This window comes from Cupriavidus sp. F041 (assembly GCF_057814235.1).
On record NZ_JBVASY010000001.1, the window covers coordinates 1,703,667 to 1,815,454 of the forward strand.

106 protein-coding genes and 5 pseudogenes (2 of these 111 cut by a window edge) are annotated in these 111,788 nt (G+C 64.8%); 61 read left to right on the top strand and 50 right to left on the bottom strand.

What is annotated here, in order from left to right:
- Positions 1-175, bottom strand: partial view of a PadR family transcriptional regulator gene (locus ACZY0R_RS07690; protein WP_488857847.1) — the 5' portion only. It extends 143 nt beyond the left edge of the window; only the first 175 of its 318 coding nucleotides appear in the window; it begins with the start codon at positions 173-175; the stop codon falls past the left edge of the window.
- Positions 176-548: 373 nt separating this feature from the next.
- Here ACZY0R_RS07690 and ACZY0R_RS07695 point away from each other — a divergent pair, with 373 nt between their 5' ends.
- Positions 549-1,475, top strand: coding sequence for a DMT family transporter (locus ACZY0R_RS07695; RefSeq protein ID WP_488857848.1), 927 nt, complete (start codon positions 549-551; stop codon positions 1,473-1,475).
- Between the two features lie 30 nt (positions 1,476-1,505).
- On the opposite strand, the gene ACZY0R_RS07700 is transcribed toward ACZY0R_RS07695, so the two are convergent.
- From ACZY0R_RS07700 to fur, 3 genes are all read right to left on the bottom strand, one after another.
- Entirely contained in the window at positions 1,506-2,324 is an 819-nt protein-coding gene (locus tag ACZY0R_RS07700; RefSeq protein WP_488857849.1) for a MipA/OmpV family protein, read from the bottom strand.
- Positions 2,325-2,480: 156 nt separating this feature from the next.
- A complete protein-coding gene (locus ACZY0R_RS07705) occupies positions 2,481-2,747 on the bottom strand; it encodes a hypothetical protein (protein WP_488859564.1) in 267 nt (88 codons plus the stop codon).
- Between the two features lie 97 nt (positions 2,748-2,844).
- Complete coding sequence (gene fur, locus ACZY0R_RS07710; RefSeq protein WP_276286337.1) at positions 2,845-3,291, bottom strand: ferric iron uptake transcriptional regulator; 447 nt, start codon at positions 3,289-3,291, stop codon at positions 2,845-2,847.
- 686 nt (positions 3,292-3,977) lie between these two features.
- On the opposite strand from fur, the gene ACZY0R_RS07715 reads away from it, so the two are divergent.
- Positions 3,978-5,063, top strand: a complete 1,086-nt coding sequence (locus tag ACZY0R_RS07715) for an IS630 family transposase (RefSeq protein WP_488857140.1) — start codon at positions 3,978-3,980, stop codon at positions 5,061-5,063.
- Between the two features lie 61 nt (positions 5,064-5,124).
- Here the strand turns inward: ACZY0R_RS07715 and ACZY0R_RS07720 are convergent, their stop codons facing one another.
- The 5 genes from ACZY0R_RS07720 to ACZY0R_RS07740 form a co-directional block, all read right to left on the bottom strand.
- Positions 5,125-6,681: a methyl-accepting chemotaxis protein gene (locus ACZY0R_RS07720; protein ID WP_488857850.1), complete on the bottom strand. Its 1,557-nt coding sequence runs from the start codon at positions 6,679-6,681 to the stop codon at positions 5,125-5,127.
- Between the two features lie 221 nt (positions 6,682-6,902).
- Entirely contained in the window at positions 6,903-7,721 is an 819-nt protein-coding gene (locus ACZY0R_RS07725; protein WP_488857852.1) for a c-type cytochrome, read from the bottom strand.
- Positions 7,722-7,869: 148 nt separating this feature from the next.
- Positions 7,870-8,301: a DUF6691 family protein gene (locus ACZY0R_RS07730; RefSeq protein ID WP_488857853.1), complete on the bottom strand. Its 432-nt coding sequence runs from the start codon at positions 8,299-8,301 to the stop codon at positions 7,870-7,872.
- 1 nt (position 8,302) lies between these two features.
- A complete protein-coding gene (locus ACZY0R_RS07735) occupies positions 8,303-8,737 on the bottom strand; it encodes a YeeE/YedE family protein (protein ID WP_488857854.1) in 435 nt (144 codons plus the stop codon).
- Positions 8,738-8,745: 8 nt separating this feature from the next.
- Complete coding sequence (locus ACZY0R_RS07740) at positions 8,746-9,069, bottom strand: metalloregulator ArsR/SmtB family transcription factor (RefSeq protein ID WP_488857855.1); 324 nt, start codon at positions 9,067-9,069, stop codon at positions 8,746-8,748.
- An 84-nt stretch (positions 9,070-9,153) separates the two neighbouring features.
- Between ACZY0R_RS07740 and ACZY0R_RS07745 the strand changes: the two genes are divergently transcribed.
- The 8 genes from ACZY0R_RS07745 to ACZY0R_RS07780 all read left to right on the top strand — a co-directional run bounded on the left by ACZY0R_RS07745 (position 9,154) and on the right by ACZY0R_RS07780 (position 16,800).
- On the top strand, positions 9,154-10,014 hold the full coding sequence (locus tag ACZY0R_RS07745; protein WP_488857856.1) for an MBL fold metallo-hydrolase: 861 nt from the start codon (positions 9,154-9,156) through the stop codon (positions 10,012-10,014).
- 380 nt (positions 10,015-10,394) lie between these two features.
- Complete coding sequence (locus tag ACZY0R_RS07750) at positions 10,395-10,925, top strand: hypothetical protein (RefSeq protein WP_488857857.1); 531 nt, start codon at positions 10,395-10,397, stop codon at positions 10,923-10,925.
- A 162-nt stretch (positions 10,926-11,087) separates the two neighbouring features.
- Positions 11,088-11,315 carry a hypothetical protein gene (locus ACZY0R_RS07755; protein WP_488857858.1) on the top strand — a complete coding sequence of 76 codons (228 nt, stop codon included), beginning with the start codon at positions 11,088-11,090 and terminating at the stop codon, positions 11,313-11,315.
- A 581-nt stretch (positions 11,316-11,896) separates the two neighbouring features.
- Positions 11,897-12,532, top strand: coding sequence for a PepSY-associated TM helix domain-containing protein (locus ACZY0R_RS07760; RefSeq protein ID WP_488857859.1), 636 nt, complete (start codon positions 11,897-11,899; stop codon positions 12,530-12,532).
- 74 nt (positions 12,533-12,606) lie between these two features.
- A complete protein-coding gene (locus ACZY0R_RS07765) occupies positions 12,607-13,131 on the top strand; it encodes a DUF2271 domain-containing protein (protein WP_488857860.1) in 525 nt (174 codons plus the stop codon).
- 26 nt (positions 13,132-13,157) lie between these two features.
- Positions 13,158-13,982: a DUF4198 domain-containing protein gene (locus ACZY0R_RS07770; protein ID WP_488857861.1), complete on the top strand. Its 825-nt coding sequence runs from the start codon at positions 13,158-13,160 to the stop codon at positions 13,980-13,982.
- Positions 13,983-14,104: 122 nt separating this feature from the next.
- The gene (locus ACZY0R_RS07775; RefSeq protein ID WP_488857862.1) at positions 14,105-15,112 is read left to right on the top strand and encodes an FAD:protein FMN transferase; all 1,008 of its coding nucleotides are present in this window, start codon (positions 14,105-14,107) and stop codon (positions 15,110-15,112) included.
- 125 nt (positions 15,113-15,237) lie between these two features.
- Positions 15,238-16,800, top strand: coding sequence for a sulfite reductase subunit alpha (locus ACZY0R_RS07780; protein WP_488859566.1), 1,563 nt, complete (start codon positions 15,238-15,240; stop codon positions 16,798-16,800).
- Positions 16,801-16,840: 40 nt separating this feature from the next.
- Here ACZY0R_RS07780 and ACZY0R_RS07785 read toward each other — a convergent pair whose 3' ends face one another.
- The 6 genes from ACZY0R_RS07785 to ACZY0R_RS07810 form a co-directional block, all read right to left on the bottom strand.
- A complete protein-coding gene (locus ACZY0R_RS07785; protein ID WP_488857863.1) occupies positions 16,841-18,946 on the bottom strand; it encodes an acetate--CoA ligase family protein in 2,106 nt (701 codons plus the stop codon).
- A 184-nt stretch (positions 18,947-19,130) separates the two neighbouring features.
- Entirely contained in the window at positions 19,131-19,490 is a 360-nt protein-coding gene (locus ACZY0R_RS07790; RefSeq protein ID WP_488857864.1) for a Zn-ribbon domain-containing OB-fold protein, read from the bottom strand.
- Positions 19,491-19,638: 148 nt separating this feature from the next.
- On the bottom strand, positions 19,639-20,781 hold the full coding sequence (locus ACZY0R_RS07795) for a thiolase family protein (RefSeq protein ID WP_488857865.1): 1,143 nt from the start codon (positions 20,779-20,781) through the stop codon (positions 19,639-19,641).
- A gap of 42 nt (positions 20,782-20,823) precedes the next feature.
- Entirely contained in the window at positions 20,824-22,074 is a 1,251-nt protein-coding gene (locus ACZY0R_RS07800) for an ABC transporter substrate-binding protein (protein WP_488857866.1), read from the bottom strand.
- 99 nt (positions 22,075-22,173) lie between these two features.
- The gene (locus tag ACZY0R_RS07805) at positions 22,174-23,229 is read right to left on the bottom strand and encodes a cyclase family protein (RefSeq protein WP_488857868.1); all 1,056 of its coding nucleotides are present in this window, start codon (positions 23,227-23,229) and stop codon (positions 22,174-22,176) included.
- Between the two features lie 3 nt (positions 23,230-23,232).
- Positions 23,233-24,096, bottom strand: a complete 864-nt coding sequence (locus ACZY0R_RS07810; protein WP_488857870.1) for an IclR family transcriptional regulator — start codon at positions 24,094-24,096, stop codon at positions 23,233-23,235.
- 298 nt (positions 24,097-24,394) lie between these two features.
- Here ACZY0R_RS07810 and ACZY0R_RS07815 point away from each other — a divergent pair, with 298 nt between their 5' ends.
- From ACZY0R_RS07815 to ACZY0R_RS07825, 3 genes are all read left to right on the top strand, one after another.
- A complete protein-coding gene (locus ACZY0R_RS07815) occupies positions 24,395-26,836 on the top strand; it encodes a penicillin acylase family protein (RefSeq protein WP_488857871.1) in 2,442 nt (813 codons plus the stop codon).
- A 243-nt stretch (positions 26,837-27,079) separates the two neighbouring features.
- Complete coding sequence (locus tag ACZY0R_RS07820) at positions 27,080-29,269, top strand: c-type cytochrome (protein WP_488859568.1); 2,190 nt, start codon at positions 27,080-27,082, stop codon at positions 29,267-29,269.
- Positions 29,270-29,308: 39 nt separating this feature from the next.
- Positions 29,309-29,953 (top strand): GNAT family N-acetyltransferase, encoded by a 645-nt coding sequence (locus tag ACZY0R_RS07825; protein ID WP_488857872.1) that lies wholly within the window; start codon positions 29,309-29,311, stop codon positions 29,951-29,953.
- On the opposite strand, the gene trhA is transcribed toward ACZY0R_RS07825, so the two are convergent.
- The gene (trhA, locus tag ACZY0R_RS07830; protein ID WP_488857873.1) at positions 29,950-30,567 is read right to left on the bottom strand and encodes a PAQR family membrane homeostasis protein TrhA; all 618 of its coding nucleotides are present in this window, start codon (positions 30,565-30,567) and stop codon (positions 29,950-29,952) included. The genes ACZY0R_RS07825 and trhA overlap by 4 nt on opposite strands.
- 248 nt (positions 30,568-30,815) lie before the next feature.
- Here trhA and ACZY0R_RS07835 point away from each other — a divergent pair, with 248 nt between their 5' ends.
- From ACZY0R_RS07835 to ACZY0R_RS07845, 3 genes are read left to right on the top strand one after another with little or no spacing between them, the layout of a single operon-like run.
- Positions 30,816-31,124, top strand: coding sequence for a transporter substrate-binding domain-containing protein (locus ACZY0R_RS07835; protein WP_488857874.1), 309 nt, complete (start codon positions 30,816-30,818; stop codon positions 31,122-31,124).
- 8 nt (positions 31,125-31,132) lie between these two features.
- Positions 31,133-31,873: an amino acid ABC transporter permease gene (locus tag ACZY0R_RS07840; protein ID WP_488857875.1), complete on the top strand. Its 741-nt coding sequence runs from the start codon at positions 31,133-31,135 to the stop codon at positions 31,871-31,873.
- Positions 31,866-32,684, top strand: a complete 819-nt coding sequence (locus tag ACZY0R_RS07845) for an amino acid ABC transporter permease (protein WP_488857876.1) — start codon at positions 31,866-31,868, stop codon at positions 32,682-32,684. The genes ACZY0R_RS07840 and ACZY0R_RS07845 overlap by 8 nt, the downstream gene beginning before the upstream one ends.
- Here ACZY0R_RS07845 and ACZY0R_RS07850 read toward each other — a convergent pair.
- A pseudogene (locus ACZY0R_RS07850) lies at positions 32,593-33,202 on the bottom strand (amidohydrolase); the annotation flags it as partial. The gene ACZY0R_RS07845 and the pseudogene ACZY0R_RS07850 overlap by 92 nt on opposite strands.
- Before the next feature lie 4 nt (positions 33,203-33,206).
- On the opposite strand from ACZY0R_RS07850, the pseudogene ACZY0R_RS07855 reads away from it, so the two are divergent.
- Both ACZY0R_RS07855 and ACZY0R_RS07860 read left to right on the top strand, forming a co-directional pair.
- Positions 33,207-33,536: pseudogene (locus ACZY0R_RS07855) on the top strand (IS607 family transposase); the annotation flags it as partial.
- Complete coding sequence (locus ACZY0R_RS07860) at positions 33,530-34,726, top strand: RNA-guided endonuclease InsQ/TnpB family protein (protein ID WP_488857877.1); 1,197 nt, start codon at positions 33,530-33,532, stop codon at positions 34,724-34,726. The pseudogene ACZY0R_RS07855 and the gene ACZY0R_RS07860, both read left to right, overlap by 7 nt.
- A gap of 22 nt (positions 34,727-34,748) precedes the next feature.
- On the opposite strand, the pseudogene ACZY0R_RS07865 reads toward ACZY0R_RS07860, so the two are convergent.
- A pseudogene (locus ACZY0R_RS07865) lies at positions 34,749-36,054 on the bottom strand (amino acid permease); the annotation flags it as partial.
- Positions 36,055-36,266: 212 nt separating this feature from the next.
- Here ACZY0R_RS07865 and ACZY0R_RS07870 point away from each other — a divergent pair.
- Positions 36,267-37,151, top strand: a complete 885-nt coding sequence (locus ACZY0R_RS07870) for a mechanosensitive ion channel family protein (protein ID WP_488857878.1) — start codon at positions 36,267-36,269, stop codon at positions 37,149-37,151.
- A gap of 144 nt (positions 37,152-37,295) precedes the next feature.
- Positions 37,296-38,381 (top strand): Zn-dependent alcohol dehydrogenase, encoded by a 1,086-nt coding sequence (locus ACZY0R_RS07875; RefSeq protein ID WP_488857879.1) that lies wholly within the window; start codon positions 37,296-37,298, stop codon positions 38,379-38,381.
- 31 nt (positions 38,382-38,412) lie between these two features.
- Here the strand turns inward: ACZY0R_RS07875 and ACZY0R_RS07880 are convergent, their stop codons facing one another.
- Genes ACZY0R_RS07880 through ACZY0R_RS07890 form a run of 3 tightly spaced genes read right to left on the bottom strand, consistent with a single transcriptional unit; the run spans position 38,413 to position 39,621 of the window.
- Positions 38,413-39,159 (bottom strand): low temperature requirement protein A, encoded by a 747-nt coding sequence (locus tag ACZY0R_RS07880; protein WP_488857880.1) that lies wholly within the window; start codon positions 39,157-39,159, stop codon positions 38,413-38,415.
- Positions 39,069-39,284 (bottom strand): hypothetical protein, encoded by a 216-nt coding sequence (locus ACZY0R_RS07885; protein ID WP_488857881.1) that lies wholly within the window; start codon positions 39,282-39,284, stop codon positions 39,069-39,071. Before ACZY0R_RS07885 ends, ACZY0R_RS07880 begins: the two co-directional genes overlap by 91 nt.
- 10 nt (positions 39,285-39,294) lie before the next feature.
- Positions 39,295-39,621 (bottom strand): hypothetical protein, encoded by a 327-nt coding sequence (locus ACZY0R_RS07890; protein ID WP_488857882.1) that lies wholly within the window; start codon positions 39,619-39,621, stop codon positions 39,295-39,297.
- On the opposite strand from ACZY0R_RS07890, the gene ACZY0R_RS07895 reads away from it, so the two are divergent.
- The gene (locus ACZY0R_RS07895) at positions 39,607-41,217 is read left to right on the top strand and encodes a sensor histidine kinase (RefSeq protein ID WP_488857883.1); all 1,611 of its coding nucleotides are present in this window, start codon (positions 39,607-39,609) and stop codon (positions 41,215-41,217) included. The genes ACZY0R_RS07890 and ACZY0R_RS07895 overlap by 15 nt on opposite strands.
- Positions 41,218-41,371: 154 nt before the next feature.
- On the opposite strand, the gene ACZY0R_RS07900 is transcribed toward ACZY0R_RS07895, so the two are convergent.
- The 3 genes from ACZY0R_RS07900 to ACZY0R_RS07910 all read right to left on the bottom strand — a co-directional run bounded on the left by ACZY0R_RS07900 (position 41,372) and on the right by ACZY0R_RS07910 (position 44,197).
- A complete protein-coding gene (locus ACZY0R_RS07900) occupies positions 41,372-41,965 on the bottom strand; it encodes a hypothetical protein (protein WP_488857884.1) in 594 nt (197 codons plus the stop codon).
- A gap of 126 nt (positions 41,966-42,091) precedes the next feature.
- Positions 42,092-43,486 carry a carotenoid oxygenase family protein gene (locus tag ACZY0R_RS07905; RefSeq protein WP_488857885.1) on the bottom strand — a complete coding sequence of 465 codons (1,395 nt, stop codon included), beginning with the start codon at positions 43,484-43,486 and terminating at the stop codon, positions 42,092-42,094.
- A gap of 84 nt (positions 43,487-43,570) precedes the next feature.
- Positions 43,571-44,197 (bottom strand): TetR/AcrR family transcriptional regulator, encoded by a 627-nt coding sequence (locus tag ACZY0R_RS07910; RefSeq protein ID WP_488857886.1) that lies wholly within the window; start codon positions 44,195-44,197, stop codon positions 43,571-43,573.
- Between the two features lie 215 nt (positions 44,198-44,412).
- Here ACZY0R_RS07910 and ACZY0R_RS07915 point away from each other — a divergent pair, with 215 nt between their 5' ends.
- Entirely contained in the window at positions 44,413-45,342 is a 930-nt protein-coding gene (locus tag ACZY0R_RS07915; RefSeq protein ID WP_488857887.1) for a LysR family transcriptional regulator, read from the top strand.
- A 70-nt stretch (positions 45,343-45,412) separates the two neighbouring features.
- Here ACZY0R_RS07915 and ACZY0R_RS07920 read toward each other — a convergent pair whose 3' ends face one another.
- The 4 genes from ACZY0R_RS07920 to ACZY0R_RS07935 form a co-directional block, all read right to left on the bottom strand.
- A complete protein-coding gene (locus ACZY0R_RS07920) occupies positions 45,413-45,922 on the bottom strand; it encodes a DUF6630 family protein (RefSeq protein ID WP_488857888.1) in 510 nt (169 codons plus the stop codon).
- Between the two features lie 85 nt (positions 45,923-46,007).
- Positions 46,008-46,697, bottom strand: coding sequence for an ArsR/SmtB family transcription factor (locus ACZY0R_RS07925; RefSeq protein ID WP_488857889.1), 690 nt, complete (start codon positions 46,695-46,697; stop codon positions 46,008-46,010).
- A 220-nt stretch (positions 46,698-46,917) separates the two neighbouring features.
- Positions 46,918-47,184 carry a helix-turn-helix domain-containing protein gene (locus ACZY0R_RS07930; RefSeq protein WP_488859570.1) on the bottom strand — a complete coding sequence of 89 codons (267 nt, stop codon included), beginning with the start codon at positions 47,182-47,184 and terminating at the stop codon, positions 46,918-46,920.
- 313 nt (positions 47,185-47,497) lie between these two features.
- A complete protein-coding gene (locus tag ACZY0R_RS07935; RefSeq protein ID WP_488857890.1) occupies positions 47,498-47,818 on the bottom strand; it encodes a hypothetical protein in 321 nt (106 codons plus the stop codon).
- 413 nt (positions 47,819-48,231) lie between these two features.
- Between ACZY0R_RS07935 and ACZY0R_RS07940 the strand changes: the two genes are divergently transcribed.
- From ACZY0R_RS07940 to ACZY0R_RS07985, 10 genes are all read left to right on the top strand, one after another.
- Entirely contained in the window at positions 48,232-48,729 is a 498-nt protein-coding gene (locus ACZY0R_RS07940) for a hypothetical protein (protein WP_488857891.1), read from the top strand.
- Positions 48,730-48,952: 223 nt separating this feature from the next.
- Positions 48,953-49,372, top strand: coding sequence for a hypothetical protein (locus tag ACZY0R_RS07945; RefSeq protein WP_488857892.1), 420 nt, complete (start codon positions 48,953-48,955; stop codon positions 49,370-49,372).
- 98 nt (positions 49,373-49,470) lie between these two features.
- Positions 49,471-49,776 carry a hypothetical protein gene (locus tag ACZY0R_RS07950; RefSeq protein WP_488857893.1) on the top strand — a complete coding sequence of 102 codons (306 nt, stop codon included), beginning with the start codon at positions 49,471-49,473 and terminating at the stop codon, positions 49,774-49,776.
- A gap of 14 nt (positions 49,777-49,790) precedes the next feature.
- Entirely contained in the window at positions 49,791-51,221 is a 1,431-nt protein-coding gene (locus tag ACZY0R_RS07955) for a TolC family protein (protein ID WP_488857894.1), read from the top strand.
- Between the two features lie 2 nt (positions 51,222-51,223).
- Positions 51,224-52,516 carry a multicopper oxidase domain-containing protein gene (locus tag ACZY0R_RS07960; protein ID WP_488857895.1) on the top strand — a complete coding sequence of 431 codons (1,293 nt, stop codon included), beginning with the start codon at positions 51,224-51,226 and terminating at the stop codon, positions 52,514-52,516.
- A 67-nt stretch (positions 52,517-52,583) separates the two neighbouring features.
- Positions 52,584-52,937: a copper-binding protein gene (locus ACZY0R_RS07965; protein ID WP_488857896.1), complete on the top strand. Its 354-nt coding sequence runs from the start codon at positions 52,584-52,586 to the stop codon at positions 52,935-52,937.
- Between the two features lie 70 nt (positions 52,938-53,007).
- On the top strand, positions 53,008-53,382 hold the full coding sequence (locus ACZY0R_RS07970; protein ID WP_488857897.1) for a copper resistance CopC family protein: 375 nt from the start codon (positions 53,008-53,010) through the stop codon (positions 53,380-53,382).
- Entirely contained in the window at positions 53,382-54,326 is a 945-nt protein-coding gene (locus tag ACZY0R_RS07975) for a copper resistance D family protein (RefSeq protein ID WP_488857898.1), read from the top strand. The genes ACZY0R_RS07970 and ACZY0R_RS07975 overlap by 1 nt, the downstream gene beginning before the upstream one ends.
- A 74-nt stretch (positions 54,327-54,400) precedes the next feature.
- Positions 54,401-54,862, top strand: coding sequence for a cupredoxin domain-containing protein (locus ACZY0R_RS07980; protein WP_488857899.1), 462 nt, complete (start codon positions 54,401-54,403; stop codon positions 54,860-54,862).
- 91 nt (positions 54,863-54,953) lie between these two features.
- A complete protein-coding gene (locus ACZY0R_RS07985; RefSeq protein WP_488857900.1) occupies positions 54,954-57,410 on the top strand; it encodes a heavy metal translocating P-type ATPase in 2,457 nt (818 codons plus the stop codon).
- A gap of 142 nt (positions 57,411-57,552) precedes the next feature.
- Here the strand turns inward: ACZY0R_RS07985 and ppk2 are convergent, their stop codons facing one another.
- The 7 genes and pseudogenes from ppk2 to ACZY0R_RS08020 all read right to left on the bottom strand — a co-directional run bounded on the left by ppk2 (position 57,553) and on the right by ACZY0R_RS08020 (position 63,549).
- Positions 57,553-58,356, bottom strand: coding sequence for a polyphosphate kinase 2 (gene ppk2 / locus ACZY0R_RS07990; protein WP_488857901.1), 804 nt, complete (start codon positions 58,354-58,356; stop codon positions 57,553-57,555).
- A pseudogene (gene ftsH, locus ACZY0R_RS07995) lies at positions 58,337-60,281 on the bottom strand (ATP-dependent zinc metalloprotease FtsH). The gene ppk2 and the pseudogene ftsH overlap by 20 nt, the downstream one beginning before the upstream one ends.
- Before the next feature lie 82 nt (positions 60,282-60,363).
- Positions 60,364-60,696: a DUF5676 family membrane protein gene (locus ACZY0R_RS08000; protein WP_488857902.1), complete on the bottom strand. Its 333-nt coding sequence runs from the start codon at positions 60,694-60,696 to the stop codon at positions 60,364-60,366.
- A 44-nt stretch (positions 60,697-60,740) separates the two neighbouring features.
- On the bottom strand, positions 60,741-61,406 hold the full coding sequence (locus ACZY0R_RS08005) for a methyltransferase family protein (RefSeq protein ID WP_488859572.1): 666 nt from the start codon (positions 61,404-61,406) through the stop codon (positions 60,741-60,743).
- Entirely contained in the window at positions 61,406-61,672 is a 267-nt protein-coding gene (locus tag ACZY0R_RS08010; protein ID WP_488857903.1) for a DUF2933 domain-containing protein, read from the bottom strand. Before ACZY0R_RS08010 ends, ACZY0R_RS08005 begins: the two co-directional genes overlap by 1 nt.
- Before the next feature lie 37 nt (positions 61,673-61,709).
- A complete protein-coding gene (locus ACZY0R_RS08015) occupies positions 61,710-62,012 on the bottom strand; it encodes a hypothetical protein (RefSeq protein WP_488857904.1) in 303 nt (100 codons plus the stop codon).
- Between the two features lie 355 nt (positions 62,013-62,367).
- A complete protein-coding gene (locus ACZY0R_RS08020) occupies positions 62,368-63,549 on the bottom strand; it encodes a methionine adenosyltransferase (RefSeq protein ID WP_488857905.1) in 1,182 nt (393 codons plus the stop codon).
- Positions 63,550-63,836: 287 nt separating this feature from the next.
- Here ACZY0R_RS08020 and ACZY0R_RS08025 point away from each other — a divergent pair, with 287 nt between their 5' ends.
- The 5 genes from ACZY0R_RS08025 to ACZY0R_RS08045 all read left to right on the top strand — a co-directional run bounded on the left by ACZY0R_RS08025 (position 63,837) and on the right by ACZY0R_RS08045 (position 68,739).
- The gene (locus ACZY0R_RS08025) at positions 63,837-64,457 is read left to right on the top strand and encodes a LemA family protein (protein WP_488859574.1); all 621 of its coding nucleotides are present in this window, start codon (positions 63,837-63,839) and stop codon (positions 64,455-64,457) included.
- Positions 64,454-65,305 (top strand): TPM domain-containing protein, encoded by an 852-nt coding sequence (locus ACZY0R_RS08030; protein ID WP_488857906.1) that lies wholly within the window; start codon positions 64,454-64,456, stop codon positions 65,303-65,305. Before ACZY0R_RS08025 ends, ACZY0R_RS08030 begins: the two co-directional genes overlap by 4 nt.
- Positions 65,305-65,805: a TPM domain-containing protein gene (locus tag ACZY0R_RS08035; protein WP_488857907.1), complete on the top strand. Its 501-nt coding sequence runs from the start codon at positions 65,305-65,307 to the stop codon at positions 65,803-65,805. The genes ACZY0R_RS08030 and ACZY0R_RS08035 overlap by 1 nt, the downstream gene beginning before the upstream one ends.
- A gap of 53 nt (positions 65,806-65,858) precedes the next feature.
- A complete protein-coding gene (locus ACZY0R_RS08040) occupies positions 65,859-67,139 on the top strand; it encodes an MgtC/SapB family protein (RefSeq protein ID WP_488857908.1) in 1,281 nt (426 codons plus the stop codon).
- A gap of 262 nt (positions 67,140-67,401) precedes the next feature.
- Positions 67,402-68,739: an IS110 family RNA-guided transposase gene (locus ACZY0R_RS08045; RefSeq protein ID WP_488857909.1), complete on the top strand. Its 1,338-nt coding sequence runs from the start codon at positions 67,402-67,404 to the stop codon at positions 68,737-68,739.
- Positions 68,740-69,379: 640 nt separating this feature from the next.
- On the opposite strand, the gene ACZY0R_RS08050 is transcribed toward ACZY0R_RS08045, so the two are convergent.
- Positions 69,380-71,119 carry an IS1634 family transposase gene (locus ACZY0R_RS08050; protein WP_488857910.1) on the bottom strand — a complete coding sequence of 580 codons (1,740 nt, stop codon included), beginning with the start codon at positions 71,117-71,119 and terminating at the stop codon, positions 69,380-69,382.
- Between the two features lie 370 nt (positions 71,120-71,489).
- Here ACZY0R_RS08050 and ACZY0R_RS08055 point away from each other — a divergent pair, with 370 nt between their 5' ends.
- From ACZY0R_RS08055 to ACZY0R_RS08070, 4 genes are all read left to right on the top strand, one after another.
- Positions 71,490-72,698, top strand: a complete 1,209-nt coding sequence (locus ACZY0R_RS08055) for a cytochrome P450 (RefSeq protein WP_488857911.1) — start codon at positions 71,490-71,492, stop codon at positions 72,696-72,698.
- 53 nt (positions 72,699-72,751) lie between these two features.
- A complete protein-coding gene (locus ACZY0R_RS08060) occupies positions 72,752-73,126 on the top strand; it encodes an antibiotic biosynthesis monooxygenase family protein (RefSeq protein ID WP_488857912.1) in 375 nt (124 codons plus the stop codon).
- 7 nt (positions 73,127-73,133) lie between these two features.
- The gene (locus tag ACZY0R_RS08065; protein WP_488857913.1) at positions 73,134-73,889 is read left to right on the top strand and encodes a sulfite exporter TauE/SafE family protein; all 756 of its coding nucleotides are present in this window, start codon (positions 73,134-73,136) and stop codon (positions 73,887-73,889) included.
- A 203-nt stretch (positions 73,890-74,092) separates the two neighbouring features.
- Complete coding sequence (locus ACZY0R_RS08070; RefSeq protein ID WP_488857914.1) at positions 74,093-75,214, top strand: extracellular catalytic domain type 1 short-chain-length polyhydroxyalkanoate depolymerase; 1,122 nt, start codon at positions 74,093-74,095, stop codon at positions 75,212-75,214.
- Here ACZY0R_RS08070 and ACZY0R_RS08075 read toward each other — a convergent pair.
- Positions 75,211-75,588 carry a 2Fe-2S iron-sulfur cluster-binding protein gene (locus tag ACZY0R_RS08075; RefSeq protein ID WP_488857915.1) on the bottom strand — a complete coding sequence of 126 codons (378 nt, stop codon included), beginning with the start codon at positions 75,586-75,588 and terminating at the stop codon, positions 75,211-75,213. The genes ACZY0R_RS08070 and ACZY0R_RS08075 overlap by 4 nt on opposite strands.
- Positions 75,585-76,196 (bottom strand): IMPACT family protein, encoded by a 612-nt coding sequence (locus ACZY0R_RS08080; protein ID WP_488859576.1) that lies wholly within the window; start codon positions 76,194-76,196, stop codon positions 75,585-75,587. Before ACZY0R_RS08080 ends, ACZY0R_RS08075 begins: the two co-directional genes overlap by 4 nt.
- Positions 76,197-76,530: 334 nt before the next feature.
- Here ACZY0R_RS08080 and ACZY0R_RS08085 point away from each other — a divergent pair, with 334 nt between their 5' ends.
- Entirely contained in the window at positions 76,531-78,552 is a 2,022-nt protein-coding gene (locus ACZY0R_RS08085; RefSeq protein WP_488857916.1) for a PhoX family protein, read from the top strand.
- 276 nt (positions 78,553-78,828) lie between these two features.
- Positions 78,829-79,446, top strand: coding sequence for a DUF938 domain-containing protein (locus ACZY0R_RS08090; protein WP_488857917.1), 618 nt, complete (start codon positions 78,829-78,831; stop codon positions 79,444-79,446).
- A 399-nt stretch (positions 79,447-79,845) separates the two neighbouring features.
- On the opposite strand, the gene ACZY0R_RS08095 is transcribed toward ACZY0R_RS08090, so the two are convergent.
- The 3 genes from ACZY0R_RS08095 to ACZY0R_RS08105 all read right to left on the bottom strand — a co-directional run bounded on the left by ACZY0R_RS08095 (position 79,846) and on the right by ACZY0R_RS08105 (position 81,444).
- Entirely contained in the window at positions 79,846-80,361 is a 516-nt protein-coding gene (locus ACZY0R_RS08095) for a fumarate hydratase (protein WP_488857918.1), read from the bottom strand.
- 171 nt (positions 80,362-80,532) lie between these two features.
- A complete protein-coding gene (locus ACZY0R_RS08100) occupies positions 80,533-81,129 on the bottom strand; it encodes a DUF1439 domain-containing protein (RefSeq protein ID WP_488857919.1) in 597 nt (198 codons plus the stop codon).
- Between the two features lie 111 nt (positions 81,130-81,240).
- Entirely contained in the window at positions 81,241-81,444 is a 204-nt protein-coding gene (locus ACZY0R_RS08105; protein ID WP_488857920.1) for a SlyX family protein, read from the bottom strand.
- Positions 81,445-81,851: 407 nt separating this feature from the next.
- Between ACZY0R_RS08105 and ACZY0R_RS08110 the strand changes: the two genes are divergently transcribed.
- The 3 genes from ACZY0R_RS08110 to ACZY0R_RS08120 all read left to right on the top strand — a co-directional run bounded on the left by ACZY0R_RS08110 (position 81,852) and on the right by ACZY0R_RS08120 (position 84,039).
- Entirely contained in the window at positions 81,852-82,847 is a 996-nt protein-coding gene (locus ACZY0R_RS08110; protein WP_488857921.1) for a fimbrial protein, read from the top strand.
- 218 nt (positions 82,848-83,065) lie between these two features.
- Positions 83,066-83,422, top strand: a complete 357-nt coding sequence (locus ACZY0R_RS08115; RefSeq protein ID WP_488857922.1) for a hypothetical protein — start codon at positions 83,066-83,068, stop codon at positions 83,420-83,422.
- Positions 83,419-84,039, top strand: a complete 621-nt coding sequence (locus tag ACZY0R_RS08120) for a fimbrial protein (protein ID WP_488857923.1) — start codon at positions 83,419-83,421, stop codon at positions 84,037-84,039. The genes ACZY0R_RS08115 and ACZY0R_RS08120 overlap by 4 nt, the downstream gene beginning before the upstream one ends.
- Before the next feature lie 134 nt (positions 84,040-84,173).
- On the opposite strand, the gene ACZY0R_RS08125 is transcribed toward ACZY0R_RS08120, so the two are convergent.
- Positions 84,174-85,607, bottom strand: a complete 1,434-nt coding sequence (locus ACZY0R_RS08125; protein WP_488857924.1) for an aminotransferase-like domain-containing protein — start codon at positions 85,605-85,607, stop codon at positions 84,174-84,176.
- A 334-nt stretch (positions 85,608-85,941) separates the two neighbouring features.
- Here ACZY0R_RS08125 and ACZY0R_RS08130 point away from each other — a divergent pair, with 334 nt between their 5' ends.
- The 6 genes from ACZY0R_RS08130 (at position 85,942) to ACZY0R_RS08155 (ending at position 91,413) form a co-directional block, all read left to right on the top strand.
- On the top strand, positions 85,942-87,588 hold the full coding sequence (locus tag ACZY0R_RS08130) for a cbb3-type cytochrome c oxidase subunit I (protein WP_488857925.1): 1,647 nt from the start codon (positions 85,942-85,944) through the stop codon (positions 87,586-87,588).
- Positions 87,589-87,590: 2 nt separating this feature from the next.
- Complete coding sequence (locus ACZY0R_RS08135; protein ID WP_488857926.1) at positions 87,591-88,331, top strand: cbb3-type cytochrome c oxidase subunit II; 741 nt, start codon at positions 87,591-87,593, stop codon at positions 88,329-88,331.
- Positions 88,328-88,930: a c-type cytochrome gene (locus ACZY0R_RS08140; RefSeq protein ID WP_488857927.1), complete on the top strand. Its 603-nt coding sequence runs from the start codon at positions 88,328-88,330 to the stop codon at positions 88,928-88,930. Before ACZY0R_RS08135 ends, ACZY0R_RS08140 begins: the two co-directional genes overlap by 4 nt.
- A complete protein-coding gene (locus tag ACZY0R_RS08145) occupies positions 88,927-89,562 on the top strand; it encodes an SCO family protein (protein WP_488857928.1) in 636 nt (211 codons plus the stop codon). Before ACZY0R_RS08140 ends, ACZY0R_RS08145 begins: the two co-directional genes overlap by 4 nt.
- Positions 89,559-90,137 (top strand): hypothetical protein, encoded by a 579-nt coding sequence (locus ACZY0R_RS08150; protein WP_488857929.1) that lies wholly within the window; start codon positions 89,559-89,561, stop codon positions 90,135-90,137. Before ACZY0R_RS08145 ends, ACZY0R_RS08150 begins: the two co-directional genes overlap by 4 nt.
- A gap of 409 nt (positions 90,138-90,546) precedes the next feature.
- Complete coding sequence (locus ACZY0R_RS08155; RefSeq protein WP_488857930.1) at positions 90,547-91,413, top strand: DMT family transporter; 867 nt, start codon at positions 90,547-90,549, stop codon at positions 91,411-91,413.
- A gap of 76 nt (positions 91,414-91,489) precedes the next feature.
- Here the strand turns inward: ACZY0R_RS08155 and ACZY0R_RS08160 are convergent, their stop codons facing one another.
- The 3 genes from ACZY0R_RS08160 to ACZY0R_RS08170 all read right to left on the bottom strand — a co-directional run bounded on the left by ACZY0R_RS08160 (position 91,490) and on the right by ACZY0R_RS08170 (position 94,100).
- Positions 91,490-92,140, bottom strand: a complete 651-nt coding sequence (locus tag ACZY0R_RS08160; protein ID WP_488857931.1) for an HAD domain-containing protein — start codon at positions 92,138-92,140, stop codon at positions 91,490-91,492.
- Positions 92,141-92,362: 222 nt separating this feature from the next.
- Positions 92,363-92,983 (bottom strand): N-acetyltransferase, encoded by a 621-nt coding sequence (locus tag ACZY0R_RS08165; protein ID WP_488857932.1) that lies wholly within the window; start codon positions 92,981-92,983, stop codon positions 92,363-92,365.
- A gap of 244 nt (positions 92,984-93,227) precedes the next feature.
- Positions 93,228-94,100, bottom strand: a complete 873-nt coding sequence (locus ACZY0R_RS08170) for a hypothetical protein (protein WP_488857933.1) — start codon at positions 94,098-94,100, stop codon at positions 93,228-93,230.
- Between the two features lie 618 nt (positions 94,101-94,718).
- Between ACZY0R_RS08170 and ACZY0R_RS08175 the strand changes: the two genes are divergently transcribed.
- On the top strand, positions 94,719-95,204 hold the full coding sequence (locus ACZY0R_RS08175) for a GFA family protein (RefSeq protein WP_488857934.1): 486 nt from the start codon (positions 94,719-94,721) through the stop codon (positions 95,202-95,204).
- An 11-nt stretch (positions 95,205-95,215) separates the two neighbouring features.
- Here the strand turns inward: ACZY0R_RS08175 and ACZY0R_RS08180 are convergent, their stop codons facing one another.
- Positions 95,216-95,980 (bottom strand): sulfite exporter TauE/SafE family protein, encoded by a 765-nt coding sequence (locus ACZY0R_RS08180; RefSeq protein ID WP_488857935.1) that lies wholly within the window; start codon positions 95,978-95,980, stop codon positions 95,216-95,218.
- A gap of 501 nt (positions 95,981-96,481) precedes the next feature.
- On the opposite strand from ACZY0R_RS08180, the gene ACZY0R_RS08185 reads away from it, so the two are divergent.
- The 3 genes from ACZY0R_RS08185 to ACZY0R_RS08195 are packed head-to-tail and all read left to right on the top strand — an operon-like array spanning position 96,482 to position 102,180.
- Complete coding sequence (locus ACZY0R_RS08185; RefSeq protein ID WP_488857936.1) at positions 96,482-97,783, top strand: TolC family protein; 1,302 nt, start codon at positions 96,482-96,484, stop codon at positions 97,781-97,783.
- 49 nt (positions 97,784-97,832) lie between these two features.
- Complete coding sequence (locus ACZY0R_RS08190; RefSeq protein WP_488857937.1) at positions 97,833-99,044, top strand: efflux RND transporter periplasmic adaptor subunit; 1,212 nt, start codon at positions 97,833-97,835, stop codon at positions 99,042-99,044.
- A gap of 13 nt (positions 99,045-99,057) precedes the next feature.
- Complete coding sequence (locus ACZY0R_RS08195) at positions 99,058-102,180, top strand: efflux RND transporter permease subunit (protein WP_488857938.1); 3,123 nt, start codon at positions 99,058-99,060, stop codon at positions 102,178-102,180.
- Positions 102,181-102,379: 199 nt separating this feature from the next.
- On the opposite strand, the gene ACZY0R_RS08200 is transcribed toward ACZY0R_RS08195, so the two are convergent.
- Complete coding sequence (locus ACZY0R_RS08200) at positions 102,380-103,153, bottom strand: DNA alkylation repair protein (protein ID WP_488857939.1); 774 nt, start codon at positions 103,151-103,153, stop codon at positions 102,380-102,382.
- Positions 103,150-103,665: a MarR family winged helix-turn-helix transcriptional regulator gene (locus ACZY0R_RS08205; protein WP_488857940.1), complete on the bottom strand. Its 516-nt coding sequence runs from the start codon at positions 103,663-103,665 to the stop codon at positions 103,150-103,152. Before ACZY0R_RS08205 ends, ACZY0R_RS08200 begins: the two co-directional genes overlap by 4 nt.
- Before the next feature lie 303 nt (positions 103,666-103,968).
- Between ACZY0R_RS08205 and ACZY0R_RS08210 the strand changes: the two are divergent.
- Positions 103,969-104,570, top strand: a pseudogene (locus ACZY0R_RS08210) (DUF1016 N-terminal domain-containing protein).
- Here ACZY0R_RS08210 and ACZY0R_RS08215 read toward each other — a convergent pair.
- Positions 104,545-105,330, bottom strand: a complete 786-nt coding sequence (locus ACZY0R_RS08215; RefSeq protein ID WP_488857941.1) for an AraC family transcriptional regulator — start codon at positions 105,328-105,330, stop codon at positions 104,545-104,547. The pseudogene ACZY0R_RS08210 and the gene ACZY0R_RS08215 sit on opposite strands and share 26 nt — an antisense overlap.
- A 155-nt stretch (positions 105,331-105,485) precedes the next feature.
- Between ACZY0R_RS08215 and ACZY0R_RS08220 the strand changes: the two genes are divergently transcribed.
- From ACZY0R_RS08220 to ACZY0R_RS08235, 4 genes are all read left to right on the top strand, one after another.
- Complete coding sequence (locus ACZY0R_RS08220) at positions 105,486-106,976, top strand: SLC13 family permease (protein ID WP_488857942.1); 1,491 nt, start codon at positions 105,486-105,488, stop codon at positions 106,974-106,976.
- A 493-nt stretch (positions 106,977-107,469) separates the two neighbouring features.
- Positions 107,470-108,522, top strand: coding sequence for a DUF535 family protein (locus ACZY0R_RS08225; protein ID WP_488857943.1), 1,053 nt, complete (start codon positions 107,470-107,472; stop codon positions 108,520-108,522).
- Between the two features lie 187 nt (positions 108,523-108,709).
- A complete protein-coding gene (locus tag ACZY0R_RS08230; RefSeq protein ID WP_488857944.1) occupies positions 108,710-109,540 on the top strand; it encodes a GntR family transcriptional regulator in 831 nt (276 codons plus the stop codon).
- Positions 109,541-109,640: 100 nt separating this feature from the next.
- On the top strand, positions 109,641-111,179 hold the full coding sequence (locus ACZY0R_RS08235; RefSeq protein WP_488859578.1) for an acetolactate synthase large subunit: 1,539 nt from the start codon (positions 109,641-109,643) through the stop codon (positions 111,177-111,179).
- A gap of 553 nt (positions 111,180-111,732) precedes the next feature.
- On the opposite strand, the gene ACZY0R_RS08240 is transcribed toward ACZY0R_RS08235, so the two are convergent.
- Positions 111,733-111,788: the end of an acyl-CoA dehydrogenase family protein gene (locus ACZY0R_RS08240; RefSeq protein ID WP_488857945.1), read on the bottom strand. Its footprint extends 1,072 nt past the window's final position; the window shows 56 of its 1,128 coding nt (coding positions 1,073-1,128); its start codon lies beyond the right edge, outside the window; its stop codon occupies positions 111,733-111,735.

Consider the following 111,788-nt stretch of genomic DNA (forward strand, 5'->3'; position numbering starts at 1 on the left):
TCTCGAGATAGCCTTCCATCTGCAAGGCGCGCAGCAAGGGGCGGACGGTGCCGATATCAACCTGGAAGCCGTACTCCATCAGCATCTCGGCCAGCATGGCCACGGTGGCCGGCACCTCGACGGCAAATTGGAGGACGTAGATGCGGGCTAGCAAGCCAAGGAACTGTCGTTTCATGACGCTGCAAACGCGGCATCTCCCGTTGCGGTTGACGTTGATTTATAGTTGTGAGCCGTGCGCCGCAAAAAAAGAAGCCGCCACGTGAGTGGCGGCTTGTCGGGAATGCGTCGGAGGGGTCAATTAACTCTGGCGCAGGTCAGATTTTAAAATAACTAAATACGACTTGTCACGTACCACATGTGGACGTCCCCTCATCAGTAGGGTATAAGCGTTGCAAATTTACATGTAAGAGCCTATTGCGGCACTTTTTTGGCACCGTTTCTGGTGCCTGCCTGTGGCGCCTGTTTCAGGCAGGGAGATGTCCGAAACCAGCTTGCAGCCACTTCGGCTGCGGGGTTTAATCCGTGCACACCATCCGCGATGCCCTCACATGAAACCCGCCGACCTGATTCGCCTGCTCAGCCTTGCCGCCATCTGGGGCGCCAGTTTCCTGTTCCTGCGGATCGGGGCGCCGGTGCTCGGCCCGCTGACTGCGGCCTTCCTGCGCGTACTGATCGGCGCAGTCACCCTTGCGGTCTGCCTGGCCCTTATGCGCGTGCGCTGGGATATGCGGGGCAAGTTGCGGCAGGTCATGGCGCTGGGTGTGATCAACTCCGGCATCCCCTTCGTCATGTACTCGTTCGCGGCCCTCTGGCTGCCGGCGGGCTACTCGGCAGTGTTCAATGCGATGACGCCGCTGATGGGTGTCCTGATCGGCGCACTGTGCTTTGGCGAACGCCTGGCGCTGCCCAAGGCCGGCGGGGTCGTCCTCGGTGTGGCCGGCGTCGCGGTGCTGACCCGCACCGGTCCGGTGGCGTTTTCGCCGCAGGTGATGCTCGGCGCCGCCGCCTGCCTGGTGGCGACCGCCTGCTATGGCCTGGCCGGCTTCCTTGCGCGGCGCTGGATCACCGCGCAAGGCGGGCTGGACAGCCGCCTGGTGGCGACTGGCAGCATGTTTGGCGCCAGCCTGTTCCTGCTGCCGTTCTGCGCGATCGCGCTGGCGCGCGAAAACACATTGCCGGCTGCCGGGCCGGGCGTGTGGCTGGCGATGCTCGCGGTGGGGATGCTCTGCACGGCCATTGCCTACATCCTGTACTACCGCCTGATCGCCGACCTCGGACCGGTACGCTCGCTGACGGTCACCTTCCTGATTCCGCCGTTCGGCATCGTCTGGGGCGCCATTTTCCTTGGCGAGCAGTTGTCGTGGGCGCATGTGGCGGGCGGGGCGCTGATCGGCCTGGCCGTCTGGCTGGTTCTGCGGCCCACCGCCCCGGTTACGGCCGGGGGCACGGCAGTGCCTGGGCCGGGCCGGTCCTGAGGACTGTGGGCCGTGCTATAGGGCCGCCGGCTAGCGGAAGCGGTAGGTCACCGCGGCCATGCCGGTCCACTGCTGACGCCGCTCGGTGATAGGGCTGCTGGCCGCATCGCCCTGCAACCGTGCAAATGTCACCGAGCCCAGCGCGGACCAGTTGCGCGAGATTTCATAGCTGACGATGCCATTGGCATGCCATTCGCGCAGGCCAGCCCCCACGGCATGCGTGGGCAAGCCGGAGCGTGCGCTCTGGTCCGCCGTGACGCCGAAGAAGGTCTGCATGTACTTGCTGTTGGTCCACGTCAGTCCCGGCCCCAAAGTGAATAGCCACTTACCCGCGGGCAGGCTGAACAGTATGTCGCCGTTTGCGATCAGGCCTTGTCCCTGGCCAGCGATATCCTGCGCGACATCCGCCGACAAGGTCACGAACGACACCTGTGCCTGCGCAAATGCCCGCGCCCGCACGGTCATGTTGACGTCGCCCAGGCCGTTCAGCCGGCTGTCGTCCTTGCTCTTGCGCCAGGTCGGGTCGAACTGGAAATCCGCGCCAACCTGCCAGATGTCGTTGTTGACAGCGTAGACCCCGAGGAAATCGAAACCGCGCGAGAAGAAGCGGCCTCTGTAGTCGATGTCCTGGTAGATGATCGGGTAGATGAGCGAGTCACGGGCACCGGGGAATTTCGGTGAGACGTAGATGCCGGGGCCGGCGGAGATTTTCCAGTTGCCGGTGGTGGTAGCGGTGGAAACCGGTACATCGGGTACGTCGGGCATTTCGGGCGCTGCCCATGTGGCTGTGGTGCCCAGGGATAGGGCGAGAGCCAGGAGGGCGCGGCGGGGCGCCGGGTAGGTGGGCATTGGGGGGCGCGGGGTAGCGGTTTGTGGGCCGCGCTGCGCGCGGGGGGCAGGGGGATTTTAGCTGGATGTGGTGGGGGTGGCGGGGCGGGGGGTGTTCGTGTTGGTTTTTTGCCGGATATTGGGATTTTGATCAGCCGAAGCCGAAGCAAAAAAACATCAAACCAGCCCCAACGCCCCCATCCCCTCAACATTAAACCTCTCCCTGACCATCACCACCACCCGCCGCGCCAGCGGCAAATTCCTGACGGCTTCCTCCTCGCTCCGCCCGGGAAAATCCACTTCCGCGCTCCAGTTGCACCCGGTATGGTCAGGCCGGTGCACGCACACCGCGTGCAACTGGCAACCCTGGCATCCAGGCTGCTCCCGCAGGCAGTCATTAAGCAAGCGTTTGAGTTCGGGCAGTGGTTTGGTCTGGCGATCCATCATGGACTCCGGTTGCACGCCGGCACTCGCAGCAGACTGGGCGGGGCCGGGCGAGGCCGAGGTTCCGGGGGCGGCCGCAGGGGAACCAATGGCCGTATCAGTTGATCGCCTTGTCGGCCCGGCATCCCGGGCAAAGGCCGTATAGCACCAGCATGTGCTCACGCAGCACAAAGGAATTGGCGGTGGCCACTTCGCGCTGGCGGGCTTCGATGGCTTCGTCGCGGAACTCTTCCACGCGCCCGCAGGCTACGCAGATGAGGTGATCGTGATGGCCGCCTTCATTGAGCTCGAATACCGCGTGATCGGCTTCGAAGCTGTGGCGCAGCAGGATGTTGGCTTGCACGAGCTGGTTAAGCACGCGGTAGATCGTCGACAAGCCGGCATCGACTTCCTGCGCCAGCAGGATGCGGTAGACGTCTTCGGCACTGAGATGCCGGCGCGGGCTGGCGCGGAAGACTTCAAGCACGCGGACGCGCGGTGACGTTGCCTTCAGTCCGGCACGCTTGAGATCAATGGGTTCGATACTGTCGGGAGGCATCAGCATACTGCGGCTTCGCGCCCGGAACGGGCGCATCTATCGGAAAGGAAGGTGCTCCGGCGCGGCCGCGCCGCCTCGCGCTTTGCGCTGACGTACGCCATTGCGTGCCGTAGAAGTGCGGCGGGCGGCTTCCCGGCAGGAAGGCCACCCGCGGCTGCGAGCCGTGCTGGCACGGCTCGCGGAATAAAAAAATGGCTTGGCTTGTCGGCCGAAGAGGCGATCGGGAAAGCGGGGTCTGGTTGCTTTCCCGATCCTCCGGTGACTGGCTACTGCCAAACGCTCCGCGGTACGGAGCGGTCCCCACAAAAGACGGTGATGGATGCCGCGTTGCGACACCACAAAATTCTGGTTGCCGCGGACTTGCCGCCGGCCTTGCTCGTGTCCCTTCCTGTCTCGCGCCGGGGGGGCGTTTTGCTTGCCCCGCGTCAGACAGTGAAGATATAGTAAATGGGAATTAATCTCATTACAAGGAAAATTTTTATCTTGTTTCGAAAGCGGGCGGGGAGCGGCAGGGTGGGCTGTGCGCTGGGAGCGAGAGCCGATAAAACCGTGCGCCAGGCAGCGGGAAAGTCCCCGGCGCACGAGAAGCGCGCGATAACGCATGCGCGGCTAGTGTCCTGCGTCAGAAATTCATTGCATTATTGACACTACGTAGTAGTCTGCGTTGAAGGCACGCAAACGGCGAGGCGGTGATGAGAGGAAGACCAAAGGCGGAACTTGTGTTGAGTGCGGTCGAACGTGAGCAACTCAAGGCGCTGACGATGCGGCGCAAGACGGCACAGGCGTTGGCCTTACGCGCGCGCATTGTGCTGGCTAGCGCTGAAGGCTTGGACAACAAGACCGTCGCGGCAAGGCAGCGTGTCACTCAGCAAACCGTATCGAAATGGCGTGCGCGCTACGTGGCACATCGGCTCGATGGACTGCTCGATGCACCGCGACCAGGGGCACCGAGGACCATCGGTGATGCACAGGTGGATGCGATTATTGCCCAGACGCTCGAATCCGTGCCAGCCGGCGCCACCCACTGGAGCACGCGGAGTATGGCTCGCGCGGCGAATCTATCGCCGTCGACCGTGACGCGTATCTGGCGTGCCTTTGGACTGCAGCCTCATCGACAGGAGACCTTCAAGCTCTCCACCGACCCATTGTTCGTGGAGAAGGTGCGCGATATCGTGGGGTTGTACCTCGACCCACCGCTCAAGGCCATGGTGTTGTGCGTTGACGAGAAGAGCCAGATCCAAGCACTGGACCGTACGCAGCCCATCTTGCCGCTGGCGCCAGGCCTCCCCGAGCGACGCACGCACGACTACATGCGCCATGGCACGACAACGTTGTTCGCTGCGCTGGACATTGCCACAGGAGAAGTTATCGGTGAATTGCATCGCAGGCATCGCAGCAGTGAATTCCTGCAGTTTCTACGCACGATCGAAGCCAACGTGCCACCCACGCTCGATGTGCATCTCGTCATGGACAACTACGGCACGCACAAGACGCCGTCGATCAAGGCTTGGTTCGCTCGCCATCCGCGCTTCCATGTTCATTTCACACCGACCTCTGCCTCATGGATCAATCAGGTGGAGCGCTGGTTTGCGACCATCACTGAACAATACATTCGCCGCGGCACGCATCGCTCAACCCGACAACTTGAGCAAGCCATCCGCCAATACCTTGACCTGAACAACGCCAACCCCAAGCCTTTCGTGTGGACGAAGTCTGCCGATGACATCTTCGCCAGCATCAAGCGATTTTGTCTACGAATTTCTGGCGCAGGACACTAGCGGCGCCGGGCTTGCCGGCTTCTGGCGCCGCTATCTACTGCCTTGTAACGGCCCGCGGGCCTCAGGCGCCCGCGAGCCGGAACGCGCCAACTGCGCGGTGCAGCGCATCGGCCTGGTCTTCAAGCGAGGCCGCCGCGGCCGCAGCCTGCTCCACCAGCGCGGCGTTCTGCTGCGCCATCTGGTCCATCTGCGTGACGGCCTGGTTGACCTGCTCGATGCCACCGGTCTGCTCTTCGGTGGCCGCCCGCATTTCGCCCATCAGGTCGGTAACGCGTTTGACGGCTTCCACGATCTCGTCCATGGCCTGGCCCGCGGTTTCCACCAGTGCCGAGCCGTCGTCCACCCGCTGCGCGGAGTTGCCGATCAAGGCCTTGATCTCCTTGGCGGCGGTGGCGCTGCGCTGGGCCAGGCTGCGCACCTCGCCGGCCACCACCGCGAAGCCGCGGCCCTGGTCGCCGGCCCGGGCGGCTTCTACCGCGGCGTTGAGCGCGAGGATATTGGTCTGGAACGCGATGCCTTCGATCACGCCGATGATGTCGACGACCTTGCCCGAGGCCGCCTTGATATCGCCCATGGTGTTGACCACCTTGCTCACGATGGCGCCGCCGCGCACCGCGATCTCCGAGGCGCCCTCTGCCAGCCGGCTGGCCTGGCGCGCGTTATCCGCGCTCTGGCGCACGGTGCCGGTGAGTTGCTCCATGCTGGCCGCGGTCTGCTCCAGCGACGCCGCCTGTTCCTCGCTGCGCCGCGAGAGGTCGGCGTTGCCGGTGGCGATCTCCCTTGCCGCCCCGGCGATGGAATCGGCCGAGCCGCGGATGCTGCCGATCGCGCCGGTCAGCCGGGTTTGCATTTGCTGCATGGCGAACAACACGCTTTGCTGGTCGCCGGGGGCAGTGTGCACTTCGCTGGCCAGGTCGCCTTCCGCGATACGCGCCGCGATGCGCGAAGTCAGGGCAGGCTCTCCGCCAAGCTGTTTCTGCAGGCCGTTGGCAATGCGCAGCACCACCACGGTCATGAGCGTGCCGATCCCCAGCAGCAGGGCGAGGGATTTGAACAGCGCCTGGCGGAATGCCGCATTGATATCGTCCAGGTAGACCCCGGCGATGAAATTCCAGTCCCACGGCTTGAAATTCGCCACGTAGCTCAGCTTGGGCTGCGGCGCCTCGGCGCCGGGCTTGGCCCACAGGTAGTGCACATAGCCGCGTCCCACGCTCTTGCCGATTGCGGCGATTTCCCGGAACAGGTAGGTCCCGTTCGGATCCTTGGTATCTTCCATGTTCTTGCCGTTCATTTCGGGCTTGAACGGATGCATCACCACGACCGCGTCGGAACGCATTAGCGTGAAGTAGCCGTCTTCGCCAAAGCGCATGGCGCGCACGCGCTCCAGGGCCTGTTGCCGGGCTTCTTCCATCGGCATCTTGCCGCTGCGCGCCAGCGCCTCGTACGACTGCACGACGGACAGCGCGGTATCCGTGACGTGGGCCAGGTCGAGTTTCCTCTCTTCGAGCCGCAACTCGCGCATCTGCCAGGCATCCCACAGCGTCAGCCCGAGCAGGCAGACCCAACTCAGGAGCAATGGCAACAGTAACTTCTTCCTCAGGCTAAGGCGTTCCAGCATTTTTTCTCCCCCCGGTTTTTAGGTATGGATTGACTCCACTCCTCCGCGATAACGGCGCCCGGGAAGGCAAACTTGACGCTATGGCGCTAGGGGATTTCCTCAGGTGTGGAAAGGGATTCAGGGCGATCGGATGTCTCACGTGCACGTCGCCGCACAATAACTTTCACGTCGTGGATATGTGCGCACTCGACCCGGTTGGACAGGCCAATTGCCTGGCGCGTTTAGCGGGCGTCCTTCGGCCGGTCGCCTTTGGGCCAGTCCTTTGCCCTGCCCGCATAATCTGGTCGCGGCTGCTGGGTGAAGTAGGCCGCGACATCCACGGCATCCTGCGCCGATAGCGTTCCGCCCTGGCCGAGCGGCATATTGTGTTTGACGAAGCCGGCTGCCGTGTACATGCGTGCCATGCCGGCACCGACGTTGAACGAGTCCTTGCCCCAGACAGGCGGGAAGATGTAGCCGCCTTGCGGGTTCCTGGTACCTTGGCCTTCCGCTCCATGGCATGAGGCACATTGCGCGGTGTACACCGCCTTGCCATGCACACGGTCCGGCATCAGCGAGGTATCTATTTTTTCGAATCCTCTGCCAGTCACGTTCGTGCCAATCGGGACGCCGGTGGAGAGCCACTTCATGTAGGACAGGATGGCATTCATCTCGGCCGAGTCGAATGGAAGCGGCTTGCCATTCATCGAGCGCTGGAAGCAGTCGTTAATGCGCTCCTGAAGGGAGTTGACCTTGGCGCTGCGGGACCGGTATTCCGGAAAGACGCCGGTGAGGCCTACCCAGGGCGACGCATAGGCCGTTGTCCCGGCATTGAGGTGACAGCTTGTGCAATTCAGGCCATTACCGACATTGCGGGGAAGTTGTTTATGGGTGTCCGTCAGCAACACCTTGCCGCGCTTGATGGCATCGCCCATCGGTCCCTTGGGAATCGATGCTTCGTCAGGCACGGGCATGGCCACGGTCGCCGGTTGTGAAAGTGCTGGCGCGCTGACTGCCGCCAGCAAGGCCATGGCCGCAGTGCCAAGTTTGATGGTGTTCACGAGTGTCTCCTCCGGGAAGGGTGTGCCGATGGGTTTGTCTTTGTATCTTTGTGGATCTGCACTTGGCGTGCTCTCCATCTGTTAATCACTTGCCTAGTGTTGTCATCAACAAGCCCAGGTGGCTCCAGGCTGCAGCGAGCCCCGGGGTTTAAGCCCGTTGCATGCCCGATTTCATTCGCTCAACCACCTCGAAGACGACCATGCCGGCCACCATGGCGGCGACGAAGCCCACGGCCTTCGGATAGCCCGCACCCATTGCAACCAGCGCGGGACCCGGGCAGAAGCCCGCCAGGCCCCAGCCGATGCCGAACGCGGTGCTGCCCAGGACAAGCCTCGGCGTTATCCCGGTGCTGGCCGGGAGTTGGACAGGCAGTCCCAGCAACGAGCGCTTGCGGCGCTTGGCAATGAAAAAAGCGAGCGAGCCGATGACTATCGCCCCGGCCATCACAAAGGCCAGGGAGGGGTCCCAGCGTCCCGCCAGGTCGAGGAAGCCCAGCACCTTGGCCGGATTGGCCATGCCGGAAACCATCAGGCCGATGCCGAAGAGCAGGCCGGCCAGCAATGCAGTGACGGCGGTCATGTCAGCCTCCAATCATGTGTCGTCCTACCAGGACGGTCAGGAAGCCCGCCGCCATGAAGGTCATGGTCGCGACCAGTGAACGCATGGACCCGCGCGAGATCCCGCACACGCCATGGCCGCTCGTGCAGCCGCTTGCGTAGCGGGTACCGATGCCAACCAGGAAGCCGGCGACCAGGATTTCGCCCCAGCTGGCCTGAATGTCGGGAGTTGCCGGCTTGCCAAGCAGGCTGGCGAGGACAGGAGCCGCGACCAACCCGACGAGGAAGGCCACGCGCCACGCCATGTCATTGCGCGGCGAGCTGAGCAGGCCCCCAAGGATGCCGCTGATGCCTGCAATCCGGCCGTTGAACAGGACGAGCACGGCAGCCGCCGCGCCGATGATGAGCCCTCCGGCCAGCGATAAGCCAGGTGTGAAATTACCCAGGTCAATCAACATACCGCCTCCTACTTGGTGTTGGCACAAAACTGCTCATACAGCACAGCCATGACGGCAAGCGCCTCCTGGCTGGCAATGGAATAGAAGATGCTCTTCCCCTCGCGGCGCGTTGTCACCAGACCGTTTTCGCGGAGCACGGCGAGTTGCTGCGAAAGCGTCGGTTGCCGGATGCCGAGCTGTTCTTCCAGTTCGCCGACGGATAGCTCGTTTTGGGACAGCTGGCACATCAACAGCAGGCGGTCTTGATTTGCGAGCACCTTGAGCAGCGCGCAGGCTTGCGCTGCGGCGGCTTGCATGGTGCCAAGGTCGATGGCCGGATGGTTCTCGCTCATAGGTTGTCTTCAATTTCAATATTGATAGTATATTGAACGATATATTGTTTGTGAATAGAATGTGCTGCGTCCAAGGAGGCAAGCATGCAACCGACCATTCAACCGTTCTTCGACCCCGCGACCTGGACTGTGACCTATGTGGTCTACCAGGAAGGGTATCCAGAGTGCGCCATTATCGACTCGGTGCTGGACTATGACCCCAAGGCGGGGCGGACTTCGACCGCGAGCGCCGACAAAATCATCGCCTTCGTGCGCGAGTGCGAGTTGCAGGTGGCGTGGATTCTGGAGACGCATGCCCATGCCGACCACCTTTCCGCAGCGGCTTATCTCAAGCGTCATCTGGGGGGCCGTATCGCCATCGGTCAGTACATCTGCAGCGTACAGGGTGTCTTCAAGAAGCTCTTCGGCCTGGAACCGGAATTCCGGCTCGACGGATCACAGTTCGACCACCTGTTTGAGGAGAACGAGCAATTTGCCATTGGCGGCTTGACTGGTCAGGCAGTGCATGTGCCTGGCCACACCCCTGCAGACATGGCATATCAGATTGGGGATGCAGTCTTTGTCGGCGACACGCTCTTCATGCCAGACGTCGGTACAGCCCGCTGCGACTTTCCCGGGGGCGATGCGCATGAACTGTACCGCTCCGTTCGCAGGTTGCTGGACCTGCCTGCCATTACCCGTCTCTTCATGTGTCACGACTATCCGCCCGAAGGCCGTGGGCCAATGTGTGAGACGACCGTCAGAGCCCAACGTGAAGGCAACATCCACGTGCACGATGGCGTGAGCGAGGAACAGTTCGTCGCCATGCGCCAGGCGCGCGATGCGACGCTGGCCATGCCGACACTGATTCTGCCTGCGGTGCAAGTCAATATCCGTGCCGGGGAGTTGCCGCCCGCCGAGGCGAACGGTGTGCGCTATCTCAAGATTCCGCTCAACGCTATTTGACGCACCCGAGAGTGGAGTCCGTGTACGCGTGCAAGACACGGTAAGGCGCCTCCATACCGTGATGGTGACACGCTCTCATCAGCGGCATGGCCCTGCCGGCCTTTGCGCATTACTCCGCCACAGGAGCGCTGCATATCCGGTCGCCCCCTGGGCTTGTCGAGCCGCCAGCAGCGTCGACTCGCCTCGATGACTGAACTGTTGTTCTGCATCAAGGCTCTCCAAGCGGGGAGAACTATCCTTTCCATAGCGAAGTGATGTCGCGATTGCGCGTCGTGACTTGCGGCGCCGATTTCAGATTGGGAGCCGATCGTCTGCCGGCAGCGTCCTCGAGTGAGGGCGCCAGGCGAAAAGGCGGCCGCTTGCCAAACAAGGAGAGGAAGATGAAGAAAGCACTCATGGTGGCGGTGTTATATGCTGCCGCCGTCCTCTCAGCCACGCCCGCGCTTGCCCAGCAAGCCAAACCAGCCGCGAAGGGCGCTCCGGCGGCACAAGCGCAACCCAATGTCACCGAGTTCGACAAGCAGATGGCGCAGGTTCAGGAAAACATGGGAAAGATGCAGGAGCAGATGGATAAGATCCGCCAGACGCAGGATCCGAAGGAGCGCCAAAAGTTGCTTGACGAGCACTGGGCGACCATGCAGAGCACGATGGGCCTGATGCACGGCATGTGGGGCCGGGGGATGATGGGTATGAGGGGAGGCCACCTGATGGGCGGCCCTGGCGGCCACCTGATGGGCGGTCCGATGATGGGCTGGGGGCAGTTGGGGAACTACTACTCGCAGCTCACTCCTGAGCAATTGAAGCAGCGGCAGTACATGATGGACCAGTACATGGGCATGCAACAGTTGATGATGAACAATATGATGCAACACCACCAGTACATGTGGATGCAGCCTCTCCGCCAACAGTGAGGGCATGCCGTGCGGCGGCTACAGACTACGTACTCCGGCATAGCGTGTTTTCTGACGCGCTGTCGCGGTCTTTCAAAGCTCACTCGTCGCTTGCGAAGCTCCTGAACTTCTCAGCCATGGAGTTGAATGTTCAGTCCGCGCTGCTGCTGGGATATGTTGTCCATGGAGGCCTACCAATCGCATCTTGTTTCGGAGGGAGTGCGTAGCCCGCAGTGGCTCGTTGTCGAACACAGGACACGCGCAGGCTGGCGCCGATGTCCGGCAGATTATCTCTGCATACGCTCGCGGCGGTTCGGTGGAGAGCATTCACCAGTACGGAAACCCGAGCAATTCGCCAAGGTTCCCTGCAAAGTTTGCCTGACGGCTGCAACGCGGTGGCGCTGCGATTAGCCGGCGTTATTCAATCCAGACGGCATCGGTGTCCCTCAGTAGCCGGCAGGCCGGAATAGAGTCTCCAGGACTAGTTGCCCTTGCCTCCAGCCGCTCGCGTTCCCCTGCTGGCAATTCGTCCGATTCACACTGGCAATATAGGTTTCGCTGCCTGAAGACCGTCTCTGGGAATCCGGCGGCCAGTGCCGCGTGCGACGTGACGGCAACGCTCTCGTGCCCACTGTACTTGACAAATGGATGCCGGCTTTCCGTCCCCAGCCGCCCTGGTTCTGCCGCATCTTGCCCAGCCGGATCAGCAGCTTGAGCCGGGACCCCCGGCGCCTGTCGGGTACCACCCGGTATTGCGGCAGCACCCTGGGAGGCCGGGACGGGCACCAACTCCAGCCAGCAACAACAACCGTGCGCCTGTAATGGAACGTAACCACCAGCCATGCGTCGCGTCATTGCGGTTTCAAATGAGAACCATTATCCTTTCGCCTATTTGCTGAAGCCGCCACCCGAGACCGGGGAACATGGCGGCTGAGGCAGGCTGACAAGTGTGGCGCCAGGAAAAACAGGCCGCCGGGCGCCGGAAAATCGACATGACCGAAACATCGCTGGGGGCAAGCCAGCAGCAGCGGGCCTTCTGGCTCAAGCACCTGCATCAGTGGCACTGGATCAGCTCGGCGCTTTGCCTGATCGGCATGCTGCTGTTCGCTGTCACCGGCTTTACGTTGAATCACGCCGGCCAGATCGAGGCTCGCCCGCAAGTGGTCACTCGCACTGCGACCGCGCCGGCCAGCCTGACGGCTGCCTTGCGCCAGGCCCGGCATGCCGATAAGGGTCCGGTGCCCGCGGCGCTCGGCGACTGGCTCGCGCGGGAATTCGATATCGACGCGGGCGGCCGCGAGGCCGAGTGGTCGGGCGATGAGATCTACGTCGCGCTGCCCCGGCCGGGTGGCGATGCCTGGGTCAGCCTGGCGCTGGACAGCGGCGAGGTGCAGTACGAGAAAACCACGCGCGGCTGGATCTCCTACCTGAACGACCTGCACAAGGGCCGCAACACCGGCCGCGCCTGGAGCTTGTTCCTGGACGTGTTCGCCGCGGCCTGCCTGATCTTCAGCATCACCGGGCTGTTCCTGCTCAAGCTGCATGCCGGTGGCCGCATGGCGACCTGGCCGCTGGTCGGGCTGGGCCTGGTGGTGCCGCTGCTGCTGGCCCTGCTGTACATCCACTGAGCGGCACCGCCAGCGAGCCGTTGCCTTTAACGATCGCTTTCACCGTTTCAAAGTTCACAGACGAGGACCCGTTTATGCGCCGATTGCTTACCGTCACCCTTACCGGCATGGCCGCGGTTCCGTTCGCCAGCCCGGCCGTGGCGGCCGAAATGAACGTCAAGGTAGAGATTCCGCGCCTGAACGTGGCGGAGTACCACCGGCCCTATGTCTCGATGTGGATCGAGCGGGCTGACCAGAGCCCGGCCGCCACGCTGGCGGTCTGGTACGACGTCAAGCACAAGGACGGCGAAGGCACCAAGTGGCTCAAGGACATGCGCCAGTGGTGGCGCAAGGCCGGGCGCGATATGCAGATGCCCGCCGATGGCATCTCCGGCGCCACGCGCGCAGCCGGGGAGCACACGCTCACTTTCACCGATGCCAAGTCACCGCTGGGCAAGCTGCCCGCTGGCGACTACCAGCTCGTGGTGGAAGCCGCCCGCGAGGTCGGTGGCCGCGAACTGCTGCGCGTGCCCTTTGCATGGCCGCCGAAGGCAGCCGCCTCGGCCAGGGCAAAAGGCGAGCATGAACTCGGTGGCGTCTCGGTCGACCTGAAGCCCTGAGCCCCCCATTCCCTAGGAGCATGACGATGAAGACTTTCGCCACCAAACTGCCCGTCCGGGCCGCCGTGCTGGCTCTTGCCGCGCTGATGCCGCTGGCCGCCCACGCACACCGCCAGTGGCTGTTGCCGTCGGCCACCGTGCTCTCGGGCAGCGACCCGTGGGTGACGGTCGACGCAGCCGTGTCGAACGACCTGTTCTACTTCGAACACGTCCCGCTGCGCCTGGACAACCTCGCCGTGACCGCGCCGGACGGCGCCGCGGCGAAAGTCGAGAACGCCAGCACGGGCCGCTACCGCAGCACCTTCGACGTACACCTGACCCAGCCGGGCACCTACAAGGTAGCCATGGTCAGCCATGGGCTGTTCGCCAGCTACAAGGTGGATGGCCAGGCCAAGCGCTGGCGCGGCTCGCCCGAAGCCTTCGCCAAGGAGGTGCCGGCCGGCGCTCAGGACCTGCAGGTGACGCAGGCCGACAGCCGCCTGGAAGCCTTCGTGACGGCGGGCAAGCCGACCGCCAAGGTGTTGCAGACCACCGGCCGCGGGCTGGAGCTGGCGCCGGTGACGCACCCGAACGACCTGGTCGCCGGCGATGCCGCCAGCTTCCGCCTGCTGCTAGACGGCAAGCCCGCCGGCAACGTCAAGGTGGCGGTGGTGCCGGGCGGCATCCGCTATCGCGACCAGTTGCAGGAGATGTCGTTCACCACCGACGTGGACGGCAAGTTCAGCGTCAAGTGGCCGGCGCCGGGCATGTACTGGATGGAAGCCGAGGTCCGCGACGACAAGGTCGCGGTCAAGGAAGCCAAGACGCGCCGCGCCAGCTACGCGGCCACCGTCGAGGTGCTGCCGCAGTAATCGCTGTCGACAGCAGGCCGCCGGCCGGGCCTTCGTCCGGCTGGCTGCGCAAGCCCCGGGCCGCCGGTGCGCTTTTTGTGTTCCCGTAGTTTCGCTTTCATCGTCTTTCCAGGTTCACCCGCATGCAGCGTGTCCTCGTTCCCCTTTCGCTTGGCGCCGCCCCGCCCGCGCCCGATGCGGCGGCGCGCCTTTGCCGGCGGCAGGGCGAGACCATGGGCACCACATGGTCGGTAGCATGGGCCGCGCCGCCTGGCGCCATCGGCGAGGACGCGCTCGACGCCGGCATCCGCGCGGTGCTGGCCGGCGTGATCGCGCAGATGAGCAATTGGGACGAAACCTCGGACCTCAGCCGCTTCAACCGCGCCGCGCCGGGCGACTGGCAGGTGCTGCCGGCGGACTGCTTTGCCGTGCTGCAAGCCGCGCTGCAAGTTGCGCGCGATAGCGGCGGTGCCTACGATCCCAGCGCGGGGCCGCTGGTGGACCTGTGGGGCTTCGGCCCGGCGCCGCGGCGCAGCGAGGCGCCGGCGCTGGCCGAGATCGAACAGGCGCGCGCGCTGTGCGGGTGGCAGCGCATCGATCTCGACGAGGCCGGCTGCCGCGTGCAGCAGCCGGGCGGCCTCCGGCTGGATTTCTGCTCCATCGCCAAGGGCTTCGGCGTGGACGCCGTGTCGCGCTACCTGAGCGGGCAGGGCATCGGTAGCCACCTGGTCGAGATCGGCGGCGAGTTGCGCGGCCACGGCGTCAAGCCCGACGGGCTGCCGTGGTGGGTGGCGCTGGAAACGCCGCCCGGCGGCGGCGCGGCAGGCCACGAGACGCTGGTGGCGCTGCACGGCCTGTCGGTCGCCACCTCGGGCGACTACCGCCGCTACTTCGACAGCGAAGGGCGCCGCTACGCCCACACGCTGGACCCGCGCACCGGGTATCCGGCCAGCCATGCGCTGGCCTCGGTCACGGTGCTGCACCCGCAATGCATGCTGGCCGATGCGTTCTCCACCGCGCTGACCGTGCTGGGGCCGGAGGCTGGCATGGTGTTCGCGCGCCGCCATGCGCTGGCCGCGCGCTTCCTGATCCGCCATAGCGGCGGCTTCGACGAACGCCTGTCGCCGGCTTTCGAGGCCATGCTGTCATGAGCCCGCCGGATACCGCTGCCTCGTTACCGTCCGAAGCGCCCGCCGCGCAGAGCGCGCGCACGCAGAGCCACGCCAGCCGCGCCGAGCGGCACATGCGCGCCATCCGCATCGCGATCGCCCTTGGCATGCTGGCGGGCCTCGCCGGTCTGGCCCTCGCCTTCCTCGCGCCGACCCGCGCGGGCATGGCCGCCGGCGTGGTCATCGCCTACGCCGGGTTCTGCGCGGCCGTGATCGCCCGGCACCGCCGCCGCCACGCGCGCGCCGGTCTGCTGGCGCAAGCCAGGGATGGCGCCACGCTGGTGGCCTACGCCAGCCAGAGCGGGTTTGCCGGGCAGCTTGCGCTGCAGACCGCGCAGGCGTTGCAGGATGCCGGCGTGCCCGCGCAGTTGCTGTCCTTCGCCGAGCTGGATGCCGGCCGGCTTGGCAACTGCCGCCAGGCCTTGTTCGTGGTCAGCACCACCGGCGAGGGCGATGCGCCCGACAGTGCGTCGGGCTTCGCGCGCCGGCTGACGGCGGCGGCCGGCCCCGGCGGCCTGCGCGAACTGCGCTACGGCATTCTCGCGCTCGGCGACCGCAGCTATGCCCATTTCTGTGCCTTCGGCCACACGCTGTCGGCATGGCTGCAGCGGCAGCACGCGCAAGCGCTCTTCGACATGGTGGAGGTCGACAACGGCGACGCCGGCGCGCTGCGCCACTGGCAGAACCACCTCAGCGCACTCAGCGGCGGCGCGGAGATCGCCGACTGGGAAAAGCCACGCTACGCAGAATGGCTGCTGCACGAGCGCCGCCTGCTCAACCCGGGCAGCCCCGGCTCGCCGGCCTTCCACCTGGCGCTGGTCCCGCCGGCGGGCGATGCGCCGTCATGGCAAGCCGGCGACATCGCCGAGATCGGCCCTTGCCACGCGCCGGCCGAAGTGGAGCGCGTGCTGGCAAAGCTCTCACTCGAAGGAGCCACGCCGGTGCGCTGCGACGGCATGTCGACCACGCTGGCGCAAGCGCTGGCAATGCGCATTGTCCTGCCCGAGCCGCATCTTGCCGCGCTCGCCGGGGTGACCCCGCAGCGGCTGGTGGATACGTTGCCGCTGCTGCCGCACCGCGAGTATTCGATTGCCTCGATCCCGCAGGACGGGCGGCTGGAACTGCTGGTGCGCCAGCAGCGCCATGACGATGGCCGCCTCGGCCTGGCCTCCGGCTGGCTGACCGCGCATGCGCAGCCGGGCGCCGGCATTGCGCTGCGTATCCGCACCAACCGCGGCTTTCATCCGCCCGCCGACGACCGCCCGCTGATCCTGATTGGCAATGGCACCGGCCTGGCTGGCCTGCGCGCGCATCTCAAGGCGCGCGCGGCGTGTGGCCACCATCGCAACTGGCTGCTGTTCGGCGAGCGCACCGCGCAGCACGACGCCTTCCACCGCGATGAACTCGCCGCATGGCAGGCCGAAGGGGTCTTGCAGCGGATGGATCTGGTGTTCTCGCGTGACGGCGGTGCCCTGCATTACGTGCAGGACGCGGTGCGCGCGTCGGCCGGCGCAGTGCACGAGTGGGTCGGAGCGGGCGCGGCCATCTACGTTTGCGGCAGCCTGCAGGGCATGGCGGGTGGCGTCAACGAGGTGCTGGCCGGGGTGCTGGGCGAAGAGGCGCTACTGCAACTGGGCGAGCAAGGCCGCTACCGGCGCGACGTTTACTGAAGACGGATCGCGTCACGGCTGCGCCATGCCGGCCTGCCTGTCAGGCGGTGTCCGCCGTCACCTCCATCAGCGCATCCACCACCACCGCCCCGCCCGCGCTCACCATCACCGGGTTGAGATCGATCGAGCGGATCGCGCCGTTCGCCTCATGCATCAGGTTGCCCACGCGTACCGCGATCCGGCACAGCGCGGCCACGTCCACGGCAGGCTCGCCGCGCACGCCCGCCAGCAGCGGCGCGATGCGCAAGCCGGCCACGGCGCGCTCCACCGCGGCTTCGCTGCAGGGCGCCAGCAGTACCGCCGTGTCGCGCAGCACCTCCACGTATTTGCCCCCGTCGCCCACCAGCACCACCGGCCCGAATATCGGGTCCCAGTGCGCGCCCACCATGCATTCGCGCTGGCCGCGCTCCATGCGCGCCACGACCACGCCTTCGCCAGCCGCGCCGAGCGTTTCCAGGATGCCGGTCTGCGCGAGATAGGCATGCGCCACCGCGTGCTCGTCATTGCAGTTCAGTGCCACCAGGCCATGCTCGCTCTTGTGCGGCACCTGTGGCGAGCTGGCCTTGACGGCCACCGGCCCCTCCAGCGCGCGCCATGCCGCCACTGCCTCGTCCACGCTGTGGCACAGCCGGTGCGCCACCACCGGGATGCCGGCCGGCGCCAGGCGCGCGAGGCTCGCCGCCTCGCTCAGCGTGTGGCCGGCAACACGCAATGCAGCCCCCGCAGCCGGTGGCTGGTGCGCCTGCAACAGCGTGTCTTCCGTGGCGATGTCGCGCAGCCGCTGCTGGTGCGTGACCAGTTGCGCGAAGGCCGCCAGCGCCTCGGCCCCGCTCGCGTACACGGGCACGTTGACGGCGCGGAAGGCGGCCGCCACCGGGGCCTGCCATGCCGCGACGGCAATCGGCTTGCCGGCGCTGTCGGCAAAGCTGGCGGCATCGCGGGCGAAGCGCGGCAGGTCGTAGCCCATCCCGGCCACAGGGATATCGAGCAGCAGCAGGTCGGCCGAGGGGTCCGCCGCCACCACGGGGAGCACGTCGCCAAACAGCCCGCTGTTGGTCAGCAGGGCAGCGGTGACGTCGACCGGATTAGCGGTGGACGCGAACCCTGGCAAGCGCGCGGCCAGCGCCGCCTGGGTGGCCTGCGCCAGCGGTGCCAGCGACAGGCCGAGCGGGTCGGCGGCGTCGGCGGCCATCACGCAGCTCGCGCCGGAATTGCTCACCACCACCAGCCCCCGCCCGCTGGCCTGCCAGCCGCGCAGGTACAGCGGCGCGCAGCGCACCAGCGCATGCGCGTCGTCCACGCGGCAGATGCCGTGTCGCGCGAGGAATGCTCCCACCGCGCGGTCCTCATTGGCGATGGCGCCGGTATGCGAGGCCGCCGCGCGCTGCCCCGCGCTGGAGCGGCCCGCCTTGACCGCCACGATGGGCACGCCGCGCCGGCGCGCCACCGCGGCGGCTTCGGCCAGCACCGCGGGGTCGGTCAGGCCTTCCAGGTAGAGCAGGATCAGCCGCACATCGGGATCGCGCGCCACGGCCAGCGCCAGTTCGCTTACCGTGATGTCGGCCTCGTTGCCGGTGGCGTGCATATGCCGCACGCCGATGCCCTGTCCGCGCAGCAGGCCGTAGACCATGGCGCCGACGCCGCCGCTCTGGCTCACCACGGCCACCGGGCCGTCCTGTGGCGGCACTTCGATAAACATGGTGGAGAAGCTGGCAATGGTGCCGGTGCCGAAGTTGGCCAGGCCCTGGCTGTTCGGCCCCACCAGGCGCAGCCCGGCAGCCGCCGCGACGCGCACCATTTCGTCCTGCTGGCGGCGGCCCTCCTCGCCGGCTTCGCCGAAGCCCGAGGCAATCACGATGGCGGCGGCCACACCCAGGCGAGCGCAATCGCGCACCGCGGATACCGCCGCGTCGCCGCTCACTACGACGATGGCCAGTTCGGGCACTTCGGGCAGCGCATCGAGCGAGGCAAAGGCGGGCAGGCCCTGGATGGTGTCGCGCTGCGGGTTCACCGGGTAGAGCTTGCCGGCGTAGCCATGCTCGCGCATGTAGTGGATGGGACGGCCGCCGATCTTGTGGATATGGTCGGACGCACCGATCACCGCGATCGAGCGCGGTGCCAGCAAGGCTTGCAAGGTCTGGTTCATGATGATGCGCTCCAAAAGCCAAGGCCGGGAGCGTGGGCGCGGGGCGTTGCCAGCAGCACGGCGGCAAGCGCGATCCTGCCAGCCGGCAGGGCGAGTGCGGGCCGCCGAAGCGGCAAGGTTCGGTTCATGTCGGTCTCCTGGATGGGTCTGTGGCCGGCTTGCGCGGCTACGTCATGCGATGCGGCTACTCGCGCCGGAAGCGCAGCAGCGTGCGCTCGCCGTGGCGCATGAAGCCGGCCCGCACGCGCTCGCCGATGGTCACGCCAGGCTCGGCATGGGCCATGACGCGCGGGCCTTCGTCGAGTGTGGCCAGCACCAGTGTGTAAGGCGCCAGCGCGCGGAATTCTTCAGTAGGGGCGCGTGAGACTTCGGTGATGGAATGGATGGTGGCGCCGCCGCCCGCATCGCGCCAGGCCAGCCGCGCGCTGCCGCAGGCGCGGCACGCGTGGCGCTGCAGCGGTTGCCACGCGCCGCAATCCTCGCACGCCTGGTAGCGCACGAGGCCGGCGTCCAGGCCTGCCTGGTAGGGATGGCCTGTACTCATGACAATGTCCTAGGCGAGTGCACCAAATGCAGCGCTGGTTCGCTCCGCTCTCCCGCTTGCGGAGGAGGGGACGGCGGAGAGGGCGGGCGCGCGCAAGAGCAAAGACGCTCACTGCCAGCGAGCCAGTCAGCAGGCATTGCAGGCGCTCTCATTTCGCCTCCAGCACCAGGCTCACATGCGACGAGAGCACGCCCCCGTCCGCATGAAACAGCGCGCGTTTGCGCGCCGGCACCTGTCGCGTGCCCGCCTTCCCCGCAAGCTGCCGCATGGCTTCCGCCAGATGCATCAGCCCGCCCGCGACGCCCGAATGTCCGAACGCCAGCAAGCCACCGTGCGTGTTGAGCGGCAGCGCGCCGTCGCGGCCGAAATCTCCCGCCGCCAGCCGCGCCGGCGAAGCACCGCGCCCGGCTACGCCAAGTTCCTCCAGCAGCATCGCCAGCGTGATGGTGAATGAGTCGTAGATCGCCAGGTAATCGATCTGCGCCACCGTGTTGCCGGCTTCCGCCAGCGCGCGCCGCGCGGCATCGGACGCGCCGGTGGCCAGCACGCTTTCCAGCGTGCACAGGTGCTGGTGGCGATGCGCCTGGCCCGCGCCGGTCACGCGCACCGGGGTGCCGCTGCCCGGCTCGGCGGACACCACCAGCGCCACCGCGCCATCGGAAATCGGGCAGCAGTCCGACAGCCGCAGCGGCGTGGCGATGGGCCTGGCGGCGCGCGCCACGTCCAGCGTCATGGGCTCGCGCAGGTGGGCGTCGGGATGGCTCGCGGCATGCTCGCGCATCAGCACCGCGAAGCCGCTGAGCGCGTCGGCGTGCATGCCCGTCTCGGCAAGATAGCGCGAAGCCAGCAAGGCGTAATACGCCGGCACGGAGGCACCATTTGGCACTTCCATGTCCGGCTCGCCAACCTGCGCCAGCGTCTGGATCGACTGGTCGCGGCTCTGGCCGGAGAGGCGGTTCTCACCGGCCACCACCAGCACATGGCGGCAGCGGCCCGCGCCTACCAGCTCGCGCGCCAGCATCGCCATGACGCCGCCGGTCGCGCCGCCCGAGGCCACGCCATGCGCATAGGCGGGATCGAGCGACGCATACTCGCAAAAGCGCGTGGCCAGCATCAGGTGGGGCAGCGTGGTGGCGTAGCCGCACAGCACGCCGTCGATATCGGCGCGGGCCAGGCCCGCGTCGGCCAGCGCGGCGTCGGTGGCTGCCGCCATCAGCGTCAGCGGCGTGCTGCCCTCGATACGGCCAAAGCGCGTATTGCCCGCGCCGCGCAGGTAGGCTGCGTGTTGCATGATGCCTCGCTCAGTGCTTCATGACGTCGATGCTTCAGGATTTCAACGTTTCAGCAGCGGGCACTGGGACTTGGACACCGGCATGAAGGCCTGGTCGCCCGGCACCGTGGCCAGCAGCTTGTAGTAGTCCCACGGGTACTTCGACTCCGCCGGCGTCTTGACCTCGAACAGGTACATGTCGTGGATCATGCGGCCGTCTTCGCGGATGCGGCCGTTCCTGGCAAAGAAATCGTTGATCGGCATGGCCTTCATCTGCTTCATCACCGCTGCGGTTTCGTCGGTGCCGGCGGCCTGGATCGCCTTGAGGTAATGCATCACCGATGAGTAAGTCCCGGCCTGGCTCATGTTCGGCATCTTCTTCAGCTTCTCGAAGTACCGGCGCGACCATGCGCGCGTGGCGTCGTTCATGTCCCAGTAGAAGCCTTCGGTGAGCAGCAGCCCGGCCGCGGTCTTCAGGCCGATGGCGTGGATGTCGTTGATGTACAGCAGCAGCCCCGCCATGCGCTGGTTGCCGCCCTTGGTCAGGCCGAATTCGCTGGCCGCCTTGATGGCGTTGACGGCGTCGCCGCCGGCGTTGGCCAGGCCCACCACCTGCGCTTTGCTGGACTGCGCTTGCAGCAGGTAGGAGGCGAAATCGCTGGCGCCGATGGGATGGCGCGCCGCGCCCAGCACCTTGCCGCCGGTTTCGTTGATCACCGCCGTGGCCGATTCCTGCAGCGTGTGGCCGAAGGCGTAATCCGCGGTCAGGAAGAACCAGGTCTTGCCGCCGCGCTGCACCACTGCGCGCGCGGTGGAGTTGGCGAGTGCGTAGGTGTCGTACGCGTAGTGCACCGAGATCGGCGTGCACAGGTCGTTGGTAATGCGCTCGGTGCCGGGGCCGGAGAATACCACGATGCGGTTCTTCTGCTTGGCGACTTCCAGCACCGCCAGCGCAGGGGCCGAGGCGGCGACGTCGAGGATGGCGTCGACGTGGCCCGTATCGAACCACTCGCGCGCCTTGCTGGCGGCGATGTCGGCCTTGTTCTGGTGATCGGCCACCACCAGCTCGATCTTCTTGCCCAGGACCTTGCCGCCGAAGTCGTCGATGGCCATCTGCGCGGCGGTGGCGCTGCCGCGCCCGGTGACGTCGGCGTACAGGCCGCTCATGTCGAGGATCAGCCCGATCCTGACCTCGTCATCGGAAATGCCGGCCTTGGCGGCTTGAGCGCTGGCCTGCCCTGCGCCGCACAGCAGCGCGGCGGCAATGGTCAGTGCGCCCAATGGACGGCGCAGCAGCGAGTAGCTTCGTTTCATGGTGATCTCCTCCAGCGCGGCCTCTCGGGCCTGCTTCTTTATCGTGCTTCGGCGAAACAGCGGGGAACGGCACGGCGCCATCGGCGCCGTCTTGTCTTGCTAGACCGTGGCGATCGGCGTGGCAGGCGAGCCCACCGCGCCCGGCAGCCGCAGCGGCGGCGCCGTCAGCATGAAACGCGAGCGCTGGTTGGCGCGCAGCCACTGCGCCAGCTCCTTCATGTACCAAAGCTCGCCCAGCGGCAGGCCGAGCTTGAACAGGCAGTGGTGATGCAGCGGCAGCAGCGGATGGTTGGGCTGGTCCGCCGGCGCGGGCCGCGCGGGATAGCGCTCCACCGCGTAGTTGTCGGCAATCAGCGCGGCGATGCCGGAGTCTGTGATCCAGTTCAGCAGGCGGTCGTCGCGGCCGTCCAGCGCGCAGCAGCTGTGATGCAGCACGGTTTCATCCGGCTCGCGCTGCATCGACAGCACCACTTCGGCAAAGCCGGTACGCAGCAACAGCATGTCGCCCGTCTCCACCTCGATGCGGTCGGCCTCCAGCACGCGCATCAGGTCGTCGTAGCCGACGTTGCGGAAATCCTGGCCGAAGGCATGGGCCAGGTCGACCAGCACGCCGCGCCCCTGCATGCCCTTTACGGCGAAGTTCTCGATGCCGAGCGCGCGCGCCTCGCTATGGTCGTGGCCGCATGCGTGGGCGGCGAAGTGGTCGTCCTCGGCATAGTCCACCGGGCCCACGATATGCTCGTTGGCGCGATAGCCGTTGTAGTAGACGCGCTCCGGGCGGCCATCGCCGTCGGCATCGAACAGCGCGCCCACGTGGGCCAGGGAGTCCCATTGCGTGGAGTACTGCAGCGACAGCAGCACCTGGTCGTCGCTGATCACATCGGTGGCGGTGGGGTCCACCTTGGCCAGCGGGAAGTTCACATACGGGATGTCGTCGCGGAACGTGGGGCGCAGCACCGGCGGATGGCGGCGCGGATTGAGCTTGTTGCCGCCGGGATAGTCCAGCGGCAGCGACAGGCAGAACGACAGCCCGGCCTGGATCTCGCGCGCGCCCTTGCGGACCTGCTCGGGGCCGATCAGGTTGACGCGGCCAAGCTGGTCGTCGGGGCCGAAATCGCCCCAGTTGGAACCCTGCGGTCGTTGCTTCCAGCGCATGCTCTATGTCTCCGGTTGTAGGTCGGTAATCGCGGTGGATGTTCGCAGCGTTTTCCGTGCGGGCGATGTCGTTGCCATCGCGCCGCCGCGGCGCCGTGCCGCCGTCGAATTGGGTGCCGGCGGCGTCCAGGCCGCGCAGACGGTCTCGGCCTCGCGCCGCAGCGCGCGTGCCAGCGCGGGCTCGCGTTCGCTGATGCGTTCGTTGAGCGCGGCGATGCTGATGGCGCCGAGCGGATAGCCGTCCGGGTCCGGCAGCGCGATGGCGATACCGCCCATGCGCTCCACCACCACATCCAGCAGCACCGCGTAGCCCCGCGCGCGGGTGGCCTCCACCTCGCGCAGCAGCAGCGCCGCGTTGATGCGCGGGTAGCGCTTGAGCGCGGGCGCGATGCATTGCAAGGTGGCTTCCACCTCGGCATCGGGCAGCGCCGCCAGCAGCGCCAGGCTGCCCGCGCCGACGCCGAGCGGGCGCCGGCTGCCCACGTCCAGATAGTTGGCCCGGATGGGAAAGGTGCCGGGGCGCAGTTCCAGGCAGACAGACTCCCAGCCGCTCGGTACCGACAGCATGGCGGTGTCCTCGAAGGCGTGGGCAAGGCGGATCAGCGCGGGCCGCACGCTGGCGCGCGGGTCGATGCGGCGCACGCTGGCCGCGCGTAGCGCCAGCCATTCGGGGCCCAGCGAGAAAGCCTTGGTGTCGGCGTCGCGGGCGATAAAGCCTTCCGCGGCCAGCGTGTCCAGCAGACGCAGCGCCGAGGCCTTGTCGACGCCCGCGGCGACGGCCAGGTCGGTCAGGCGCGTATTACGCGCATCCGACAGCGCGCGCAGCAGCCTGCAGGCCTTCTGGAGAGAGGTGGTCGGAACCGTCACGCGCGCGCACTCCGGATAGACAGGTTTCGTTGAATGAAACCGGTTATGGGGTTATAGGCTCCTATTTACGGTCCGTCATTTTGCAGTGCATCAAAGTTTTGCCGGCTGAAATTCCTTGCAACGCGCGCCGGACGGGCTTTGGCGGCCGCCGGGGACGCCCGCGCCGGGCGCTCTTCCGGCGAAAACGCGCCGCCCGATTAGGCTGGCCCAGGCGTCTTCCGCTATCCTTGGCGCGATTCGCCGTGCCGGCCCGGGCGCGGCTTCGATAATGCGATCCCCAAGTCCCAAAGGAGACATCATGGTTTGCCGAGCCCGCCGCCTTGCCGCCCTGCTCGTCCTGAGCACCGCGGCAACCGCCCAGGCCGCACCGCCCGCCGCTTCCGAGGCCCCCGCCACCGAAACCTTTAAGGTGGCTGGCCTGGAAAAGTCCGCCAGCATCCTGGTCGACCGCTGGGGCGTGCCGCACATCTACGCCAATACGCTGTACGACGCCTTCTATGTGCAGGGCTTCATGGCCGCGCGCGACCGCCTGTGGCAGATTGACCTTTGGCGCAAGCGTGGCCTGGGCGAGATGGCCAGGGACTTCGGGCCGGCCTATGTGGAAGGCGACCGCATGGCGCGCGCCGTGCTGTTCCGCGGCGACATGTACCGCGAATGGCTGGCCTATGGCTCGGACGCCAAGCGCGTGGCCGAAGCCTTCGTGGCGGGGGTGAACGCCTACGTGGCCCAGACGGAGAGCAAGCCGGAACTGCTGCCGCCCGAGTTTCGCCTGCTGAACTACAAGCCGGCGCGCTGGCGCGCGGAAGATATCGTGCGTATCCGCCATCACGGGCTCACGCTCAATGCCATGGGCGAGGTCAATCGCGCGCAGGTCTACTGCCAGGTCAAGCCCGATGCCGCCCGCACCGACTGGGTGCAGCGCGAACTGGATCCGCCGGTCCAGCCCAAGCTGCCGGACGGCCTGGATCCCTGCGCGCTGCCCGCGGCCGAACTGCGCCGCGCCTACGAGCTGGCCACCGCCGCGCCGCGCTTCCCGAAGGAATGGTGGTCCTCCGCCCAGGCGGACGGCATCGCGCACGAAGCGCTCTATGCCACGCTCGACGTCAACAGCGACACGGCGCGCAGCCTCGGCTCCAACAACTGGGTCATCGCCGGTTCGCACACCAGCACAGGCCGCCCGATCCTGGCCAACGACCCGCACCGGGCGCATGGCGCGCCCAGCCTGCGCTATATCAGCCACCTGAATGCGCCGGGGATGTCGGTGATCGGCGCCGGCGAGCCCTTCCTGCCGGGCATTTCGATCGGGCATAACGGCACCATCGGTTTCGGCCTGACGCGCTTCTATATGGATCAGGAAGATCTCTACGTCTACGAGACCAACCCGGCGCAGGCGCACGAATACAAGTATCGCGGCCGCTGGGAACCGATGGAAACGGTGACCGAGGACATCGCCGTCAAGGGCGAGCCGGTGCCGCGCAAGGTCAGCATCGATTTCACGCGCCACGGCCCGGTGCTGTTTGCCGACGCCAAGGGCAACCGCGCCTACGCGCTGCGCGCGGCGTGGCTGGACCTCGGCATGGCGCCGTACTTCGGCTCGATGGACTACATGCGCGCCCAGAACTGGGACCAGTTCCGCGCCGCCATGAACCGCTGGGGCGCGCCCGGCGAGAACCAGGTCTATGCCGACCGCGACGGCAATATCGGCTGGATTCCCGGCGGGCTGACCGTGATCCGGCCAAACTGGGACGGCCTTACGCCGGTACCGGGCGATGGCCGCTACGAGTGGGCGGGCTACCGCAACATGGACGAACTGCCCTGGGCCTACAACCCGGCCGCCGGCTTCGTGGTGACCGCCAACGAGAACAACATTCCGCCAAACCACCCCGCCGCCAGGATGGGCGTGGGCTATGAATGGAGCGACACTGCTCGCGCGCGCCGCCTGAAGAGCCTGGTTGCGGGCAACCCACACTCGTCGGTGGCCGACAGCATGGCCTGGCAGAACGACACCACCTCGCTGCCGGCGTTGCGCGCGGTGGCGTTGCTGGCCAGTGTGCGCACCGACGATCCGCAGGCGCGGCGCGCCCTGGACCTGCTGCGCGGCTGGGATGGCAACGAGCGCGCCGACAGCGCGCAGGCGGCGCTGTTCGAAGTGTGGTTTAGCAAATACCTGCGTCCGGCCGTAGTGCGCGCGGCGTTATCGGCCGAAGGCGCCAGGCTCGCGGGTTACGGCGACGCCAGCCGCGTGCTGGCGGTACTGGAGAAGCCCGAACCATGGATGCCGCCGGAGCGCCGCAACGAAGTCATCGTCGCTTCGCTCAAGAGCGCCATGGCGGAGGTGGAGCGCAAGCTCGGACCGGACCCCAAGGCCTGGCAATGGGGCAAGCTGCATACGGCCGTCTTCAGTCATCCGCTGGATCCGATCCTGGACGGCGCGGCACGGCAGCGATATGACGTGAATGCCGGACCGATTGGAGGCTCCGCGTTTACGCCGATGAATACCAGCTACCGGAACAATGACTACCAGCTTACCGCGGGTGCGTCGTTTCGCATGGTGCTGGATGTGGGCAACTGGGATGCTTCGCGGGCGATCAATGCGCCGGGGCAGTCCGGGAATCCGGCCAGCCCGCACTACCGGGATCTTGCGCCGCTATGGGCCAGGGGCGAGTATTTTCCGTTGCTTTATACGCGCAAGGCGGTGGAGAAGGAGAGCCGGGAGAGGGTGGAGCTGGTGCCGCAGTGAGGGATTGGATGATTGGAGGCTGACCCGCGCGGCGCTCCCCGGAAACCGGTGAAGCGTCAATTTCATCACATCTTGATCAGGGTCAAGTGGGTGAATGGACCGCAATGCAGCGTCGGTGGATACTCGGTACTCACAACAATAAGCAATCCATCAGCGGTACGCCGGTCACGCCAGACAAGCAGTCGCATCCCGTTGAGCGGGACGAGGGCCTTGACGCAGCAGGTCCGCGTGCCCATCAACGTTATGCACACCCTCTCGATCAAGTGTAAGTGGCCACTGGGCAAGGCCGTCGCCGTATTGCAGATCTCATGGCTGTTCGCGGTAGCCGCCTACGCCCAGACTCTCCCACCGCCCGTGGCGGCCCTCCCGTCCCCGCACGCCGCCGTGCCCCAGGTCATCGATGACCTGCCCGCCAACTACTCGGCCGACCTCGATGCCGCCACGCGCGCCCAGGTGGAGCGCGGACGATACGTGGCGCGCCTGGGCGATTGCGTGGCATGCCATACAGGCGAAAAATCCAAGCCAATGGCGGGTGGCCTGGCATTGCAGACGCCCTTCGGCGAACTGCATTCGACGAATATCACGCCCGACCCGGAGACCGGCATCGGCGGCTATAGCTTCGAGCAGTTCGATCGCGCCATGCGCAAGGGCGTGGCCGCGGACGGCCACAACCTGTACCCGGCCATGCCATATCCCTCCTACGCGAAGACCTCGCCCGAGGATATGCGGGCGCTGTACGCCTACCTGATGAAGGGCGTCGCGCCGGTGCGCCAGGCCAACCGGCCGCTCGCCCTGCGCTTCCCCTTCAACCAGCGCTGGGGCCTGGCATTGTGGAACTGGGTGTTCCTGGACGACACACCGTTCCAGGCCAACGGCGCACGCAGCGCAGAGTGGAACCGCGGTGCCTACATCGTGCAGGGCCTGGGCCACTGCGGTGCCTGCCACACGCCGCGCGGCATCGGCTTCCAGGAAAAGGCCATGTCGGATGCCGGCGCCAAGGGCGAATACTTCCTCTCCGGCGAGACGGTCGAAGGCTGGCGCGCGCTGAGCCTGCGCAATCTATGGACGGCGCAGGAGACCTCCCAGATGCTCAAGACGGGCCGCAACAGCCATGGCACCGTCTCGGGCAATATGGTGGACGTGGTGCAGCACAGCACCCAGTACATGAGCGACAGCGACCTGCTGGCGGTCGGCAGCTACCTCAAGTCGCTGCCCGCGGCCAAGCACGATAAGCCCATGCAGGTGGCGAACGGGCCGGCCCCCGCGATCCTGCCCGCCGGCGCCGCTGCCACGGTTGCCAGTTCCAACGTACCGCTCGATCTCTATACGAGCCGGGGCGGACTTGGCTACCTGCAGTTCTGCAACGACTGCCACCGCTCCGACGGGGCGGGCGTGAAGGACGTGTTCCCGCCGCTGGCCGGCAACCCCGTGCTGCGGTCGGACGAGCCCGCCACGCTGCTGCACATCATGCTGACAGGCTGGCGCTCGCCGCAGACCGCGAGCCACGCACGCGTGCTAACCATGCCAGCATTCGCGCGGCTGAGCGACCAGGAGATTGCCGATATCCTGAACTTCACGCGCAAAAGCTGGGGACGGGCCGACGCGCGCCTCATCAGCGCCGGGTCGGTGCGCGATATGCGCAAGAAGCTCGACGCCGGCAAGGTCGACAACAGCAAGTTCCAGACGCCCCGCCTGGCCGACATGCTCGACGAACCCAACGCCAGGCAGCTCACGCTGGGTGCCAGGCTGAACATCGATACGCGACAGATGCTCCCCCGGAACTTGGGCAATGCACTGAACTGCGCGAGTTGCCACCTCAATGCCGGGACGGTGGCCGACGGCTCACCCTACGTCGGCGTGTCGGCCTTCTTTCCCAGCTATGCGGCGCGCGCCGGCCGGGTGATCACACTGGCGGATCGCATCAACGGCTGCTTCCTGCGCTCGATGAATGGAAAGCCGCTGCCGCTCGACTCGGAGGAAATGAAGTCCATGGTGGCCTACTTCGACTGGATGCGCCGCGAGACCAAGCCCGAGGACAAGGTGGAGGGCCGCGGCGTTGGCAAGGTCAGCAACCAGATCGTGCCTAACGTCGACAACGGCAAGCGGGTCTATGCCGCTCAGTGCGCCATGTGCCACGGCGCCGACGGCGAAGGCATCAAGAATGCCTCCGGCCAGTGGGTGTATCCGCCGCTCTGGGGCGCCCAGTCCTTCAATATCGGTGCCGGGATGGCGCGCACGTACACGGCCGCGGCCTTCGTCAAGCGCAATATGCCCATCGCTTTCCACGATCGTTTCCCGCTGGGCCAGGGCGGCCTGACCGATCAGGAGGCAGTGGACGTGGCCGAGTACTTCACCCACCAACCCCGGCCGGACTTCGCCGGTAAGGTCAAGGACTGGCCGAAGGACAAGAAGCCTGTGGATGCGCGGTACTGATTGCGGGCTGCGGGATGCCGTACGCAACGCATTGATTGGATGAACGATTCCCTGCGATTCTCCCGGCCTCTCGACGTTCCGCGCCTTCGCGGTCGGCATGGGCAACGGCTCTTCGCATCGCGCTGGCGTGATTCAGGCCTGTTGGGCTGGAAACACGGCTACACTGAGTCGATTTTTACCATCATGGATACGTTGATCATTCGCCGGGCCGATATACAGGACGCTGCCGCAATCAGCGCGCTGGCAACGAGCGTGGCGCACTACTTCACCATCAAGGCGTCGGGCGAGGGCGCGGAATCATTCCTTGCCAGCCTCTCTCCGGATTCGATCGCGGGCTATGTTGCCAGTCCGCGCTTCGATTATCGGGTTGCCTATCGTGGCCAGCAGCTCGCTGGCGTCATTGCCATGCGAGACGGCAGCCACCTCTTCCACCTGTTCGTCGCACCGCATATGCATCGGACAGGCATTGCCGGGCAACTCTGGCAGGTGGCCAGCCATACGGCGATGGTGTCCGGCGGGGTTCGCGAATTCACCGTGAATTCGAGCCCGTTCGCAACGGTTGTGTATGAACGTTTCGGCTTCCGGTCCGTCGGCCCCCGCGCGGAGACAAAGGGCATCGCCTATGTGCCCATGCGCCTGGCCGTGGAGGAGACCGGAGGCACACCCGGACCCGGCAAGCCCTAGCCGACGTACCAGAGAATGCTGACGAACTGGCAGGCGCTGCCGGCCAGCACGAACAGATGCCAGATGCCGTGGAAATGCCGCACCTTCTCGTCGAGCAGGAAGAACACGATGCCGGCCGTATAGAGCACGCCGCCCGCCACCAGCCAGTACAGGCCGGCGGCCGGCAACGCAGCCACCAGCGGGCCGAAGGCGAACAGCACCAGCCAGCCCATCAGGACATAGATCAGCAGCGAGAACACGCGCGTGCGGTAGCCGATCCATAGTTCCTGCGCGATGCCGATGACGGCCAGCCCCCAGTTCACCCCGAACAGCGTCCAGCCCCAGGGCCCGCGCAGCGTGACCAGCGCGAAGGGCGTATAGCTCCCCGCGATCAGAAGGTAGATGGCGCAGTAGTCGAGCCGGCGCAGGATGTCTTTCGGGCGGCCGCGCAGGCTGTGGTAGAGGGTGGAGATGGTGTAGAGGAAGATGAGCGTGGTGCCGTAGACGACCGAGCTGACGACCTTCCAGGCGTCATGGTAAAGGGCCGAAGTGGTGATCAGGACGGCGGTGCCGGCGGCGGCAAGAATGGCGCCTGCCAGGTGGCTGTAGCCGTTGAAACGTTCTCCACGGTACATGTCGTTGGTTCTCCTGTAATGGTCGCTGGGCGGGTCGATTGCAGGGGGCTTGTACTGCTCGCAGATGGTTTTGCTGCAGCGCGTTATGGGCGTATTTTTGCATGGAAATCAGGATGGGGTGAGCGAAGGGCTGAAAGCGGGGGGATTGGGGCGCTGTTGCCGGCCGGCATATCCATCTGCGAAACCATTCGTTCCCTGCCTGCCTCGCCGCCGCTATCTTCTCGCCATCCAACCTTTGCGAGACTTCCATGCGTATCCCTTCGCCGTTGTTCAAGGCCGCCCTGAGCCTGGTGGCCGGCCTCACCGTGCTCGCCTCCACGCCCGCCCTGGCAGACCGCCTCGACGACGTCAGGAAGGCCGGCGTGCTCCGCGTGGGCGTGTTCGATGCGAACCCGCCGTTCGGCTTTGTCGAGGCGGGCAGCGCCACGCCGGTGGGCCTCGATGTGGACTACGCCACCGAGATCGCCAAACGGCTGGGCGTGAAGCCGGAGTTCCGCGCTAACAATCGGCAGCGCGGTGAAATGAGGGTGCCGCCTTTCGTCGACGGGCAGCGCTAGCCGTGGGGATGCAAGCCATCCTGCTGCAGCCGCTGCCTGCCAGATACGTCGGCTGGATCGCGGCTGGCTTCGGCCTGACGGTTGCGCTGTCTCTCGCCGTGTTCGTGCTTGGCTGCGTGCTTGCCGCCTTCTGGCTGGCGCTCGCGCGTAGCCCGCTGGCGCCGCTGCGCGCGGCAGTGCGCGGCGCGGTCGGCTTCCTGCGCCGCACGCCATTGCTGGTACAGCTGTTCTTCTGGTATTTCGGTGCGGCACAACTGCTCGGCGAGGACGCGATCGGCGTTCTTTACAGCTGGCAGGGCATCCACATGGGCGGCTTGCGCCTGCCCGCGCCTTCGCTCGAAGCGCTTGCCAGCCTGGTCGGCATCGGGCTCTATGCCAGCGCCTTCTATGCGCGTGAGCTGGAGGCGGGGCTGGCCAATGTGCCCGCGGGGCAAAGCGCGGCAGCGCTGGCGCTGGGCTTCACGCCCGCCGCCGCGTTCTGGCGCGTGGTGCTGCCGCAGGCGCTGCGCATAGCCGCGCGCCCGATGGTGGGGCAGTTCTGCCAGACCATCAAGAACACCTCGCTGGCGATGGCGATCGGCTTTGCCGAGATGTCCTACGCCGCGCGGCAGGTGGAAACGGACAGCCTGATGACCTTCCACGCGTTTGGCCTGGTCACCTTGCTATACGTGGCGCTGATCCTGCTGTTGCAGGCGGCCGCGCCGCTGCTGCTGCGGTGGCTGGGATGGACGGAGGCGGTACGTGCCTGATCACGCGAACTCCGGCTGGGCCGTGGTGCTCGGGCAATTGCCTTACCTGCTGTCGGGCACCTTTCCGGACGGCCCCCTGGCGGGCGCCGCGCTGACCTTGTGGATGGCGGCGCTGGCCTGCGCCGGTGCCACCGTGCTGGGCATCGGCGTTGCCGTGCTGCTGGACCAGGCGCCAGCGCCGCTGGCGCGTGCGATACGCGCGCTGCTGGCCGGCCTGCGGGCGATCCCCGTGCTGATGCTGATCTTCTGGGCTTACTTCCTGCTGCCGATGCTGGCCGGCGTCCATGTGGGCGAGGTGCAGACGGTGGTGCTGGCGCTCGCGCTGATCGGCGCGGCCTATATCGCGCAGGTGATGGAAGCAGGCTTCGCCGCGATCGGGCAGGGCCAGCGCAATGCGGCGCTGGCGCTCGGGATGACGCTGTTGCAGGCGCTGTGGCTGGTGGTGCTGCCGCGCACGCTGCGCGCCATGCTGCCGTCGCTGGGCAATGTCTGGGTGTCGCTGGCCAAGGATACGTCGCTGGCCTATATCGTGGGCGTGGTGGAATTGTCGACCGTGTCGACGCAGGTCAACGGGCGCAGCGTGGGGTATGCGGCGCAAGTGTTCGCCGCGGTGGCGCTGCTTTATTTCTTCATCTGCGTGGGGATTGAAAGCGTGGCGGCGCTGCTGCTTGCCGCCACGTGGAGCGGGCAGCGCCGGCCCCTGTGGCGCGATTTCACGTTTACTGCTTGTCGCCTTGCGCGTACACCCGCTCGCCCGCCACCCACGTCTGCGTCACGCGGGTCTTCCAGATCTCGGCCGGCGCCACCTTGAACAGGTCCTGGTCGACCAGGATGAAGTCGGCCCACTTGCCCGGCTCCAGCGACCCCAGCGTCTTCTCCTGGTGCTCCGCGTAAGCGGCGTCCAGCGTGAAGGCGCGGAAGGCCTGGGTCAGCGTCATGGCTTCTTCCGGATGCCAGCCCTTGATCGGGCGGCCTTCGTGGTCGGTACGCGTCACCGCCGCGTGCAGGCCGTAGAAGGGGTTCGCGGATTCCACCGGGAAGTCCGAGCCGCCGGCGATCACGGTGCCTTGCTTGAGCATGGTCTGCCAGGCGTAGGCGCCCTTGATGCGTTCCTTGCCGATGCGGTCTTCCGCCATGTTCATGTCGCTGGTGGCAGGCATGGGTGGGCTGCATCGATGTGATCAGGTCCAGTTGCTTGAAGCGCGGGATGTCCGGCAGCGCCACCACTTGCGCGTGCTCGATGCGGTTGCGCAGTTCGCGGCCGCCGACTTCCTTGTAAGCCACTTCGATCGCGCCCAGCACCTGGTGGTTGGTGGCGTCGCCGATGGCGGCCGATCTTGGCTCGGGCATGAATTACCACAAGAAGGGGCTCAAACGGCTGCTGGGCGCCATCATTGACGACAGCGTGGGACGGCTGGTCATCACGCACAAGGACCGGCTGCTGCGCTTCGGCGCAGAACTGGTGTTCGCCATCTGTGAGGCCAAGGGTGTCGTGGTTGTGATCCTGAACCAGGGCGAGGATACGACCTTCGAGGAAGACCTGGCAAGGGACGTGCTGGAGATCATCACGGTGTTTAGTGCCCGCCTGTATGGCTCGCGCTCGCGCAAGAACCAGAAGCTGCTCGATGGCGTGCGCCAGGCTGTGGAGGCGTCGCAATGCTGATCGCCCACCGCATCGTCCTCGATCCCAACAATGTCCAGGCAACCTATCTGGCCCGTGCGGCAGGCACCGCGCGCTTTGCCTACAACTGGGCGTTGGCCGAATGGAAGCGGCAATACGAGGCATGGAAAGCGGACAATGCCCAGCCCAAGCCCACCCAGGCCGCGCTGCGACGACAGTTGAACGCGCTCAAGCGCGAGCAGTTCCCGTGGATGCTCGAAGTCACGAAGAACGCGCCACAGATGGCAATCATCCAGCTCGGCCAGGCATTCCAAAACTTCTTCGCGGGCCGCGCCCGCTATCCGCAGTTCCGCAAGAAGGGCGTGCACGACCGGTTCACGCTCACGAACGACCAGTTCAGCGTCGAGGGTTCACGCATTCGCATCCCCAATCTTGGCTGGGTGCGCATGCGCGAGGCATTGCGCTTTGCTGGCAAGATCCTGTCGGCCACGGTCTCCCGTGTGGCCGACCGCTGGTTTGTCAGTGTCACCGTAGACACCGAAGACGATTCCCATCTGCCCAAAGCTGAAAACCAAGGCGCGGCCGGTGTGGATCTGGGTGTCAAGGCATTGGCAACGCTTTCGACGGGAGAGGTCATTGCCGGTCCGAAGCCCCACAAGGCGCTGATGGACCGCCTGCGGCGGCTCTCCCGCAGCCTGTCGCGCAAGCAGAAGGGATCGGCCAATCGGCGCAAGGCCAAGGCCGCGCTGGCGAGGCTGCACGCCCGCATCGCGGCGATTCGCTCGGACGCGCTGCACCAGCTTACGACTGGCCTGACGCGTCGTTTCCATACCATCGGCATTGAAGACCTGAACGTGCGCGGCATGCTGAAGAACCGCCGCCTGTCCCGCTCGATTGCGGACATGGGCTTCTTCGAATTCCGGCGGCAACTGGAATACAAGGCGGCGATGCGCGGCGGCATGGTGGCGGTCGCCGACCGATTCTATGCCAGCAGCAAGACGTGCTCGGACTGCGGGCACAAGCTGGATTACCTTGCGCTGTCGGTGCGCGAATGGACGTGCCCGTGCTGCGGCAGCGTCCATGACCGTGACGTGAACGCCGCAGTCAACCTGAAGATCATGGCCGTGAGTTCCACGGTCACAGCCTGTGGAGAGGAAGGCGCTGGCCCTCGTCGCAAGACGAAGGCGAAACCGGCCTCGACGAAACAGGAAGTCAGCTTTGAATCTATTTAGGTAGATTTGAGGAGGTCTGACAGAACGGCGAGCGATAGGGCAGGCGCGACAGGTTCAGGCGCTGCGCGACGAAACCGAGGCGGAAGCGGTAGTGGCTGATGGCAATGCCGAGCCAGGCGATAAAGCCCGTCATGCCCGACAGGTTGAGCAGCCACAGGGAGACCGACTTGCTCTCGAACATCGAGGTCAGGAAGCACAGCGCGCCCACCGCGGTGGTAGCCAGCAGCGCCGCCATCGGCACGCCGTTGCGCGTCAGGCGGGCGAAGAGGTGCGGCGCGCGGCCCTCGGTCGCCAGGTTGTAGAGCATGCGGGTGGAGGCGTACATGCCGGATTTGCCGGCGGACAGCACCGCGGTCAGGATCACCGAGTTCATCACGCCAGCGGCGAATGCCAGTCCCGCGTGGCGGAACACCGGCGTGAACGGGCTGACGCCAACCGTTTCCACATCGCTCTTGAGCAGGCTGGGATCGGTGTAGGGAATCAGGATGCCGATGATCAGGATCGCCAGCACATAGAACAGCAGGATGCGCCAGTAGACCTGCCTCACGGCGCGTGGGATATTCTTCGGCGGATCGGCCGATTCGCCGGCGGCCACGCCGATCAGCTCGGTCCCCTGGAAGGAAAAGCCGGCGATCATGGCCACGCCGATCATCGCCGGCAGGCCGCCGACGAAGGGCGCGTCGCCCGCGGTCAGGTTCACCAGTCCCGCCGGCACCCCGCCCGCATCGCCGCGCAGGATGCCGAAAATCATCAATACGCCAATTAACGATAAAGGCGACCACCGTCACCACCTTGACCAGCGCGAACTAGTATTCGGCCTCGCCGAAGCCCCGCACGGAGATGGCGTTGAGCAGGAACATCAGCCAGAGAAACAGCACGCTCCACAGCAAGCCGGGCGTGTCGGGGACCCAGTACTGCATTACCAGTTGCGCCGCCGCCGGTTCCACGGCGATGGTCACCGCCCAGTTGTACCAGTAGTTCCAGCCTAGCGCGAAGCCGCATCCTTCATCGACATACAGCGCGCCGTAGGTGGCGAACGAGCCCGACACCGGCATATACGCAGCCAGTTCGCCCAGGCTGGTCATCAGGAAATACACCATGGCCCCGATCAGTACATAGGCTACCAGCGCGCCGCCCGGACCGGCCTGCGCGATGGTGGCACCCGAGGCCACGAACAACCCCGTGCCGATCGAGCCGCCGATGGCGATCATGGTGAGATGGCGCGCGCGCAAGGTGCGGCGCAGGGCGGGCGGCGAAGCGTGGGGAGTGGATTGCTGGCGGGTCAGAGAAGAAATGGATTGGGGCGCCCAGGCCGGACGCGCCCGCATTCACCGGTGTCGCCCGTATCCGGCCGTGCCGGCCTGGGCAAACGGGGATACATGGAATACATTTACCGGCTGGTACATTGGGCGGCATCATAAGAGAAAACGCCGCGTGGGGAAAGGCGGCGCGGCGCGCGTGCGGCTGGTTTTGCGCTCGTTGCACTGCGGCATGGCTAGAATCGAGGGTTTGCATCCTTGTGGTATTCGGACCGATCCTCATGAACCTGCCTTTCAACGACAGCTATCTCCTACACATCGCGCTGAGCGTCGGCATCGTGCTGGCCGGCATGCTGGCCGTGAAGGTCATCAACCGCTTTTTCCAGGCCCGCCAGCAAGGGGACAAGGACAATCGCGGCAGCTATCGCACCTGGACCGTGGCCTCGCGCAACGCGGTCGCCGCGGTGGTGTTCCTGCTGCTGCTGGGCATCTGGGTGTCCGAACTCAAGAGCGTGGCGATCTCGCTGACCGCCTTCGCGGTGGCGCTGGTGATCGGTGGCAAGGAACTGGTGATGTGTTTCCTCGGCGCCTTCCTGCGCATGATGGCGCGCCCCTTCCAGCTTGGCGACATCGTGGAAATCGGCCCGCATTCCGGCGAGGTGGTGGACATGGATGCGCTGACCACCACGCTCGTGGAGATCGCCGGCACGCGCCAGTTCACCGGCTCAACGGTGCAGATTCCCAACAGCATGCTGCTGACCGTGGCCGTGCGCAATCACTCGCAGTCCGGCAAGTACACGCTGGACACGCTGCGCATCCCGCTGCCCGAAAAGAGCGACCCGGACCGTGTCGAGGCCGACCTGATCGCGATCACCGAGCAAGTGTGCGCGCCGTTCCTGGCCGAGGCCCAGCACAGCCTGCAGGAATACGGCGGCTCGCGCTTTCTCGATCTCTCGCAGTTCGAGCCTCGCGTGATGTTCGAAGCCATGGCGGCGGACCGGCTCGATGTGCTGGTACGTTTCCCGGTGCCGGTGGCCTCGCGGCTGTCGATCGCGCAGCAGATCCTGCGCAAGTACCACCAGCAGCGCAACGCGGAACTGGCGGCGGTGGCGGCCAAGGCGGAGCCCGCGCCTGCACAGCAGGACAAGGCGGCGCCGCATTCCTGATCCTTGAGCCTTTGGCCGGCGCGGGAACCGTTTTATGGCTTCACTGAACGGCGTTTCGGTTGTATGGTAGCCGTGCCGCCGCCGTTGCCGGGGACGGGAATCGTAGCGAATTGTGTCGAACGATATCGAACAACGAGGAGACCCATGAAAGCCGCTGTCCTGCATCAACCCAAGACCCCGCTTGTGATTGAAGACGTCGCCATCGGCAAGCCGGGGCCGCACGAGGTACTGCTGCGCACGGCGGCGGTGGGCGTTTGCCATTCGGACCTGCATTTTCTCGACGGTGCCTATCCTTTCCCGATGCCGGTGGTGCTGGGCCATGAAGCCGCCGGGGTGGTGGAGCAGGTGGGTTCGGAAGTGCGCACGGTCAAGCCCGGCGATCATGTGATCACTTGCCTGTCGGCCTATTGCGGCCATTGCGAGCACTGCCTGACGGGGCACCTGTCGCTGTGCGTCGAGCCCGACACCAAGCGCCGCGAAGGCGAGGAGCCGCGCCTGCTGGCCAAGGGCGCGCCGATGAACCAGTTCCTGAACCTGTCGGCGTTCGCCGAGCAGATGCTGATCCACGAGCACGCGCTGGTGGCGATCCGCCGCGAGATGCCGCTGGACCGCGCCGCGCTGATCGGCTGCGCCGTGACCACCGGCGTGGGCGCCGTGGTGCACACCGCGCGCGTGAGCCCTGGCGAGACCGTGGCGGTGATCGGCTGCGGCGGCATCGGCCTGGCGACCATCAACGGTGCCGCCATTGCCGGCGCCGGCCGTATCATCGCGATCGACCGCGTGCCCGGCAAGCTGGAGCTGGCCAGGAAATTCGGCGCAACCGACGTGATCAATGCCGCCGACGTGGACGCCGTGGAAGCGGTGCGCGAACTCACGCGCGGCGGCGTGCACCACGCCTTCGAAGCCATCGGCCTGAAGCAGACCGCCGAGCAGGCCTTCTCCATGCTGCGCCGCGGCGGCACCGCCACGGTGATCGGCATGATCGCGCCGGGCGTGAAGATCGAGATCAAGGGCATGGACTTCCTGGCCGAAAAGCGCATCCAGGGCTCGATGATGGGCTCCAACCGCTTCCCGGTGGATATGCCGAGGCTGGTGGATTTCTACCTGTCGGGCAAGCTCAAGCTGGACGAGCTGATCTCGCGCCGCATGCCGCTGGAAAACATCAACGAAGCGTTCGACGAACTGCGCCGGGGCGAACTGGCACGCTCGGTGATCATGTTCGAGCACTGAGCGCAGCCGGCGTGGCCTGGGCGTGCTCCGCCTAGGCCACCGTCTTCCCGCGCGCCCTGGCGTGCCGGCCGCGCCGCCGCGACACGCTCTCCCACACCGCCACCACGCACATCACCGCGCTGGTCAGGCCGCCCACCATCAGCAGGTCCGTGAGCGGCGCCACCGGCACCAGCACGGCCAGCAGCGCCAGCCCGGCCAGGTGCGACAGCGGGATGTTGCCGTAGATCGCACGCTTGTAGAGCGAGTTCCCAACCAGGTAGACGGCCGGGCCGGCGAGCAGCAGCGCACCCGAAGACATGCCGATATGGTGGTCCGGCTCGGCGATCACCAGGTCATCGGCAGCGGCGCTGACGATGATGCCGGCGATCAGCAGCACATGCACGTAATGCACGTGGGCGGCCATCTGGCCGGGCTCGCGCGCATGCGTGAGCGCGCGGGTGGCGGCCTCGGCGCTGGTATCGAAATACACCCACCACATCGCCACGCTGCCGAGGAAGCAGACCAGCGCCACGATCACCACCGGGATATCCCACTGGCTGGCGTTGCCCAGCGTGCCGCCCGTGACCAGCACCGATTCCCCCAGCGCCAGGATCACGAACAACTGGCAACGCTCGGCGATATGGGCGCCATCGGCGCTGCGCCAGTCGGCAAAGCTGGAGCGTCCCAGCCCCGGCCTGGCAAAGCCCGTCATGGGCGAGACATATTCGCAGGCCACCGCCAGCAGCCAGAGCAGCAGGCGCAGTTCGCCACCGGCCAGGCCACCGGCGATCGACAGCACGCCCGATTGCTCTTTATTCCGAGCTTTCGCATGGCACTCATCTTTTGCCAGCTTATTGTCTGCTTGCCCTTCTTGAGAAGAGCTGCGATTTCACCGACGGTCATCCCGGAGACATAGAGGCGCATAACCTCCGATTCACGGGGAGAAAGCGGTTGCGATTGATCGATATTGGACTGAGAACAAGCCAGCGCCGAACGGACCTGGGGAGAAACATATTCGCCGCCAGAGCCCGCCGGTGAACGTGGCGCGGCGCAAGCGCTGATAGTGGGAATAGCTGAGTGTGTAGCCGGTGATGTCGCGCGCCTGCACGCCGATCGGCCATTCGCCGAGCCAGACGTCGTCCGAGCGCCTGCCGCGCGTCGATGAGAGCGTCCAAACCGGATCCGGCCGTTGATTGGCCAGGAGTTGACCCTTGGGGCGGACACACATGCCTTGACGCATCTGCTGGTGAATTTCACCCATGTCAAGTATCGGGGGGAGGCGGCAGTGCTTTGCGCGCTGCTTGACATCAGCGCGCAGAAGAAAACGGAGCAGAAGCTCAGGGAGGCGCGCCAGGCGGCTGACCAGGCCAACAAGGCGAAATCCACGTTCCTTGCCACCATGAGCCACGAGATCCGTACGCCGCTGAATGCGATGATCGGCAGCCTGGAGTTAATGGGGCGCTCGCCGTTGCCTGCCGGCCGGCGGCGAAGGCTGGAGATTGTCGAGTCGTCGTCCGCTTCGCTGCTTCGCATCATCAATGACGTGCTGGACGTTTCCAAGGTCGAAGCGGGGCAGTTGACCTTCGAATCCATTCCTTTCCGTTGCGACCAGTTGCTGCAGGACGTGCGCGACACGTTCGCGCCGCTGGCGGAGGCCAAGGGCCTGGCGCTGACTTGCGAAATCGCGCCGGGCGCCGCCGGCCACTTCCTCGGCGATCCGACCCGGATCCGGCAAGTGATCGCCAACCTGGTCAGCAACGCGATCAAGTTCACGGAATCGGGCCATGTGGCGATTCGCGCCGAATTTGTGCAGGACAACGAGGCATCCGTGGTGCAATTCGAGATCGCGGATACCGGTATCGGGATGGATCCGGCCCTTGTGCCAACACTGTTTGATCTCTATACGCAGGCTGACAGTTCTATCCACAGACGCTACGGCGGCACTGGCCTCGGGCTGCCGCTGTGCCGGCGCATCGTGGGGGCAGTGCAAGGCCATATTTCGGTCGACACCGCACCGGGGCGGGGCACCACGTTCACGGTCAGGTGGCCATTGCAACGGACGGAGGCGCCTTCGCACGGGTCACCGGACGGCGGCGCAACGTCCGCCAAGGCATCGGATGCCGCAAGTGCGGTGGAGTCCGATGCCGGCGAGCCGCCCATCCGGGTGCTTGTCGCGGAAGACCACCCGGCAACCCGTGCAATGCTGGCCGACCAGCTCGAACAGCTCGGCTTTGACGCGACGATTGTCGAGCATGGCGCGAAGGCACTGGAGGCGCTTGCGCAAAGTCAGTATGACATCGTGCTGACGGACATCGGCATGCCAGTGATGGATGGTTATGCACTGGCATCGGCCATCCGGCAGCAGTACCCAGGCTTGCCGGTTGTAGCGATGAGCGCGCATAGCATGCCGGAAGACGCGGCTCGCCGTCTGGAAGCGTCCATTCCCACGGTGCTGATCAAGCCTTTGCCGCTCGCGGTGCTGGAGCGTGTCCTGCGGGCGCGCGCCGGTAGAAGCCCTAAAAGAGAACCGGATAGCGACAAGACGCTGGCGGAATTGCCGATCACCCCGCAGGTGTGCGAGGCGATGCATTCCGCCACGCGGGAGGCAACGGCGGCGATTGCGGATGCCTTGCATGCGGGCAACGCCGGCGCAGTCCTCAATGCACTGCACTCGCTGAGCGGTGGCTTCGCACTGGTGGGAAATACGACCCTGGCGGAGCTATGCAACGGCCTGCGGCAACTGGTTCGCAGCGAGGGGCTCGATAGCTTTCAGGTGCTATGGCCAGCATTCCAGCAGGAGTTAGAAGACGGGCTGGGCGACCTTGAAGGCCAGAAGTCAGGAAACCTGACGCACTGAACGAAGCCGCCAGGATGCGCCAGGGCCGCCCGCGATGACGAAGGCTGCCACTCCCTCTCCCCTCATGGGGAGAGGGGCGGTTGGGCCAGGAGCAACAGGAAGCGAAGCCAACGGTTCTGCCCGGCAAGACGGCATCCGAAGTCCCCGGTTGTTCCTACGCCCTTGTCTGGCCCGCCGCGGCGGCCTCCGCAGCGCGCCGCACCGCCGCCGGATAGCGCACGGTAAAGATCACGGCGCCGGCGAAGGCGGCCACCGTGGCCGCGATGTCGATCCACAACGGGATCGCGCTGGCATATTCCGCCGCCGCGTCGGCGGCCACCATGATGGCCAGCGCGACGGCCCACGCCAGCGTGATGTGGCGGTTCACCGCCAGGAAGCGCGGCGCATTCCAGTATTCCTGCGGCACGCGCTCGCGCGCATATTGCAGCGTGAACGGGCGTCCGATCGCCAGCGAGATTGCCACGATGGCAAACAGGCCGGCATCCACCGCGAGCCGCACCGTGGCCACTGTCCACTGGGGCGAAGCCATGACGGTATAGAGCAGCAGCAGCGCAAACAAGGCAAGACTGCCAACCTCCAGCACTTTGAGCGATTCGCGGCGCCGCCACACCTTGGTCCCCCTTGAGGGGATGCGTAGGCACATGAACAGCGAGACCGCGCAGGCCGAGGCCAGGCCAGCCAGCGGGGATGCCAGCCGCATGGCGATGAAGAAGGCGATGAAGGGGGCAAAGCCGGTCAGCATTCCCATGCTGGTCTCCTTGATGTCGTGATGTCGTGATGTCGTGATGCGGTGATGCGGTGATGCGGCACGATGCGTGCCGTGCCGTGCCGTCTTGCGTGAATGAACAGGGAAGCAAAGAAGCGGGGCGGCGGCTCAGTCCGCGCCGTGCCAGTTGCCGTGGAAGCCGAATGGCACGCGGTGCGAAAGCTGTACCGTGGCGATCGGGCCGTCGGCCACCGCGCCGGCGTCCAGCACCACCAGGTCGCTGCGCGCCTGTGCGCCGCGGTAGACCGTGGCCAGCAGCCAGCCATCGCCTTCGGCGCTGTCGGCCGCGCGCGGCACGAACACTGGCTCGGAGATGGCGTCGCCTTCCGGCAGCACATGGACCGCGCGCTTGCCGCTGCGCAGGTCGATGTGCGCCAGGCCGTCATAGCTGCCGCGCGCACTGCTCTCGTGCTGGCGGAACGCGAAGTAGCCGTGGCGGTAGGGCAGCGTGGAGAAGCGCTCATCGAAACGCGGGAATTCCCCCGGCATGTCGTCCAGGTACTCGCGCGTGAAACTGTCGGACTTCCCGGCCATGTCGAAGGTCCAGCGGCACAGGCGCGCACGCTCGCCATTGGCGCTGGGATTGAACAGGGGCGCGCTCTCATACTGCATCACGTCGGCGATGATCTTGTTGCCGGCTTCCCAGGCGTTCATGACGTGGAACACATAGCAGGCGTCGCCGCGGAACCAGCGCATCTGCGCGGCGCCGCCATGGCGCGGCATGATGCCGATGTGCGAACCCTTCTCTGGTTCCCACGCGTAGGCCGGCTCGCCGCGCATGGCGCGCTCCATGCTGCCGGTGAGCGGCAGGATGGGAAACAGCACATGGTTCTGCGTCACCATGAAATCGTGGACCATGCTGGGGAACGGCGCTTCGAAGCGTTCGAGGCGCTGCAACTGGCCATTGCTCTCCACCACGCCGTAGCGCATGCCAGGCGTGAAGGGACCACCGGTGGAGTAGGCGAAGAACACCATCTCGCCGGTGACGGGGTCCACCTTGGGGTGCGCGGTCATGGCGCCCTTGAGCTTGCCGCCGTAGTCAACGTCGCCGCGCGTGGCCAGGCTTTCGCTGTCCAGCTCGACCGGCAGGTCGGCTTCTTCCAGCGCCAGCAGGCGGCCGGCGTGCCAGAGGATATTGGTGTTGGCCACGCCGTCGTTCTGGCCAAGCACTGAGGCATCGGTCGTGGCGGGGTTGCCCCAGCTGCCGAACAGCGCACGCCCCGCGGCCTGCTCGCGCTGGAATTTATTGGTGCGCACCCAGCGGTTGCGGTAGCGCGCGCGGCCATCCTCGATATGGAAGGCGTGCACCATGCCGTCGCCGATAAACCAGTGGTAGTGCGCGTCGCGCGGCGCGTATTGCGGGTTGGGGCCGTTGCGGTAGAGCGTGCCGCGTAGCGCGCGTGGCAGCTCGCCCAGCACCGGCAGGTCGGGCGCGTCGCACTCCATCAGGATGGGGGCGAAGTTGCCGCTGAGATAGGGGGACGACGGGAACAGCTGGCTCATCTCGTGCTCCTTGTTGTCTGCTGCGGGGTTGGCGCCGGCGTAGCCGGTGGGCCGGGTTCGTTGCTGGCTTCGCTATTTGTTGCGTTATTCGTTCCCGGTGCCGGTGTCGGGCATGGGTGCGCGCATGCCTTGCGCCAGCAGCCGCATCATCTCGGCATGGATGGCGCGGAAACCGGAGCCGCCGGGCAGCTTGCCGGCCAGGTGCAGCATCACCAGGCCGTGGATCGAGGCCCAGATCACATAGCTCAGCACCTGCGGGTCGCCGTGGATCAGGCCGCGCTCCACCATGGTCTCCAGGTGCGCGCTCATGGTGCGGTGCGCGCGGGAGCCGGCGCGTTCCAGCTCGGGATAGCGCTCGCCGCCCGGCTGCGTCATGTCGAACATGAGCCGGTAGGCGTTGGGTTCGGCAAAGGCAAAGGCGAGGTAGGCCTCGCCCACCGCGCGCGCCCGCTCGCGCGGCTCGCCGGCGCTGGCGCCGGCGGCTTCCAGCGCGGCGGCGAAACGGTCGAACGCCGCCGTGCGCACCGCCGCCAGGATGTCTTCCTTGTCCTTGAAGTAGCGGTACGGCGTCATCGGGCTGCAGCCCAGCTCCTCGGCGAGCTGGCGCATGCTCACGCTGGCTACGCCGCCTTCGGCGAAGCGGCGTTCGGCCACCGCGCACAGACGCGCCTTGAAGGCTTCGATCTCATCCTGGGTAAGGTTTCTTGCCATTTGTCCGGTGTGCTGCGATGGATGTTGTATGCCCTTAGGGGCATATCGCCAGATGTCCTGACGATGATATTTTACAGTGTATATTTACGATGTAAATTGTCAAGAAAAGCTTTTGACCAGAGGCGGCGGCACGCCATTGTTCGCCATATGGGACAATCGCCTGCATTTACGCGCATGGCCGATGGCGCGCGCGCGGCGGCGAAAGGGATTGGCGCATGAAGACGATCGAATGGAAGGACTGGGAAATTTTCTGCCGGGTGGTGGAAGGCGCGAGCTTCACCAAAGGGGCCGAACTGGCCGATGTGCCGAAGTCGTCGGCCAGCGCGGCGGTGTCCCGGCTCGAGGTGCAACTCGGCGTGCGCCTGTTCGAGCGCACCACGCGCCGCGTGCGGGTGACCGAGCGGGGCCAGCAACTTTACGACCGGGTCGCACCTCTCTTTAACGAACTGCGCGAAATCAGCGCCGAGGCAGTGTCAGTCAGCGAGCAGGTCAGCGGCACCCTGCGCATTTCCACGCCCTACGAGGTTGGCTCGCTGCACCTGTCGCCAAGCCTCACGCGGCTGCTGCGGCTGCATCCCGAGTTGCGCGTCGAGGTGGATGTCAGCTGGGAGCAGCCCGACCTGGTCGAGCGGGGCTATGACCTGGTGTTCGTGATGACCCACACCGGGTTGCTCGACAGCTCATTCGCCAGCAAGCGCGTGGTGCTGATCGATCGCGGGTTCTTTGCGTCGCCGGCACTGATACGCGCGCGCGGATTGCCGCGCACGCCGCAGGACCTGGCGAGCTGGCCGACGCTGGGCAACGCCGACGACCGGCGCTGGGAGTTCCTGCGCGATGGCGTGGAGGTGGCGAGCCTGACGGTGGAGCCTCGCATGCGCACGCAGAATGCGGAGATCCGGCTCAAGGCCGCCCTGGACGGGCTGGGCGTGGCGCGGCTGTCGCCGCGCTATGTGCAGGACGAACTGGACCAGGGGCGGCTGGTGCGGGTGTTGCCTGCTTATTCGTCGGCGCCGCTCAAGGTTTATGTGTTGATGCCCGCGCGCAAGCTGATGCCGGCTAGCGTCAGGGTGTTTCTCGATGTGCTGGAGGAGACCTTGGGGCCGGGGGGCGCGGAAATTGTCGACACTGACCCCAACTTCAACTGACTAACAGGGAAAGAGGGCCAGGGATCGGGCTCCCTGGCTGGGAGGGGACGGAACCCGCATCCGCTCGCGCTCAATAGGGCTGGTCGCCGGGCCTGATCTCCAGCCCCAGCGTCTCGGCCAGGCCGGTCATTTCCTCGTCGTCCTCGCCGCGCGCCAGCCATCCGGCATAGGCATCGCTCTCGGTGTCCCAGTTCCATAGCGTGATGCCGGCCAGGCGCAGTTGCTCGTGCGCCAGTTCCATCAGCTCGGGCACGCTGGCTTTTTCCAGGAACTCCTCGTCTTCGGGATCTTCCACGCCCCAGTCGAGTTCGATGTCCAGGCGGGCGCAAAGCTCGTCCATGCAGCTGATGAAAGACGGCGCATCCTTCCAGTCCACATAGAAGCCGGACTCCCAGTCGATGACGTCCTTGAGGACCCACAGCAGCTCCTGGCCCTCGACCGCTTCCGCGTCGTCCGAGTTGGCCAGCGCCTCGTCGAACAGCGTCTGCTGCTTCTCGATCATGACGGGATCGTCGAAGTTGATCAGCTCGATCAGGCGCCAGAACGCGCGGTGCGTTCCGTCATCCAGTTCATCGCTCATCGCGTCAGCCCTCCATCAGTGCGGCGCCATGACATGCCGGCGCATTTGAAAACGGGAATTCCTGCCATGCAAGCGCGCCAGCCGCTCAACCGGCGATGCGCGAGATCTCGCGTTGTCCGCGCGGCGTCACGCGCAGCGCGCGGGAGGTGGACGTGGGTTCTATCCATTTGCGGGCCATCAGGCTCTCAAGCAGCGCCGCGCCGAGCGCGCCGCCCAGGTGCGGCTTGCGTTCGCTCCAGTCGGGACAGGTGCAGGCGAACTGCCGCCGCTTGCGCCGCGCGACTTCGAGATCCACGCCGAGTTGCGCCATGCCTTGCGTGCCGCCCTCGGTCAGGTCGACGGCCGTGCCGGCCACCACGATCCAGTTGGCGTGCGACATGCGCTCGAACAGCGCAACCGCAAGCTCCCCCGCGAGATGGTCATAACAGGTGCGGGCCTGGCGCAGGGCCGCCGGCGCGGTCCGCGAGGCGGGTACCGCGCGCACGCGCGGCGGCTGGCTCGCCAACGACGCACTGGCCAGCGCCTCGATGGCAACGCCGATCTCGGGCGTGGCGAGCCGGTAGTAGCGATTGCGCCCGCGCGTCTGCACCGCGAGCAGCCCGCCTTCGCTGAGGCGCGCAAGGTGGCCGCTGGTGGACGATGCCGACAAGCCGGCGATGACCGCGAGTTCGCCCGCCGGGCGCGCGCTGCCGTCCATCAGCGCCCACAGCATGGCGGCCCGTCCGGGGTCGGCAAGCAGACCGGCAATCTGGCTGATGCTGGGAGCGTATTCCATAGTTCATCTCGCCGTAAAACAACGATCGCAGTATAGACGCATATTCACCAATATTGACCTCGGGGAATAAAGTCCTTCCAACGGAATAAAGTCCTTCCTGAGGGAATAAAGCGCTTCCGAAATGTATTAAGCCGGGGTCAATACCTGACAGCCTCGGTGAGGCGGTCGCGACCCCGCTCATTTCCAGAATATTGACTGAAAATATATACAAATCAATAGGTTAGGCAATATGAGGAGCTGGGAATGCCCCCGGCTCTGGCGGCTTCCCACCTCGCCGGCGGCTCGTGTTCTTGCTCTTCGAGGTCCGGCTAGCTTGCACGCAGCTGACGAACAGCTCAGGGAGTGCCCTGCCCGAGCACATAAACACGCCGACACGATGCTCTTGGCCGCTTTCGGCTCGGATGGTCTGCCAGTGCGTCTCAATCCGGTGGCCCTGCTGCACCAGGTCGAACTTGCGGGCAGGCGGGCAGTACTGCAGAGAGGAAATTGGGCTCCGGGTGGGCTATGAGGACACTCTTCCAAGCGCCAGTCAGAAGGCTAACCGGCATCGGAGCCGCCGCGGCGGCAGCGCATATCGCGGTACACGAGGCGTGAGATATATTGCTTGGATTGCCTGTCGGGGAACAATCGCCGCTGCCATTGCAGCTATTCATTGAATTGGCATGCGACATCTGGTTCTGCTCGGCGTAGCAGGGCGAAGCCGCCAGGCCAGCTCCGCAACATGCCAAAATGGCATGGCGAAATCCGCAGCGGTAGAGCGGCTGCAAGTATCACAAGGAGAAGCACCCATCAGAATCGCTTCATTTTTCTTCTGCATTGTCCCTCCCGCACCCCTCGGTCCGAGATGGCATGACAACTGACCGTTCCTTGACCGTGTTGACTACAGGTGGTCCCGATTCTCCAACACGCGATGATGTCGTTTCTTGGGGCAAGTCACCCGCCTCGCAGGCGGCGGCGAACAAGAGAGATGCAAGGTCGAGCTGCCGGACATCCTTCCGTCGGCGCGCAATGGCTTCCAGAGCAAGGAGCATGTAGTCGGCCAACTCGAATTCCTTCTCCTGGCAAGCCCTTTCGAACACCGCAAACACCTCCTCATGCAATGAGTGCTTAATATTGCTCATTGCATCCGTCTCCGACGAGGGCTGCAGCTGTGCCTCGGGGGTGTCTGACTTGGCGGGATCTACTAGCAATGAACAATGTGTCCCATTCCCAAATGACTTGTCCGGCTCCATATTTCTAAATATGGACGTTCCCACAGAGGGAAGGTCAAGTATTGTTTGCGGTCACCTTCCGGCTGGGTCTGGAGTAGCGGCTTGCAGGTGCTCTGCTACAGCGCTATTGGCTCCGGACTCGCGTATGTTGTGCGCAAAGTATTCTGGGTTCCGAAGGACTGTTTCGTTAAGAACTCTTGACCATCCGTGCTGTCGCCCAAACGGAGCAAGTTTGATTTCAATCAAGCCTTCTGGAGCATACGCGAGTAGATTAAAAGGAACGCGTCTTCGCGTCTTAGATACCCCCATGTGAGAACGGCGCCATGTCCAACAATATATCGGCCTCAATTCTGATCGCGGTTTCGGCGCTCGTCTGGACGCCGCTAGCGTTCTCGGCTGGTCCGCAGCCAGCCGCAGCTGAGCATGACGATGGCCATGCGCAGGCTGCCACTGCTGCACCACGGAAGAATGCCACCCGGAAGAGTCCAGCACCGAAAAATGCAACACAGAGGAATGCAGACATGGACGCGCAGATTGCACATTTGCGTGCGCTGCATGAACGGCTGTCGAGGGCCAAGACGCCGGAAGAGCGCCAGGCACTGATGGCGGAGCAGGCCAAGGTGATGCAGGAGAGTATGGCAATGATGCACAGCATGATGCCGATGCAGGGTCGTGGCGACATGCACGGCAAAATGCCTATGGGCCAGGCAGACATGGCAGACCACATGCGTATATGTCATGAGTTGATGGGCCAGCATATGGAGATGATGCAGACGATGATGGACCGACAGGGGATGAGCGGCGGCATGATGAAGCCGTAGTAGCTCAGTCTGCTCTGGGTAATGTCGGCCAATTGACCTGCCCAGGGCGGGCGACCTTCGATGACCGGTCGCGGGCTGCCCCGCCATAGACCTTCCCACCATGGCAGGGTCAATGTTTTTTTCGTTAGTGGGCAGGATGTGTCTTGCAGGCGACTCCTATTGGAGCGTCGGTGCGTATCCGCTAAACTACGAGTCTGCGGCCACAAGGCAGCTATCGCCCCCGATGCTTCGACTCGTCACACGTTTCCTTCTCTTGCTCCTGATTGCAGCGCTTCCGCTGCAAGGGGTGACTGCGGCCACGATGATGGTAAAAGGCGCGACGCAGGCTTACGCGAGCGCAGCGCGGGTGCAGTCTGATGATGGCCATGAAGGCGTCATCACAGTATCGTCCGATGATGACGATGACCACTGCATCGCGCACATGAGCGATGCGGATAGCAAGCAGCAGGGCAAATCTGGAAAGCATGCAGGTCATGCGTGCCCAGGCTGCGCCGCTTGTTCGCTTTGCTCGGTCGTCCCCTATGCTTTCCCTCTTTTTGTTCACCTCGACAATGCGCCAGCACAGGTTCCTTCGAGCCTGATGGAAGCCTTTGTCAGTCACATCCCGGACGCGCTCCAGCGTCCGCCTGCCTCGGTCGTCTGATGCCCTAGGTGCGTCCATTTTTTGGGCGCTCCCATCGTGCGTTGCCAGAAATTTATGGCTAACGCGGCACTCAAGGCTTCATCCTCACAAGGTTTGACATGTCTCTGACACGCATGCTGGCTGGCGCCAGCCTGGCGGTCGTCTGGGCGTCCGTCTATGCGCAGGCGTCGTCGCCTCGACCGGACCCGCTTGACCCCAACGCGCCCATCACGACGCTCACGGTGCCTCGCACCTTCGATGAATACGTTCCCTACAGGGAGCCGAAGGTGGTGCCTTGGAAAGACACAAATGCCGCTGTCTCTCCGGCGAGCGGCGCCCGAGTAGGCGACATGGGCACGATGAAGATGCCCAAGCCGGCGCCCGCTGGGGCGGAGCCGGCCGACCACTCGGACCACAAGATGTGATGCAAGGACTTGTAATGTCAATTAGAAGAATACAAGCCCTGAGGTTTGGTGCATTGGCGCTGGCCGCCGCTGTCTTCCTGGGTGGTTGTGCCACGTTCTCAAAAGACGGTGGTTTCGATTCCGTGTCCTCTGTTGCAAAGGAGCGGCTCGGCAAAGACGTTGCCTGGGTCAGGTCAGAAGAGGACCAGGACAGCGTTTACAAACGCTCGCAGGAATTGCTTGCGCAGCCTTTGACGATGGATAGCGCAGTACAGCTGGCGCTGCTCAACAACCGAGGCTTGCAGGCCACCTATGCCGAACTTGGCATCTCCGAGGCCGATTATGTGCAAGCCAGCCGCTTGCCAAATCCAGGTTTCACTTTCAGCCGCAAGCATGCCGGGAACGACCTGTCGATTGAGCGAACCTTTACTCTCGCCTTCTTTAACGTTCTGACTTTGCCCTTCATCTCCCAGATTGAAGGCAAGCGCTATGAGCAGACGAAGCTATTGGTTGCCAATGAAACCGTGAAGGTCGCGGCCGAAGCGCGCAAGGCGTACGTCAACGCTGTCGCGGCACAGCAGTTTTCGCTGTATGCCGAGCAAGTGAACGAGAGCGCTGAAGCTGGGGCGGGGTTCGCCAAGCGCCTGGCCGCCGCCGGCAACTTCAGTAAACTCGACCTGGCGCGCGAGCGGGCGTTCTACGCCGATACCGCCGGGGCGCTTGCGCGGGCCAGGCGTCAAGCCATCTCCGACCGGGAAAAGCTTATTCGCGCCATAGGATTGTGGGGCACCGGAGCGAACTTCACGCTGCCAGACCGGTTGCCGGACCTGCCAAGGGAACGGCCAGAACTCGGGGAGCTCGAAGGCTACGCCATGCAGAACCGCCTCGATATTCAGGCCGGCAAGCTGCAGACGCAGAGCGTCGCTTCGTCGCTCGGACTGACCAAGGCCACACGCTTTATCAACGTCCTGGACGTGGGTTACCTGCGCAACAGCCTATCGAATACACCGCCTGAGATGGGTTACGAAATCAGCGTGCAAATTCCGCTGTTTGATTGGGGAACCGCCCGCGTGGCGCGTGCCGAAGCGGTCTATATGCTCGCTGTGAACCAACTCGCGCAGACTGCAATCAATGCGCGCTCGGAAGTTCGCGAGTCATATGCGAGCTACCAGACCAGTTACGACATCGCCAGGCACTACCGCGATGAAGTCGTGCCGGTGCGCAAGGCCATCGTTGATGAAATGATGCTGCGTTACAACGGCATGCTGGCTAGCGTGTTTGAGCTTCTGGTCGAAACGCGCGCGCAGGTGGACGGGGTCAATACCTACATCGGCAGCCTCCGCGACTATTGGGTGGCTGAGACAGACCTTCAACTCTCGCTTGGAGGCGAGCTACCTTTACAAGCCGACGCGGCTGCCACGCCACAGAACAAACAGATGACCGTGCCGAACGGAAAAGGACAGTAACCATGGTTTCCCGTCGACAATTCCTACAAGGCTCCGGAGCCGCCATGCTCGGCGCCGCCGTGGTGTCCAAAGCCGGTGCGGCATCGCTGCCGGAAGCGCCTCTGCAATCCGGCGCTGCCACGCAGCCTCCCCTCGTTCCTTCATCGGGTCGACCCTATAACCCCGTGGTAACGCTCAACGGCTGGACGTTGCCCTGGCGCACGCGCAACGGCTGGAAGGAATTTCACCTCATTGCCGAACCGGTCGAGCGTGAGTTCGCACCAGGGATGACAGCCCACCTCTGGGGCTACAACGGGCAGAGTCCGGGGCCGACCATCGAATGCGTGGAAGGGGACAAAGTCCGCATTTTCGTGACGAACAAGCTGCCAGAGCACACCACTGTTCACTGGCATGGCGTCATCCTGCCTTCCGGTATGGATGGTGTGGGTGGACTGTCGCAGCCGCACATCAAGCCGGGAAAAACCTTTGTCTATGAGTTTGTCATGGGCAAGTCCGGCACGTTCATGTATCACCCCCATTCTGACGAAATGGTACAGATGGCGATGGGCATGATGGGCTTTATCGTCGTGCATCCGAAAGACCAGTCGTTTATGCGAGTTGACCGCGACTTCGTGTTCCTGATGTCGGCCTACGATATCGACCCGGGCTCATACACGCCACGTGTCGCCACCATGACCGAATTCAATATGTGGACCTGGAACAGTCGCGTATTCCCCGGTATCGATACGCTGCCCGTGCGCCTCGGCGACCGTGTGCGTATCCGCATCGGCAACCTCACCATGACGAATCACCCGATTCACCTGCATGGGGTTGACTTTGAAGTGACGGGCACGGACGGCGGGTGGGTTCCCAAGGCTGCTCGCTGGCCTGAGGTGACGGTCGATGTTGCCGTTGGGCAGATGCGCGCGATTGAGTTCGTGGCCAACAATCCCGGTGACTGGGCTTTCCATTGCCACAAGTCGCATCACACGATGAACGCCATGGGGCACCAGGTCCCCACCATGATTGGGGTTAAGCAGAAGGACCTTGCCAAGAAGATGAACAAGCTGGTGCCGGATTACATGGCCATGGGAGAAGCCGGCATGTCGGACATGGGGGGGATGGAGATGCCTTTGCCGGACAACACCTTGCCGATGATGACTGGACAGGGTCCTTTCGGTCCGGTGGAGATGGGCGGCATGTTCACTGTCCTCAAAGTGCGCGAAGGTTTGGGGCGGAATGATTACAAGGACCCGGGTTGGTACAAGCATCCCAAGGGGACCGTCGCCTACGAGTACACGGGCGACTTGTCGTAACGCTGATTATCAATGGGCCGGAGCATGTCCGGCTTGCGTCTATCGTTCAACTATTGGAGTAAGAGTCATGAAGAAGGGATTTGCACCGATTGTTCTTGGCTTGGCACTCGCGTGCTCGGCCTCCGCATTTGCCGCCGCAGGCGACATGGGCAACATGGACATGAGCGGAAGCTCCGCTCACAAGGCGAACTCAACTGCCGCGAGCATGTCGCACGGCGAGGTCATGAAGGTCGATACCTCTGCCGGGAAGCTCACCATCAAGCATGGCCCACTGGAAAATCTCGGGATGGAAGGGATGACAATGGTCTTCAGGGTCAAAGAGCCGGCCATGATTTCCCAGGTAAAGGTTGGCGACAAGATTGACTTTGTTGCCGAGGATTTGAATGGTGCACTGACCGTTACCAAGCTTCAGGTGCAGTAACCGGTTCTGCGAAGTGCGGCCGCATCCCGGCCGCCGTAACGTACCCCGAAACCATAGAGGAAAGATACACATGAAAGCACTGACCCGGAAGACGCTGATGGGCCTTGCGACCGCCGCCGCTATTGGACTGTCGCCTGCCATCGCACTCGCGCACGGCAAACTCGAAGGCGCAGACCCGGCTGCGGGTAGCACGGTTGATGCGCCGGTGGGGCCGCTTCGACTGACGTTCAACGAAGACCTGGAGCCGGCATTCAGCAATGTGAGCGTTGCCGACGCCAGTGGCACAGTGGTTAGCAAGGAGAAAGCCAAGGTCGACTCGTCAAATCCGCGTGTGCTGACGGTTGCTGTCCCGAAACTGTCGTCGGGTTCCTATGCCGTGCGCTGGACCGTCATGACGCACGACGGGCACAAGGTCAAGGGCGACTATAAGTTCGCGGTGAAGTGATGAATGACGGTTTCCTTGGCATCTTGCGGCTTGCTTTGACGGCACTGCAGAACCTCAGTTTTGCCTTGCTCGTCGGTACCTTGTTGAGCGAGCGCTGGCTGGCTAGTTCCCCGTCTTCGTGGCAGGCCGACGTCAGCCGAAGGTTGGTGCGGGCGTTCAGGGGAAGTGCCATCGTTGCGCTGCTGTCGGGCGTACTCGCCTTCTGGATACATTGCGCGCTGATGAGCGAATCTTCGCTGATTGACGCCGGGCCGGCGGTGCGTTCGATGCTCGCGGCAACGGAATTCGGTCACGCTTGGGGGATTGGCGCTGCCTTGCTGCTTTGTGTCGCCATCGTGTCATTCCTCCCCTGGACCGGAAGAGCCTTTGGCTACCAACTGGCTCTGTGGCTGGGGCTTGCGGGATTTGCCCTGAGCCGAAGCCATTCCGGCCATCCGGTGGACGCCGGAGCCTTCAGCCTGCCCGGTTGGGCCGACTGGATTCATCTTCTGGCCGTCAGCGTTTGGCTTGGTATCGTGTCCGTCGCTGCGTTCATGGTGGCGCCGAAGATGGACGAGGCCGCACAGAGCGACCATCGGAACAGTGCGTCTTTCATCCAATCGTTATCGGACACCGCAACGTACGCCCTTTTCACGCTCTTTGTCACTGGAGCCTATAACGGGTGGCAACGAGTAGGTTCGCCGGGCAATTTGCTCAACTCGGCGTACGGGCAACTGCTCGTGCTGAAGGTTTCCCTCGTGGTAGCTGCTGCGGCCCTCGGGGGGCACAATCGGTTCTTTGAAATGCCTCGTTTGTTGGCGTCGTTAAAGAGCGGGTCATCCGTGTCTTTCGTTCGCCACATTAAACGCTTTGGCACCATTCTATATGTGGAGTCTTGGGTGATAGGAGGGGTACTGGCCGCTGCTGCGGTGCTGGTGGCTAGCCCGCTGCCTGGTACGTCCTGAGTTGCCCGCCGTGTCACTAGGCATCGTCCCGTAATAGCGCTAATCAAGCCGGAATCAAGTGGAGGAGAGGTTCAATGAAGTTCGCGATGAAGTTCCAGCTTGCTGCCATTGTTGTTGCGGGAGCACTGTCGAGTGTCGCCCTAGCCGGCGAGAGTGAGCCGGGATGGTGGCATTGTCATGGGCATGGTGGTGGTGGGGTGACAGCCTTTGGAAAGCCGCGTGACCCGAAGAAGGTTGGCCGGACCGTCGATGTGGATATGACTGACGACATGCGCTTCACCCCCGCCGTAATTACCGTGAAGAGGGGGGAGACTATTCGCTTCAATGTAAGAAACGTTGGCAAAGTCAGGCACGAGATGGCGCTTGGAACCGAGGGCGAGTTGAAAGAACACTATCACATGATGCTGAACACGCCGGAGATGGAGCATGCTTCGTCTGGTATTTGCGGCACCGCTATGGGCCTGCGCGTCCCCGGCCGCCAAAGAGGACCGCGCATGAGCGCGGAAATCGCTGCAAGCAGCGGTAAGCGAGGTTAGTTCATTTCAATGTTTTGAGCGTGCGAGGCTGGCGACAGCGAACAGAGAATAAGTTGAAGCACGGCGCGACGAATAACCTGGAGCAGTTCAGATGAACGACGAACTCGGTAAGGATAGGGACTCACACGGTCATCATGCGGGCGGTGTGCAGTCTCTGGGTGAGGAGCACGACCATTGTTCTCATCAGAAGCACGGGAATTCCAGTGCTTCCGCGCTTGAAGACCACTTAGGGCATACGCACAACCATGGCCACGCCACCCCCGGCGCGACGACACAACAGAAAGACCCGGTCTGCGGTATGTCTGTCACGGCGGATTCGCAGTTCCATGGCGAGCACGATGGGGTTCGCTACTTCTTTTGCAGTGACGCATGCCAGAAGAAGTTCCAGGCCGAGCCTCTGAAGTACATCGCTCCCGTAGTGGGCGCCCCGGTTGTCCCCGCCCCAGAAGGTACTATCTATACCTGCCCGATGCACCCGGAGATTCGGCAAGACCACCCGGGGAACTGTCCGAAGTGCGGCATGACGCTGGAGCCGATAATCCCCGGTCTGGACGAGGAAGAAAATCCAGAACTCGCGGATTTCAGTCATCGCTTCTGGTGGACGCTACCGCTTACGGTCGTGGTGTTCGTGCTGGCGATGTTCGGGCATCAGATTGACCTGATGGAGGTGTCTACCCAGAGTTGGGTGGAGCTGGTTCTCGCCACTCCCGTGGTCCTCTGGGCGGGCCGGCCGTTCTTCCAGCGCTGCATACAGTCATTCATCAATCGCAGTCCGAACATGTGGACGCTGATTGGGCTCGGCACCGGCGCTGCGTATCTCTACAGCGTGATTGCAACGGTTGCTCCTGGAGTCTTTCCCGAGGCCTTTGCGGCCCATGGTCGAATCGGTGTGTATTTCGAGGCCGCCGCCGTCATCATTTCGCTGACGCTGGTTGGCCAGTTGCTGGAGCTGAAGGCACGGTCGCAAACGTCCGCTGCTATCAAGTCGCTGCTAGGTCTGGTACCAAAGACAGCGCGACGCATCAATGCGGATGGCACCGAGGAAGACGTGCCGCTGACGCACGTCCATGTTGAGGACACGCTCCGCGTACGGCCAGGCGAGAAAGTGCCGGTGGACGGAGTTGTTATTGAAGGCACGAGCTCGCTGGATGAATCGATGATTACCGGCGAGCCGATTCCCGTTACCAAGCGGGTTGGCGACCACGTCATCGGCGCGACGATGAACACTTCAGGCAGCTTGGTCATCAAATCCGAGAAAGTCGGCTCTCAGACCGTGCTGTCGCAAATCATCCAGATGGTCGCACAGGCACAACGCTCCAAGGCGCCGATGCAGAGGATGGCCGATAAGGTTGCTGGGGTGTTCGTTCTGGCGGTGGTCGGTATCGCAATGATTACATTCTTAGCCTGGGGCTTCTTCGGTCCAGAGCCGAGCTGGGTGTATGGACTCATCAATGCCGTCGCCGTGCTCATCATTGCATGCCCCTGTGCGCTTGGTCTGGCCACCCCAATGTCCATCATGGTGGCAAGTGGCAAGGGTGCCTCGAACGGTATTCTGTTCCGTGATGCGGCAGCCATTGAAAATCTGCGCAAGGTGGACACGCTGATTGTCGACAAAACCGGCACCCTGACTGAAGGGCGCCCAACGTTCGAGCGCGCGATAGGCACAAACGGTTTCACGGAAGAGGAGGTACTGCGGCTGGCCGCGAGCCTCGATCAGGGCAGCGAGCATCCCCTTGCTGCCACTATTGTGGAGGCGGCTCGCCAGCGCAATCTAGCACTCAAGAAGGCAGAGAACTTCGAATCGAGCACGGGCATCGGGGTGCGGGGGAATGTTGGGGGCAGGAAGCTAGCGCTCGGAAACACAGCGTTGATGCAGGCCGACGGTATTGGTACCGATTCCCTAGCTGGCGACGGTGACACGCTACGCGCTCAGGGTGCCAGCGTCATGTATCTTGCCGTCGATGGAAAGCTAGCAGGGATTCTCGCGGTGTCAGACCCTGTGAAGCCCACTACGCCCGAGGCGCTCGCCAGGCTGAGAGAGGTGGGCATTCGGGTGGTGATGGCCACCGGGGACGGCGTGGTGACGGCCAAATCCGTGGCCGCAAAGCTCGGCATTGATGAATTCCACGGCGAGGTGAAGCCAGCCGATAAGTTGGCGCTGGTCTCGAAATTCCAAGCAGAAGGCAGAGTTGTTGCGATGGCCGGCGACGGCATCAACGACGCACCGGCGCTCGCGAAGGCCGACGTGGGCATTGCCATGGGTACGGGTACCGATGTCGCGATGAACAGTGCGCAAGTGACGCTGGTAAAAGGAGACCTGCGTGGCATCGCCCGCGCGCGGGAGTTGTCTGAGGCAACAATCTGGAATATGAAGCAGAACCTCGGATTCGCTTTTGTCTACAACGCCTTGGGCGTGCCGCTGGCCGCAGGGGTGTTGTACGCGTCTACCGGTTGGTTGCTATCCCCCATGATTGCTGCGCTGGCGATGAGCCTCAGTTCTGCCTCGGTAGTCTCGAATGCATTACGACTGCGGAAGGCGAAGATTTAATGCATCGTGCACCAGTGCCGGTAGTCGGGACAACTGTTTTTCCACCCCGCGCTCACTCAGTACGGATAGCAGCCCGCCGATTTCAATGATGCTGGTCTTCATCTGGCCCCCTAGGCAGGCACTGCCATGTGTGGCTATCGGCTCATTTCGCAATGGCTCCGCTCAGCAGGTGTTCGTCCGCATAGGGAAACACTATCTGCCGGCTTGGACGAATCAGTTCTTCATCCTTGTTCGCATAGTGAAGCTGATGCAGCAAATCCTTGATGACATTGAGGCGCGCCAGGCGTTTATCGTCTGCGCTGACGACGTTCCATGGCACGACAGCGTTGGTGCGAGCAAACATCTCGTTTCGAGCTTTGCTGTATTTGTTCCAGAGCGCGACTGCCTGCTCATCGATTGGGCTTATCTTCCACTGCTTCAGAGGGTCGCGCCGCCGGTCCTCAAGTCGCCTCTTCTGTTCTGGTTTGGTGATGTCCAGGTAGTATTTGATGAGGCGAATGCCGGAGCGCACCAGCATGCCTTCGAATTCCGGGACGCTGGACATGAATTCCTCGTGTTCCGCGTCAGTGCAAAATCCCATCACGTGTTCGACACCTGCCCGGTTATACCAACTGCGATTAAAGAGCGTAAATTCTCCGGCGGCAGGTAATTCCGCCGCAAAGCGTTGGAAATACCATGAGCCTTGGTCGCGGTCGGATGGCTTTCCGAGGGCGACAACACGAGTTTCACGCGGACTGAGATGCTCAACGATGCGCTTAATCGTTCCATCCTTCCCGGAGGCATCCCGCCCCTCAACAATGACCAGTATCCTGTCGTTGCAGCAAAGGAAGTGCTTTTGCAGCTTCACTAACTCAATCTGAAGCAAATGCAGTTCCTCTTCATATTCGTCATGCGAAATGGAACTGACTTCAGCCTCGTAGCCAAGATTACGTGCCTTCGTTTTCATTGTTCCGGTTCCGTAAGCCCGGCGTCTCGGCAGCCTCTACAGAGTGCTTCCCTGGTGTCAGCGGGGTAACTTTGTCGGAAAGGAGCAAGTCCAGCGCAACCCGATCTACGACCTCTTGCTCGAGCAGTAGCTTCGCCAGTGCGTCTAGTTTAGTTCGACTTGCCAACAGTGTTTGCTTCACGCGCCCGTTCGCATCGGCCAGAATCTGTCTGACCTCGGCATCAATCATCTGCGCCGTGCTTTCACTGTATTCTTTGCGCTCTCGCGGCATCATGCCAGTGCCCATGAACATGGGATTTCGCATTTCCTCATAGGTTGCGAGTCCAAGCTGTTCACTCATCCCAAACTGGGTAATCATCTGGCGCGCCATGTCTGTGGCGCGCTGCAAATCGTTCTGTGCACCGGTCGACACATCCCCGAAAGCAATTTGCTCGGCGACGCGGCCACCGAGCAGCACATCAAGCCGGTCAAGCAGTTCGCTCTGCTTCAGTAGATAGCGGTCCTCCGTCGGTGTTTGCTGCGTATAACCAAGCGCGGCCACGCCACGTGGAATGATGGAGACTTTCGAAACGCGGTCAGCGCGAGGCCGCCACTCCGCTACGATGGCATGACCCGCTTCGTGGTAGGCGATGGTTTCTTTCTCCTGCGGATTCATCACACGGTTCTTCTTTTCCAAGCCGCCCACGATGCGGTCCAGCGCCGCGTCAAAGTCCTGCATCTCCACCGCGTCCTTACCTTTGCGAGCCGCCAGCAGCGCTGCCTCATTGACCAGGTTGGCGAGGTCGGCGCCGGCGAATCCAGGGGTGCGCGCCGCCAACTTTGTGAGCTCAACGGTGGGGGCGAGGACAACGTTTTTGACGTGTACCTTGAGAATCTGTTCGCGCCCCTTCAGGTCGGGACGGTCGAGTGCGACATGGCGGTCAAATCGTCCGGGACGCAACAGCGCGGGGTCCAGAATTTCAGGGCGGTTGGTGGCCGCCATAATGATGACCCCCTTATTGGTATCGAAGCCGTCCATCTCCACCAACAGCTGGTTCAGCGTCTGCTCGCGCTCTTCGTTGCCGCCCATTGCGTTGAACGCTCGGGTTTTGCCCAGCGCGTCGAGTTCGTCGATGAAGATAATGCACGGTGCCTTGCTCTCGGCTTGATTGAACAGGTCGCGCACCCGTGCAGCGCCCACACCAACGAACATCTCAACGAAGTCGGAACCGCTCAAGCTGAAGAACGGCACACCAGCTTCCCCGGCAACGGCTTTCGCGAGAAGCGTTTTGCCGGTTCCCGGTGCCCCTAGTAGCAACACGCCCTTTGGAATCTTGCCGCCGAGGCGTCTGTAGCGCTGAGGGTCCTTCAGGAAGTTCACGATTTCGGAGAGCTCCTCCTTGGCCTCGTCGATGCCAGCGACATCGACGAAGGTCACGCCAGTTTCTTTCTGCATATAGACCTTGGCCTTGCTCTTCCCAATCTCCAGCATCCCGCTGGCAGCACCACCCATACGCTTAATCATGAAGCTCCAGATTGCAAAGAACAGGAGGGCCGGCACAATCCACGAGAGCAGGATACCAATCCACTTAGTGTCAGCTTCCCCGACGAAGCGTACTTTGGCCGCTTCGAGGTCCTGAACCAGATTGGGGTCATTCACCCGGAGGGTGGAAAACTGATGGTCGCCTTTCCCCTCGCGCAGCATCTCGTCGACCTGCTGCTTGGGGAGAAATTTATCGATTCCCTCGGTGCTGAGCGTACCCGTGATGGTCCCTTCTCCGAGTGCAACATTCTTGAGCTTGCCAGCCTTGAGCAGGACCTTGAAATCGCTGTACGGCAGAGTTTCGATATGAGTGGTGCCTATGTATGTATGTCTGTATGGCGAGCATCATCATGGCTGCCAGGAGTACATACCAGAGGGAAAACTGCTGTTGACGGGGTTCCATGGGGGCCTTTCATCTTCTTAGCAAACAGCACAGTCCGACGTCCAAAACCGTGTGGCGGCTGGGAGTCGGTCCAGAGATAAAGCTAGGTAGGGAGGTGGGGACGGGAGGCTGCCGTGGTTCTCTTTTGGATTCGGTTGGGTTGGTGCATCAGTCGCCTCCTTGCAGCATATTCTGTAACCACGCGAAGAATGCGCCGGCGGCGAAGAACCCAGACTGCGAACACGATGGCCGGATAGATGACGGACCACCATGTAAGCGGTTGGGATGTCTGAAGCCGTCGGAAATCCAGCCCGTTAAAGAGCACGTTCATGAAGTTCATCAATGCATCAGGGAATGCCAGCCATATGAGCGTGCACAGCGCATAGAAGAAGACGACGGTGGCCGATAAGGTCACACCTGTTCTGAACGGCTTCATGGCAAGCTCCAGATGACGGTTAGAGTCACCGTGCTGCAGTGAACTCAATGTGGGGTAGTTCGCGGTGTGTCGTTGCCCCAGTACGGAATGAATGGCGGAGTGCGTCTGCAATATTCCTCGTACTCCTGGCCGAATTCCGCAAGCGCGTCACGTTCCTCTGCCTTGGCAAGTCGAATGTACATCCAGACCAGCACGGGAAACATCAGAAGGGTGATGATTGTCGGCCACTGCAGGAGGAACCCGAACATAATAAGGACAAACGCGACATACTGCGGGTGCCGGATGCGGGCATAGAGCCCGGTGCTGGCCAAGCGGTGTTCCTGCTGCGCCAGATACAGTACCCGCCAGGCGGAAGAGAGCATGATGAAGCCACCAAAAATCAGAATGTCGCTCATGAGATGGAACGGCCCAAGGTGCGGGTTGCCACGCCAGCCGAAGAGCATCATTTCAGGAAGATGCCCTGCATCATGGGAAAGAAAATCGACACCCGGGAATCGTGCCGTTAGCCACGGCAAGAGGAAATAGATGGTCAGGGGGAAGCCGTACATCTCGGTAAAGAGCGCCACTATGTAGGCAGAGAACGCACCAAAGGAGCGCCAGTCACGCGTGGTCTTGGGCTTTGTGAAGCTGAACGCGAAGATGATGAAGGCGGCGGAGTTGATAATCACTAACGACCATAAACCATAGGCGCTTTGCGTATCGTGTTGCATCATCGATCTCCCTTGGTGTTGATATCCCTGGGTGCCTCATCCTTTCCGTGGCCATGACCGTGACCGTGTCCTCCATGCATGAAGAGATGCATTAATGGGCAGGCGGCCAGCAGGAGGAACGGTAAGAACTGAATGACGTGCGCCCGGTGTTCTGTCCACAGGAAATACGCAATCACCAGCAAGAATCCAATCAGGACAACCCTGGACCTTGAAACCGTTCGTTGTGAATCGTCTGGCCTTTCATGATTGTCGTGGTCGTGGTTCACACTATCCTCCGATGGAGTGGGCTCTGTTGGGTTCCAGCTAACAGCAGCCGTGGTCACGGTGGTGCCGGTGGACGTATCGTGCAGGGTCCTGCTGGAAAACCGCCCGCGAAGCTTCGGATTCGAAAAAGAAAGTCTTTCCTTCGAAATTTGCCGTGATGGCGTGGGCGGCATCGACCTTGTTACCAGTGACGGGGTCGTGCTCAGCCTGTCCATACTCCTGGATTGTGTGCGAGGCGTCGCTGTGCTCGCTGTTCCGGCGAGCCATGAAGAGGCGCCACATCAATAGCGCCAATGCCGCAGCAATCAGGAGCCATGCCGGATTCTGTGTAAGCCAGTTCATTTACGGGCCGCCTTTGCAAGGTTTGCTTGTGCGCCGCACACCGGCGGTCGCTGGGGCCGTGTGCTCGTCGGTAACGCTGTATTTGCCCCCATAGGGGGTAGCGGACCTGCTCGGCATTCCAACCCCTCTTTTGGGCGAGTAGTTGCCTGCAAGGCATGATTTGCATTTTCAGTATGGGCTCACACTGGGTTTTTCTCTTGATGCCAATCAAGAAATGCTGCAGCTGCGATGTTTTTGTGTCGCGGGTGCGGCGCAAATGAATAGGGAACAGGGCAAGAATGGGCAGCAGACGTTGAAGGGGCCCGCCCGGTCCTTCCGCCGCCCCGAGCAGGCAGACTTGGCCGGGGTTGCGGACCTAGAAGACTGCCACCGCGCCGCTGACCAGTTCCTTTACCAAGGCAGGAAGCTCTGCCAGTTGCTGCGCGACGAGGTAACGGATTTGCTGTTGCCGGGCGGCCGAGAGCCCATCTGCCGCCGCCACATCGATGGCGACCAGTTGCGGCTGGTCGATTGGGCGACCAATCGATGACAGGAGCCGGACGATGACAACATCCACGCCATCCACGTTGGCCTCAATATGTGCTGCCAGCCGATGGGCTAGCACGTTGTAGAGCTTGCCTACATGCGAAGCCGGGTTCTTCCCCGCTGCGGCCTCCAGCGACATTGGCCGATAGGGTGTAATCAAGCCGTTCACCCGGTTCCCGCGACCAACTTCACCGTCGTCACCGTGCTCCGCGCTCAGGCCCGTGACGGTCAGGTAGATTCCGCTTTCGTCGCGGGCACCGGGGTCGTCCAGGGTATTGATTTCAATCTCACATAAAGGACGGATGTGCCTGGCAAGGAGCGACGTGATTTCATTCTTCAGCGTGAAGTATTCTTCAACGCCGTGCACATATCGGTCGACAAACGCGAGGGCAATGGTGAGGCGGTGATGCGCATCCAGTCGACTACCCATGACCTTGTAGTCGCGGCCCGCCGCCTTGAAAGAGTCCCTGAATCCACTTGAGCCGAGAAGGTGCGCGACAGACAGCACCGAGCTTTCGAGGCTGGAATGTGGTGCATAGCCGACACCAAAAGACGTGTCATTGGACAGTGGGAGCGAGGAGCCAGTCACCCGCCGGAGGTTCGGAGCCGAAGGCCGCAGAATGGGCTCGATGCCAATCTGATGGCCAATCTCGCCTAAGCTCTCTGTCAGGTACTCGCGAATGGCCTGCTCAACGACCGCTTCAGCCGTGGTCGACGGCAGTTCGGTAACCGGGCCGGAGACTATCAATCGCATTGGGCGCAGCAGTTCGCCGCAGCCAAATCTCGGTGCACTCATGCCGCCTATCAGCAGCGCCTTGTCGAGATTGAAATGCTGGATTGACCCGTAGGTTTCGAGGTAAGCCCGGCATAGGGCGCGGGCGCCAGCCTCGACCGCCCCGTCGCAAATACTATCCGGATGACCAATACCCTTGTGCTCGCACATCTCAGTGCGCGCGTCCCACTGTGATGGTGTCTTCGAGACGGAGAGCGCAATTTTCTCCGAAGTCAGCATGTCAAACCTCCTTCGCGCGGTCACCCTGTAGTCATTCTATGCCTCGCCCGGAGGCGCCCATGCATGTGGTTCGGCGGACCTGACCGTAATTGGCTCGTCGTCTTGGAAACCCTGCGTGTGCGCAAGTACCCCGTTGTTGAGCGAAATCAAGATACCTGTCATCCACGCAGCCTAGGATGAACGTGGAAACCCCGTTTGCGGCGGCGCGTGCTCCTCGCAGGGATTTTTAGTGGATTATTGGAATCATGCGGCTTGTCAGGAAGGCCGCCAAAGGACGGAGGTGTCTCGTGCGCAGGATATGGTCGGTGCTTGTTGTATTGCTCGCAGCGAGCCTCACGGGATGTGGCTATAACACCATCCAGTCGCAGGATGAGCAGGTTAAGGCGGGCTGGTCCGAGGTGGTGAACCAGTACCAACGTCGCGCCGACCTGGTGCCAAATCTGGTGAATACCGTCAGAGGCTATGCAAGCCATGAACGGGAGGTCCTGACGCAGGTGACTGAAGCCCGTGCTCGAGTCGGCTCCATCCAGGCCACGCCGGCACTGCTCAACGACCCGCAGGCCTTCGCTCAGTTCCAGGCTGCCCAGCAACAACTCTCCGGGTCCCTGTCCCGGCTGCTCGCCGTGTCAGAGAACTACCCTCAGTTGAAGGCGGATGCTGGTTTCCGCGACCTGCAGGCCCAGCTCGAAGGCACTGAGAACCGGATTTCCATTGCACGAAATCGCTATATTCAGGCCGTACAAGCCTACAACGTGACCGTGCGAGCGTTTCCTTCGAATCTGACGGCGATGGTGTTTAGCTATAAGGTAAAGCCGAATTTCAGTGTCGCCGACGAAGCGGGCATCGCCAAGCCACCGCAAGTTGGATTCGGTGCGACGCCGGCCAGCGCCCCTGAGGGTGCCAAGTGAACCTGCTCTCGGCCGCACGAGGCCTGCTTCTAGCGCTGACAGCCTTTGTGTCGTTCGGCGCCATTGCCGAGGTTGCCGTTCCGTCATTGACTGCGCGAGTGACGGACCTGACCGGTACGCTCACGCGCGAGCAGCAGGCGTCCCTGGACCAGACGTTGCAGGCCTTCGAAGCAAAGAAAGGAACTCAAGTTGCGATTCTCATCGTTCCCACCACCCAACCGGAAACCATCGAGCAATATTCGCTTCGCGTTGTCGAGCAATGGAAGTTGGGACGCAAGCGCGTCGATGACGGCGCGCTGCTCATTATTGCCAAGGATGACCGCACGCTTCGTATTGAGGTGGGCTACGGCCTCGAAGGCGTCCTGACTGACGCCACAAGCAAGCGCATCATCAGTGAAGATATTGTGCCTCGATTCAAGCAGGGCGATTTTTACGGCGGCGTGTCTGCGGGCATCGACCGTATGCTTGGGGTCATCCAGGGAGAGCCTCTGCCAGCCCCCAAAGGAACAGCGGGGGACAGGGGTGACCCCGTCCGGCAACTGATGCCAATCCTTCTTGTGCTCACGCTGGTTCTGGGTGGATTTTTGCGTTCCATGCTGGGGCGATTCCCGGGTGCAGTCGCTACCGGTGGCGCCGTCGGTGTGGTCGCGTGGATGCTTTCCGGCGCTATCTTTGCTGGCATCGTTGCAGCGGCAATCGCGATTTTATTCACGCTGCTGGGCGGCGCGAACATGGGCTTGCTGGGTATCGGTGGTCGCTCTGGAAGATATGGTGGCCGCTCGAGCCCTGGGAGATTCGGCGGCGGTGGCGGTGGTTTTGGCGGCGGCGGTGCCTCGGGCAAGTGGTGATGGAAGACGTCAAACGCATCGTGAGGCATCTGCTGATGACGCACTGGCAGGTCAGGCGGGCCTTCCCGCAGGAAATCCTGCGCGCAATCGAGCAAGCCATTGCAGAAAGCGAGTCGACACATATCGGACAGCTCTGTTTTGCTCTGGAGGGCGCGTTGAGCGCCACGAGCCTATTCAAGGGGCTCTCGGCGCGTGAGCGTGCAGTGGAAGTCTTCTCTCAATTGCGCGTCTGGGATACGGAACATAACAATGGTGTCCTGATTTACCTGTTGCTGGCAGACCATAGCGTCGAAATTGTTGCCGACCGTGGCATCCACGCGAAGGTCGAGCCCGGTGAGTGGGATGTGGTTTGCAGGGAAATGGAGGCTGCCTTCCGACGCGCTGAGTATCAACGGGGAGTCATCGCCGGCATAAAAGCCATCAGCCAGCATCTGGACAGGCATTTTCCCGCGCAGGCCAGTGGTGAGGACGAGCTGAGCGACAGGCCAGTGATTCTCTGAGTCGCAGGAATGCCGCCTCGGGCAGGCCAGGTTCTCATGGGAAAGGAGCGACGTTGACAGTCCTCGGAATTCCTCCCGACGCGGCTGGCTTGGGTGCAGCACTAACGATTGGGCTGCTAATCGGCTTGGAGCGCGGATGGCATGAACGCGAGCTCCCTGAAGGTGGCCGCGTCGCTGGCCTTCGCACCTTTGCCTTGACAGGGCTTCTGGGCGGCGTTCTTGGCATTCTGTTGCCGCAATTTGGCGCATGGCCATTGGTCGGTGGATTGTTGGGTATCTCGATGCTGCTCGCAGTGTCATACAGCCACATAGCCAAATCGTCCGGCAACCTGAGTGCGACAAGTGCTGTTGCGATGCTGTTGACACTGGCGCTGGGCGCTCTTGCTGCGAGCGGAGCGATTGCGTTGTCGCTTGGAGCCGCCGTGCTTGCGGCTGTCCTCTTGGACATGAAGCCGACATTGCACGGCTGGCTACGGCTGATTGAGCATCGCGAGCTAACGGCAGCGCTGCAACTGCTAGTCCTTTCCGTGGTCATTCTGCCCAATCTACCAAACGCCGGATTGGGCCCTTACGGCACTTTGAGTCCGTATCAGCTTTGGTGGGCGGTGATACTAATTGCCGGCCTTTCCATGGCCGGGCACGTGGCAATGCGCGTCACGGGGTCGCGACGGGGCGTTCTGTGGACCGGCCTGCTGGGCGGACTCGCTTCGTCGACCGCCGCGACGTTGACGTTGGCTCGCTATGCGAAGCTCCAACCGTCCTTGGAAGGTGCATGCGCCGCAGGAGCTGTGGGGGCATGCGGCGTGATGTTTTTTAGGATGACCGTCTTGCTGGGGGTAATCCAACCCACACTCGTGATGACCTTTGGGAGTGCCTTGGTCGTGACCGGCACTGTTCTGCTTGGATTGGGCTTGCTGCTTTGGCGGCGGTTCTCCGGAGCTTCCTCCAGTGATGCGGAGATTGCTCCGATGGCGCCTTTCGATTTGGGTACGGCGCTCGGTTTTGGCGCTTTTCTCGCTGTCATGGCAATCCTGGTGCCTGCTGCTAAGCAGTGGCTGGGCGCAGGTGGTATCTATGCGCTCTCGGCGGCTTCAGGCCTTGCCGATGTCGATGCAATCGTGATTTCCCTGGCGCGCATCCACGGCTCAGGAGGAATTGCGACGGCTACGGTGGTCACTGCCATGAGCCTGGCCGTCCTTGCCAACATGCTCACCAAGGCGTCGATTGCTTGGGTCACTGGCGGCCCCCTGGTAGGGCGAACAGTGTGCAAGGCCTATGCTATAGGCATGCTGGCTGGTGGTGCGACCCTGGCAGCAATGATTCGTTTTCTCTAGAGCATTCCAAGCCCGTGCCGGGCCCGGCGTTGGCGGAGAAACCGAGATGAGCTATACCGGTGAACGGCAGCGCTGCGATGACCGACAGACCAATGGTGCGCGCTCGCGGCATACACGCCGTGGAGTGAGCCCGCACGAGAGCATGGTCCGGGATTCGTCGGCGACAGTGGTGAGCGGCGCGAGCCGCATCCCGTTCATGAGATCGAGTCAATTTCGACGTTTCCCATGGCGCTGCCGTCCATTAACCAGTTTGGAGCAAGCGATGGCGATGCGCAAGCGAGACGACGACGAGGTGTTTCCGAACGCGGCGGGGATCGATGTGGGCGGGTCCAGCCACTGGGTGGCCGTGCCGCGGCATCTGGCCGAGCAAGCCGGCTGCGAGCCGGTGCGCGAATTCGGCACGATGACCGATGACCTGCACGCGTTGGCCGACTGGCTACTGGCGTGCGGGGTGGACACGGTGGCGCTGGAGTCCACCGGGGTCTACTGGATCCCGGTGTACGAGGTGCTGGAGCGGCGCGGGCTGACGGTGTGGCTGGTCGATGCGCGGCAGATGAAGTACGTGCCCGGACGCAAGAGCGACGTGCAGGACTGCCAGTGGCTGCAAAAGCTGATGAGCCTGGGGCTGCTGCGCGCGGCCTGGCGCCCCGGCGATGAGGTCTGTGTGGTGCGCGCGGTGGCGCGTCAGCGCGAGGTGCTGCTGGCCGAGCAGGCCGACTGGGTGCAGCGCATGCAGAAGGCGCTGGTGCAGATGAACCTCCAGCTCAGCGAGGTGCTCACCGACGTGATGGGCATGACCGGGCAGGCCATCGTGCGGGCGATTGTGGCGGGCGAGCGTGACCCCAAAGTACTGGCGCGGCATCGCCATGGGCGCGTCAAGGCCAGCGAGCGCGATATCGAGCGGGCGCTGACGGGCAACTGGCGCGAGGAGCACCTGTTCGTGCTCGGGCAGGCCCTGGCGATGTTCGACAGCCTGGCCCAGCGCATCCTCGAGTGCGAGGCGAAGATCGAGGCGTTGCTCGCGCCGCTGGGCTGTCACGAGGTCGAACTCGGCGGGCCGGGCAAGCGGCGCGGCAAGAACACCCCGACGTTTGATGCCCGCACCGCGCTGGCGCGCTGGGCGGGCGTGGACCTGACGCGCATCAATGGCCTGGCGGTCACCTCGGTGCTGACGATCCTCTCGGAGATCGGCCCGGACCTGCGCCGCTTTACCAACGTCAAGCACTTCTGTTCGTGGCTGGGACTGTGCCCCGGCACCAAGGTTAGTGGCGGCAAGGTGCTCAGCGCGCGCACCCGGCGCTCCACCAACCGGGTGCGCCAGGCACTCAAGCTGGCGGCGATGAGCCTGTCGCGCAACGGCTCGGCGCTCGGCGCCTTCTACCGCCGGCTGTGTAGTCGCATGGACAAGCCCCGTGCCAATACCGCCGTCGCCCACAAGCTCGCGCGGATGGTGTACTTCATGCTGACCCGCGGCGAGGCCTTCGTCGACCAGGGCCAGCAGCACTATGAAGAGCAGCAGCGCCAGCGCAGCATCGCCGCGCTCCGGCGCCGCGCGACTGCCCTCGGTTTCCAGATCACCCAAGCCGTTCAGCCGGCTTGAAAAAACCGTGCTGCCCGAATTGTTTCTCATGAGCGGAGGTGCGCTCATCATGGAAAACTACAGTGGGTGTTAGTTCGTGGGTGCTATCGACGTTCGGCAACGCCGACTCCCTCAGCCAACTCAACTATTGCCTCGCGAAGCCGTTATTCGGTGTCAGTCTGCGAGGCCTTACAAGGCTGCTAGGGTAGGCAGAAGAAAGCATTGATTTTCGCGCTCAAGAGCTTGCCATCAATGGTTCTCCTCTGGAACTAGACGGACGCATTACTGCTTTGCATCACGTCGCGTTCGCCATACCGACGATGGTGCGGCGCAGCGCCGCCCTCGTCTGCCAATCCGATGCGTTGCATCATTCACTTATTGCCGTCAAGTAGAGTGGACCATGTGACCAAGGCCGTTGTCCGCCAATGCCAACCCGGCATAGTTCGATGGCGCGTCGGATTGTGTCTGAAAGTGCGCCAATATCCGCATAAGTCTTGCATTCGACATTTCATCGCGTTGTGAAGCAATTGGTGCGCTGTAGGCTGCAAACTTGATTTGTTTGTGGCTGCGACTAGTCCCAACTTTGAGTTCACTGCGAACGTAAGGTGTTGATTCCACGCAGTTATGCGAGTGCGTAGCGAGGGCTTGCTGGGTACAGGTGCTACAGAAGGGCTGCCGGGCTGATACCGAGGAGGCGGAAGGCGCGGTCCTGAATGGGCGTTGGCCGAGTGGTCATGATGATCTTGGCCTCCGGATTCAGCGGCGTGTGGCAGATGTTGTAGGTGAGCGTGGCCAGATCACCGAGCAACGTGCGCAAGCTGTGGACGGGCAGATCATCCTCGGTGCGCTTGGTGGCGTCCTTGGCTTTCGCCTGTTCCGAACGCCGTGCCTTGGCCACGGGCGAGGCACGGGAAGCGCGCGCTAGCTCGATGTATTCATCGTCAAACAGCATCGGCTTCAATTTTTCGCGCATGTGCCATTCGACGTAGTAGGCCAGCATGCACAGAAAGACATGAGCACGCACGCGCTCGGCATTCCAATGGAACACGGGGCGCACGTGCAAGTCCATGGTCTTGAGCGAACGAAACGCTCGCTCGACCGCCGCCAAGCCCTTGTAGGCCGACACGGCCGCCTCGGCTGACAGTTGCGCCGCCGGCAAACTCGTGCGCACCACATACAGGCCATCGAGTGCCGCCTCTTGCTCGATCTGTAGCGTCTTGCGCGCCCAGGCAAAGCTGGTGTCGGTGATGGTCAGCTCGAAGTGCTTGGCCATCTTGAAGCGCTCGACGACCCGGCCCACGCGCAGGGCAATCGCCTCCGTGCCCTTGAGCCGGTTGCGTGCGCGCGTGGTGGCCTCGGCAATCTTGTTGAGCTCCTGTTCGGTGGCCTGCAACAGCGCCTCGCGTTTCCTGGCCCGTTCGTCGGCCAGCAGCGGATTGCGGCACACCACCAGTCGCTCGCCAGGAAACGTTTCGCTGGTGAGTTCGATGAGGTTGCGTTCATCGAACAGCGAGGGCTGAAAGGGGCCTTGTTCGCGGGCGAGTTCAGCTACCTGCGGGGCGCGCAGGCTACTCACCCAGTCCAGTCCTGCCGGGCGCAACAGCGTGTCGATACGGGCTTGCGTCAGCATCCCCCGGTCCCCTACCCAGGCGAGCTTCTCGATGCCGAAACGGTCTTTGAGCTTCTCCACCTGAGACGCCACCGTGCTCGGATCGGCAGTATTGCCGGCGAAGACTTCGACCGCCACCGGACACCCTTGCGGCGTACAGACCAGACCGAACACGATCTGCGGCTCGTGACGCTTGCCATCGCGGCTGTAGCCGTAGGCCGCCAGGTCGCAGCAGCGCCCGGTCAGCCAGGTGGAAGTGAGGTCATAGAGCACCAGGGTGCCACCAGCCAGATGCTGCTTCGCCAGGCGCTTCTCGATGGCTTCCTGGGCCTCTCCCAGCCAGTCCAGCGCGGCGTACAACTCCTCGGGCTCCACATCGCCGATGCCGAGCATGCGCGACAGCGAATGGGCCGCGGTCTCTTGCTGCAGCATGCGGTGCGTGGCCAGCTTGGAGGCGGGCGAAATCAGGCGTGCCACCAGCAGCGCCATGACCAGGGATGGCACGCGGCCCGGCGCCGCCGCGAACCAGTGTTGCGCGCCACAGGCGCGGGCCGTACCGAGCGCGGCGGCCACATGGCCGTGCGGCAGACTGCGCTCGATCACCAGGGCCTCATCGGCCGAGGCCACGGCCGCCCCGCCGCGCAGCAAGACCTTCAAGCCCTCGATCACCTCGGGCGGCAGTGCGGACAAATTCGCCAGGGTGCGTTTCTTGACCTTGTTGCCTTCGCGATAGGACTCGCGCAGCAGGATCGCCGGCGGGGAATTGCGGTTGGGGACGTGTTCGATATACATGAACACCATTATTGGACATATTCAGCAAAAAACAAGGCTAATATAATGTATTTACATGGGTACATATGCACCCCAAAAAATAGCCGAAACCCAACGGTGGCGCGGGTTCCGGCGAGTTCAGGGACCAAAGTTTGGACTAGTCGACGACCAGCGCAACCGCGCCCACATGAAATTCTCGTCTTAAATGCCGCCGCCTCAAGAGGGGCGATGCATGCGCGCTTAGGAGCGCGCTTGCATTCAGTTGCCAGGGATACAACTGGAAAGCACTTTAATGGCGGCATCTCTCTATGTTGGAAAGTACTTTAGCCTCGAGAACCCGAGGACGGGCTAGAAAAATCAAGCACTTAGGCGCGTATTGGCCACGGCTTTAATGCCCCACCTCGCCAATATCAACCGCGTTCCCACAACCACGCCCATGCCGATGCCGTCAGATCCGCTCGCCGCCGTCACCCATCCCGACCCGGGGCCCTACTACCGCGGGCTCGCCGCGCGCCGGCCTTTCTATCGCGACGAGGCGCTCGGACTGTGGGTTGCCGCCGGCGCCGCCGAGGTTGCGGCGGTGCTGGCGCATCCCGCCAGCCGCGTGAGGCCGCCCGCGCAGCCAGTGCCCCCCGCGCTGGAAGGCAGCCCTGCCGGCGCGCTCTTTGGCGGTTTGATCCGCATGAACGACGGCGCCTGGAACGCGCCGCTCAAGGGCGTGCTGCTCAAACGCATGGCGGCGCTGGAGTTGGCCGGCATGCAGCGGCGCGTGGCGGCGCTGGCGCAGGATTTGCCATTCGACCTGACGCAGCCAGCTGCCGCCGTCAATCACTGGATGTTCTCGCTGCCGGTGCTGGCCGTGGCCGATGCGCTCGGCCTGGCCGTAGCAGGCCAGCCCGGCGTGGCGAGGCAGGCCGCTGCGCAGGTGGCGGCATTCGCGCGGGCCATATCGCCGTTGGCAACCGCGCAGGAGACCGCCGCCGGGAGCGAGGCGGCCGCCTGGCTGCAGGCGTGGATGCGAGAGAGCTTGTCCGCAGGCGCGCCGGACCTCGCGCCGAGCCGGCCACTGGATGCGCTGCAACGCGAAGCCCTTGCCGCCGGCGTGGCGGCAGAGGTGATCGCCACCAATGCGATTGGCTTGTTGATACAAACCTGCGAGGCCACCGCCGGATTGGTCGGCAATATGCTGGTGCGGCTTGGCAGGGAGATGGCGCCAGGCCGGCGGCCGGACGAAGCCGGCGCGTTGCGCGATGTCGCCGCGCTGGTGCTGCGCGATGATCCGCCGGTGCAGAACACGCGGCGCTTCCTGGCCGCCGACGCGCGCCTGTGCGGCGCGGACCTGAAGGCCGGCGACGGGGTACTGCTGGTGCTGGCGGCCGCTTCGCTCGACGAGCGCATGCCGGGCGAAGGCGCGGGCAAGGCATCCCGTCCGTGGACCTTCGGTGCCGGCGGTCATGCGTGTCCCGGCGACGCGCTGGCCGCCTCGGTGGCGCAGGCGGTCGTTGCCGCGCTGCTGGCACACGGCGCGGATCCCGCGGCGCTGGTGCAGGCATTTCGCTACCGGCCCTCGATCAATGCGCGCATCCCGCATTTCCTCTGAGCGCCTGAAAGTCCAGGCACCTCAAACATTGCAATCACAAAAGGACGACCGCCATGATCGCAGTCATTTTCGAAGTCGAGCCCGCCGAGGGGCGGATGGATACGTATATGAACATCGCTGCGCAACTGCGGCCCACGCTGGAAGCCATCGACGGCTTTATCTCGGTGGAGCGCTTCCAGAGCCTGGCCAACCCGGGCAAGCTGCTGTCCCTCTCGTTCTTTCGCGACGAGGCCGCGGTCATGGCCTGGCGCAATACGATGGAGCACCGACACGCGCAATCGGCGGGGCGCGGCGGCGTGTTCGCGGGCTATCGCCTGCGGGTGGCGCACGTGCTGCGCGACTATGGCCTGAACGAGCGCGAGCAGGCGCCGGCGGATAGCCGCGCTGTGCACCAGCCCATCGCGCCGCCTGCGTCGCACGCGGAGTGAGCGGGCCATGGAATCGACGTTCCTGAGCGCGCAGATCGCGCTGATCGGCTTTACCTTCCTGCTCGCCGGGCTGGTCAAGGGCGTGGTCGGGCTGGGCCTGCCGACCGTGGCGATGGGGCTGCTTGGCCTGGCGATGCCGCCCGTGCAGGCGGCGGCGCTGCTGGTCGCGCCATCCATGGTGACCAATGTCGTCCAGCTCTATAGCGGCCCGCGGCTGGGCCAGCTGATGCGGCGGATGTGGCCCATGCTGGCGGCCATCTGCGTGGGCACGTGGCTGGCGGCGGCGCTGCTGCCGGCCAGCCTGATGGCGCATGCCACGTCCTGGCTGGGCGTGGCGCTGGTGCTGTACGCGGTGCTGGGGCTGGCCGCCTTCCACCCGAAAGTGCCCGCCGCCGCCGAACCCTGGCTGGGACCGCTGGCTGGCGTGATTACCGGTGCCATCACCGCCATCACGGGCGTATTCGTGATTCCGGCGGTGCCCTATATCCAGGGCCTGGACCTGGACAGGGAGACGCTGGTGCAGGCGCTGGGTTTGTCGTTCACGGTGTCCACCATCGCGCTTGCGGTGAGCCTGGCGATGAACGGCGCGTTGCTGCACACGCCCGTCCTGGGCGCTTCGGTGCTGGCACTGCTGCCCGCGCTGGGCGGCATGTTCGTCGGCCAATGGCTGCGCCACCGCATCAGCGCGGCGCGGTTCCGCAAGCTGTTCTTTTGCGGGTTGCTGCTGCTTGGCGCGGAACTGGCGCTGCGCGGGGTCTTCTAGCCTTGCCGACGGGAGCGCATCGGCACGCGCGTGGTTGCGCCCGGCAGGGATTCCGCCCACGCGCCGCCTGACGGAGCGAAAGCCTGACAGAACGACCCGCCGCACGGCATACTGGTGCTGCGCTGCAGCGAAACACTGCGCCTGCGGGCCAGGTGTGCGGCCTTGACGCCGCATTCCATCACCCCGTGCAGGAGATGCCGCCGATGGCACGTAGCAAGAGCAGTGGCAGCAAACTCTGGAGCATCCTCGGCAAGATCGCCACGCGCAACGTGCGGCGCGCGCAGCGCACGGTCACGAAGTCCGCGATCCAGACGGCGGTCAGGCAGGGCGAGGCCATGAGCAAGGCCACGCAACGCGTGTTGAGCGGTGTAGTGTCCCCGGTGCCGGTGCCGGTGCCGGTGCCGGCAGGCCGTGGCGGGGGGCGCTGGGAAGAAGGAAGCTGGGGGCAGGGGCCGCTCGTGCAGCGCCGTTACCGGCTGTTTATTCCGCCAGGGGTGAGCGCTTCGCGTCCGGCGCCTTTGCTGGTGCTGCTGCATGGTTGCGGCCAGGACTCGGCCAGCTTTGCCGCATGCACCCGCGCCGCGGTGGTGGCGCGCAGCGCTGGCTGCGTGGTGCTGTTGCCGGAACAATCCTCCCACGCGAACGCGCAGCGGTGCTGGAACTGGTTCCGCGCTTCCGCGCGCGTGGTGGCCGAGGCGAGCCTGCTGATGGCCATCGTCGAGCATGTGTGCCAGCAGCGCCCGATTCGCCGCGACCGCGTGTTCGCGCTTGGCCTGTCGGCCGGCGGCGCCATGGCGCAGATACTGGGGCTGCGCTATCCGGACCGCTTCGCCGCGGTGGGTTCGCATTCCGGCGCGGTGCCGCTGAGCGCGTCCAACGCCGCGCAAGCGGCGCGCGTCATGCAAGGCAAGGGCCACCCGGACGTGGAGGCCGCGCGGTTGCAGCTGGCGGGGCGCCGTCCGCCGCCACTGCTGCTGCTGCACGGCGATGCCGATCACGTGGTGCGCTTCGACAACGCGCTTGCTTCTGCCGCGCTGTGGCAGCAGTTGCTGCCGCAAGCACCCGTGCCGGCCGCGCCGCGCTGGGGCCAGCGCGGGCAGCGGCGGCCATTCAGCGTCCATGCATGGTCCAGCGAGGGGCAGCCCTATATCCGGCTGGTGCGGATCGAAGGGCTCGGGCATGCGTGGAGCGGCGGCCCGTCCAGCCAGGCCTTTGCCGATCCTTCCGGCCCGGATGCGCTGCGCATCGCGTGGCAGTACTTCATGCAGTGCCTCGTTGCGCGGGCCGCGCCGGCGCGCAGGCGCAAGCCGGTCAGGGTGGCTTAAGCCTGGGAAGTGTCCGGCAGGCGCGCCAGCGGCGCTTCTATCACCACATCGCTCTCGGGATACGCCACGCAGGGCAGGATATAGCCCTCGTCGCGCTCGTCGTAGCTCACGCCCGGCCACTCGATGCGATAGGCAATCCTCCCCGCGGACAGCCGGCACAGGCAGGTGCGGCAGGTGCCATTGCGGCAGGAACTGGGGAGTTGCACGCCGGCGAGCAGCGCGGCTTCCAGCAGCGTCTGCGTGGGCAAGGCGGGAAAGCTGGTGCCCAGCGGCTCGACGCGCGCGGCAAAGGCCGGCGAAGGTGGCGAGGGTGGCGTGGCGGCATCGGCCGCGCCGCCGGATCCCGAATCGGGCGCATGCGGGACGTTGCTCATGACTGCGCCTCGCCATCGTCCGCGCCGGGGAAGCGGGCGCGGCCATGCGTGGCGTCGCGCAGCGCGGCCCGTGCCGCGTCCAGCGCGCTGGCCGGCAGGCGGATCGTCAGCCGGGCCGCCGCGCCATGCTCGCCATGCGCCAGCACGTGGCCTTCCTGCTCGATCCAGCGGCGCACGCGCGCCTCGTCGGCGTAGTCCACTTCCGCAACCAGTTCGGCATAGGCGATGCGCTCGATGCGCTGCGCATCCTTCAGGGCCGCGGCGATGGCATCCGTATAGGCCCGCACCAGCCCGCCCGCGCCCAGCTTGATGCCGCCGTAGTAGCGCACCACGGCCGCAAGCACGCCTTCCAGTTCATGGTGGCGCAATACCTCCAGCATGGGCCGGCCGGCGGTGCCGGAGGGCTCGCCATCGTCCGACATGCCGGACTGGCCGCCTGCCAGCAAGGCCCAGCAGACATGGGTGGCGGTGGCGTGCGCTTCGCGCAGGCGCTGTAGTTCGGCCATGGCCGCTGCGCGGTCCTGCACGGGAATCGCGTAGCCGATGAAACGGCTTTTGCGGATTTCCAGGTCCGCCTGGACGGGAGAAGCGAGGGTGTAAGTCGGCACGGGTGGGGCCGCGTCACGGCGGGCCATAAGCGGCGCCGGCGGGCTGAGAGCTAAGGGAATCGGCTCCTGGCAGGGAGCGTGCGTCAGTGTACAACAGCGGTACACAAACGGCCCCGGCCGTCCGGGATGTGCGGATTGCCCCGATACGGTGATTATGCTGATTGCGCGGACGGCCCCCTGGATGTCTGCAATTTAAGACACTTTCAACAAGTTGTAACAAATCATTCATAGGATGCGAGTCGGCCTGAACGCCACGCGGCTCCCCACAAGCGCGCGGCAAGGCGGCGCAGCGCGTGCCGCCCAATCACTCACATAAACGAAACGGGAAAGAAGAATGCTCGACAAACCGGACGCATCCCGCCGCAAGGCGCTTAAATTCCTGGCCGGCGCCCCCATGCTGCCGCTGGGCCTTGGCGCTTCCGCCTTCCTGGTCGGCTGCGGCGGAGACGGCGACGCGGTAGCCGCGCCGGTGCCGGCGCCGGCACCGGTGCCCGGCACGCCCGCCGCCGCCACCTTCACCACCGCCGAGTTCACCGGCATGGCGGCGCCCACGCTGGCCAACCCGGCCGCGATGGCGACCACCACGGTGGGTTCGAGCCTGAAGGTATCGTTCAGCGATGGCAGCAGCCAGACCTTCAAGCTGGCCTACCAGCCCTTCTTCGTTACCGGCGACATGGTCCCGGACGGCAAGGGCGGCACCATCCTCGCTGGCGGATATGTCGACATCAACAACCAGCCCATCATCGACACGTCGGTGGCCGGCAAAGAGCGCCAGTTCTTCTCGGACTCGCCGGACGGCACCTCGCTGCTCAAGATCGACGGCGCCAAGGTGGACGGCGTGAAGGGCAACACGGTATTCGCCGTAGTGCAGTTCGAATACACCTCGCGCGACCAACTCGGCAGCGACACCTACGGCCGCCTGCCGTCGCCGATCGCCGTGCTCACCCTGGACCAGGACCCGGCCACCGGCAAGCTGGCGCTGGTCAAGTACCACAACGTTGACACCTCGGGCGTCAACGGGCTGTGGATCACCTGCGGCGCCAGCCTGTCGCCATGGAATACCCACCTGTCCAGCGAAGAGTACGAGCCGGAAACGTTCCCCAATGCGGCGGATGTTCCGACCTACACCGACCAGACGGATCAGTACACGAAGTTCGCCAAGAACCTGTACGGCAATGCGAACATCGCGTTCAACCCCTATCTGTATGGCCATCTGCCCGAAGTGACTGTCAATCCCGACGGCACCGGCTCCATCAGGAAGCACTATTGCCTGGGCCGCATCTCGCACGAACTCGTGCAGGTGATGCCCGACAACCGCACCGTGCTGATGGGTGACGACGCCACCAACAGCGGGCTGTTCATGTTCGTGGCCGACAAGGAGAAGGACCTCTCCGCTGGCACGCTGTACGTTGCCAAGATCGGTGCAGGCTTCTCCATCGATCCGGCGGCTTCCGGCGCGGACCTGTCCTGGGTCAAGCTCGGCCATGCCACCAGCGCTGAAGTCGAGGCGATGGCCAAGTCGAACCGCCCGGTCGACGTCATGGACGTCAAGTGGGCCGATCCCAGCGATTCGGCATACACCAAGATCTTCTCCGGCGGCAAGGCGCAATGGGTCAAGATCCTGCCGGGCAAGGACAAGGCCGCTGCCTTCCTGGAAACCCACCGCTACGCCTACCTGAAGGGCGGCAGCATGGGCTTCACCAAGATGGAAGGCACCACCGTCAATATCAAGGACAAGGTGGCCTACTCGGCGCTGCAGAACATCCAGGACTCGATGGTCACGAACAACGCCAAGGGCTGGAATGCGCAAAGCGGTATCTCGCTGCCCGCCGCGCTCAAGGCCGGCGGCGTGATGCAGCACAACCTCGCCGGCGGCCAGAAGGACCTGGACGGCGCCGCGATCAACAGCGAATGGGTGCCGGTGCATACCAAGGCCCTGATCGTCGGCAAGGACATCGCCGCGGACGCGCTGGGCAATACCGGCGACCCCGAGACGATCGCCAATCCGGACAACCTCAAGTTCTCGGAGAAGCTGCGCACCCTGTTTATCGGCGAGGACAGCGGCCAGCACGTCAACAACTTCCTGTGGGCCTACAACGTCGACACCAAGAAGCTGTCGCGCTTGCTGTCGGTGCCGGCGGGCGGCGAATCGACCGGCCTGCATGCGGTCGACGAGCTCAACGGCTGGACCTACATCATGAGCAACTTCCAGCACGCCGGCGACTGGAGCAGCCTGCATAACACCGTGAAGGCCGCGCTGGATCCGCTGGTCCGCGCCAACTACAAGGACCGCTTTGGCGCGGCAGTCGGCTACTTGACAGCCGATGTCACCAGCGTCAAGACGAGCAAAGCCTGAGTGTGGACTGGACCACGCCGAGGTTGAGCCCGGTGCGCAAGCACCGGTAATCCCCGCCGCGGGAAGGTCCAGGCCGGCGCGGCGGAACGCCCCCGATGACAACGTCGTCGGGGGCGTTTTGTTTTATGCCCCGGGGTTTGGCGGCGTGAGCAACCTGACAAGCCGCTGGCGGCCCCGGTGGCGGGAGGTGGGGCATGCCTGCTACGCTTGCGGCAGCATATTGCCGGAGGCTCGATGTTCCGCGCCCTATGCCGTCCCCAAAACAGGAGAAACGACATGCCGAACCAAGATGGCCAACTTGACGCGCGCCGGATCGCGCCGGCCACCGACCGCAATCGCGACGCCATCCTGGCCGTGTTGCGCCGGGTATTGCCGCAGAGCGGCCTGGTGCTGGAAGTCGCCAGCGGCACCGGCCAGCACGCGGCGTATTTTTCCGCCGCGCTGCCGGGGCTGACCTGGCAGCCGAGCGATCCCGACGCGGCGGCGTGCGCGTCGATCGAAGGCTGGGCCGCGCATGCCGGCGTGGCCAACGTGCTTGCGCCACTGGTGCTGGACGTGTGCCAGCCATCCTGGGGCATCGAAGCGGCACAGGCGGTGGTCTGCATCAATATGATCCATATCGCGCCGTGGGCGGCGGCCCGGGCGCTGTTTGCCGGCGCCGGCCGCCTGTTGCCGGCCGGTGGCGTGCTTTACCTGTACGGCCCCTACCGGCGCAACGGCGAACACACCGCGCCGAGCAATGCCGCGTTCGATGCGCAGTTGCGCAATGCCGACCCGGAATGGGGCGTGCGCAATATGGAGGACGTGGCGGCGCTGGGCCAGGCCGAGGGTTTTCGCATGGAAGAGCCAATCCCGATGCCGGCCAATAACTTCAGCCTGGTTTTCCGAAAATAGGAATCTGCCGGCCGAATGCTGGCGGATCGCAGCCCGATTAGCCAGAATGGATCCTGGCTAATGCCGGAGGCGGGGAATCGCGGAAAGGGGGATTTGAGTTTTCCGCCCGATTGTCCGCTTGACCGTTGGCTTAACTGCTGGCTTAAGCATTGGCTTAAGACCTGGCGGAAATGATGCCGGGAATGCGGGGTGATGGGGGCGCGCGTTCACGCGATCGTGCCGAATTGGCCGATCGGTCGGGACTGCTGGGACGTCCGGGAATTTCGGAGGGAGATGTCCGGCTGGCCCTGCCAGGCGCCAGCCGGTTCGCACAAAAGCGGTGCGCGAAAGGGGACCGAAGCATGGCGCGGATTGCCGCGCGCATGTCCGGGCCGCCTGCCGCGCTGGCCCTCGCGCGATTTACTTCGCGGCGACAGGCGCTTCTGCCTCGACCTTGACGGCCACGGCCTTCTTCGGTGCTGCCGGCTTCTTGGCGGCGGCCTTCCTGGGAGCCTTCGGAGCTGCTGCCTTGGGAGCGGCGGCCGGCTTGGCGGCCTTCGGAGCTGCTGCCTTCGGTGCGGCGGCCTTCTTGGCGGCGGCCGGCTTGGCTGCGGCCTTCTTTGCCACGGCGGCCTTCACCACCGGCTTCTTGGCAGCGGGCTTTGCCTTTGCCTTTTGTGCTGCCAGCTTTTCCTTGGCGGCCTGGCGCTCTGCCAGCACGGCCTGCTTGGCGGCTTCGGCAGCTACCTTGATTTCGCGCTTGGCGGCTTCGATCGCCTTCTTCGCGTCAGCGCGCAGCTTCAGCAGGCCCTTCTTTGCAGCTGCCAGTTCGCGAGCCAGCACGCTGGCCTTCTTCGCGGGAACTGCTGCCTTCTTGGCGGCTGCCGGCTTGGTCTTTGCTGCTGCGCTGGTTGCGACTTTCTTTGCTACGGCCATTTGTATTTACCCGTTAGTTGTAGGAGCGCGGAGTATAACCGGTTGCGCGGCATTACTTGCGCGCCGCGAAGTTAATCGGCGTGGTTTCAGGTTGAATGCGTGCGCGGATACAACGTTTCCCGCGCCTCCATGGCACGGGCATTCGATGCGAATATGCAATACGTATTGCGTTTATCGCGTATTGACCTGGACCTTGATGCCGTCGGGCAACACGGTAATGGCGCCCGGCTCCACCTCTTTGCCGGCGACGCGCAATTGGTCCGGCGTAAAGGTGTAAAGCGGGTAATCGCGCAGCAACTGCTGGGCTACCACGGCGCCGATGGCGTTCAATTGCTCGCCGTACTGCGCCGGCATGCCGTCTACCTGGACCCGTTCGACCGACGGATTGTCGAGCAGCACGGCGCGCTTTGCCGGATCGTATTTCAGCCCGCTGCTGAGCGAAAGCGTGCCGTTGATCGGCGGCGCCGGCAGCAGCGTATTGGTGAGTCGCGCGTCCATCCGGGTGGTCACGCGATTATTGGCGTCGTCGAGCACCAGGCGCGGATGCGTCAGTTGCACGTCGACCACCTGGCCGTAGCGCAGCGTGGCGGGGAAGCGTTTGTCGACGGCGGCCTGCAGTTCGTCGCGGGAAAATGTGTAGTCGCCCGTCCAGACGTTGTAGCCGGCCCAGGCGCTGGCGGCGCCAAGCGCGGCGATGACGGCGGCGGCTTTCAGGGTCTTGGCGCGGATGGCCCGTGCGGGCTGGGGCCGGGTGAGGGGTGTCGGCATGCGGGGGTGCGTCCAGGTTGGCGTCTTGCGCGTTATCCGGTCTGACCGCGGCGGCGGTGGCTTTGTTCAATCGTGCCGGATGATGCCGTGACGCGCTGCCGCCGCGCACGCTCAATAGTGCGGTGGGATTTCGTGCTGCTGGCCGGCTTCGGCGCCGCCGGTGCCGCTGGAGCGCATTTGCTGGTAGAGCGCCTGCAACTGCTCTTGCAACAGGTCGATCTGCCGCTGTTGCCTGGCCACGGCGAGGTTGAGCGTGTCGAGAAGGTCTTCCTGGAAGGCAACCTTGATTTCGAGTTCGGTCAGGCGGGATTCCATTGCAATTCTCCGGTGGGGTGGGAATTGTAAGGCTTTGGGCAGGTGAGTTGGGGACCGGCCCCGGTAGCCGACATCTCTCAAGGCAAGCCGTCTGCCGCTCGCGGGGTGACCGGCCACGAAGTTGCAGGCGCTACTGGTTTCGTCGTGGGCACGGTGGCACCGGGGTGCTTCAAGGCCGCGCTCAATGTCGGCAAGGCGCACGGTTGCGATGCAAACCAAAGGCCACACCCTGGGATGATCCGAAGGATCCCGGAAATTCAGAATTTCGGAATGCAACGGCTTTAGGGTTCTGGTTAAAACAGGGAAAAATTATTGAATAATCCCTCGGTAAAAATTGAGGAATTTTCCTAATCAAAACGATTGGAGGCATGTCGATAATTTCTGCGACCTAATCCAAGGAGCGCCACGTGACGAAACGACGAAGGAACGCATTCGGCTGGATATTTCAGGGACATCGCCACCGGCGCATTGCCGGCCTCGTTGCAGCGTCGCTGGTGCCGGCCAGCGCCGTCGCCTACGACTACCGCACGATCACCGCATTCGGGCAGCAGATCGCATTGCCCTCGACCGCGCCCCAAGGCACCATCGTCGGCCGCTATTACATTTCGCCCATCCAAGCCTGCGGAGCGCCGGCATGCGAATTGCGCACCGTCGGCCTGTGGCACAACGGAGGAGCCTTTACTTCTCCAGGTCCCGTCATCACAACCAACGTTTCGGGCATCTCCACCCGCCTCCTGATCAACGGGCAAGTCGTGTCCGGTGGCAACCTTCCCTCCGCCACGATGGTCACCTCGATCGAGGTTCAGTTGTTGCGCGATGCACGCCAAGTCATTCAAGGCTCCTTGATGTCGACCGCGGAGCCGGGATATTTCACCTTATGCTCACAGGCTACTACCGGTACCGGTTCGTGGGCCGGCTATGCATGCACTGGGGGCCTGAGTGGACAATTCCTCCGCATCGATCTTCGCGGTACGATCACGCCGGTCAACGGTACCTGCAGCACACCGGACCAGGCCGTCACGCTGCCTTCCGCGGTAGCGGCCACGTTCAGGGGTGTCGGCACCATCGTCGGCACAACGGGCTTCCAGCTTCGCCTGAACAACTGTCCCCCCGGTTACTATCGGGTCGGCTATTCGTTCACTCCGGTCTCCGGCACCGTCGCGAATTTCCCCGGCACATTGGCCCCCCTGGGTGGTTCGACCGCCACTGGCGTGGCCATCCGGCTCGCCGATCAGCGGAACGTCCCCATCACATTCGACCGTTCCATGGAGGTGACCGACTACCGTCAGTCAACCGGCGGGTCCTTTTCGATTCCCCTCAACGGCTCCTACATCCAGACAAAGCCTACTGTCACGGTTGGCACTATCAGGGGGGTCGTCAGTGTCTTGATCGACTATCAATAGAGATCGGCGCGGCGCGATCTGTTGGCGCAGGCCGGCGTTGCCCGGCGTCATGTCGTCCACCGGGCAGGGATCGTCCAACGGATTCTCGAAATCCAGTTATTCAGGGTGAAACCCCTTTAGGATTCGAACGAACGAACGCAAAAAAATTAAGACTTGTCCTATATCTAGCGATTGAAGATCTAGAGATAATCCAAGCAATCAAATCTAAGGAGCGGCACTTGACGAAACGAAGGAACGCATTTGGCCTGATGCTTGAAGGACATCACCGTCGTCAAATTGCCGGCCTCGTTGCGGCGTTGCTGGCGCCGGTCGCCGCCGCCGCTGACCCCACCACGATCACCGCATTCGGGCAGCAGATCGCCTTGCCGACGACGGTGCCCGCGGGCACCGTCGTCGGCCGCTATTTCATTTCGCCCATGCAGGCTTGCGGTGCGCCGACATGCGATTTGGGCGCCGTCGGCCGGGAGGCAGTGTTTCTTATGGTCCTGTCATCACAACCAACGTTTCGCGCATCTCCACCCGCATCCTGGCCAACGGGGAACCCGTGCGCGGCGGCAGCCTTCCCTCCGTCATGAAGGTCAGTTCGTTCGAGGTTCAGTTGTTGCGCGATTCTCGCCCATTCATTGAAGGCTCTTTGATGTCGAGCGCGGCGCCGGGATATTTCACCTTATGCCCACGCGCTGCTGGCAGTACCGGTTACTATTGTAACTTTGGCGAAAGTGGCGGGTATGGACAATACGCCTTCATCGAGCTTCGCGGCACGATCACGCCGATCAACGGTACCTGCCGCACACCTGACCAGGCCATCACGCTGCCTTGCGCTCTGCCGGCCGGGTTCAAGGGCGTCGGCACCATCGTCGGCACAACGGGTTTCCAGTTTCACCTGAACAACTGTCCCGCCGGTTTCTATCGGGTCGGCTATTCGCTCACACCGGTCTCCGGCACCGTCGCGAATTTCCCCGGCACGTTGGCACCCCTGGGTGGCTCGACCGCCACAGGCGTGGCCATCCGGCTCGCCGATCAGCAGAACGCTCCCATCACATTCGGCCGTTCCATGGAGGCGACCGACTACCGTCAGTCAACCGGCGGATCCGTTTCGATTCCCCTCAACGCCTCCTACATCCAGACAGGGCCTACTGTCACGGTTGGCACTATCAAGGGGGCTGTCAGCGTCTTGATCGACTATCAATAAACAGAGGCCGGCGCATCGGGATTCACGCCTGTCCCGGCCGGTGCGCGATGAAATCGCTGATCTCCCCCACCGCGATGCGCGCATGTTGCCACAGCCCTTCGGTCACGTAGCCACCAGGCCCCCGCCCGAGGGGCCTACTCCATCGTCAGCCTCGCCAACCTCCCCACCGTAGCAAGCGCCTCATCCGTGCGTTCATCAAAATCGTGCCCGCAATTGATCCGCAGGCAGTGCCGGAACCCGCCATGCGCGGAGAAGATCGGCCCGGGCGCAATACTGATCCCATGCGAAAGCGCGTAACGATGCAAGGCCAGGCTATCGGTGCCCACCGGCATTTCAATCCACAGGAAATACCCGCCAGCCGGCCGCGTGGCCCGCGTACCCGCCGGGAAATGCCGCGCGATGGCCTGCGCGAAGGCATCCTGCCGCTGCGCCAGCGCCTGCCGCAACTGACGCAGGTGACGGTCATACCCGCCCTTCTCCAGGTAGTTGAGCAGGGCCGCCTGCGTCGGCGCGGCCACCGTCAGCGTGCTGGTGAGCTTGGCCCGCGCCACCTCGCGCGCGAAGCGTCCCGGCGCGGCCCAGCCGATCCGGTATCCCGGCGCCAGGCACTTGGAAAATGAGCCGCAATGCATCACCAGGCCCTTCGTGTCGAACGCCTTCGCCGGCGTCGGCCGCTTGTTGCCGAAGTACAGTTCGCCGTACACATCGTCCTCGATCAGCGGCACCTCGAAGCGTGCCAGCAGCTTCACCAGTTCGCGCTTCTTGGCGTCGGGCATGAGGCTGCCCAGCGGGTTCTGGAAATTGGTCATCAGCCAGCATGCGCTCGGGCGATGGCGCTCCAGCGCCCGGGTGAGGGCATCGAGTTCGATGCCTTCGCGCGGATGCGTGGGCACTTCGATGGCGCGCAGGCCGTGGCGCTCCAGCGCCTGCAGCGCGCCGTAGAAGGTGGGCGACTCGATGATGACCGCGTCGCCCGGCCGCGTGACTGCCGCCAGGCAGAGATTCAGCGCTTCCAGCGCGCCGTTGGTGATGACGATCTCATCGGTGTGCACGGTGAGCCCGTCGATCAGGTAGCGCAGCGCGATCTGGCGGCGCAGGCCGGCATTGCCCGGCGTCATGTCGTCCACCGAGCTCCACGGGTCCAGGTGCTGGATCACCCCGGACATCGACTTGGCCAGGCGTTCCAGCGGGAACAGCAGCGGGCTCGGAAACGCGGAGCCCAGCGGCACCAGGTCGCGCTGCTTGGCCGATGCCAGCACGTCGAAGACCAGGTCGCTGACATTCAGCTCGGTCGAGCCTTCTTCCGGCTGCGATGCAGCCTCGGGCTCCGGCGGCAGCACGCGGGTGGTGCTTGCCACGAAGTACCCCGAGCGCTGGCGCGCGACGATCAGGCCGCGCGCCTCCAGCAGGTAATAAGCCTGGAACACGGTGGAGGGACTCAGGCAGCGGCTGGCGCTGGCCTGCCGCACCGATGGCAGGCGGTCGCCGGGCCGCAGCGTGCCGGCCTGGATCGATTGCGCGATGTCGTCGGCCAGCAATTCATAGAGCGTGCCGATAGGAGGAGGCATCTCGGGCTGGCGGGAGGTGGGTGGTTTGCTGCGCGGCATCGGCGGTTTGGGAGATCCACTGTTTGGCACATGGCCTGATTCCGACGACTGTACCGTATCAGCGCGGGGCACGGTGCCGTGGCGATGCGGCGCCAGCAACGAATCGGACAAGTCTGACGAATCGGGGATCAGCCGGCAAGGGCACGCTGCGGCAACTTGTCGCGCGCAAATTCCCCTGATCCGGTCGATTCGTCTTGATCTGCTTCTGTTCGGTCCCGCCTTGCCTGCTTAGCATTCACCGTTGTCAGTTGACTGCGGCGGCCCTGTTGCCGTCGTGGGGAGTGCAAGGAAATCCATGGATCCCACAAGTCTGTTGTTAGCTACCTTCCTGCTGTCCGTAGGTGGGCTGTTTGCCTTTATCTGGTCGCTGCGCAAGGGCCTGTTCGATCTTGAGTCGGCCGGCGCGCGCACCATCTTCGCGGCTGGCGAGATCGGCCATCCGGAGGAGCCATCGAGCGATGCCGCGCAGCAGCAGGCGCTGTGGACCGGCGCCGCGTCCAGCCGGCAGCCGGCGTCCGCCGCCGCGGCAGCCCGCGCCGATCTCGAAGCCGAACTGGCCGCGCGCCATGAGGCCGATCGCTCCAGTTCCCTGCCGGCCCTGCTGATGCTGAGCTGCGCCGTGGTGTGGCTGGTGGTGGCTTCCGCCGCCGGGCTGCTCAGTTCGCTCAAGCTGCATATGCCCGACCTGCTGACCGGGCAGGCCTGGCTGAGCTTCGGCCGCCTGCGCACGATGCACCTGAACGCGGTGGCCTACGGCTGGGCGCCGATGGGGCTGCTCGGGCTGACGCTGTGGATGCTGCCCAGGCTGTTGCGCACGCCGCTGCTGGGCGGGCGTTTCGCCATGATCGGCGCGCTGGTCTGGAATGCCGGGCTGGTGGCCGGCCTGGGCGCCATCGCCGTGGGCATCAATGCCGGCATGGAATGGCTGGAGATCCCGTGGCAGGTGGGCTTGCTGTTCGCGCTGGGCGGGATGCTGATCGGCCTGCCGCTGGCGTTCATGCTGCAGAAGCGCCGCGTGCACCATCTGTACGTGTCGGTCTGGTATATCGGCGCGGCGCTGTTCTGGTTCCCGGTGCTGTACGTGGTCGCCAAGATACCCGGCGTGCACTTCGGCGTGGAGCAGGCCACCATGAACTGGTGGTTCGGCCACAATGTGCTTGGGCTGTTCTATACGCCGCTGTCGCTTGCCGCCGTGTATTACTTCCTGCCCAAGGTGATCGGGCGCCCGGTGCGTTCGTACAACCTGTCGCTGCTGGGTTTCTGGACGCTGGCGTTCTTCTACGGCCAGGTCGGCGCGCACCACCTGATCGGCGGGCCGATTCCCCCGTGGCTGATCACGCTGTCGATCGTGCAGAGCGTGATGATGATCATCCCGGTGACCGCGTTCTCGGTGAACCAGCACCTGACGCTCAAGGGGCATTTCGGCGCGCTGCGCCACTCGGCCACGCTGCGCTTCATCGTGTTCGGCGCCATCATGTACACGCTGGCATCGGTGCAGGGCTCGTTCGAGGCGCTGCGCTCGCTCAATGCGGTGACGCACTTCACGCACTTCACCGTGGCCCACGCGCACCTTGGCATGTACGGCTTTGTGTCGATGGTGATCTTCGGCGGCATCTACTTTGCCCTGCCGCGCATGGTCGATGCGCCGTGGCCCCGGCCCGCGCTGATCTCGCTGCATTTCTGGCTGGTGGTGGCGGGCTTCCTGACCTACCTCATCACGCTGAGCATCGGCGGCGTACTGCAGGGCCTGGCGCTGCTGGACCCGGCGCGCCCCTTCATGGAATCGGTGGCGGTCACGCTGCCCTGGCTGCAGGGACGCTCGCTCGGCGGCGCGCTGATGACGCTGGGGCACCTTGTCTTTGCCTTCCACTTTGCCTTGATGGTCTTGCGTCCTTCCGCGCTTGCGCAGACCGATCGCATGGTTTCCCAAGCGGCTGCCTGAACATGGAAAACGAACTCAAACTTGTGGGCGGGGCCATGGTCACGCTCTCGCTCGCCACCTCGGCCATGATCGTGGTGCCCTTCCTGCAGCTCAAGGATGTGCCCGCGCCCGCGGCGCTGGCGCCCTACACCAGCGAGCAGTTGCGCGGCCGCGAGGTCTATCTCGCCAACGGCTGCATTGCCTGCCACACCCAGCAGCCCAGTTCCACCGGCGCCGGGCGCGCCGACGGGCAGCGTGGCTGGGGCCGTCCATCGGTGGCGGCCGACTACCACTACGACATCCCCCCTTTGCTCGGCACCATGCGCACCGGCCCGGACCTGTTCAATATCGGCGTGCGCCAGCCCAGCGCCGACTGGCACCTCGGCCATCTCTACCAGCCGCGCGCCTATGTGGCGGACAGCATCATGCCGGGCTATCCGTTCCTGTTCGAACTGAAGCCGGAAGGCGCGGTGAGCAAGAGCGACAAGGTTGTCGCGCTGCCCGGCGGTACGGTGCCGCCGGGCAAGGTGGTGGTGGCCACGCCCCAGGCGCTGGACCTGGTGGCCTACCTCATCGGCATGCGCCACACGTACCCGGTGGTGGACCCGTCCGCCGCGGCAGCCGTTCCCGCGCAAGCACCCGGCAGTGCCACGCTTGCCTCCCATGCGGTCGCACCGTCCATTCCGCGCGGTGCGGCTGCTTCCACCCAATCCACTTCCAGCTCGCCGGCGCCTTCCGACGCCGGTGTGGCTCCGCTCCGATGAAACCACCCGCCCACAAGACAGAGAACGCCGATCCGCACGAGCAGCACAATCCGGTGCCCAAGGTGGTGCTGGCACTGGTGTGCGGCCTGCTGGTCTGGGCCGTCAGCTATATCGCCATCGAGCGGGCCGACGGCAGCGCCGCGCTGGGCGACCGGCGCGACGTCGCCGCGCTGGCGGCACCGGCAGGGCAGGGCACCGTGGCCGATGGCAAGCAGTTGTTCGCGGCCAATTGCCAGGCTTGCCACCAGGCCAGCGGGCAAGGCATTCCCGGCGTGTTCCCGCCGCTGGCCGGCTCGCCCTGGGTCACGGGCGAGCCGGACCGGCTCGCGCAGATCCTGCTGCACGGCGTGACCGGCCCGCTGGACGTGCTCGGCACCACCTACAACGGCGCCATGCCCGCCTTTGGGGAGCAGTTCTCCGACGCGGAGATCGCGGCGCTGGCCACGCATATCCGCGGCCAGTGGGGCAACGGCGCAGCGCCGGTGGAGGCCGCGCAGGTAGCGGCGGCGCGCACCGCTTCCGCCGCGCAAAAGGAACCCTGGCACGGCGGCGAGGCGCTGCAGGCGTTCATCCAGGCCGGAGGTGCCGCCAAGCCATGACGCGCGCGTGGGGCAAGACGCTGCTGATGGTGGCGCTGGTGCTGGCGGCGGCCGGCGCGGCGGTGTTCGCCACCACGCGCGGCTTGCGCACGGTCAGCGCCGACGGCGCGCGCCGCCTCGATCTTGCCCGCGCGCCGCGCGAACTGCCGGCGCTGGTGCTGCTCGACCAGGCCGGCGCGCGCCAAGCCTTCGGCGGCGCGGTGGCGGACAAGGGCGGCGCGCCGCTCACGCTGGTGACTTTCGTCTATACGCAGTGCACGGCGGTCTGCCGCACCAGCGCGTCGGGGCAGGCTTGGCTGCAGCAGCAATTGCGCGAGCGCCGCTTGCAGGACAGCGTGCGCCTGCTGACGCTGAGCTTCGACCCGGTGCATGACCAGCCCGCTGTGCTGAGCGCCTATGCACGCACCTTGCGTGCCGATCCGGCGCTCTGGACCTTTGCCACGGTGGCCGATCCCGCTCGCCTGCGCAGCCTGCTCGATGCCTTCGGCATCGTCGTGCTGCCCGATGGCCTGGGCGGCTACTCGCACAATGCCGCGCTGTTCCTGGTTGACGGGCACGGCCGGCTGGCGGCCGCCTACGATGTGGAGCGGCCGGACCTGGCGCTGGCCGACGTACTGCGGAGCCGGCTGTGAAGGCGCTGGCGCGCGGCTGGCTCCCCTGGCTGCCCGGCGTGCTGCTGGCGCTGGCCGCGTTGTTCCGGCCATGGCTTGAGGCCACCATGGCCAGGCATATGGGGCTGGAATTGCCCTTGCTCGCGCTGTTGGGCTGGTGGGCCGCGCGCTGCGCCGGCCGGCGGCTCACGGACTGGCTGGCCCCATGGAATGCCGCCGGCCTGCCGGGCCTGATGGCAGCGTGGTGCATCGCCAGCTACTGGATGCTGCCGGTGGCGCTGGACGAGGCCACGCTGGCGGCCCCGGCGGGCATGGCCAAGGTCGCGGGCATGGTACTCGCGGGTTTGCTGGCGCGCGCTTCCTGGCAGGCCGCCGGTCCCGTGCTGCAAGGCTTCTTTGTCATCAACGGCGTCTGGATGATGCTGACCGCCGGCTTGCTGTACCAGGAGGCGGATGCGCAACTATGCAGTACCTACCTGATCGACGAGCAGCTGGTGGCGGGCCGCGCGCTGGTGCTGTGGGCGCTGGCCTTGCTGGCGGTGTGGCTGTTCGCGATCGCCAGCCGGCTGGCGGTGGATCCCGAGCCGGCCGCGTAGCCCGGCAACGGGCAGCCGGGAAGCGGGAACCGGGCGCCGTTGCCTTGCGCTTTGGCATGGTGTAACGTGGCGGCATTCTTCGGCCCGCGGGCCAGGAATCCCATCTTCAACGGACCATCATGATCCACGCCGCGCACAACGCCTTTGCCGCCATCGCCACCCCTGCGGGTGCGGTGCGGCCGTGCGCCGCCGCTTTCGCGCCTCCTGTCACCTCGCCGCCGCGCGCGGGGGCCGGCCTTGCGCCGCCGCCCGCCGCCGTGCTGGGCTGATCCGCAGCCCTGTCTTTTCCGGCTTTTTCCGGTTTTTTCCTGCTCCGGCTTTATCCCTGACTGACGCCAGGGCGCATGTCGCGCCCGCGTGACGCCGGGGTGCGCCGGAGCCGATCGATTCCCCGTGACAGGTGAATACCATGGCTTTGAACAAAACCGCCCTGAGCGCGTATGGCTCGACCACGCTCTTCGTGCTGCTATGGAGCAGCGGCGCGATCTTCGCGCGCCTGGGGCTTGAATACGCTTCCGCTTTCGCCTTGCTGGTCGCGCGTTTCGCGCTCGCGCTGGCCGTCCTTCTTGTACTCGCGGCATGGCGCCGCCGCTGGTTGCCCGCGGCAGGCACGCGGCCGCAGGTGATAGCTGCGGGGCTGCTGCTGACCGGTGCGTACTCGATCTGCTACCTGCTGGCGCTGGCGCGCGGCATTACGCCCGGCGTGCTGGCAACGGTGCTGGGCGTGCAGCCGATCCTGACCCTGCTGCTGGTGGAGCGGCGCTTTTCCGCGCGCCGCCTGGCTGGTCTTGCCATGGCGCTGGGCGGACTGGTGCTGGTGGTCTGGCAGGGCATCGGCATGGCGCGTGTTTCGGCGCCGGGCATGGGCTTTGCGCTGGCGGCACTGGCCTGCATGACGATCGGTGCCATCCTGCAGAAGAACATCCGGCAGGCGCCGCTCGACGTGCTGCCCTTGCAGTACTGCGCGGGGTTGGCGCTGTGCCTGTTGTTCGTGCCGTTCCAGCCGATGGAGGTGATGCCGGCGGCCGGCTTTGTGTTGTCGCTCGCGTGGCTGGCGCTGGTGATTTCGGTAGGCGCCACGCTGCTGCTCTACAAGCTGATCCAGGCGGGCAACCTGGTCAACGTCACCAGCCTGTTCTACCTGGTGCCGGCCGTGACCGCACTGATGGATAACCTGTTCCTGGGTAATCGCCTTGCCGCGTTGAGCATGGGGGGCATGGTGGCGATCGTGCTCGGGCTGGTGCTGGTGTTCAGCGAACAAGCGCGCGCCCGGTAACGAAACCGGCCCCGGCCGCAAACGCGCCAGAAGGCGCGCAGCGGGCCGGGGCCGGCTTGCGAAGCGGGGCAGCGTATCAGGCGTGCGCCAGCATCGTCTCCGGGCGTTGCGTTGGCAAGACCAGCTCGGGCACGGCCTGGAACAGCGGTGCGGCGATGGTGCCCACCTCGAAACGCGCGGGCGCTTCGCGGGCCAGGCGGCGCAACCGTTGCAGCCGGGCTTCCAGGCCAGCGTCGGGCTGCGTGTCGAGGCAGAGGGTGGACGGGCACGCCACGCCGAGGATATCGAGCGCCTGCTTGAAGTTGGCGGGCGTCAGTCCCTCGGCGGGATTCACAGCTACCACATGGGGATGCAGGTGCGCGTATTGCTCGCCTTGCATCGACGCGGTGTCGCAGGTCAGGATGGCGAAGGCCGGCGGTGCCGGGCGGTGGGCGAAGTAGGCCGCGATACGCGCGGCGTGGCCGCCGGGCACTTCGGGCGTCATGCCCTCGACCTGGAGATCCAGTTGCTGCAGGATGGCGGCGGGAACGCCGCGGCGCCATGCCTCGGAGATCACTACGCGGGCACCGGCCAGGCCGAACAGCCGCCGCACAAAACCGAGGGCGACGGGATCGAAGAAGCGGACGTCGCGCAGGGTTCCCGTATCGGGAATTCCGCCCAGCCGAGCCTCGGAGCGGCTCGAATAGAGGACACCGGGGACGTCGAGCATGATGAGGCGTTCTGACATGATTTCCTTTGGTTGCAGCGCCTGGTTGGCACGTTTGAAGATTACGACGCAACCACGGAAATCTGGAGGGGCGCGGAATGCCTAAGTTGCAACATATCTGTAACTTGAGATGCGACTTGGTAAAAATCAGCGATTCGCCCGCCCGAGATGTTTCGGCAAGAAACAACTTGGCGGGGCGATTCACGACCGGCAGCCGGTTTTCACGACGCCGCACGCCTTCGGCTACAACATGCCGGTGGCCGCGGACAGCCGCTCGACGTTCCAGCCTTTGCCCAGCAGGATCATGCGCGTGTGCAGGTCGTCGTGAACCTGGCTGCTGATCGTGCGCCCGAGATAGCTCAGGGTCTTGCAGCGCAAATCCACGTAGCCGAGCGCATAGTGCCGGGACAGCGCGTGCCACAGCGCGTTGGCGCCGGGCGACTGCCGCGCGCCGCTCATCAGGCAGAGGCCCGCATCGAGTCCCCACCGATAGATCGCCGTGGCCAGCCCGCGCCGCTGGTAGGCCGTCTCGAATTTGGAGTGCGGTGCGCGCAGGTGGGGATCGGCGCGCCGGCCTACCTCGATCAGCCGGTTGAAGACGGTGTAGCCGGCCAGCCGCTTGCGTGCGACGTCTTCCACATAGACGTAGTACTCGCCGTCGGCCTCGCGATAGCGGATCACGAGTCCGGGCGAGTCCGTGGCGACCGCAGGGATATCGTGCAGGCGGTCGCCCGGCCGGTGGAGGCGGCCGTAGATGGAGCCGAACTCCTGGTCGAGTTCGGCGGGACGGTGGCTGACATCGATGCGCAGTTCCAGCTTGCGCGCGAGCCACGGGAAGGTCATGACTGGGGCCATGATGGCCATGGCAATCTCCTCGCTGCCATGCGCCCCGGACGGGGTGCATGGGGGTTCATCATCGGGCCAGGTAGCGCAGGCGCTAAACGGGCATGTGCTGGAAGCCCCGTGCCAGGGCAAACACCACGACCATGAAGAAGACCAGGATCAGCAAGACTTTGTAGAACATCGCTTTACCTCCGGGGAAAGGATTCAAGGAACGGATTCAGGCGGGACGCCGCGTCGCCCAGGGCCGTGCGCGCGCGGCGGCATCTCAGCGCATGGCGGGTTCCTCCCACCAGCCGCTCACCAGACCCTCGGGCTTCGCCGCGGCAAGCACCTTCGCGCTCGCCGGCCAGGCATCGACCCTGACATCCAGCCCGGCGTACACGCCATAGCCCGCTCCCGCACGGATTTCGTCCTGCGCCTGCAGGCCCTCGCCGGCCTTGATGGCGCATTCGGCAAGGATGGCCTCTTGCGCCTTGATGCCCCAGCCCGCTTCGAGATGCATCCCTGAGCGGATCGAGGCGCCGCACTCGATGCCGTGGCCGGCGCGGATGGTGTGGCGCGCGTCGAGCGTGCCGCCGGCGCGAATGCTCTTGCCGCAATGGATGGCGGCTTGCACAATCAGGTCGTGGCCGACCAGCGCGCTGCCGGACAGCGCGATCTTGCCGCCGCAAAGCACTTCCCAGCCCGCCTTCAGGTTGCCGCCGCCAGTGATGGCGTCGCGCACGTCGATGCCCCATGCGGCCTTGATATCGCCGGCGGCTTCCAGCACGCCGGCGCAATGGATGCCGCCCGCGGCCACGATGTCCGCGCCGGCCACGATGGCGCGGCCTGCGCGGATGCCGCCGCCGGCCTGGATGGCACCGCCTGCCCTGACCGTGGTCTCCACGTCGATGCCGCCGCGCACCAGCAGCGAGCCGGCAAAGACCACGGCCTCGGCGTCGATGGCATCCACGGCCAGTACGGCATCGGTGGGGCCGAACTGCGTCAGCAGCCAGCAGGCGTCGTCGACGCGGCCGGCTTCGACGAGGGCGTCGAGCAGGCGCTGGTAGTCGCTGCCGTCCTGGCGGTTACGGACGAACCAGCGGTAGCCATCGGCGCAGGGGCGCTTGGCTTTGACAAAATTCTTCGTGAGCTCCATGGCGATAGGGGCGTGCGTGATGAATGCCGCGGACGCGCCGCGGCAATGGAAAGGCGTGCAAGGCCATGACGGGGCAACGGCTATGCCGGTGCCCCATGCTCAATCAGAGATTGATGAGAAGGTAGATGGCGACGACGGTGCCTATCGCACAAAGGGTCTTGTGATAGATCGAAGACGAAGACATTGGCTTTCCCCCAGGTTGCACGTTGGACAAGGGGCGCGATGGCGCCCACAGGCAAAGTGCCGTGCGGGGAAAGTCAGGACCGGGCTGGTGAGTCCTGGTTTCCCCGCACGGCCAAGAGAAGCACGGCGGCGAAACCATGGAAGTAGGCCGCGGCCGTTGTGGCGCGGCACGAGCGCACGCCGCCCCGTGCCGCGCACGCACGCAGGGCCGCGGCATGCATGGCATGCCGGCGGATTGCGTTGAGGTGCGGGACGAGGAGCATGTGGTCTCGGATGAAGGGTAGGAAATTCTGCCAGGAGCGCTGCATGTTTACAGGCAGCAACGTTTCTTATGCCATATCGGGCAGGCCTTGTCCAGCCAGCCGCCTTGCACATCTCTTCCGGACCGGCGCCTGCCGCCTAGAATGAATGCTCCCCGACCTCAAGGGAGATCCCATGCATCTCGAAGGTTCCTGTCATTGCGGCGCGGTCAGCTTCAGCCTGGAGTCGGACTCGCCCTATCCCTTCATGCACTGTCACTGCTCGATCTGCCGCAAGACGGCGGGCAGCGGAGGCTATGCGATCAATCTGGGCGGCGACGCGGCCACCCTGAAGGTTCGCGGCAAGAAGCATATCGGTATCTATCACGCCGTGATACGCGAGCCGGGCCAGCGCGCGCAGCGCTCGAAGGCGGGGCGGCATTTTTGCCTGAAATGCGGCAGCGCACTATGGCTGTGGGATCCGCGCTGGCCGGAACTGGTGCATCCGCACGCGTCGGCGATCGACACGCCGCTGCCCTGGCCGCCGGAGGTGGTGGAAGCCGCGCTGGACTATGCCGCGCCCTGGGTCGACGTGCCCAAGGGGCGGGGCCATGTGCATTGCGGTACCTGGCCTGCCGAGTCGCTGGCGGAGTGGCACCGGCGCAAGGGGCTGCAAGGCTGAGCGGGCGCCTGTCAGCCGCGCGCCAGCATGATCGCGGCGGTGGCGATCAGGCACACGGCGAACAGCGCGCGCAGCCGCCGTTCCGGCATGCGGTGGGCCAGCGCCACGCCCCACGAGATGGTCAGCATGCCGCCGAGGGAGAGCGGGATGCCGCTGGCCCAGTCGACATGGCCGGCGTGGGCGTAGGTGGCCAGTGCCACCACCGCGCCGGGCGTGACCAGCGCCAGCGCCAGGCCTTGTGCCGCCGCCTGCCGGTAGCCAAACAGTCCCACCAGGGCAGGTGCGGCCACCACGCCGCCGCCAACACTGAAGAACCCGGAAAACGCGCCGCCCACCGCGCCGAGCGCCGGAATCCAGCGCGGCGAAAGGCGGCTTTGCTGCACCGTGGCAGCGCGCCCTAGCAGCAGGCGCCACAGGAAATAAAGCGCCAGCCCGATCATGAAGCAGGCAAAGATGCGGCGCAGCAGCACGGCATCGATGGCGGTGGCGAGGCGCGCGGAGGCATAAGTGGCCACGACCGCCGACAGCCCGAGTACGGCCGCCGTGCGCAGGGCGATGTCCGCGCGCCGGCGGTATTGCCAGAAGCCGATCACCACATTGGGTGCGATCATCACCAGCGCGGTGCCCTGCGCCAGCTGCTGGTCCATGCCGTAGAGCAGCCCCAGCGCCGGAATGGCGATCAGGCCCCCACCGATGCCGAATAGTCCGCCGACGGCGCCCAGCAAGCCACCGAGGCCAAAGATCAGTGCGGAGGACAGCAGGGAATGGTCAGGCATGAGGGTGGAAAGCTGGGGTAACGCAAAGGGCGTGCACTGCATGGCGACGTGATAACGTTCGTCGGGCCGGACAACGGACCAATGACGCGTGGCCGGGCTGCCGGAAAAGGGAGAAGAGCAGCGGGAAGCGCGCAATGATACGTGGGTTTGGCGGGCGTCGGCGGTGTGACCAGATTTGTGCTCTATACGACGGCTTTGTCAGGGTTTTCCCTCGAAATAGCCCTGTTCCGAGGCTTTCGTCAGTTTTATTTGCTTCCGTGAAAGCCGTTTGTAATGCAGTTCAGTTTGAATGCGCTCGGAAGATCTTTTGCCACCGCCGGATGCCGGCAAGAACGCGCCCGGTTCCACGGAGATACGTGAATATTCGCTATCTCGGTGCACCGATAGGCGGGCATGGTCGTTTACCGCACACTAAAGTCGAACCGAGCCAGATTGATCGTGTCTTTTTCCATTCCTCGTTTCCTGCTGATAAGCCTCTTCAGTGCCGCAGCGGGCGCTGCCATGGCCAGCTCGGATGTGCCGCAAAGCGCGCCCCTGCCAATGGATGGCCCCTGCGTTGCGCCGCCGTCCAGGGCAGCGTTGACCATTGCCCAGGTGCGCCTGGATGCCATGCGCTGCAACCGCGACATCATCGCCGCGCGGCGCGGCGAGGAGGCCAGCCAGGCCGATATCCAGATTGCCTCGCAGCGGCCCAACCCGGTGCTCAGCCTGGGGGTGGCCAATATCAACCCCCACCTCGGCGTCGGCGCGGGCAGCCCCCGCAGCAAGACGGTCGATTCGACCCTGCGCGTGGACCAGACCATCGAGCTGGCCAACAAGGGCGGATTGCGCGTGGATACCGCGCGCGCCAACAACCGCGCCGCCGGCGAAGTGCTGCAGGCCGTGATCACCCAGCAAACCAGCGCTGTCGAGCAGGCATTCTATGAAGCACTGGTGAGCCAGGAACGCGTCGCCGTACTCACCGAGACCCTTGCCCTCTATGGCCGCACCCAGCAAGCCAATGAGACGCGGCTGAAGGCGGGCGACGTCTCGCGCGCGGATGTCAGCAAGCTGCAGCTTGATGTGATGCGCGCCCAGACCGACATGCGCAGCGCCATGGCCGACCATGCGAGCGACAAGGCTGCGCTGGCGCAGGCGATCGGCGTGCCCGGCACGCTGGCCGACAACCGCCTGGTGGCCGATTGGCCCGCACTCGATGTGCCGGTGCCGGAACCTGATGCCGATACCGTGCAGCGCCGCCCCGACGTGACTGCGGCCGAGGCCCGCCTGGCCGCCGCCGCCAGCGCGCGCGATCTGGCCCGCGCCGGCCGCGTGCCCGACGTCACCGTTGGCGCGCAGGCTGAGCACTACCCCACCTCGCCCTCCAACCAGACCGGCAGCGGCAACAGCTTCGGCGTGTTCGTGTCGATCCCGCTCTACGTGCGCCACAGCTTTGGCGGTGAAGCCCGCCGCGCAGAGGTGGATTACTACGCCGCGCTGGACGATCGCAACCGCGTGCTGCTCGAAGCGCAGAACGAACTGGAGCGCTCGCGAAACCAGCTCGAAGCCGCGCGCCTGTCCCTCAAGCAGATGATGGAAGGCGTGGTCCCGACCGCGGAAAGCGTTGCCGGCAGTGCCGAGTTCGCTTATTCCAAGGGCGCCAGCAGCGTGCTTGACCTGCTCGATTCGCGCCGGGCGCTGCGCCAGACGCGCCTGGATGCCGTCACCGCCCAAGGCGAATTCGCCAAATCCCTGGCGGCTTATCGCGCCGCCCTGCAGTCCTCACCCAATTCCCAGGTTCGTACCGATGTGCCGCGTCCTTAATTCCGTGTCTGCTCCGATGTCCGTTTCGATGACCGCTACGCCTGCCTCGATGTCCCCCGCCCGTGCCACGGCCCGCCACGGCGTTGCCGCGCGGCTGGCCGCGTTTTCGCTGGTTGCCCTGGCACTGGCCGCCTGCGGCAAGCAGGAAGCCCCGCCCCCCAACGACGAGCCCAAGGTCAGCGGCAATACGATTGAATTCCCCGCCACGGTCAGGACGCTGCCCGGCATTGCTGGCCAGGCCGTCAAGAGCGGCGGCGAGCGCATGCTGAGCCTGCCCGGCCGCCTGGTGTGGAACGAGGACCGTACCGTGCGCGTGACGACGCCGTTTGCCGGCCGCGTGACCGAGGTGCTGGTGCAGCCGGGAAGCAACGTGAAGGCCGGGCAGTCGCTGGCCACGCTGACTTCGACCGACTTCGGCATCGCCCAGGCCGATGCCCGCAAGGCCGCCGCCGATTCCGCCTACGCCGGCAAGGCGCTGGCGCGCCAGCGCGAGTTGTACAACGCCGGCATCGTGGCGCAGAAGGAACTGGAGCAGACCCAGGCCGACGCCGCCCGTGCCAGCGCGGACCTGCAGCGCACCCAGGCCGCGCTGCGCCAGTACGGCGCCGCTGCGCAGGGCGAGGGCGCGAGCAACCGCTTTGCCTTGCGCACGCCCATCGATGGCCTGCTGGTCGAGCGCAATATCAATGTCGGCATGGAACTGCGTCCCGACCAGCAGCCCACCGCGCCGCTGTTCCTGGTGACCGATCCCAGCGAGCTGTGGGCGCAGGTCGATGCCGCCGAGTCCGACCTGGCACTGTTCAAGCCCGGCGTGACCGTGCAGCTCGTCTCCAGCGCTTACCCCGGCGAGACCTTCGCCGGCAAGGTGATCAAGGTGGCCGACTACGTCGACCCCGCCGCGCGCAGCATCAAGGTGCGACTGGCAGTGCCCAACCAGGATCGCCGCCTGAAGGCCGAGATGTTCGTCACCGCCAAGCTGCAGGCTGCCTCGTTCCAGGGCATCAGCGTGCCGTCGAAGGCCGTGTTCCTGGCCGACAACCGCAGCTACGTGTTCGTGCGCACCGCGCAGAACCATTTCGAGCGCCGTCTCGTCAAGCTGGGCGTGTCGTTGCCCGGCATCACCGAAGTGGTCGAAGGCCTCAAGGACGGCGACATGGTGGTGATCGAAGGCAACCTGTACCTGCAGGACATCCTGCGCGATGCCACCGCGGTCAACGCGGCCCGCGCCAGCGAAGCCAGCAGCGCCAGCGCGAAGCAGTGAGGAAGACCGCCACATGATTTCGCGTATCGTCCATTTCGCGCTGCACCAGAAGCTGTTCGTCTGGCTCGGCCTTGCCATCTTCATCGGGGGTGGCCTGGCGGCCTTCAAGAACCTGCCGATCGAAGCCTTCCCGGATGTCTCCGACATCCAGGTCAACGTCATCACGCTGTACCCGGGCCGTGCCGCCGAGGAAGTCGAACGCCAGGTCACGATCCCGATCGAAACCGCGCTGGCCGGCACGCCGAATTCCGTGCGGGTGTTTTCGCACACCCAGTTCGGCCTGTCCTTCCTGATGGTCACCTTCAACGACAAGGCCACCGACGTGGTGGCCCGCCAGCAGGTGATCGAGCGCCTGCGCGGGGTCGACCTGCCAGACGGCGTGCAGCCGGACCTGGCGCCGCTGTCCACCGCCATCGGCGAAATCTTCCGTTTCCGCCTGACCGGCAAGGGCTACACCGCGCAGGAACTGCGCACGCTGCAGGACTGGGTGGTGGAGAAGAATCTGCGCCAGGTCCCCGGCGTGGCGGATCTGGTCACCATTGGCGGCACCATCAAGCAGTACGAGGTGAACCCCAACCTGGCGAGGATGCGCGACGCGAAGATCTCGCTGTCGCAGCTCTTCACCGCCCTGCAGCGCGCCAACTCCAACGCCGGCGGCGGCGCCGTGGCACACGGCCGCCAGCAGTACCTGCTGCGCTCGCTGGGCAGCTTCTACACCTCGGCCGATATTGCCAACGTGGTGGTATCGGAAGTGAACGGCACGCCGATCCTGGTCAAGGACATCGCCGATGTGCGCGTCGGCTCCGCGCCGCCCCAGGGCCTGATGGGCCAGGACGACGAAGATGACATCGTCTCGGGCATCGTGGTGATGCGCAAGGGCGAGAACCCCTCGCTGGTGCTGGAAGCGCTCAAAAAGAAGATCGACCTGCTCGACAGCACGATCCTGCCCAAGGGCGTGAAGATCGTGCCCTACTACGACCGCTCCACGCTGATCGACAAGACCCTGCACACCGTGTTCGGCAACCTGGTCGAAGGCGCGCTGCTGGTGATGGCGGTGCTGTACCTATTCCTGGCCAATGTGCGCGCCGCGGCCATCGTGGCAATCGTGATCCCGCTGGCGATGCTGTCCACCTTCATCGGCCTGACCTGGGTGGGCATCCCGGCCAACCTGCTTTCGCTCGGCGCGATGGACTTCGGTATCATCGTCGACGGCGCGGTGATCGTGGTGGAGAACATCTTCAAGCGGCTGGGCGAGTTGAAGGAAGCGCAGATCAAGGACAGCCGCGCGCGCCTGCACGCGATCCTGCAAGCCACCACCGAAGTGGGCCGCCCGACAGTGTTCTCGATGATCATCATCATTGCCGCGCACATCCCGATCTTTACCCTGCAGCGCCACGAGGGCAAGATATTCGCGCCCATGGCCTACACCGTCACGGGGGCGCTGGTCGGCTCGCTGATCATCTCGCTGACGCTGGTGCCGCTGCTGTGCCACCTGCTGCTCACGAAGAACATCGCCCACGAAGACAACTTCATGGTGCGCCATAGCAAGCGCCTGTACGAGCCGATGCTGGCCTGGGCGCTGGACCACAAGCGCACCGTGGTGGGCGTTGCCCTGGGTTTGCTGGTGGCTACCGTCGGCGTGGGCAAGTTCCTCGGCAGCGAGTTCCTGCCCGAGCTGGACGAAGGCTCGATGTGGGTCAGCTTCGACCTGCCGGCTTCGGTATCGACCAACGAAGCGCGCGAACAGGCCAAGCGGTTGCGCGGCGTCATTCGCCAGACGCCCGAGGTGAATACCACCATCTCCAAGGTGGGCCGCCCCGACGATGGCACCGATCCCAAGCTGATCAACACCGTTGAAATCCTGGTCGACCTGAAGAACGACAAGCAATGGCGCGCGGGCTACGACAAGCGCAAGATCATCAACGAGATCAACCACAATCTGCGCCAGCTGCCTGGCATCGAGCCCAATTTCTCGCAGCCGGTACGCGACAACATTCTTGAGAGCATCTCCCAGATCAAGGGCCAGATCGTGATCAAGGTGCAGAGCGACAGCCTGCAGCAGAACAAGCGCGTGGCCGACCAGATCCTCGCCAATGTGCAGTCGGTCAAGGGTGTGATGCGCGCCTTTATCGATCGTGACGGCGAACTGCCGCAGTATGTGCTGGACTTCGACCGCGCCCAGGCCGCCCGCTACGGCATCAACGTGGCCGACGTGCAGGACCTGATGGAAACCGCGCTGGCCGGCAAGGCAGCCACCGAGCTGTGGGAAGGCGAGAAGCACTTCAGCGTGGCGGTGCGCCTCAAGCCGAACGAGCGCGAGCTGCCCAACCTGCCGAATATCTTCATGCAGACCGCCGACGGCGCGCAGGTGCCGCTGTCGCAGCTGGTGCACTTCCGCGCCGCTTCCGGGGCGATGAACATCAGCCGCGAGAACGGCCAGCGCACCACCTCCATCGGCATCTTTATCCACGACCGCGACATGGGCAGCGTGGTCAAGGACATGCAGGCGCTGGTGGCCAAGAACGTCAAGGCCGACGACGTCAAGATCAGCTGGTCCGGCGAGTTCGAAAACCAGGAACGCGCCATGGCGCGACTGTCGATCGTGGTGCCGCTGTCGGTGCTGGTGATCTTCCTGCTGCTGTTCAACGCCTTCAAGTCGTTCAAGAGCGCCACGCTGATCATCTCGAACATCCCGTTCGCGCTGATCGGCGGCGTGTTCGCACTGTTCCTCACCGGCATTCCGCTGTCGGTGTCGGCGGCGATCGGCTTCATCGCGCTGTTCGGCCAGGCCGTGCTCAACGGCGTGGTGATGGTGACCTACTTCAACCAGTTGCGCGACGAAGGCATGCCGGTGCGCCAGGCCGTGCTGACCGGCTCGATGGACCGCCTGCGCACGGTGCTGATGACCGCGTTGCTGGCCATGCTGGGCTTGTTCCCGATGGCCATCTCGCGCGCCATCGGCTCGGAAACCCAGCGCCCGCTCGCCATCGTCATCATCGGCGGCCTGATTACCGCCACCATGCTGACGCTGATCGTGCTGCCCACGCTGTATGAGTGGATGGTGGGACGCACCTGGCCGGATGAAGAAAACGGCAACGGGAGCGATAACCGGCTGTCGGATTCGACGCCGGCCTGATCGACAGGCGGCTCCGGCCGCCCGCAGCCTCGAAAACCCGTCACCCTGGTGGCGGGTTTTTTTTATCGGCTCCCGCTCCGCCGATGCTGCCCGCGAGACGCTCCGCAAGCCGCTCGCGTGGTGAAGGCGTTCAATGGCCAGCCGGGCTGGTGTTGGCGCGTAGCGTTCAATCAGATAGCGGGATAGGCGGTTGCTGCCATTACAGGTTGCGCATCGCGCGGCTGCAAATGCGGCGGGTGGCGGCCGCCGGTTCGCCTTGCTGCCAGTGCAGGCACAGTGCGCGGACCCAGTCGGGACTATCCTTGGCCGCGTCGTTGAGCCAGTTGGCCACCGAGTCCTGTACGTAGGCCGAGGCGTCGGCCTTCAACGGTTCCAGGACCGGCAGGGTTTGCGCCGGATTCTTCTTCAGCGCGGCGATGTGCGCGCACCACACGCCGCGCGGGCGCAATGCTTCGCTGGCAAAACGGCGCAGCCTTTCCGACGGTGCGGCGGTCCAGGCGGCCAGCAGGGCGATGCTGGTACCCAGGTCAGCGGCGAGATGCGGCCGCACGGCCATCCAGGCCCATTCGCGCACGCCGAAATGCGGGTCGTCGGCCAGCGGCCGGATGGCCGCGAGCCGCTGGCTCAGGTCCGGTCCCGGCTGCATGCCGGCCATGAAGCAGGCCCAGCCGCGCACGGTGTCCGATGGATGCGCCTGGCAGCGTGCGATCCCCACGGGGCCAAGCTCCTCGAACAAAACGGTGCCGATGCTGGCCAAGCGCTTGAGGATGCCAAGCTGGCAGGCGGCTTCGGCCTGCCGGATGGCGGGTGGCGAGAGGTCCGGAAGCACGGCGCGCAACAGCGTGGCCTGATTCAACGCCAGGCATTCGGCCAGCGTGGCGCTTTGCAGTTCGCCACGCTCCAGCGCGGCCAGGATTTCGGGTGGAATGTCCGCCGCCCGGCTGGCGCCCTTGCGTGTTGCCGATTGCGTCATGCAGGATCCCCCGACATGGCGCTGCGGCTGGCAATGCCCGCGGAGACCTTGCTCAGCAGCCCGGCGAGCAGGTTGCGCTCCTGTGCGGACAAGTCGCCGAACAGGCTGGCGATCCAGCGGCCGTGTTCGTCGAACACCTTCCTGGCGACTTGCTTGCCCCTGGGGGTCAGCCGGATGGTCAGGGCGCGCCTGTCCATGCTGTCGGCGTGGCGTTCGATCAGCGCCTCGCGCTCCAGCCCGTCGAGCAGGCCGGTGATGGTGGCGCGTGTCACGCCAGCCTGCCCGGCGAGCGCGTTGGGCGCCAGTCCGTCCTTGGCCGCTTCTAGCAAGAACAACAGCACGAAACGGCCTTCGGACAGCCCATGCGGTGCCAGCAGCGCCGCGCAGTCGCGGTCGATCGCGGACGTTAGCGACAGTGCCTGGAAGCACAGCCGGATGCTGTCCAGGTTGGGCAGTTGGCGTAGTTTGGCTGCGTCCAGCAGGGCCAGGTACTTCTGTTCGAGCGTATTCATGGTGGTGCCATATTATATGGCGGCTGATTAGTTGGCAAGCAGGCTTGCCTCAGGCCCGATCTCGGGCCGCTCAGCCTTGGCGCGCGGCTGGTCCAGTTTCATGGCGGCTCGTTGCCTGCGCTTAACAACCTCTGTCGGAGCGTAAGCACACCCACGCGGAACGCAACAATTTTTCATAAGACGCTGGTCATGCGCATGCGCTACATTCACGCCGAAGGCAGGCCGGTGCTATAGGCTGCCGAATGGCTGGCCAACCGGTAAAAGTGGGTAGTGGGGGATACGGCAGGACAAGGAGACCGCGTCATGAGCAAACGCAAGGCCCCGGCGGCGTCGACGCCGTTGCTGGGGGACATCCGGGCCTTGATCGAGGCCGCACGCCAGCGCGCGACGGCGGCGGTCAACAGCGAATTGTCCATGCTGTACTGGCGTATCGGCCAGCGTATCCACAAGCAGGTGCTGTCAGGCCAACGCGCTGGCTATGGCGAGGAAGTACTTCCGACATTGGCGGCGCAGCTGGTCAGTGGCTATGGAAAAGGCTTCGCTGAAAAAAACCTGCGGCGCATGGTGCAGTTCGCCACCACTTTCCAGACGAACAAATTGTCGTGTCACTGATACGACAATTGAGTTGGACTCATTTCATTGCCCTGATTCCTCTCAAAGACCCTTTGCAGCGCGAATATTACGCGCGGATGTGCAGCCTCAAATGCTGGAGCGTGCGCACCTTGCGCGAACGTATCGACTCGCATCTCGCTGGGATGCACTGCCGTGCCCGTGGACCAGTGGAACGCTCTGGCCAGATGCGTCTTTTCGTTCAATGCAGATCTCCGTCGAGCCATCGTGCTTGCGTTCTGGATTCACGCGCTGCCGCGCCTCGGTGCCTTATTCGTCGGCCCGGTGAGCCATGAAGTCCCGGGGCGCCTTGCCCAGCGCGCGCCGGAACATGGTGGAGAACGCACCGGCATTGGCATAGCCGGTCTCGGACGCCACATGCGCCAGCGGCTTGCCTCGGCTCATCAGGTCGACGGCGTGCGCAAGCCGCAGCTGCTGGCGCCACGCGGCGAAGCTGGTGCGCAGCTCGGTGCGGAACAGGCGCGCCAGGGTACGTTCGCTGGCGCCCGTCAGTTCAGCCCATTGCGCGAGGCTCAATGCCGAACCGGGCTGCTCCATCAGTGCGTCGCACAGTGCCTTGAGGCGGCGGTCGGTCGGCAGCGCCAGCCCAGGCCAGAGCGTGGGGGCGGCACGCAGCTCCTCGATCAGCAGGGCGGCGCTCAGATGGCGCCGCCGGGCGGACAGGCTGGCGGCTTCGGTCAGGGCCATCATCAGGTGGCGCATCAGCGGCGACACTTCCAGCACTGAGCACGTGACGAGCGACAGTGGCGACGCAGCCGGCAGCACATAGCAGGCGTGGAGCGCGGCCTCGCCCAGCGTGACCACTTCATGCTCCACGTCCGGCGGTATCCATACCGCGCGCATGGTCGGCACCACCCAGGTGGTCCCAGCGGCAGTCACGCGCATGCTGCCGCGCAGGGGACAAGAGACCTGCCCCCATGCATGCCGGTGGCGGCGAATGATTGCGTTGGGTGGCGGCAGGCGCAGGTGCACGATGACCGGCTGTCCGGCGGTGGGCTCTGTCAGCGGGACAGGCTGGTACGTGGTGCGTGGCATCCGGTGTTGCTCCCTGTCGGCCGCTGATGTCTGCGCTCGCCGCGCCCTGCGGGTGTGGCTGGAATTCGTAAGAAATTGCCCGAGAAGTGTAACCCGGCCAGATCGTGCAGACCTACGATGGCGCTCATCGCATCAGCACCACGGAGTTCCTTAGCATGAGCAATAGCAGCCAGCCTGGCTTGTCGCCCCCCGCCACGCTTCCTGCCAGTCCCGCCGGGCAGGCGGCTTCCGCGCCAAAGGCGGGCGCCGGTGCCGCGCCGGCTGGCAAGCTATCGGACAGCCTGCGCGCCGCCACGGTCATTGCCCTGTGCGTGGCGGCGGTGTGGCTGGCGGGACGCGCCACCGGCGCACCCGACGGGCTAGTGCTGGCGGCCGAGCTGGTGCTGTCGACGGTGTGCTGCTGGGCGCTTGGCGTGTTGCCGGAGCCGGCCACCACCCTGTTGTTCTTCCTGTGCGCCATCCTGCTGCATGTGGCGCCGGCTTCCGTCGTGTTCTCGGGCTTCGCCTCCACCGCGTGGTGGCTGATGTTCGGCGGCGCCGTAACTGGGGTGGCCTTGCGCCAGACCGGGCTGGCGCAGCGGCTGGCGGCTCTTATTTTTCGCGGCCGGGTGGGCAGCTACCGGCAGGTGATCGGCACCGTGGCGCTGAGCGCGGTGGGGCTGGCATTCCTGATGCCATCGACCACCGGGCGTGTCCTGCTTCTGATGCCGATCGTGCTGGCGCTGGCCGACCGGCTCGGATTCGCGCCGGGCTCCAACGGCCGCGTCGGCATGGTGCTGACCGTGGCGGCGGCCAGCTATATGCCGCCCACCACCATCCTGCCGGCCAATATCCCGAATAGCGTGCTGCTCGGCGCGGCGAGTTCGCTGTATGGCGTCAACCTGAGCTACGGCAGCTACCTGCTGCCGCATTTCCCCATCCTTGGCGTGCTGAAGACCTTCATGCTGGTCTGGCTGGTATGCCGGATGTTTCCGGAGCACGGGCCGATCGCGGCACTGCCCCACCTGGAAGCGGGTGCGCCGAGCCGGCAGGAAAAGCTGCTGGCGGTGATCCTGGCGCTGGCCGTGGCGGGGTTTGCCACGGATACCCTGCATGGCATCTCGCCTGCCTGGATCTCGCTGGCCGCATGCATCGTCTGCCTGCTGCCTGGCGTGGGCCTGGTGTCCTCGCGCATGCTGGCCGAGCAGGTGCATCTCACACCCCTTATCTATGTGGCGGGTTTCCTTGGCCTGGGCGCCGTGGTGGAGTCGACCGGGCTGGGGACGGCCATCAGTGCTGCGCTGCTGCGCTGGCTTCCGCTCTCGCCGGGACATACCGCTGCCAACGTGGCCGCGCTGGGCGCGGTCGGGGCGAGCCTGGGCCTGATGACGACGCTGCCCGGCTTGCCGGCGGTGCTGACGCCGCTGGCCAGGCAACTGGCGCAGGCCACGGGTTTGTCGCTCGAAGCGGTGCTGAAGCTGCAGGTACCGGTGTTTTCCACGGTGTTCTTCCCTTACCAGTCGCCGCCCATCGTGATCGCGATGCAGCTTGGCGGCGTAGGGCTGCGCGAGGGCACCCGGCTGTGCCTGGCGCTGGCCGCGCTGACCTTGCCGGTGCTGTTGCCGCTGGATTATTTCTGGTGGCGGCTGCTGGGCTACCTGCCGTGAGCGCCGCCAGCAAGCTTGTGCCATCCGAGACATGATTCCGCCCTTCGACATCTGGTTAACCCGAATCGCCGGGCAAGCCGGGATCCGGGCCTTTGCCCACGGGGGCTGGCCGCTTGCAAGTTGGATCGGCGTTGGCCTGCCCGTAGCGGCTGGCCCGTATTTCGCCACGGAATGCCGGCCGGCCGGCGCGCCGAACGCCTGACCTATGTGATTCCCCGGGCGTGGCCGGCCGGCGTGAGCCGGCTTTTTTTGCTCTCTGCCGGTAATGACTTATCTTCATGTCAACCGGAAGTATTACTATTCGTTACGAAGTATTACGAGGCGATACGTTTACCCGGAGGCTCTGCCAGACCGCCGGCCGTGCCTCGTGATCCGGGCCCGGCAGGGCCGCAGCTTGCCGCCTGGCAAGCGCGGGCGTGCCGATCGCAAGGGCAGCGCACCACAAGACCGGGCACCGGCTTTGCTGCTTTGGGTAACAGGAGAGCGTCAAGTCGTGCAAGGACCAATCTCGAGCCTTCAATGGCTATCGGGGCTTAGTGCCAAGGGATTCTTTCTGGATCTCGGACCTTTTTTCTATTTTCGTTATCTGGGGGCTCTCGCCGCGCTGTCGGCTTTCTGCCACCCGCCGGGCGGCAGAAAGTGGTGGCTCAGGCGTATCAAGCTGATTGGAAGCTCGGCATTCCGCCATAAGGCGGTGCGCAGCTGGCTACAAGCGGTGGGTTCCTGCGCGCTGATGCAGCGCGTCGCCCTCGCCAGGCCCGCACTGCTGGAGCGTCCATATCGTCCGCTCGGCGCATATGGGCTGCGTTTCCGCGAGCGCATGCGTATCGTGCTGGAGCACTACCGGATCTTGAACTCGCTGATGCCGTTGGCGCTTAACGAGCGGATCTACCTGGGCGGCGGCCTCGAATGCCCGGTGGGCGAGGGGCGGTATGCACTGCACCTGGCCGACTCCGGGCCCAATCCCAAGGAAGGCGAACTGGCCTTCTACTGGCGCGATACGGCCACCGGTGTCTGCCTGAGCCAGCTTAGCTTCTACCTGGTGCAAGGCATGACCGGGCCGGAGATCTTCGTGGGCGGGCTGCAAGGGCCCCTGGGCGAAAACAGCCGCGACCTGATCCGCGAAGCGACCAAGGCATGCGAAGGCCTGCGTCCCAAGGATGTGGTGATGGAAGCCCTGCTCGCCTTTGCCGCCGCGCTGGACGTGCAACGCATCGTGGGCGTTTGCAGGAACAACCATGTGGGGCGCCAGCGCCATACCCCACGCGAGATCCTCTGCGACTACGAAGGGTTCTGGATGGAGTCGGGCGGCGAGCCGCTGGCCTGCGGCAATGTCGCGATGCCGGTCAGCCAGCCGCGCCGCGATGTGATGGAGCTGCCGTCCAAGAAGCGCTCGGCCTACAGGCGCAAGCTGGCACAGGTTGAGTCCATCCAGGCGACGGTGCGCGACTGGCTCGCGGCGCCCGGCGCGGCACCGGCCATGACGCCGGCGCCGGTCCTGACGCAAGTCATTGCGCCGGCAGGCCCCGAGGCGCTCGCGGCGTAAAAGAGGGGGGCGGCAGGCCCGCCGGGGATGCAAACCAGAAAAATGCAGGAAGCGCGGGATTTCGTCCCGCGCTTTTTTTTCGTCCGCCTTGCAGTAAACCCCAGTAGTCTAGGTTTATAGACCTTATTAAAGTAGGCCGCTTCCATATAGCGGCGGCGCGCTGGCGCCATGTCCACCGTCGCCGCAGATGCCGAACCCAGCCTTCAGCGCCTTGCCTGTCAACAGCGATCTCCTTTCCCGCAGCCGTCAGCCGGTCTACCTGCAGCTTGCCACGATCTTCCGCCGCCATATCGAAAGCGGCGAATGGCGCCAGGGCGCGCGCATTCCGTCGCTTGAGCAACTCTGCCGCGAGTTCGGCGTGGCGCGCATGACCATGCACCACGCACTCTCGCTCCTGGACGAGGAAGGTCTTCTGACCCGCGAGCGCGGGCGTGGCACCTTCGTCAAGGCAAGCTGCCGCGAGCGCCGCGCGCTGAAGCTGCCAGTCAGCTGGGACCAGGTGGTTGCGGTTGGCGAGCAGCTCGATACCGAAGCGCTGTCGGAATCCGGCGGCACCGTGCCGTTGCCGGAAGACCTCGGCATGCCCTGCAGCGCGGCGCGTGCGCCGGGCTATCACTTCCTGCGCCGGCTGCACCGGATCGAGCAGCGCCCCTTCGCGCTGGGCGAGGTTTTCATCGAAGCCAGCGTGTTCGCGCGCAACCCCGAAGCCTTCCGCCACAGCCCATCGGTGCCGGTGCTCGACCGCTTCCCGCAGCTGAAGGTCACGGCCGCCAGGCAGCGCCTGTCAATCATCGCGGCGGGCGCGGAATCGGCCGCCCGGCTGGCCTTGCCGGTTGGCGCGCCGGTGGCCGAACTGCGGCGCTACGCCTGCGTCGACAGCGTGATCGTCTACTACGCGCGCATCGAGTTCCCGAGCGAGTTCGTGTGCCTGGATTTCGACCTGCTGGCGCCGGGTGCTGGCGCAGCCCCCGTTTATGTCCCGCCGGCCCGGGCAGGCACGCCGGGCGCGCAATGCTGATGCCAACTCAATAACCTGCCAACTGGAAATCAACAAGATGCAGACTACCGACCGCAACCAAGGGAACCATGCCGGCCAGGCAGACAACGGGCAGGGCGAGATGAACGGCGCCGAGAGCCTGGTCAGGACGCTGCTGGCCTGCGGCGTGGACACCTGCTTTGCCAACCCCGGCACCAGCGAGATGCATTTCGTGGCCGCGCTCGACCGGATTCCCGGCATGCGTTGTGTGCTGGGCCTGTTCGAAGGCGTGGTGACGGGCGCGGCCGACGGCTACGCCCGCATGGCGGACAAGCCGGCCGCCACGCTGCTGCATTGCGGCCCGGGCCTGGCCAATGGCCTGGCCAACCTGCACAACGCGCGCCGCGCGCAGACGCCGGTGATCAATATCGTTGGCGACCAGGCCACCTACCATCGCCCGCTCGACGCGCCGCTGACCGCCGACACCGAAGGCTGGGCGCGTCCCGTCTCGGTCTGGACCCGTACCGCCTCGCATGCCGCTTCGGTAGGTGCGGATGCCGCCACGGCGGTACAGGCCGCATGCGCCGCGCCGGGCGGCGTGGCCAGCCTGATCCTGCCCTCCGACGTCTGCTGGGATGCCGGCGGCAAGGTGGCCGCGCCGCTGGCGCCGATTCCCGTGCCCAAGGTCTCCCCGGATGCCATCGGGCAAGCCGCGCGTGTGTTGCGCTCGGGCCAGCCCACGCTGATCGTGCTGGCCGGCACCGCGCTGCGCGAAGCCGCGCTGGCCGACGCGCACCGCATTGCCGCCGCCACCGACGCCCGCCTGATCACGCCGATGTCCAACGCGCGCGTGACGCGCGGCCGCGGCCGCTTCAATGTGGACCGGGTGCCGTACTCCGGCGACGCATCGCTCGCCAAGCTGGCCGGTATCCGCAATGTGATCCTGGTCGGCGCGCCGCCGCCGGTTACCTTCTTCGCTTACCCGGGCAAGTCGCCGCGGCCCTACCCGGAAGATGCGGAAATCCATGTGCTGGCGCGTCCGGAACAAGACTTGGCGGAAGCGCTCGCGCGTCTTGCCGACGAGCTGGGCGCCCCGGCGGTTTCCCTGCCGGCCTCCGTGTCCTCGCACGAGATCGCCAAGGGCGCGGTGACTTCCGAAGCCGTGGCGCAGACATTGACTGCGTTGTTGCCCGAGCAAGCCATCGTGGTGGAAGAGAGCGTCAGCTTTGGGCGTGCTTTCTATCCGGGCACCGTGCATGCCGCGCCCCATGACTGGTTGCAGCTCACCGGTGGTGCGATCGGCGATGGCCTGCCGTTGGCCACCGGTGCCGCGGTGGCGGCGCCCGGACGCCGGGTGGTTGCGTTGCAGGCTGATGGTTCCGGCATGTATACGCTGCAATCGCTGTGGACCATGGCGCGCGAGAAGCTCGACGTTACCGTGGTGGTCCTGGCTAACCGGAAGTATGCGATTTTGCTGGGGGAGCTGGCCGGGGTCGGGGCCAGTCCGGGGAAGACTGCGCTCGATATGCTGGATATCGGGAATCCGGATCTGAACTGGGTGCAGTTGGCTAATGGGATGGGGGTGGAGGCTGCGCGGGCTGAGGATATGGGGCGGTTTGCTGAGTTGTTTGGGATGGCGAATGCGCGGTCGGGGCCGTTTTTGATTGAGTTGGTGATTTGAGGGTTTGAAATTCGAATTCAACTGATTAAGTTCAAAGGCTTAAAGGCTTAAAGGCTTAAAGTCAAAGGCAGTTTCACCTCCCCTTCGGGGAGGCGACCTACTTTATTGTCTTGCCAAGAAAGTAGGCAAAGAAGCGCGCCGGATGGGGCGACCCCCCCTCGTCGGCAGACAAAAAGAGCGGCCGGGACCCAAACTCGCATCGCCTTAAGGCGATACTCAAACATGGGTCCCTCTTTTCCGCTCTTTTTGCCTGCCGACGAGGCGCCCCATACGGCCTGGTACACCTTGACGGCTCGCTTCGCATCGCGGGATGGTGTAGCCCGCCCTTGGGGGCGCTCCACACGGCTACACCGATTTTTGATCCGGCTTCCTCGCTCGTGGTAGCGCCCGTTGGGTTGCCGGGGGAGGGCGGGGGCTTGCGAGGCTGTGATGCGTATTTCTGCCAGAGACGGGATTGCCGCAGGGCCAGGCGGATAATTTTTGCACCGTTTGGCCTGCGTTTTGCTCTGGGCAGTTGAATGGATTTGTTTTTAATGAAATCCAGATCAATTCCTCATGCTGTCATTACTTCTCCATATCGCTGCACGTGGAAATCACTGTCTCCCAGCA

Coding starts and splice junctions, on each gene's coding strand:
- ACZY0R_RS07715 (WP_488857140.1), top strand. CDS start 3,978: ATGAGAGGAAGACCAAAGGCGGAACTTGTGTTGAGTGCGGTCGAACGT.
- ACZY0R_RS08215 (WP_488857941.1), bottom strand. CDS start 105,330: ATGCCACGCACCACGTACCAGCCTGTCCCGCTGACAGAGCCCACCGCC.
- ACZY0R_RS08055 (WP_488857911.1), top strand. CDS start 71,490: ATGCCCCACCTCGCCAATATCAACCGCGTTCCCACAACCACGCCCATG.
- ACZY0R_RS07840 (WP_488857875.1), top strand. CDS start 31,133: ATGCAAGCCATCCTGCTGCAGCCGCTGCCTGCCAGATACGTCGGCTGG.
- ACZY0R_RS08050 (WP_488857910.1), bottom strand. CDS start 71,119: ATGTATATCGAACACGTCCCCAACCGCAATTCCCCGCCGGCGATCCTG.
- ACZY0R_RS07905 (WP_488857885.1), bottom strand. CDS start 43,486: ATGAGCCAGCTGTTCCCGTCGTCCCCCTATCTCAGCGGCAACTTCGCC.
- ACZY0R_RS08015 (WP_488857904.1), bottom strand. CDS start 62,012: ATGAACTGGCTTACACAGAATCCGGCATGGCTCCTGATTGCTGCGGCA.
- ACZY0R_RS08065 (WP_488857913.1), top strand. CDS start 73,134: ATGGAATCGACGTTCCTGAGCGCGCAGATCGCGCTGATCGGCTTTACC.
- ACZY0R_RS07770 (WP_488857861.1), top strand. CDS start 13,158: ATGAAGACTTTCGCCACCAAACTGCCCGTCCGGGCCGCCGTGCTGGCT.
- ACZY0R_RS08005 (WP_488859572.1), bottom strand. CDS start 61,406: ATGCAACACGATACGCAAAGCGCCTATGGTTTATGGTCGTTAGTGATT.
- ACZY0R_RS07925 (WP_488857889.1), bottom strand. CDS start 46,697: ATGGAATACGCTCCCAGCATCAGCCAGATTGCCGGTCTGCTTGCCGAC.
- ACZY0R_RS07695 (WP_488857848.1), top strand. CDS start 549: ATGAAACCCGCCGACCTGATTCGCCTGCTCAGCCTTGCCGCCATCTGG.
- ACZY0R_RS07910 (WP_488857886.1), bottom strand. CDS start 44,197: ATGGCAAGAAACCTTACCCAGGATGAGATCGAAGCCTTCAAGGCGCGT.
- ACZY0R_RS08035 (WP_488857907.1), top strand. CDS start 65,305: ATGGAAGACGTCAAACGCATCGTGAGGCATCTGCTGATGACGCACTGG.
- ACZY0R_RS08200 (WP_488857939.1), bottom strand. CDS start 103,153: ATGACGCAATCGGCAACACGCAAGGGCGCCAGCCGGGCGGCGGACATT.
- ACZY0R_RS07740 (WP_488857855.1), bottom strand. CDS start 9,069: ATGAGCGAGAACCATCCGGCCATCGACCTTGGCACCATGCAAGCCGCC.
- ACZY0R_RS07835 (WP_488857874.1), top strand. CDS start 30,816: ATGCGTATCCCTTCGCCGTTGTTCAAGGCCGCCCTGAGCCTGGTGGCC.
- ACZY0R_RS08130 (WP_488857925.1), top strand. CDS start 85,942: ATGGATCCCACAAGTCTGTTGTTAGCTACCTTCCTGCTGTCCGTAGGT.
- ACZY0R_RS07885 (WP_488857881.1), bottom strand. CDS start 39,284: ATGCGCCTCTATGTCTCCGGGATGACCGTCGGTGAAATCGCAGCTCTT.
- ACZY0R_RS07750 (WP_488857857.1), top strand. CDS start 10,395: ATGAAGAAAGCACTCATGGTGGCGGTGTTATATGCTGCCGCCGTCCTC.
- ACZY0R_RS07980 (WP_488857899.1), top strand. CDS start 54,401: ATGAAGTTCGCGATGAAGTTCCAGCTTGCTGCCATTGTTGTTGCGGGA.
- ACZY0R_RS08045 (WP_488857909.1), top strand. CDS start 67,402: ATGGCGATGCGCAAGCGAGACGACGACGAGGTGTTTCCGAACGCGGCG.
- ACZY0R_RS08075 (WP_488857915.1), bottom strand. CDS start 75,588: ATGAGCAACGTCCCGCATGCGCCCGATTCGGGATCCGGCGGCGCGGCC.
- ACZY0R_RS07775 (WP_488857862.1), top strand. CDS start 14,105: ATGCAGCGTGTCCTCGTTCCCCTTTCGCTTGGCGCCGCCCCGCCCGCG.
- ACZY0R_RS07780 (WP_488859566.1), top strand. CDS start 15,238: ATGCTGGCGGGCCTCGCCGGTCTGGCCCTCGCCTTCCTCGCGCCGACC.
- ACZY0R_RS08125 (WP_488857924.1), bottom strand. CDS start 85,607: ATGCCTCCTCCTATCGGCACGCTCTATGAATTGCTGGCCGACGACATC.
- ACZY0R_RS07890 (WP_488857882.1), bottom strand. CDS start 39,621: ATGGGTGAAATTCACCAGCAGATGCGTCAAGGCATGTGTGTCCGCCCC.
- ACZY0R_RS08165 (WP_488857932.1), bottom strand. CDS start 92,983: ATGGCCATCATGGCCCCAGTCATGACCTTCCCGTGGCTCGCGCGCAAG.
- ACZY0R_RS08060 (WP_488857912.1), top strand. CDS start 72,752: ATGATCGCAGTCATTTTCGAAGTCGAGCCCGCCGAGGGGCGGATGGAT.
- ACZY0R_RS08230 (WP_488857944.1), top strand. CDS start 108,710: ATGCCGAACCCAGCCTTCAGCGCCTTGCCTGTCAACAGCGATCTCCTT.
- ACZY0R_RS07730 (WP_488857853.1), bottom strand. CDS start 8,301: ATGACCGCCGTCACTGCATTGCTGGCCGGCCTGCTCTTCGGCATCGGC.
- ACZY0R_RS07920 (WP_488857888.1), bottom strand. CDS start 45,922: ATGAGCGATGAACTGGATGACGGAACGCACCGCGCGTTCTGGCGCCTG.
- ACZY0R_RS08000 (WP_488857902.1), bottom strand. CDS start 60,696: ATGAAGCCGTTCAGAACAGGTGTGACCTTATCGGCCACCGTCGTCTTC.
- ACZY0R_RS07790 (WP_488857864.1), bottom strand. CDS start 19,490: ATGAGTACAGGCCATCCCTACCAGGCAGGCCTGGACGCCGGCCTCGTG.
- ACZY0R_RS07955 (WP_488857894.1), top strand. CDS start 49,791: ATGTCAATTAGAAGAATACAAGCCCTGAGGTTTGGTGCATTGGCGCTG.
- ACZY0R_RS08175 (WP_488857934.1), top strand. CDS start 94,719: ATGCATCTCGAAGGTTCCTGTCATTGCGGCGCGGTCAGCTTCAGCCTG.
- ACZY0R_RS07805 (WP_488857868.1), bottom strand. CDS start 23,229: ATGCGCTGGAAGCAACGACCGCAGGGTTCCAACTGGGGCGATTTCGGC.
- ACZY0R_RS08095 (WP_488857918.1), bottom strand. CDS start 80,361: ATGGCCGTAGCAAAGAAAGTCGCAACCAGCGCAGCAGCAAAGACCAAG.
- ppk2 (WP_488857901.1), bottom strand. CDS start 58,356: ATGAAAACGAAGGCACGTAATCTTGGCTACGAGGCTGAAGTCAGTTCC.
- ACZY0R_RS07915 (WP_488857887.1), top strand. CDS start 44,413: ATGAAGACGATCGAATGGAAGGACTGGGAAATTTTCTGCCGGGTGGTG.
- ACZY0R_RS08145 (WP_488857928.1), top strand. CDS start 88,927: ATGACGCGCGCGTGGGGCAAGACGCTGCTGATGGTGGCGCTGGTGCTG.
- ACZY0R_RS07755 (WP_488857858.1), top strand. CDS start 11,088: ATGGAGGCCTACCAATCGCATCTTGTTTCGGAGGGAGTGCGTAGCCCG.
- fur (WP_276286337.1), bottom strand. CDS start 3,291: ATGCTGATGCCTCCCGACAGTATCGAACCCATTGATCTCAAGCGTGCC.
- ACZY0R_RS07940 (WP_488857891.1), top strand. CDS start 48,232: ATGTCCAACAATATATCGGCCTCAATTCTGATCGCGGTTTCGGCGCTC.
- ACZY0R_RS07820 (WP_488859568.1), top strand. CDS start 27,080: ATGCACACCCTCTCGATCAAGTGTAAGTGGCCACTGGGCAAGGCCGTC.
- ACZY0R_RS08135 (WP_488857926.1), top strand. CDS start 87,591: ATGGAAAACGAACTCAAACTTGTGGGCGGGGCCATGGTCACGCTCTCG.
- ACZY0R_RS08120 (WP_488857923.1), top strand. CDS start 83,419: ATGAAGGTCAGTTCGTTCGAGGTTCAGTTGTTGCGCGATTCTCGCCCA.
- ACZY0R_RS08190 (WP_488857937.1), top strand. CDS start 97,833: ATGTCCCCCGCCCGTGCCACGGCCCGCCACGGCGTTGCCGCGCGGCTG.
- ACZY0R_RS07720 (WP_488857850.1), bottom strand. CDS start 6,681: ATGCTGGAACGCCTTAGCCTGAGGAAGAAGTTACTGTTGCCATTGCTC.
- ACZY0R_RS08105 (WP_488857920.1), bottom strand. CDS start 81,444: ATGGAATCCCGCCTGACCGAACTCGAAATCAAGGTTGCCTTCCAGGAA.
- ACZY0R_RS08170 (WP_488857933.1), bottom strand. CDS start 94,100: ATGGAGCTCACGAAGAATTTTGTCAAAGCCAAGCGCCCCTGCGCCGAT.
- ACZY0R_RS07985 (WP_488857900.1), top strand. CDS start 54,954: ATGAACGACGAACTCGGTAAGGATAGGGACTCACACGGTCATCATGCG.
- ACZY0R_RS07975 (WP_488857898.1), top strand. CDS start 53,382: ATGAATGACGGTTTCCTTGGCATCTTGCGGCTTGCTTTGACGGCACTG.
- ACZY0R_RS07965 (WP_488857896.1), top strand. CDS start 52,584: ATGAAGAAGGGATTTGCACCGATTGTTCTTGGCTTGGCACTCGCGTGC.
- ACZY0R_RS07970 (WP_488857897.1), top strand. CDS start 53,008: ATGAAAGCACTGACCCGGAAGACGCTGATGGGCCTTGCGACCGCCGCC.
- ACZY0R_RS07700 (WP_488857849.1), bottom strand. CDS start 2,324: ATGCCCACCTACCCGGCGCCCCGCCGCGCCCTCCTGGCTCTCGCCCTA.
- ACZY0R_RS08090 (WP_488857917.1), top strand. CDS start 78,829: ATGCCGAACCAAGATGGCCAACTTGACGCGCGCCGGATCGCGCCGGCC.
- trhA (WP_488857873.1), bottom strand. CDS start 30,567: ATGTACCGTGGAGAACGTTTCAACGGCTACAGCCACCTGGCAGGCGCC.
- ACZY0R_RS07735 (WP_488857854.1), bottom strand. CDS start 8,737: ATGTTGATTGACCTGGGTAATTTCACACCTGGCTTATCGCTGGCCGGA.
- ACZY0R_RS07945 (WP_488857892.1), top strand. CDS start 48,953: ATGCTTCGACTCGTCACACGTTTCCTTCTCTTGCTCCTGATTGCAGCG.
- ACZY0R_RS07860 (WP_488857877.1), top strand. CDS start 33,530: ATGCTGATCGCCCACCGCATCGTCCTCGATCCCAACAATGTCCAGGCA.
- ACZY0R_RS07795 (WP_488857865.1), bottom strand. CDS start 20,781: ATGCAACACGCAGCCTACCTGCGCGGCGCGGGCAATACGCGCTTTGGC.
- ACZY0R_RS08195 (WP_488857938.1), top strand. CDS start 99,058: ATGATTTCGCGTATCGTCCATTTCGCGCTGCACCAGAAGCTGTTCGTC.
- ACZY0R_RS07825 (WP_488857872.1), top strand. CDS start 29,309: ATGAACGATTCCCTGCGATTCTCCCGGCCTCTCGACGTTCCGCGCCTT.
- ACZY0R_RS07900 (WP_488857884.1), bottom strand. CDS start 41,965: ATGGGAATGCTGACCGGCTTTGCCCCCTTCATCGCCTTCTTCATCGCC.
- ACZY0R_RS07950 (WP_488857893.1), top strand. CDS start 49,471: ATGTCTCTGACACGCATGCTGGCTGGCGCCAGCCTGGCGGTCGTCTGG.
- ACZY0R_RS07785 (WP_488857863.1), bottom strand. CDS start 18,946: ATGAACCAGACCTTGCAAGCCTTGCTGGCACCGCGCTCGATCGCGGTG.
- ACZY0R_RS07815 (WP_488857871.1), top strand. CDS start 24,395: ATGGTTTGCCGAGCCCGCCGCCTTGCCGCCCTGCTCGTCCTGAGCACC.
- ACZY0R_RS08020 (WP_488857905.1), bottom strand. CDS start 63,549: ATGCTGACTTCGGAGAAAATTGCGCTCTCCGTCTCGAAGACACCATCA.
- ACZY0R_RS07960 (WP_488857895.1), top strand. CDS start 51,224: ATGGTTTCCCGTCGACAATTCCTACAAGGCTCCGGAGCCGCCATGCTC.
- ACZY0R_RS08180 (WP_488857935.1), bottom strand. CDS start 95,980: ATGCCTGACCATTCCCTGCTGTCCTCCGCACTGATCTTTGGCCTCGGT.
- ACZY0R_RS07870 (WP_488857878.1), top strand. CDS start 36,267: ATGAACCTGCCTTTCAACGACAGCTATCTCCTACACATCGCGCTGAGC.
- ACZY0R_RS08160 (WP_488857931.1), bottom strand. CDS start 92,140: ATGTCAGAACGCCTCATCATGCTCGACGTCCCCGGTGTCCTCTATTCG.
- ACZY0R_RS08235 (WP_488859578.1), top strand. CDS start 109,641: ATGAACGGCGCCGAGAGCCTGGTCAGGACGCTGCTGGCCTGCGGCGTG.
- ACZY0R_RS07800 (WP_488857866.1), bottom strand. CDS start 22,074: ATGAAACGAAGCTACTCGCTGCTGCGCCGTCCATTGGGCGCACTGACC.
- ACZY0R_RS08070 (WP_488857914.1), top strand. CDS start 74,093: ATGGCACGTAGCAAGAGCAGTGGCAGCAAACTCTGGAGCATCCTCGGC.
- ACZY0R_RS08100 (WP_488857919.1), bottom strand. CDS start 81,129: ATGCCGACACCCCTCACCCGGCCCCAGCCCGCACGGGCCATCCGCGCC.
- ACZY0R_RS07760 (WP_488857859.1), top strand. CDS start 11,897: ATGACCGAAACATCGCTGGGGGCAAGCCAGCAGCAGCGGGCCTTCTGG.
- ACZY0R_RS08205 (WP_488857940.1), bottom strand. CDS start 103,665: ATGAATACGCTCGAACAGAAGTACCTGGCCCTGCTGGACGCAGCCAAA.
- ACZY0R_RS07765 (WP_488857860.1), top strand. CDS start 12,607: ATGCGCCGATTGCTTACCGTCACCCTTACCGGCATGGCCGCGGTTCCG.
- ACZY0R_RS08185 (WP_488857936.1), top strand. CDS start 96,482: ATGGCCAGCTCGGATGTGCCGCAAAGCGCGCCCCTGCCAATGGATGGC.
- ACZY0R_RS07745 (WP_488857856.1), top strand. CDS start 9,154: ATGCAACCGACCATTCAACCGTTCTTCGACCCCGCGACCTGGACTGTG.
- ACZY0R_RS08140 (WP_488857927.1), top strand. CDS start 88,328: ATGAAACCACCCGCCCACAAGACAGAGAACGCCGATCCGCACGAGCAG.
- ACZY0R_RS08155 (WP_488857930.1), top strand. CDS start 90,547: ATGGCTTTGAACAAAACCGCCCTGAGCGCGTATGGCTCGACCACGCTC.
- ACZY0R_RS07705 (WP_488859564.1), bottom strand. CDS start 2,747: ATGGATCGCCAGACCAAACCACTGCCCGAACTCAAACGCTTGCTTAAT.
- ACZY0R_RS07875 (WP_488857879.1), top strand. CDS start 37,296: ATGAAAGCCGCTGTCCTGCATCAACCCAAGACCCCGCTTGTGATTGAA.
- ACZY0R_RS07935 (WP_488857890.1), bottom strand. CDS start 47,818: ATGAGCAATATTAAGCACTCATTGCATGAGGAGGTGTTTGCGGTGTTC.
- ACZY0R_RS08085 (WP_488857916.1), top strand. CDS start 76,531: ATGCTCGACAAACCGGACGCATCCCGCCGCAAGGCGCTTAAATTCCTG.
- ACZY0R_RS08220 (WP_488857942.1), top strand. CDS start 105,486: ATGAGCAATAGCAGCCAGCCTGGCTTGTCGCCCCCCGCCACGCTTCCT.